The 112136-nt window shown below is 72.7% G+C and carries 108 protein-coding genes, 3 pseudogenes and 1 riboswitch (2 of these 112 only partly in view); of the genes and pseudogenes, 49 read left to right on the top strand and 62 right to left on the bottom strand.

All coding sequences use genetic code 11. The features are described 5' to 3' along the window. Positions 1-747, top strand: the 3' portion of a protein-coding gene (locus M2163_RS11905) for a thiolase family protein (RefSeq protein WP_280893942.1). The gene continues 423 nt to the left of window position 1, outside the view; 747 of the gene's 1170 nt are visible here — the last part of the coding sequence; its start codon lies off the left edge, out of view; it ends in the stop codon at positions 745-747. A gap of 44 nt (positions 748-791) precedes the next feature. Here M2163_RS11905 and M2163_RS11900 read toward each other — a convergent pair whose 3' ends face one another. Continuing rightward, on the bottom strand, positions 792-1559 hold the full coding sequence (locus M2163_RS11900; RefSeq protein ID WP_280852805.1) for a TVP38/TMEM64 family protein: 768 nt from the start codon (positions 1557-1559) through the stop codon (positions 792-794). A gap of 316 nt (positions 1560-1875) precedes the next feature. Here M2163_RS11900 and tuf point away from each other — a divergent pair, with 316 nt between their 5' ends. Both tuf and M2163_RS11890 read left to right on the top strand, forming a co-directional pair. Continuing rightward, positions 1876-3045: an elongation factor Tu gene (tuf, locus tag M2163_RS11895; protein ID WP_280852806.1), complete on the top strand. Its 1170-nt coding sequence runs from the start codon at positions 1876-1878 to the stop codon at positions 3043-3045. A gap of 97 nt (positions 3046-3142) precedes the next feature. Continuing rightward, a complete protein-coding gene (locus M2163_RS11890) occupies positions 3143-3988 on the top strand; it encodes a fused MFS/spermidine synthase (protein WP_280893941.1) in 846 nt (281 codons plus the stop codon). 623 nt (positions 3989-4611) lie between these two features. Here the strand turns inward: M2163_RS11890 and M2163_RS11885 are convergent. Further along, positions 4612-5910 carry an MFS transporter gene (locus M2163_RS11885; protein WP_280852808.1) on the bottom strand — a complete coding sequence of 433 codons (1299 nt, stop codon included), beginning with the start codon at positions 5908-5910 and terminating at the stop codon, positions 4612-4614. 200 nt (positions 5911-6110) lie between these two features. Between M2163_RS11885 and M2163_RS11880 the strand changes: the two genes are divergently transcribed. Next, the gene (locus tag M2163_RS11880) at positions 6111-6548 is read left to right on the top strand and encodes a DUF4442 domain-containing protein (protein ID WP_280854257.1); all 438 of its coding nucleotides are present in this window, start codon (positions 6111-6113) and stop codon (positions 6546-6548) included. A gap of 77 nt (positions 6549-6625) precedes the next feature. Here M2163_RS11880 and galU read toward each other — a convergent pair whose 3' ends face one another. Next, positions 6626-7591: a UTP--glucose-1-phosphate uridylyltransferase GalU gene (gene galU / locus M2163_RS11875; protein ID WP_280852809.1), complete on the bottom strand. Its 966-nt coding sequence runs from the start codon at positions 7589-7591 to the stop codon at positions 6626-6628. Between the two features lie 503 nt (positions 7592-8094). Here galU and M2163_RS11870 point away from each other — a divergent pair. Together M2163_RS11870 and M2163_RS11865 are read left to right on the top strand one after the other, a co-directional pair. Then, positions 8095-9861: an RICIN domain-containing protein gene (locus M2163_RS11870; RefSeq protein WP_280854258.1), complete on the top strand. Its 1767-nt coding sequence runs from the start codon at positions 8095-8097 to the stop codon at positions 9859-9861. A gap of 99 nt (positions 9862-9960) precedes the next feature. Continuing rightward, positions 9961-10611, top strand: a complete 651-nt coding sequence (locus M2163_RS11865) for a DedA family protein (RefSeq protein WP_280852810.1) — start codon at positions 9961-9963, stop codon at positions 10609-10611. Positions 10612-10614: 3 nt separating this feature from the next. On the opposite strand, the gene M2163_RS11860 is transcribed toward M2163_RS11865, so the two are convergent. After that, positions 10615-11148 carry a gamma carbonic anhydrase family protein gene (locus M2163_RS11860; RefSeq protein ID WP_280852811.1) on the bottom strand — a complete coding sequence of 178 codons (534 nt, stop codon included), beginning with the start codon at positions 11146-11148 and terminating at the stop codon, positions 10615-10617. Between the two features lie 106 nt (positions 11149-11254). Between M2163_RS11860 and M2163_RS11855 the strand changes: the two genes are divergently transcribed. After that, on the top strand, positions 11255-12010 hold the full coding sequence (locus M2163_RS11855; RefSeq protein ID WP_280852812.1) for an acyltransferase: 756 nt from the start codon (positions 11255-11257) through the stop codon (positions 12008-12010). Between the two features lie 97 nt (positions 12011-12107). On the opposite strand, the gene M2163_RS11850 is transcribed toward M2163_RS11855, so the two are convergent. Then, the gene (locus tag M2163_RS11850) at positions 12108-12965 is read right to left on the bottom strand and encodes an EamA family transporter (RefSeq protein WP_280893940.1); all 858 of its coding nucleotides are present in this window, start codon (positions 12963-12965) and stop codon (positions 12108-12110) included. A gap of 93 nt (positions 12966-13058) precedes the next feature. Here M2163_RS11850 and M2163_RS11845 point away from each other — a divergent pair, with 93 nt between their 5' ends. Together M2163_RS11845 and M2163_RS11840 are read left to right on the top strand one after the other, a co-directional pair. Further along, entirely contained in the window at positions 13059-13631 is a 573-nt protein-coding gene (locus tag M2163_RS11845; RefSeq protein WP_280852814.1) for an XRE family transcriptional regulator, read from the top strand. A 20-nt stretch (positions 13632-13651) separates the two neighbouring features. Beyond that, positions 13652-14209 carry a YbaK/EbsC family protein gene (locus tag M2163_RS11840; protein ID WP_280893939.1) on the top strand — a complete coding sequence of 186 codons (558 nt, stop codon included), beginning with the start codon at positions 13652-13654 and terminating at the stop codon, positions 14207-14209. Positions 14210-14211: 2 nt separating this feature from the next. Here M2163_RS11840 and M2163_RS11835 read toward each other — a convergent pair whose 3' ends face one another. Beyond that, complete coding sequence (locus M2163_RS11835; RefSeq protein WP_280893938.1) at positions 14212-15300, bottom strand: cation diffusion facilitator family transporter; 1089 nt, start codon at positions 15298-15300, stop codon at positions 14212-14214. Between the two features lie 62 nt (positions 15301-15362). Here M2163_RS11835 and M2163_RS11830 point away from each other — a divergent pair, with 62 nt between their 5' ends. Continuing rightward, positions 15363-15722, top strand: coding sequence for a metalloregulator ArsR/SmtB family transcription factor (locus tag M2163_RS11830; protein ID WP_280893937.1), 360 nt, complete (start codon positions 15363-15365; stop codon positions 15720-15722). Between the two features lie 4 nt (positions 15723-15726). On the opposite strand, the gene M2163_RS11825 is transcribed toward M2163_RS11830, so the two are convergent. Together M2163_RS11825 and M2163_RS11820 are read right to left on the bottom strand one after the other, a co-directional pair. Then, a complete protein-coding gene (locus tag M2163_RS11825; protein WP_280852818.1) occupies positions 15727-16938 on the bottom strand; it encodes a 4-hydroxybenzoate 3-monooxygenase in 1212 nt (403 codons plus the stop codon). 46 nt (positions 16939-16984) lie between these two features. Continuing rightward, positions 16985-17392 carry a CoA-binding protein gene (locus M2163_RS11820; protein WP_280852819.1) on the bottom strand — a complete coding sequence of 136 codons (408 nt, stop codon included), beginning with the start codon at positions 17390-17392 and terminating at the stop codon, positions 16985-16987. Positions 17393-17639: 247 nt separating this feature from the next. Here M2163_RS11820 and ppk2 point away from each other — a divergent pair, with 247 nt between their 5' ends. Next, positions 17640-18443, top strand: coding sequence for a polyphosphate kinase 2 (gene ppk2 / locus M2163_RS11815; protein ID WP_280852820.1), 804 nt, complete (start codon positions 17640-17642; stop codon positions 18441-18443). A 10-nt stretch (positions 18444-18453) separates the two neighbouring features. Here ppk2 and M2163_RS11810 read toward each other — a convergent pair whose 3' ends face one another. The 4 genes from M2163_RS11810 to M2163_RS11795 all read right to left on the bottom strand — a co-directional run bounded on the left by M2163_RS11810 (position 18454) and on the right by M2163_RS11795 (position 22064). After that, positions 18454-19338 carry a universal stress protein gene (locus M2163_RS11810; RefSeq protein WP_280893936.1) on the bottom strand — a complete coding sequence of 295 codons (885 nt, stop codon included), beginning with the start codon at positions 19336-19338 and terminating at the stop codon, positions 18454-18456. 5 nt (positions 19339-19343) lie between these two features. Further along, positions 19344-20366: a zinc-dependent alcohol dehydrogenase gene (locus tag M2163_RS11805; protein ID WP_280893935.1), complete on the bottom strand. Its 1023-nt coding sequence runs from the start codon at positions 20364-20366 to the stop codon at positions 19344-19346. Positions 20367-20391: 25 nt separating this feature from the next. After that, positions 20392-21297, bottom strand: coding sequence for a universal stress protein (locus M2163_RS11800; protein ID WP_280852823.1), 906 nt, complete (start codon positions 21295-21297; stop codon positions 20392-20394). A 146-nt stretch (positions 21298-21443) separates the two neighbouring features. Next, complete coding sequence (locus M2163_RS11795) at positions 21444-22064, bottom strand: DoxX family protein (protein WP_280852824.1); 621 nt, start codon at positions 22062-22064, stop codon at positions 21444-21446. A gap of 340 nt (positions 22065-22404) precedes the next feature. Between M2163_RS11795 and sulP the strand changes: the two genes are divergently transcribed. The 9 genes from sulP to M2163_RS11750 all read left to right on the top strand — a co-directional run bounded on the left by sulP (position 22405) and on the right by M2163_RS11750 (position 33111). Further along, positions 22405-24060 (top strand): sulfate permease, encoded by a 1656-nt coding sequence (sulP, locus tag M2163_RS11790; RefSeq protein WP_280854259.1) that lies wholly within the window; start codon positions 22405-22407, stop codon positions 24058-24060. A 741-nt stretch (positions 24061-24801) separates the two neighbouring features. Continuing rightward, the gene (locus M2163_RS11785) at positions 24802-25266 is read left to right on the top strand and encodes a cyclic nucleotide-binding domain-containing protein (RefSeq protein ID WP_280852825.1); all 465 of its coding nucleotides are present in this window, start codon (positions 24802-24804) and stop codon (positions 25264-25266) included. A gap of 18 nt (positions 25267-25284) precedes the next feature. Further along, positions 25285-25986 (top strand): CBS domain-containing protein, encoded by a 702-nt coding sequence (locus M2163_RS11780; RefSeq protein ID WP_280852826.1) that lies wholly within the window; start codon positions 25285-25287, stop codon positions 25984-25986. A gap of 77 nt (positions 25987-26063) precedes the next feature. Continuing rightward, a complete protein-coding gene (locus tag M2163_RS11775) occupies positions 26064-26765 on the top strand; it encodes a response regulator transcription factor (RefSeq protein ID WP_280852827.1) in 702 nt (233 codons plus the stop codon). A 128-nt stretch (positions 26766-26893) separates the two neighbouring features. Next, on the top strand, positions 26894-27610 hold the full coding sequence (locus M2163_RS11770) for a hypothetical protein (RefSeq protein WP_280893934.1): 717 nt from the start codon (positions 26894-26896) through the stop codon (positions 27608-27610). Beyond that, complete coding sequence (locus M2163_RS11765; protein WP_280852829.1) at positions 27607-28146, top strand: histidine phosphatase family protein; 540 nt, start codon at positions 27607-27609, stop codon at positions 28144-28146. Before M2163_RS11770 ends, M2163_RS11765 begins: the two co-directional genes overlap by 4 nt. 59 nt (positions 28147-28205) lie before the next feature. Further along, positions 28206-28832 carry a YigZ family protein gene (locus M2163_RS11760; RefSeq protein WP_280852830.1) on the top strand — a complete coding sequence of 209 codons (627 nt, stop codon included), beginning with the start codon at positions 28206-28208 and terminating at the stop codon, positions 28830-28832. Positions 28833-28957: 125 nt separating this feature from the next. Then, the gene (locus M2163_RS11755) at positions 28958-30121 is read left to right on the top strand and encodes an exonuclease SbcCD subunit D (RefSeq protein ID WP_280893933.1); all 1164 of its coding nucleotides are present in this window, start codon (positions 28958-28960) and stop codon (positions 30119-30121) included. After that, a complete protein-coding gene (locus M2163_RS11750) occupies positions 30118-33111 on the top strand; it encodes an SMC family ATPase (protein WP_280893932.1) in 2994 nt (997 codons plus the stop codon). The genes M2163_RS11755 and M2163_RS11750 overlap by 4 nt, the downstream gene beginning before the upstream one ends. Before the next feature lie 19 nt (positions 33112-33130). Here the strand turns inward: M2163_RS11750 and M2163_RS11745 are convergent, their stop codons facing one another. Continuing rightward, positions 33131-33577 carry an Lrp/AsnC family transcriptional regulator gene (locus tag M2163_RS11745; protein ID WP_123987747.1) on the bottom strand — a complete coding sequence of 149 codons (447 nt, stop codon included), beginning with the start codon at positions 33575-33577 and terminating at the stop codon, positions 33131-33133. 94 nt (positions 33578-33671) lie between these two features. On the opposite strand from M2163_RS11745, the gene M2163_RS11740 reads away from it, so the two are divergent. Next, positions 33672-34157: a rhodanese-like domain-containing protein gene (locus M2163_RS11740; RefSeq protein WP_280893931.1), complete on the top strand. Its 486-nt coding sequence runs from the start codon at positions 33672-33674 to the stop codon at positions 34155-34157. Positions 34158-34228: 71 nt separating this feature from the next. Then, positions 34229-34744 (top strand): immunity 21 family protein, encoded by a 516-nt coding sequence (locus M2163_RS11735; protein ID WP_280893930.1) that lies wholly within the window; start codon positions 34229-34231, stop codon positions 34742-34744. A 71-nt stretch (positions 34745-34815) separates the two neighbouring features. Here M2163_RS11735 and M2163_RS11730 read toward each other — a convergent pair whose 3' ends face one another. Both M2163_RS11730 and M2163_RS11725 read right to left on the bottom strand, forming a co-directional pair. Then, the gene (locus M2163_RS11730) at positions 34816-36507 is read right to left on the bottom strand and encodes a DUF885 domain-containing protein (protein ID WP_280893929.1); all 1692 of its coding nucleotides are present in this window, start codon (positions 36505-36507) and stop codon (positions 34816-34818) included. A gap of 33 nt (positions 36508-36540) precedes the next feature. Then, entirely contained in the window at positions 36541-37035 is a 495-nt protein-coding gene (locus M2163_RS11725) for an Lrp/AsnC family transcriptional regulator (RefSeq protein ID WP_280852835.1), read from the bottom strand. A 60-nt stretch (positions 37036-37095) separates the two neighbouring features. On the opposite strand from M2163_RS11725, the gene M2163_RS11720 reads away from it, so the two are divergent. Continuing rightward, positions 37096-38280, top strand: a complete 1185-nt coding sequence (locus tag M2163_RS11720) for a PLP-dependent transferase (protein WP_280852836.1) — start codon at positions 37096-37098, stop codon at positions 38278-38280. Here the strand turns inward: M2163_RS11720 and M2163_RS11715 are convergent. The 3 genes from M2163_RS11715 to M2163_RS11705 all read right to left on the bottom strand — a co-directional run bounded on the left by M2163_RS11715 (position 38258) and on the right by M2163_RS11705 (position 42861). After that, positions 38258-39535 carry a GNAT family N-acetyltransferase gene (locus M2163_RS11715; RefSeq protein ID WP_280893928.1) on the bottom strand — a complete coding sequence of 426 codons (1278 nt, stop codon included), beginning with the start codon at positions 39533-39535 and terminating at the stop codon, positions 38258-38260. The genes M2163_RS11720 and M2163_RS11715 overlap by 23 nt on opposite strands. A gap of 155 nt (positions 39536-39690) precedes the next feature. Next, a complete protein-coding gene (locus M2163_RS11710) occupies positions 39691-41277 on the bottom strand; it encodes an alkaline phosphatase D family protein (RefSeq protein ID WP_280893927.1) in 1587 nt (528 codons plus the stop codon). 132 nt (positions 41278-41409) lie between these two features. Then, a complete protein-coding gene (locus M2163_RS11705; RefSeq protein ID WP_280893926.1) occupies positions 41410-42861 on the bottom strand; it encodes a PLP-dependent aminotransferase family protein in 1452 nt (483 codons plus the stop codon). On the opposite strand from M2163_RS11705, the pseudogene M2163_RS11700 reads away from it, so the two are divergent. Next, a pseudogene (locus M2163_RS11700) lies at positions 42852-43745 on the top strand (EamA family transporter); the annotation flags it as partial. The gene M2163_RS11705 and the pseudogene M2163_RS11700 sit on opposite strands and share 10 nt — an antisense overlap. Before the next feature lie 45 nt (positions 43746-43790). Here the strand turns inward: M2163_RS11700 and M2163_RS11695 are convergent. Continuing rightward, positions 43791-44621, bottom strand: a complete 831-nt coding sequence (locus tag M2163_RS11695) for an alpha/beta fold hydrolase (RefSeq protein WP_280852839.1) — start codon at positions 44619-44621, stop codon at positions 43791-43793. A 168-nt stretch (positions 44622-44789) separates the two neighbouring features. Here M2163_RS11695 and M2163_RS11690 point away from each other — a divergent pair, with 168 nt between their 5' ends. After that, on the top strand, positions 44790-45674 hold the full coding sequence (locus M2163_RS11690; RefSeq protein WP_280852840.1) for an RNA polymerase sigma-70 factor: 885 nt from the start codon (positions 44790-44792) through the stop codon (positions 45672-45674). A 167-nt stretch (positions 45675-45841) separates the two neighbouring features. Next, on the top strand, positions 45842-46603 hold the full coding sequence (locus M2163_RS11685) for a GntR family transcriptional regulator (protein ID WP_280893925.1): 762 nt from the start codon (positions 45842-45844) through the stop codon (positions 46601-46603). 58 nt (positions 46604-46661) lie between these two features. Here M2163_RS11685 and M2163_RS11680 read toward each other — a convergent pair whose 3' ends face one another. The 3 genes from M2163_RS11680 to M2163_RS11670 all read right to left on the bottom strand — a co-directional run bounded on the left by M2163_RS11680 (position 46662) and on the right by M2163_RS11670 (position 49776). Then, a complete protein-coding gene (locus tag M2163_RS11680; RefSeq protein ID WP_280852842.1) occupies positions 46662-47819 on the bottom strand; it encodes an ROK family transcriptional regulator in 1158 nt (385 codons plus the stop codon). Positions 47820-47929: 110 nt separating this feature from the next. Next, a complete protein-coding gene (locus M2163_RS11675) occupies positions 47930-48592 on the bottom strand; it encodes a response regulator transcription factor (RefSeq protein WP_280893924.1) in 663 nt (220 codons plus the stop codon). Between the two features lie 14 nt (positions 48593-48606). Next, a complete protein-coding gene (locus M2163_RS11670) occupies positions 48607-49776 on the bottom strand; it encodes a histidine kinase (protein ID WP_280893923.1) in 1170 nt (389 codons plus the stop codon). Between the two features lie 108 nt (positions 49777-49884). Between M2163_RS11670 and M2163_RS11665 the strand changes: the two genes are divergently transcribed. Genes M2163_RS11665 through M2163_RS11655 form a run of 3 tightly spaced genes read left to right on the top strand, consistent with a single transcriptional unit; the run spans position 49885 to position 52036 of the window. Beyond that, a complete protein-coding gene (locus M2163_RS11665) occupies positions 49885-50805 on the top strand; it encodes an ABC transporter ATP-binding protein (RefSeq protein ID WP_280893922.1) in 921 nt (306 codons plus the stop codon). Between the two features lies 1 nt (position 50806). Continuing rightward, entirely contained in the window at positions 50807-51532 is a 726-nt protein-coding gene (locus M2163_RS11660; protein ID WP_280893921.1) for an ABC transporter permease, read from the top strand. Positions 51533-51589: 57 nt separating this feature from the next. Then, positions 51590-52036 carry a hypothetical protein gene (locus M2163_RS11655; protein WP_280852847.1) on the top strand — a complete coding sequence of 149 codons (447 nt, stop codon included), beginning with the start codon at positions 51590-51592 and terminating at the stop codon, positions 52034-52036. A 4-nt stretch (positions 52037-52040) separates the two neighbouring features. Here M2163_RS11655 and mug read toward each other — a convergent pair whose 3' ends face one another. From mug to M2163_RS11605, 10 genes and pseudogenes are all read right to left on the bottom strand, one after another. Beyond that, entirely contained in the window at positions 52041-52589 is a 549-nt protein-coding gene (mug, locus tag M2163_RS11650; RefSeq protein ID WP_280852848.1) for a G/U mismatch-specific DNA glycosylase, read from the bottom strand. 13 nt (positions 52590-52602) lie between these two features. Next, positions 52603-54045, bottom strand: coding sequence for an adenylosuccinate lyase (gene purB, locus M2163_RS11645; protein ID WP_280893920.1), 1443 nt, complete (start codon positions 54043-54045; stop codon positions 52603-52605). 59 nt (positions 54046-54104) lie between these two features. Continuing rightward, positions 54105-54446: a DUF4326 domain-containing protein gene (locus M2163_RS11640; protein ID WP_280893919.1), complete on the bottom strand. Its 342-nt coding sequence runs from the start codon at positions 54444-54446 to the stop codon at positions 54105-54107. An 8-nt stretch (positions 54447-54454) separates the two neighbouring features. Further along, positions 54455-55228, bottom strand: a complete 774-nt coding sequence (locus tag M2163_RS11635; RefSeq protein ID WP_280893918.1) for a GDSL-type esterase/lipase family protein — start codon at positions 55226-55228, stop codon at positions 54455-54457. Positions 55229-55284: 56 nt separating this feature from the next. Next, the gene (locus M2163_RS11630) at positions 55285-56298 is read right to left on the bottom strand and encodes a hemolysin family protein (protein ID WP_280852852.1); all 1014 of its coding nucleotides are present in this window, start codon (positions 56296-56298) and stop codon (positions 55285-55287) included. A 1135-nt stretch (positions 56299-57433) separates the two neighbouring features. Beyond that, the gene (locus tag M2163_RS11625) at positions 57434-58765 is read right to left on the bottom strand and encodes a hemolysin family protein (RefSeq protein WP_280893917.1); all 1332 of its coding nucleotides are present in this window, start codon (positions 58763-58765) and stop codon (positions 57434-57436) included. Between the two features lie 49 nt (positions 58766-58814). Further along, entirely contained in the window at positions 58815-59243 is a 429-nt protein-coding gene (locus M2163_RS11620; protein ID WP_280893916.1) for a GNAT family N-acetyltransferase, read from the bottom strand. A 56-nt stretch (positions 59244-59299) separates the two neighbouring features. Then, complete coding sequence (locus tag M2163_RS11615; RefSeq protein ID WP_280852856.1) at positions 59300-60205, bottom strand: LLM class F420-dependent oxidoreductase; 906 nt, start codon at positions 60203-60205, stop codon at positions 59300-59302. Positions 60206-60254: 49 nt separating this feature from the next. Beyond that, entirely contained in the window at positions 60255-62822 is a 2568-nt protein-coding gene (locus tag M2163_RS11610) for an FtsX-like permease family protein (protein WP_280893915.1), read from the bottom strand. 4 nt (positions 62823-62826) lie between these two features. Beyond that, positions 62827-63631 (bottom strand): annotated as a pseudogene (locus tag M2163_RS11605) (ABC transporter ATP-binding protein). A gap of 158 nt (positions 63632-63789) precedes the next feature. Here M2163_RS11605 and M2163_RS11600 point away from each other — a divergent pair. Together M2163_RS11600 and M2163_RS11595 are read left to right on the top strand one after the other, a co-directional pair. Further along, positions 63790-64014, top strand: coding sequence for a hypothetical protein (locus tag M2163_RS11600; RefSeq protein ID WP_007380443.1), 225 nt, complete (start codon positions 63790-63792; stop codon positions 64012-64014). Continuing rightward, entirely contained in the window at positions 64011-64385 is a 375-nt protein-coding gene (locus M2163_RS11595; RefSeq protein WP_280852859.1) for a fic family toxin-antitoxin system, toxin component, read from the top strand. The genes M2163_RS11600 and M2163_RS11595 overlap by 4 nt, the downstream gene beginning before the upstream one ends. Here the strand turns inward: M2163_RS11595 and M2163_RS11590 are convergent, their stop codons facing one another. Further along, positions 64386-65075, bottom strand: coding sequence for a class I SAM-dependent methyltransferase (locus M2163_RS11590; RefSeq protein ID WP_280852860.1), 690 nt, complete (start codon positions 65073-65075; stop codon positions 64386-64388). It abuts the gene before it with no gap. A gap of 74 nt (positions 65076-65149) precedes the next feature. Next, entirely contained in the window at positions 65150-65836 is a 687-nt protein-coding gene (locus tag M2163_RS11585) for an alpha/beta fold hydrolase (protein WP_280893914.1), read from the bottom strand. Positions 65837-65953: 117 nt separating this feature from the next. Here M2163_RS11585 and M2163_RS11580 point away from each other — a divergent pair, with 117 nt between their 5' ends. Next, positions 65954-68176, top strand: a complete 2223-nt coding sequence (locus M2163_RS11580) for a LuxR family transcriptional regulator (protein ID WP_280897248.1) — start codon at positions 65954-65956, stop codon at positions 68174-68176. Between the two features lie 7 nt (positions 68177-68183). On the opposite strand, the gene bioD is transcribed toward M2163_RS11580, so the two are convergent. From bioD to bioB, 3 genes are read right to left on the bottom strand one after another with little or no spacing between them, the layout of a single operon-like run. Further along, positions 68184-68900 (bottom strand): dethiobiotin synthase, encoded by a 717-nt coding sequence (gene bioD / locus M2163_RS11575; RefSeq protein ID WP_280893913.1) that lies wholly within the window; start codon positions 68898-68900, stop codon positions 68184-68186. Between the two features lies 1 nt (position 68901). Next, positions 68902-70188 carry an adenosylmethionine--8-amino-7-oxononanoate transaminase gene (locus M2163_RS11570; RefSeq protein WP_280893912.1) on the bottom strand — a complete coding sequence of 429 codons (1287 nt, stop codon included), beginning with the start codon at positions 70186-70188 and terminating at the stop codon, positions 68902-68904. Further along, on the bottom strand, positions 70181-71353 hold the full coding sequence (bioB, locus tag M2163_RS11565) for a biotin synthase BioB (RefSeq protein ID WP_280893911.1): 1173 nt from the start codon (positions 71351-71353) through the stop codon (positions 70181-70183). Before bioB ends, M2163_RS11570 begins: the two co-directional genes overlap by 8 nt. Positions 71354-71501: 148 nt before the next feature. Here bioB and M2163_RS11560 point away from each other — a divergent pair, with 148 nt between their 5' ends. Further along, positions 71502-72629 (top strand): 8-amino-7-oxononanoate synthase, encoded by a 1128-nt coding sequence (locus M2163_RS11560; protein ID WP_280852865.1) that lies wholly within the window; start codon positions 71502-71504, stop codon positions 72627-72629. A gap of 40 nt (positions 72630-72669) precedes the next feature. On the opposite strand, the gene M2163_RS11555 is transcribed toward M2163_RS11560, so the two are convergent. Together M2163_RS11555 and M2163_RS11550 are read right to left on the bottom strand one after the other, a co-directional pair. Beyond that, a complete protein-coding gene (locus M2163_RS11555; protein WP_280852866.1) occupies positions 72670-72891 on the bottom strand; it encodes a DUF397 domain-containing protein in 222 nt (73 codons plus the stop codon). A 9-nt stretch (positions 72892-72900) separates the two neighbouring features. Beyond that, positions 72901-73761 carry a helix-turn-helix transcriptional regulator gene (locus tag M2163_RS11550; RefSeq protein WP_280852867.1) on the bottom strand — a complete coding sequence of 287 codons (861 nt, stop codon included), beginning with the start codon at positions 73759-73761 and terminating at the stop codon, positions 72901-72903. A gap of 213 nt (positions 73762-73974) precedes the next feature. Here M2163_RS11550 and M2163_RS11545 point away from each other — a divergent pair, with 213 nt between their 5' ends. Further along, positions 73975-74433: an ATP-binding protein gene (locus M2163_RS11545; RefSeq protein WP_280852868.1), complete on the top strand. Its 459-nt coding sequence runs from the start codon at positions 73975-73977 to the stop codon at positions 74431-74433. Between the two features lie 21 nt (positions 74434-74454). Here the strand turns inward: M2163_RS11545 and M2163_RS11540 are convergent, their stop codons facing one another. The 4 genes from M2163_RS11540 to M2163_RS11525 form a co-directional block, all read right to left on the bottom strand. Continuing rightward, positions 74455-75060, bottom strand: a complete 606-nt coding sequence (locus M2163_RS11540; RefSeq protein ID WP_280852869.1) for a DUF6328 family protein — start codon at positions 75058-75060, stop codon at positions 74455-74457. Between the two features lie 94 nt (positions 75061-75154). Continuing rightward, positions 75155-75628, bottom strand: a complete 474-nt coding sequence (locus tag M2163_RS11535; protein WP_037710218.1) for a C40 family peptidase — start codon at positions 75626-75628, stop codon at positions 75155-75157. 3 nt (positions 75629-75631) lie between these two features. Next, a riboswitch (cyclic di-AMP (ydaO/yuaA leader) is annotated at positions 75632-75844 on the bottom strand. A 336-nt stretch (positions 75845-76180) separates the two neighbouring features. Next, positions 76181-76486: a hypothetical protein gene (locus tag M2163_RS11530; protein ID WP_053847665.1), complete on the bottom strand. Its 306-nt coding sequence runs from the start codon at positions 76484-76486 to the stop codon at positions 76181-76183. 7 nt (positions 76487-76493) lie between these two features. Next, entirely contained in the window at positions 76494-77129 is a 636-nt protein-coding gene (locus M2163_RS11525; RefSeq protein WP_280852870.1) for an ATP-dependent Clp protease proteolytic subunit, read from the bottom strand. Positions 77130-77193: 64 nt separating this feature from the next. Between M2163_RS11525 and M2163_RS11520 the strand changes: the two genes are divergently transcribed. Then, a complete protein-coding gene (locus M2163_RS11520) occupies positions 77194-77472 on the top strand; it encodes a type II toxin-antitoxin system Phd/YefM family antitoxin (protein WP_280852871.1) in 279 nt (92 codons plus the stop codon). 826 nt (positions 77473-78298) lie between these two features. Here M2163_RS11520 and M2163_RS11515 read toward each other — a convergent pair. Next, positions 78299-79285, bottom strand: coding sequence for an ABC transporter permease (locus M2163_RS11515; RefSeq protein ID WP_280852872.1), 987 nt, complete (start codon positions 79283-79285; stop codon positions 78299-78301). Positions 79286-79385: 100 nt separating this feature from the next. Here M2163_RS11515 and M2163_RS11510 point away from each other — a divergent pair, with 100 nt between their 5' ends. From M2163_RS11510 to M2163_RS11475, 8 genes are all read left to right on the top strand, one after another. Further along, the gene (locus M2163_RS11510; RefSeq protein WP_280893910.1) at positions 79386-80015 is read left to right on the top strand and encodes a TetR/AcrR family transcriptional regulator; all 630 of its coding nucleotides are present in this window, start codon (positions 79386-79388) and stop codon (positions 80013-80015) included. A 132-nt stretch (positions 80016-80147) separates the two neighbouring features. Continuing rightward, entirely contained in the window at positions 80148-80450 is a 303-nt protein-coding gene (locus M2163_RS11505; protein WP_280852874.1) for an urease subunit gamma, read from the top strand. 8 nt (positions 80451-80458) lie between these two features. Continuing rightward, positions 80459-80770: an urease subunit beta gene (locus tag M2163_RS11500; protein WP_280852875.1), complete on the top strand. Its 312-nt coding sequence runs from the start codon at positions 80459-80461 to the stop codon at positions 80768-80770. Continuing rightward, positions 80763-82484, top strand: a complete 1722-nt coding sequence (locus M2163_RS11495; RefSeq protein WP_280852876.1) for an urease subunit alpha — start codon at positions 80763-80765, stop codon at positions 82482-82484. The genes M2163_RS11500 and M2163_RS11495 overlap by 8 nt, the downstream gene beginning before the upstream one ends. Next, positions 82484-83158, top strand: a complete 675-nt coding sequence (locus M2163_RS11490) for an urease accessory UreF family protein (protein WP_280893909.1) — start codon at positions 82484-82486, stop codon at positions 83156-83158. Before M2163_RS11495 ends, M2163_RS11490 begins: the two co-directional genes overlap by 1 nt. Positions 83159-83250: 92 nt before the next feature. Next, positions 83251-83928 (top strand): urease accessory protein UreG, encoded by a 678-nt coding sequence (ureG, locus tag M2163_RS11485; RefSeq protein WP_280893908.1) that lies wholly within the window; start codon positions 83251-83253, stop codon positions 83926-83928. Beyond that, complete coding sequence (locus M2163_RS11480) at positions 83916-84692, top strand: urease accessory protein UreD (RefSeq protein WP_280852879.1); 777 nt, start codon at positions 83916-83918, stop codon at positions 84690-84692. The genes ureG and M2163_RS11480 overlap by 13 nt, the downstream gene beginning before the upstream one ends. A gap of 128 nt (positions 84693-84820) precedes the next feature. Beyond that, positions 84821-86434: an alpha/beta hydrolase gene (locus M2163_RS11475; protein ID WP_280893907.1), complete on the top strand. Its 1614-nt coding sequence runs from the start codon at positions 84821-84823 to the stop codon at positions 86432-86434. A gap of 54 nt (positions 86435-86488) precedes the next feature. On the opposite strand, the gene M2163_RS11470 is transcribed toward M2163_RS11475, so the two are convergent. From M2163_RS11470 to M2163_RS11440, 7 genes are all read right to left on the bottom strand, one after another. Next, entirely contained in the window at positions 86489-87511 is a 1023-nt protein-coding gene (locus M2163_RS11470) for an NAD(P)-dependent oxidoreductase (RefSeq protein ID WP_280897247.1), read from the bottom strand. A 74-nt stretch (positions 87512-87585) separates the two neighbouring features. Then, positions 87586-88314, bottom strand: a complete 729-nt coding sequence (locus M2163_RS11465; protein ID WP_280852881.1) for a lysophospholipid acyltransferase family protein — start codon at positions 88312-88314, stop codon at positions 87586-87588. A 140-nt stretch (positions 88315-88454) separates the two neighbouring features. Then, complete coding sequence (locus M2163_RS11460; RefSeq protein WP_280893906.1) at positions 88455-89702, bottom strand: SpoIIE family protein phosphatase; 1248 nt, start codon at positions 89700-89702, stop codon at positions 88455-88457. Between the two features lie 58 nt (positions 89703-89760). Then, positions 89761-92193 (bottom strand): SpoIIE family protein phosphatase, encoded by a 2433-nt coding sequence (locus M2163_RS11455; protein ID WP_280852883.1) that lies wholly within the window; start codon positions 92191-92193, stop codon positions 89761-89763. Between the two features lie 94 nt (positions 92194-92287). After that, complete coding sequence (gene rocD / locus M2163_RS11450) at positions 92288-93508, bottom strand: ornithine--oxo-acid transaminase (protein WP_280852884.1); 1221 nt, start codon at positions 93506-93508, stop codon at positions 92288-92290. Then, positions 93505-94317 carry a dimethylargininase gene (gene ddaH, locus M2163_RS11445; protein ID WP_280852885.1) on the bottom strand — a complete coding sequence of 271 codons (813 nt, stop codon included), beginning with the start codon at positions 94315-94317 and terminating at the stop codon, positions 93505-93507. The genes rocD and ddaH overlap by 4 nt, the downstream gene beginning before the upstream one ends. Positions 94318-94468: 151 nt before the next feature. Beyond that, positions 94469-94957: an Lrp/AsnC family transcriptional regulator gene (locus M2163_RS11440; protein WP_280852886.1), complete on the bottom strand. Its 489-nt coding sequence runs from the start codon at positions 94955-94957 to the stop codon at positions 94469-94471. A 78-nt stretch (positions 94958-95035) separates the two neighbouring features. On the opposite strand from M2163_RS11440, the gene M2163_RS11435 reads away from it, so the two are divergent. From M2163_RS11435 to M2163_RS11420, 4 genes are read left to right on the top strand one after another with little or no spacing between them, the layout of a single operon-like run. Then, complete coding sequence (locus M2163_RS11435; RefSeq protein WP_280852887.1) at positions 95036-95785, top strand: LytTR family DNA-binding domain-containing protein; 750 nt, start codon at positions 95036-95038, stop codon at positions 95783-95785. 2 nt (positions 95786-95787) lie between these two features. Further along, entirely contained in the window at positions 95788-96150 is a 363-nt protein-coding gene (locus M2163_RS11430; RefSeq protein ID WP_280852888.1) for a hypothetical protein, read from the top strand. After that, entirely contained in the window at positions 96147-97859 is a 1713-nt protein-coding gene (locus M2163_RS11425; RefSeq protein WP_280852889.1) for a cation acetate symporter, read from the top strand. Before M2163_RS11430 ends, M2163_RS11425 begins: the two co-directional genes overlap by 4 nt. Further along, entirely contained in the window at positions 97856-99061 is a 1206-nt protein-coding gene (locus M2163_RS11420) for a histidine kinase (protein WP_280852890.1), read from the top strand. Before M2163_RS11425 ends, M2163_RS11420 begins: the two co-directional genes overlap by 4 nt. A gap of 1 nt (position 99062) precedes the next feature. Here M2163_RS11420 and M2163_RS11415 read toward each other — a convergent pair whose 3' ends face one another. From M2163_RS11415 to M2163_RS11385, 7 genes are all read right to left on the bottom strand, one after another. Next, a complete protein-coding gene (locus M2163_RS11415; protein WP_280852891.1) occupies positions 99063-99236 on the bottom strand; it encodes a hypothetical protein in 174 nt (57 codons plus the stop codon). Between the two features lie 13 nt (positions 99237-99249). Continuing rightward, entirely contained in the window at positions 99250-101061 is a 1812-nt protein-coding gene (locus tag M2163_RS11410; protein ID WP_280893905.1) for a serine/threonine-protein kinase, read from the bottom strand. A 26-nt stretch (positions 101062-101087) separates the two neighbouring features. Next, positions 101088-102497 carry a PASTA domain-containing protein gene (locus M2163_RS11405; RefSeq protein ID WP_280893904.1) on the bottom strand — a complete coding sequence of 470 codons (1410 nt, stop codon included), beginning with the start codon at positions 102495-102497 and terminating at the stop codon, positions 101088-101090. A 68-nt stretch (positions 102498-102565) separates the two neighbouring features. After that, positions 102566-103516, bottom strand: a complete 951-nt coding sequence (locus tag M2163_RS11400) for a cytochrome c oxidase assembly protein (RefSeq protein WP_280852894.1) — start codon at positions 103514-103516, stop codon at positions 102566-102568. 114 nt (positions 103517-103630) lie between these two features. After that, on the bottom strand, positions 103631-104656 hold the full coding sequence (locus M2163_RS11395; protein ID WP_280852895.1) for a 6-phosphofructokinase: 1026 nt from the start codon (positions 104654-104656) through the stop codon (positions 103631-103633). Between the two features lie 196 nt (positions 104657-104852). Beyond that, positions 104853-105581 carry a glutamine amidotransferase gene (locus M2163_RS11390; protein ID WP_007380395.1) on the bottom strand — a complete coding sequence of 243 codons (729 nt, stop codon included), beginning with the start codon at positions 105579-105581 and terminating at the stop codon, positions 104853-104855. Between the two features lie 16 nt (positions 105582-105597). Further along, positions 105598-106836, bottom strand: a complete 1239-nt coding sequence (locus M2163_RS11385; RefSeq protein ID WP_053851915.1) for a MurT ligase domain-containing protein — start codon at positions 106834-106836, stop codon at positions 105598-105600. Between the two features lie 112 nt (positions 106837-106948). On the opposite strand from M2163_RS11385, the gene def reads away from it, so the two are divergent. Further along, a complete protein-coding gene (gene def, locus M2163_RS11380; RefSeq protein ID WP_280893903.1) occupies positions 106949-107503 on the top strand; it encodes a peptide deformylase in 555 nt (184 codons plus the stop codon). Positions 107504-107559: 56 nt separating this feature from the next. Here def and M2163_RS11375 read toward each other — a convergent pair whose 3' ends face one another. Continuing rightward, positions 107560-108204, bottom strand: a complete 645-nt coding sequence (locus M2163_RS11375) for a TetR family transcriptional regulator (protein WP_280893902.1) — start codon at positions 108202-108204, stop codon at positions 107560-107562. A 172-nt stretch (positions 108205-108376) separates the two neighbouring features. Between M2163_RS11375 and M2163_RS11370 the strand changes: the two genes are divergently transcribed. Then, a complete protein-coding gene (locus M2163_RS11370) occupies positions 108377-109603 on the top strand; it encodes an acyl-CoA dehydrogenase family protein (RefSeq protein WP_280893901.1) in 1227 nt (408 codons plus the stop codon). 40 nt (positions 109604-109643) lie between these two features. Here M2163_RS11370 and M2163_RS11365 read toward each other — a convergent pair. The 3 genes and pseudogenes from M2163_RS11365 to M2163_RS11355 form a co-directional block, all read right to left on the bottom strand. Further along, positions 109644-110871, bottom strand: a pseudogene (locus M2163_RS11365) (cytochrome P450). A gap of 126 nt (positions 110872-110997) precedes the next feature. Further along, on the bottom strand, positions 110998-111234 hold the full coding sequence (locus M2163_RS11360) for a DUF6213 family protein (RefSeq protein WP_037710150.1): 237 nt from the start codon (positions 111232-111234) through the stop codon (positions 110998-111000). A gap of 25 nt (positions 111235-111259) precedes the next feature. Next, a protein-coding gene (locus tag M2163_RS11355) for an NADP-dependent succinic semialdehyde dehydrogenase (RefSeq protein WP_280852900.1) crosses the window boundary here: on the bottom strand, positions 111260-112136 show its 3' portion. The gene runs 509 nt beyond the window's last position; the window shows 877 of its 1386 coding nt (coding positions 510-1386); its start codon lies off the right edge, out of view; its stop codon occupies positions 111260-111262.

The following is a 112136-nucleotide window of genomic DNA, read 5'->3' as shown; positions in this document are numbered from 1 at the left end:
GCCGCTCGCTACGAGGAGGGCCTGGTCCCGCAGGGCATCAGCGCGGAGCTCATCGCCGCGAAGTGGTCGATCACACGCGAGCAGATGGACGCGTTCGCCGTCTCCTCCCACCGCAAGGCCGCTGCGGCCTGGGACAAGGGGCTCTTCGACGCCGAGGTTGCTCCCCTGGAGGGTCTTACGCGCGACGAGTGCGTACGCCCGGGCACCACCCCCGAGATCCTCGCCGGCCTCAAGCCCGCCTACCACGACCCGGACTTCGCCGAACGCTTCCCCCAGATCGAGTGGAACGTCACGGCGGGCAACGCCAGCCCGATCAACGACGGCGCCTCGGCCGTCCTGATCATGTCGAGCGAGACGGCCGCACGCCTGGGCCTGCGCCCCCTGGCCCGGCTGCACAGCTTCGCCGTCACCGGCTCCGACCCCGTCCTCATGCTCACCGGAGTCGTCCCGGCCACGGAACAGGTCCTGCGCCGGGCCGGGCTCTCCCTCGACGACATCGACCTCTTCGAGGTCAACGAGGCGTTCTCCAGTGTGGTCCTGGCCTGGCAGCAGGAGACGGGCGCGGACCTGGCCAAGGTCAACGTCCACGGGGGCGCGATCGCGATAGGCCACCCCCTGGGCGCGAGCGGCACCCGTCTGACGACGACGCTGGTGCACGCGATGCGTGAACGCGGGGCACGGTACGCACTGCAGACGATGTGCGAGGCGGGCGGACTGGCCAACGCGATGATCCTGGAGAGGGTGTGAGCGAGGCGCCTTCAGGGGCCCGCCCGCCCCACCCGCTCAGGCGTTCAACGGCGGCGCAGCTGATGCCGCTTGCGCCAGGCCACGATCGCCCCCGCCAGTCCCGGCAGGGCGATCGCGGCCATGGCGATCAGGAACGCCGGTGACGTGGGCGCCGAGGCCCGCGCCCCGGCGACCACGTACGCGGCGGTGTTCGGGACCGACCCGAGCGCCGTCGCGGTGAGGAAGGGCACGTAGCCCATGCGGGAGACCGCGGCGCAGTAGTTCGCCGCGGCGAACGGCACCCCGGGGAACAGCCGGGCCGCCAGCATCGAGCGGAACCCGTGCCGGCTCAACTGCCCGTCCGCCGCCTTCAGCCACCGCCCCCGCAGCAACGGCCGCAGCGCGTCCTGTCCGAGCACCCGGCCCAGACCGAAGGCGATGCCCGCCCCGAGCACGGTGCCCGCGAGCGCCGAGGCCAGCCCCAGCTGCGAGCCGAAGAGCGCGCCCGCGGCCAGGTTCAGCAGCGGCCGCGGCACGAAGGCCACCGTGCACAGCCCGTACGCCACCCCGAACACGACCGCGGCCGCGATGCCGCCGAGCTGGGGCGGCCAGCCGTCCGAGAGCAGTCTCTGGGGCTCGAAGAGCAGGACCGTGGACGCGGCGCCCGCGAGCAGCGCGACCAGCAGGGAGAGCCGGGACCACGGCGACAGCAGCACTCTCGTGCAGCGCGCGGTGAGACCCACCGGAGCGGGGGCGGGGAGAGCGAGCTCCGTGACGATGGCCGGGGGAGTGGCCGTGGCGGTGCCCCCAGAGCGGGTGGTGGCATCGAGCATCCAGTGACGGTAACCGACATGAAGGTGTGATCGCCGTACGGATGCCGCCGGTTGTGCGACGGGCGGCCGTGAAAAACCGTTCGACGTGGGACGACGCGTCGGACATGATCTGCGTCATGTTCCGGTTCGCCTTCGCTCTCGCAGCATCCGCAGTCGCGGATGCGCCGAAGGCTGCCGTTCCCGTGTTCCTGGCCGCCGCAGACGGCGCCCGAAGCTGACCCTCTCCGGACAGTCCGGCGGACCCCGCAGGGGAGGGTCGGCGAGTCCTTGGGGTCCCCGTTCCTCCACGAACACGAAGAGGCTTCGAGGTACAGCCATGTCCAAGACCGCTTACGTGCGCACCAAGCCGCACCTGAACATCGGCACGATGGGGCACGTCGACCACGGCAAGACCACCCTGACCGCCGCCATCACCAAGGTCCTCGCCGAGCGCGGCGGCGGCACGTTCGTGCCGTTCGACCGCATCGACCGCGCCCCGGAGGAGGCTGCGCGCGGGATCACCATCAACATCGCGCACGTCGAGTACGAGACCGACACCCGGCACTACGCGCACGTGGACATGCCGGGCCACGCCGACTACGTCAAGAACATGGTCACCGGGGCCGCGCAGCTCGACGGGGCGATCCTCGTCGTCTCCGCGCTCGACGGGATCATGCCGCAGACCGCCGAACACGTGCTGCTCGCGCGGCAGGTGGGCGTCGACCACGTGGTGGTCGCCCTCAACAAGGCGGACGCGGCCGACGAGGAGCTGGTCGAGCTCGTCGAGCTGGAGGTCCGTGAGCTGCTCACCGCGCACGGCTACGGCGGCGACGCCGTGCCCGTCGTACGGGTCTCGGGGCTCAAGGCCCTGGAGGGGGACCCGCGGTGGACGGCGTCGATCGAGGCGCTGCTCGACGCGGTGGACACGTATGTGCCCATTCCGGAGCGGTATCTGGACGCGCCGTTCCTGATGCCCGTCGAGAACGTGCTCACCATCACCGGCCGGGGGACCGTGGTGACCGGAGCCGTCGAGCGGGGCACCGTGCGCGTCGGTGACCGGGTCGAGGTGCTCGGGGCCGCCGTGGAGAGTGTGGTGACCGGCGTCGAGACCTTCGGCAAGCCGATGGAGGAGGCCCAGGCCGGGGACAACGTGGCGTTGCTGCTGCGGGGTGTTCCCCGGGACGCGGTCCGGCGGGGCCATGTCGTGGCCGCGCCCGGCAGTGTGGTGCCCGGTCGGCGCTTCACCGCGCAGGTGTACGTGCTGTCGGCGCGGGAGGGCGGGCGGACGACGCCGGTCTCCACCGGGTACCGGCCGCAGTTCTACATCCGTACCGCGGATGTGGTGGGGGATGTGGACCTCGGTGAGGTGGGGGTCGCCCGGCCCGGGGACCGCGTCGTGATGACCGTGGAACTGGGACGGGACGTGCCGCTCGAGCCAGGTCTCGGATTCGCCATCCGTGAGGGTGGTCGGACCGTCGGGGCGGGGACCGTCACCGCCCTTGTGTGAGGGGGGGTCGGTTGTGGGGGACTGGGGGACCGGCGTGGCCGGTCACGCAGTCCCCCGCGCCCCTCACGGCGCGCTCCTGGCCAGGCACAATGGCAGGGTGACCGACTCCCTTCCCGTCGCCCGTGCCGTCGACCACGGGTTCGCCAAGCTGATGCCCGACGTCGATCGGGAGCGGGCCTGGTTGCTGACCGTGGACGGGGCACCGCAGTCGTACGTCGACCTGGACGAGCCGACGCATCTGGAGTTCGAGTACGCGCGGCGGCTCGGGCACGTCCTGGACGGCATCGCAAAGGCGGGGCGGGCGCTCGACGTCCTCCATCTCGGCGGGGGCGCCCTGACGTTGCCGCGGTACCTGGCGGCCACCCGGCCCGGCTCGCGGCAGGACGTCGTCGAGTTCGACCGGGGGCTGCTGGAGTTCGTGGCCGAGCATCTGCCGCTTCCGGCCGGAGCGGGGATCGCGTTGCACGCGGCCGACGCGCGGGCGTGGCTGGAAAGCGCGCCCGCGGACAGCGCCGACGTGCTGGTCGCCGACGTCTTCGGAGGGTCGCGGGTCCCGGCGCACCTGACGTCCCTGGAGTACGCCCACGAGACCGCGCGGGTGCTCCGCGGCGACGGCGTCTACCTCGCGAACCTCGCCGACGCGGCGCCCTTCGCCTTCCTGCGCTCCCAACTCGCCAACTTCGCCGAGGTTTTCGAGGAGCTCGTCCTGATCGCCGAGCCCGGGGTGCTGCGCGGGCGGCGCTTCGGGAACGCCGTACTCGTCGCCGCACGGCAGCCCCTGGACACGGCCGCACTCGCACGGCGTACGGCGGCCGACGCCTTCCCCGCCCGGGTCGAACACGGCACGGCACTGAGGAAGTTCATGGACACGGCACGCCCGGTGCGGGACGAGGAGGCCGTGCCCTCACCCGTGCCCCCCGACGGGGCGTTCGGTGTCGGCTGAGTCGGGGCCGGAAGGGGCGGCGCGGCTTGTGCGCGTCCGGCACGGACGGGACCGCCTCGGCCTTCTTGGTGCTGTGGCGGCCGCGATCAGGGCCGGGCGGTCCTGCCGGGTGGCGGGGCGCCCCGACGTCGGTTCCGCGGGGGTCCTTGGGTGATGTGAGGGGGTTGTTGTGTCACCCGTGCCCCCCGCGACGGGCGTTCGGTGTCGGCCGAGGCGGGGGCCGGGCGTGGGTGACGTGTTCGGTGGTGGCGCGGTTTGCCTCCCGTCCGGGACGGACAGGACGGCCTCGGCCATTTTGGTGCTGTGGCGGCCGCGATCAGGGCCGGGCGGTCCTGCCGGGTGGCGGGGCGCCCCGACGTCGGTTCCGCGGGGGTCCTTGGGTGATGTGAGGGGGTTGTTGTGTCACCTGTGCCCCCGCGACGGGCGTTCGGTGTCGGCTGAGGCGGGGGCCGGGCGTGGGTGACGTGTTCGGTGGTGGCGCGGTTTGCCCCCGTCCGGGACGGACAGGACGGCCTCGGCCATTTTGGTGCCGTGGCGGCCGCGATCAGGGCCGAGCGGTCCTGCCGGGTGGCGGGACGCCCCGATGTTGGTTCCGCGGGGCCCCTGGTGTGAGGGACGCGGCGTCAGCCCGGGCCCCCGGCGGCGCGTTCGGTGTCGGCTGAGGCGGGGGCCGGGAGGGGGGTGACGTGTTTGGTGGTGCGGCGCAGGTTGCGGACGTCCGGTACGCACAGGACCGCCGCGGTGACCGCGACGATCAGGCCCGAGCAGGCCCACAGCGCCGTGGGGCGTCCCAGCGCCGACTCCGCGGGGCCCGCCAGTGCGGCGGCGAGCGGCACGAGGGCCACCGAGCCGAACCAGTCGTAGGCCGAGACCCGGGACAGCTTGTCCTCCGGTATCTCCTGGTGCAGGGCGGTCATCCAGGAGACGCCGAACACCTCGATGGTCGCGCCGGCGACGAACATCGCCGTGCACAGGAGGGGCACCGAGACCGGCACGGCCAGCGCGGCGGAGGGCAGCGCGAGCGGGAACACGCACAGGATGCCCACGAACAGCAGGCGCCGCGGCTTCCAGCGGGTCATGAGCAGGGCGCCCACGACCGTGCCCGCACCGAAGAAACCGAGGGCCACGCCCCAGGGGCCCGCCCCGCCCAGGTGGTCCCGGGCGACGAGCGGGCCGTAGACGGCGTCGGCGGCGCCCAGGACCGCGTTGGCGACGGAGAACTGGACGACGATGCCCCACAGCCACGGCCGCCCCGCGACCTCCCGCCAGCCGTCCCGGAGATCGGCCAGGATGCCGGCGCCCGGTGCGCGGGCCGGAATGTGGCTCACGTCCAGGAGCGAGCGGAGCGAACCGGCGGCCGCGAAGGCGACGGCGTCCGCCGCGAGCACCCAGCCGGGGCCGACGGCCGCGACCATCGCGCCGCCGAGCGCGGCACCGCCCACCGCCGCGCCCTGCATCGCCATCCGGAACACCGCGAAGGCCCGGCCGGCCTGCTCGCCGCTCACCGAGGACAGCAGCATCCCCTCGGCCGCCGGGCTGAAGAACGCGTGGCCCGTCCCGCCGAGCGCGGTGAGCAGCATCATCTGCCACAGCCGGGGTTCGCCGGTCAGGACGAGGACGGCGAAGGCGCCCTGGGAGAGGCAGTTGAGGGTGTTGGCCGCGACCATCACCCGATGCCGGGGCAGGCGGTCCGCCACGGCACCGCCGATCAGCAGGAACACCACGAGCGGGAGGGTGCGCGCGGCGGCCACCAGGCCCACGTCGGCGCTGTCGCCGCCCGCCTCCAGCACGGCGAACGCGGCGGCGATCATGGCGCCGTTGCTGCCGAGGTTGGTCACGAACGCGGCGGCGGTCAGGAGGCTGTAGTTGCGGCTCGCCCAGGCGGGCCTGCGGGCGCGGGAGGAGTCGGCGGAGGGGGTCACCGGGCTGACTATCGCCGCCGCGATGCCGCATTGCCAAACCGTTTGCGGGCCGGATCCGGCTTCTACCCGGCGGATCCCGCTTCCACCCCCCCGACGCCGGCAGTGTGCGCGGCCGCGTCAAGGAGACGCCGATCACCTGTGGCGAACCTGGTCAGGGTGATTTACTCGTGGGTAACATCCCGGTCATGAGCGCAGACCAGATGTCCGTCGGCGAGATGCTCGCCGCCACCGTGCCCATGGTGCGGACCCTGAACCTCGAGTTCCTGGAGACCGGCCCGGAGAAGGTCGTGGTCGCCCTGCCCGACCAGGGGGAGTTCCACAACCATGTGGGCGGACCGCACGCCGGTGCGATGTTCACGCTCGCCGAGTCCGCCAGCGGGGCGGTCGTCCTGGCCGCGTTCGGCGACCAGCTCTCGCGTGCGGTCCCGCTCGCCGTCAACGCCGAGATCGCCTACCGCAAGCTCGCGATGGGCGCGGTGACCGCCACGGCGACCCTGGGCCGCCCGGCCTCCGAGGTCGTCGCCGAACTCGACGCCGGCCAGCGCCCCGAGTTCCCGGTCACGATCGAGATCCGCCGCGCGGACGGGGCGGTCACCGGCGAGATGACGGTGGTGTGGACCCTGCGGCCGAACAGCTGAGACCGGGAGGCGGCGGCCGGCCCGTCCGTGGCCCGGTCACGGGCACCGCCCGTCGGTGACCGCCGGTGCATGTCCGTTCAGGCGGCCGACCGGCTCCCCCGGCGGGCTGCCTCGCCGCTCCCCAGCTCCGCCACGAACCCCTTGAGCCAGTCGGTGAACTCCGGGCCCAGGTCGGGGCGGGCGCAGGCCAGGCGGACCACCGTGCGCAGGTAGTCGGCCTTGTCGCCGGTGTCGTAGCGCAGGCCGTCGAAGACGACGCCGTGGACCGTGCCGTCGGCAGCGAGGCTCTGGAGGGCGTCGGTGAGCTGGATCTCGCCGCCGCGGCCCGGCGGGGTGCGGTCCAGGACGTCGAAGACCGCGGGGTCGAGGACGTAGCGGCCGATGACCGCGTAGGTGCTCGGCGCCTCCTCGGGCGAGGGCTTCTCCACCAGGCCGGTCACGCGCACCACGCCCTCGTCCTGCGTCGGCCGGACCGCGGCGCAGCCGTAGAGGTGGATCTGCTCGCGCGGCACCTCCATGAGGGCCACCACGCTCCCGGCGTACCGGTCGCGGACGTCGAGCATCGTGCTGAGCAGGGTCTCGCGCGGGTCGATCAGGTCGTCGCCGAGGAGCACGGCGAACGGCTGGTCGCCGACATGGCGACGGGCGCAGAGCACCGCGTGGCCGAGGCCGAGCGGCTCGCCCTGCCGGATGTGGTGGATGTCGGCGAGGCGGGCCGGGTCGCGTACCGCGTCCAGGCGTACCGCGTCGCCCTTGGCCGTCAGGGCCTGCTCCAGCTCGAAGGCGTTGTCGAAGTGGTCCTCGATGGCCCGCTTGTGGCGGCCGGTGACCATCAGGACGTCATGGAGTCCGGCCGCGGCGGCCTCCTCGACGACGTACTGGATGGCCGGCTTGTCGACGACCGGGAGCATCTCCTTCGGTGTCGCCTTGGTCGCCGGCAGGAACCGGGTGCCGAGCCCGGCGGCCGGGACGACCGCCTTGCGGACCGTGCGGCGCAGGGTGTGGGTGGGGACGGTGGCGTCGGTCGTGTGGGGGACGATCATGCGGATCAGGCTGCCGCAGGGGGATGAGAGCACACCGGGAGACGCCTGGGAGCCGGCTGTGGACCGCGCCGTGGAGCCGCGCGGCGCGAGAGATTTCCTGGGCCAAGCATCAGGCTGCCGTGGACCACTCGACAGCCATCTCCGGTTATTTCGAATACGGGTGCGGATACCGGCGGTAACTTTTTTGAAGCGGCCTCTTTTTGAACATGGGTCACTCCCCCTTCTTGTTTGCTGTGCGCCCAGCGTGCGAAGGTGATCGCCCCCCCATGGCCGGGTCACAACCGACGCGGCACAGGTATGCACCAATCAGGCGCCTGCTTTCCGAGGACACGTATATTCCATGCGGTCCTGCGGCTTGGAAGGAATTGGTCCCCGTGCAATCCGCTTACCCCCCACGACCCCCTTACCCGCCCCGCCCCGGATCGAGCCCGGCGGAGTCCGACCGCAATCTCCTGGCCCGGCTGGCGGACAATCGCGTGGACGCCCATGCCGTCGCGCTGCTGATGGCGCGGCACTGGCAGGCGACCCACGCGTACGCGGTCATCTGTCTCGCCTCCTGGTCGGGTTCGGCCTCGATGGCGGCGGCGGCCGCATTTCACCGTGTGCTCGGAAGGGCGGGCGACGGCGCACTGCGTCCCCAACTTCTCGTTGCCGTCAGGGAGTTCGTCAAGGAGTGGGCCGCGGACGACGACATCGCCGCCGTGCTGCCGGAACTCCGCAAGACGATCGGCGGTCGCGGGCTGCGCGCCGCGAGGTCCGTCACCCCCGAAAGGCGACTGCTCGCCGAGCGCGCATTCCGGGCCCTCCCCGGGGCTTCCCAATGCCTCTTGTGGCATACCGAGGTCGAGGCCGAACCCATATCCGTACCGGCCGGTCTGCTGGGTGTGGACGCGGCCCGGGCGGCGACCGCCCTTGAGCAGGCCCGCGAGCAATTCCGCACCGGCTGTGTCCGTGCCCACCGGGAACTCGCGCCCACCAGTGAATGCCGTTTCTACAATCGTCTCCTTGATGTCCCGATTCGTCGGGGCGGGGACCTTCTGCCCGATGTCCGTGAACACCTGACGGAATGCCGCTACTGCCGTCACGCCGCCGAACAGCTCAGCCATTTCGAGGGCGGTCTCGACGTGCTGCTCGCCGAGACGGTGCTCGGCTGGGGCGCCCACCGCTACCTCGACTCACGGCCCGCGCGGGACACCGGGCGACCGGCCCCGGCCCCGCCCGGCGCGGCCCGCGCGAAGCCCGGCGGGCGCCACCGCCCCGTCCCGGCAGGCTTCCTCGCGCAGCCGCGCAGGAGCACCCGGGCCGTGCTCGTGGGCGCGGGCCTGACCTCCCTGGCCCTGCTCGCGACGGTGCTGGTCGCCAGGAGCTGGTCCGACGACGGCGGTGTTCCCACGACCGGCGCCACGTGGGGCGCGGTGAGCGGCAACACCGTACGGCCGAGCCGGTCGGAGATCTCCCGGAACGCCGGTTCCCCGTCCACTGCCTCCATGAGCGACCCCGTCGAGGTCGGTCACGGCACGCTCCGCAACGCCGACGACGGCCTGTGCCTGGACACCCGCGACGCGCGGATCACGGACGGTGCGCAGGCCGTGCTGACGGAGTGCTCCTCGGCCGCGTCGCAGCAGTGGGTCTACCAGGAGGACGGACTGCTGCGCAGCGCGGCCGACCCCGGGCTCTGTCTCGACTCGGACGCCGAGCGGCGGTCGGTCGTGGTCGCCGACTGCCTGACCCGCACGGGAGAGGTCCGCTACGACCTCACCGTGCGCGGCGAACTGCTGCTGCGCCGCGGGAAGGGGCTCCTGGTGGCCGCCGGCAAGGGGGACGCCGTCGTGGTCACCGAACGCGACGGCTCGAAGAGGCAGCGGTGGCTGCTGGAGTCCACCGGCTCCGGCGCGCCGGAGCAGCAGGGGACGCGGTCGCCGCAGGACACGGAGCGGGCCCGGCCCTCCGAGGAGCCCGGCGGCGAGTCCGTGACCCCCGGTCTCGCCCCGCCGGCGCTCCCGCCCTCCGACCCCGGCGCCCACGAGGACCGCAGCCCCGGCGGACCCACGGAAGGGCACGCGACCCCGACCGAGCAGTACGGGACGCGGGTGGCCCAGGTCGGCCACGACGACGCGGCGCCGACCGCCCCGCCCCTCCCGGCGGCTCCGGCCGAGCGGGCCGGGTCGGCGGTGGGCCCGGTCGTGGGGGCCGCCACATCGGTGACGGCGCCCGGTGCCCCGGCCCTGGACGCGCTCGCCCTCCGTGCGGGGCGCGGCCCGGGCCGTTGAGCCGGTGCCCCCGACGCCGGTTCCCGTGAACCGGTAGGCTTCCCCGGCGTGCGTCGGCAGGTGACGCACGCCGGGAACGCGACTTGGGAGGAACCGGCGTTGCACGTCCAGGAATGGCTCGACACCGTGCCCCCGGCCGCCGTCTACGCCCTGGTGGGCCTGGTCATCGGCCTGGAGAGCCTGGGCATTCCGCTGCCCGGCGAGATCATCCTGGTCTCCGCCGCGCTGCTGTCCTCGCAGCACGCGGGCATCAACCCGGTGGTGCTCGGCGCATGCGCCAGCATCGGTGCGGTCGTCGGCGACTCCATCGGCTACGCGATCGGACGCAAGGGTGGACGGCCGCTGCTGGCCTGGCTGGGCGACAAGTTCCCGCGGCACTTCAGCGAGGGCCATGTCGCCACGGCGGAGCGGTCCTTCGAGAAGTGGGGCATGTGGGCGGTGTTCTTCGGCCGCTTCGTCGCGCTGCTGAGGATCTTCGCCGGACCGCTCGCCGGTGTGCTGCGGATGCCGTACTGGAAGTTCCTGATCGCCAACGTGCTGGGCGGGATCGTCTGGGCGGGCGGCACGACGGCGGTCATCTACTACGTCGGGATCGTCGCGGAGTCCTGGCTGAAGCGGTTCTCGTGGCTCGGGCTCGTGCTCGCCGTGCTGATCGGCCTGACGTCGATGCTGGTGCTCAAGCGCAAGGCGAAGAAGGCGACGGCGCAGATGCAGGCGGCCGAACCGGAAACCGTCCCGGCCGCCGACTGAGCCTCACGGCGTCTCGTGCACCTCGCGGTGGGCCTTGGACAGGTCCGCGTAGAGGGTTCCGTTCAACGTGACCCCCTGACGCTCCTCCTCCGTCAGCTCCCGCCGCACCTTCGCCGGTACGCCCGCCACCAGTGAACCCGGCGGCACCTGCATGCCCTGCGGAACCAGCGCCTGGGCCGCCACCAGGGAACCCGCCCCGATCACCGCGCCGTTCAGCACGGTCGCGCCCATGCCGATCAGGCAGTCGTCCTCGACCGTGGCGCCGTGGACGACGGCGTTGTGCCCCACGGACACCCGCTCGCCGATCGTCACCGGGAAGCCGGGGTCGGCGTGAAGCGTGCAGTTGTCCTGGATGTTGCTCTGGGCTCCGACTGAGATGCGTTCTACGTCGCCGCGCGCGACCGCGCCGTACCAGAGGCTCGCCCCCGCCCGCAGCGTCACGTCTCCGATCACCGACGCGGTGGGCGCCACGAAGGCCTCCCCGTCGATCTGCGGTTCCCTTCCGCCGATGCCCGTGATCAACGCCCTGTGCGCCATTTCGCCTCCTGGTTCGCGATATCCCGAACCGTACGCCACCCGGTTGGGGCGAAGATCACAAGCCCACGGGCTCATAAGGGCCGCCCGCGCTCAGTACGGTGAGCTCGTGCCGAAGAGCAAGAACACGTTCTCATCCTGGCGGGGCCGCCTCGTCCAGCGTGCCGTCCACGCGGGCTGGGCCTGGGTGCAGCGCACGGGCTCCGTCACCGCCGAGCGCCCGGGGCGCTTCCGCTTCGGCGCGCTGGGGGCGCACACCCGGCTGGCCTTTCCGCTCGGCACGGTGTTCGGCGAGCCGTGGATCCATGTGGGCTCCCACTGCATCGTCGGCGAGCAGGTCACCCTGACCGCCGGTCTGATGCCCGACCTGGACCTCGGCCCGGAGCCGATCCTGCGCATCGGCGACGGGGTCGTGCTGGGGCGCGGCAGCCATGTCATCGCGGACACCACGGTCACCATCGGCAGCGACTGCTACTTCGGGCCGTACGTCTACGTCACCTCCACCAACCACTCCTACGACGATCCCCACGAGCCCATCGGCAAGCAGTGGCCGCGGATGGAGCCGGTGGAGATCGGGTCGGGGTGCTGGATCGGGACCGGGGCGGTGATCCTGCCGGGAGCGCGGATCGGGCGGAACGTGGTGGTCGCGGCCGGTGCGGTGGTCCGGGGCGTGGTCCCGGACCACGCCGTGGTGGCCGGGGCGCCTGCCCGGGTCGTACGGCGCTGGACCGCCGAGGACGGCTGGCAGCCGCCGTTGCGCACGCCGGCGCCTGTGCCGATCCCTCCGGGAGCTACGGCGGAGTCGTTGAGTGCGTTGGCGGGGTTGGACGAGGAGGCTGTGGCGAAGCTGGCTGAGCTGGACTGAGGGTGCCCAAGGGGGTGCCGGGTTCGGTTGTCCGGCGGCTGCGGGGTGGTGGGGGCTTGTCGCGCAGTTCCCCGCGCCCCTTGAGGGCGTTGCAGTGTCACCCCGTTGCCAGGAGCAGGGTGCCCAGCAGGGCCAGGCCTGCCCCCGTCGCCTGGAGGGCACGGAGGCGCTCTCTGAGGAAGCCCCGGGCTGCCAGGGCCGTGACCACCGGGTAGAGGGAGGCGAGGACGGCGGCCACCGTGACCGGGCCGTGCTGGGCGGCCACCGAGTACGTGCCGTTCGCCGCCACGTCCGCGAGGCCGATGAAGGCGAGCGCGGGGAGGGGCGGCCAGGGGAAGCCGGTCGTCGGGAGGGCGGGGGCCCCGCGCCGAACCGATGCGCACAGGGCCGCCCCGCCCACGGCCACGTTGACCAGGCGCTGTACGAACAGGGCGAGGAACAGGCCCGTGACGGTCGTGGACGCCTCCGCGATCAGGACGAACACCGTGCCGAAGCCGAGGGCCGCGATCAGGGTCAGGACGATCGCCTCGCGCTGGACCGGGGCGCCCCGGAGCTGAGGGCCGCCCGCGAGGACCACTCCCGTCACGGCCACCGCGATCCCCGCGGCCTGCACCGGGCCGGGACGCTCGCCGAGGAGGAGGCCCACGCCGACCGGGACGGCCACGCTGAGCGTGCCCAGCGGGGAGACGACTCCCATCGGACCCAGCGCGAGCGCCTTGTAGAAGCAGATGAGGGCCACCGGTCCGGCCAGTCCCGCGGCGAACGCGAACCACAGCCGGGGGCCCGCCTCGCTCCAGCCGTTCGTGGCCACCACGATCGCACCGAGTACGGCCGCCGCGATCCCCTGCGACACGACCACCACCGTCAGCGCCGGGAGCCGTCGGGTCAGCACCCCGCCGCCGAAGTCGGCCAGACCCCACAACAGGCTGGTGGCCAGGGCGAAGAATGCTGTCACGGCTCGCCTCGCAGTACAGTTCGGTGAACGATCGGGTGCACCCCACCGTAGTTCATTCAGTTGCACCGTGTCATACAGAATATTGGACGTGACGTGTCGGACCTCGACCTCCTGACCCAGTCCCTCGCGCGCAACGTCAAGCGCTGGCGGACCGAGCGCGGCTTCACCCTGGACGCCCTGGCCGCCCGGGCCGGGGTCAGCCGCGGGATGCTGATCCAGATCGAGCAGGCCCGCACCAACCCGAGCCTCGGCACGGTCGTGAAGATCGGCGACGCCCTCGGCATCAGCATCACCACGCTCCTCGACTACGAGCAGGGCCCGAAGGTGCGGATCGTCCCCGCCGAGCAGGCCGTACGTCTGTGGCACACCGACGCGGGCAGCTACAACCGGCTCCTCGCGGGCGCCGAGGCCCCGGGCCCGCTGGAGATGTGGGACTGGCGGCTGATGCCGGGCGAGAGCAGCCCCTCGGACCCGCACCCAACGGGCACGGTCGAGCTCGTGCACGTCACGGCCGGCGAGCTCACCCTCACCGTCGACGGGGTGGAGCACCGGGTCCCCGCCGGCGCGAGCGCCTCCTTCGAGGCGAACACCCCGCACACGTACGGCAACCAGGGCGCGGTGCCCATGGAGATGGTCATGGCCGTCTCGGTGCCGGCGGTGTCCTGAGCGGCTGTTAGCGTGCCGCCATGGACGCACCCATCGGACACTTCGAGCACGCCACCCCCGCCCCCGCCGCCCTCGACGGGCTGATCCGCCCGGTCGCCGACGCCGTGCGCCACTGGAGCGGCAGCGTCCCCGCCGAGCAGATCGTGTACGTCGACACCGACCCGCAGTGGGCCGACACCGCGGTCTTCGTCGAGCACTACGGCCGAGAGCTCCTGGAGCAGTCGGCGAACTGCGTGGTGGTGGCCGGCAAGCGGGGCGGCGAGACCACCCTCGCCGCGTGCGTCGTCCTGTCCACCACCCGGGCCGACGTCAACGGGGTCGTCCGCCGCACGCTCGGTGCCCGCAAGGCGTCCTTCGCCTCGATGGACACGGCGACCGGGGAGACCGGCATGGAGTACGGCGGCATCACCCCGATCGGACTGCCCGCCGGCTGGCCGCTGCTGGTCGACCCGGCCGTCGTCGATCTGCCGTACGTCCTGGTCGGCAGCGGACGCCGGCGCGGGAAGCTCCTGGTGCCGGGGAAGGCGTTCGCCGAGCTGCCCGGTGCCGTGGTGCTGGAGGGGCTCGGCGTCGCCTGAGCTCAGGCCGGGGCGTGACGGGCGAGGCCGTGGTGAGCGAGGCCGTGGTGGGCGAGGGCGTGGTGCGGATCCGTCTCGCCCGGGACCGGCGCCGGATCGGCGTGCACCAGGGCTGCCGTGAGGCGCGGCACCGCGTGCAGCAGGGCGTGCTCGGCGGCCACGGCGACCGCGTGCGACTGACGTACCGTCATCTCGCCGTCCACCACCACCGCCACCTCCGCGCGCAGCCGGTGCCCGATCCAGCGCAGTCGCAACTCGCCCACCCCGCGCACCCCTTCGACCTCCCGCAGCGCGCCCTCGGCCCGGTCCACGAGCTCCGGGTCGACGGCGTCCAGCACCCGCCGGAACACCTCGCGGGCCGCGTCCCGCAGTACCAGCGTGATCGCGGCCGTGATCGCCAACCCCACCACCGGGTCGGCGAGTTGCCAGCCCAGGGCCGAACCGCCGGCCCCGAGGAGCACGGCCAGTGAGGTGAACCCGTCGGTGCGGGCGTGCAGTCCGTCCGCCACCAGCGCGGCCGAGCCGATGTCACGGCCCACCCGGATGCGGTGGCGGGCGACCCACTCGTTGCCCGCGAAGCCCACCAGCGCGGCCGCGGCGACCGCGGGGACGTGTGCCACGGGCCGTGGATCGAGCAGCCGGTCGATCGCCGCCCACCCGGCGAAGGCCGCGCTCGCCGCGATCGTCAGCACGATCACGATGCCCGCGAGGTCCTCGGCCCGGCCGTAGCCGTACGTGAACCGGCGGGTGGCCGCACGCCGGCCCAGCACGAAGGCGACGCCCAGTGGTACGGCGGTCAGCGCGTCCGCCGCGTTGTGGACGGTGTCGCCGAGCAGCGCGACGGACCCGGACACCGCCACGACGACCGCCTGTGCCAGGGCAGTGGCTCCCAGTACCGCCAGCGAGACCCACAGGGCGCGCATGCCGCGGGCGGAGGACTCCAGGGCGGAGTCCAGCTTGTCGGCGGTCTCGTGGGAGTGGGGGGTCAGGAGGTGCGCCAGGCGGTGACGGAGGCCGTGACGCCCGTGCCCGTGTCCGTGCGGATGGTCGTGCTCGTGGTCGTGGCGGTGGTCGTGCTCGTGGTTGCTCACGGGTGCCCCTTCCGGTGCGCGCGGTGGTGGACGTACCGCGCCCACACGGCCATTATGTGCGTATGAGCGCACGCATGCACCTGTCACCTGCGCACGATGCGCACCCGCGCACCCCCGGCGAGGAACAGCTCGCCCTCGCCGCGGAGATCCTCGCCCTGCTCGGCGACCGCACCCGCCTCACGCTGCTGCACGCCCTGGCCGGGGGAGAGGCCGACGTCTCGACGCTCACGGAGGTGTGCGGGGCGGCCCGGCCGGCCGTCAGTCAGCACCTGGCACGGCTCCGGCTGGCCGGGCTGGTCAGCACGCGGAAGGAGGGCCGCCGGGTGGTCTACGCACTGCGAGACGGCCATCTGCGCCGGCTCGTCGACGAGGCGCTGAACGTGGCCGACCACCGGCTCAGCGACCGTCCGGTGCACGACTGAGGGATCAGTACGCGGACGCCGTGCCGAGGTACTGCTCCGCGAAGGCCGCCGCGGCGGCCGGTGAGGTGAACAGGCGGCGGAGCCGGGCGAAGGTGGTGCCCGCCCGGTACTCGTCGCCCGACGAGGTGCCGTGGTAGACCTCGGAGAGCCACTGGGAGAACTCCTGGTAGTCCCACACGCGCCGCAGACAGGCCTCCGAGTAGCCGTCGAGGCCGCTCCCGTCGCCCTTGCCGAGGTAGGCGACGAGTGCGTCGCCGAGCAGGAAGGCGTCGTGCAGGGCGAGGTTCATGCCCTTCGCCGCTATCGGCGCGGTGAGGTGGGCGGAGTCCCCCGCCAGGAACAGGCGGCCGAACGTCATCGGCTCGACCACGTAGTTGTGCATGTCGAGCACGCGCTTCTCGATCAGCCGTCCCTCGGTGAGCGGCGGGGCGCCGTCCGCTCCCAGGCGCAGCTGGAGTTCGGCCCAGACGCGGTCGTGGGACCAGTTCTCCGGGTCGTCGCCCGGCGGGCACTCCAGGTAGTAGCGGGTGACTTCGGGGCTGCGGGCCATGTGTCCGGCGAAGCCGTTCGGATGGATGCCGAACAGGACGCAGTCGGAGGACGGCGGCGCCTCGGCGAGCAGCGCCAGCCAGCCGACGCCGTAGTCGTGCCGGGCGATGTCGGTGGTCTCGGGCAGGACGGTGCGGGTCACCCCGCGGGCCCCGTCGCAGCCGGCCACGAACTCGCACTCGACCAGCTGCCGTTCGCCCGTCTCCGTATCGGTGTACGACACGGACGGCCGGGGCGTCCGCAGGTCGTGCAGCCGGACGTCCCGGACGCCGAAGCGGATCTCGCCGCCCCGTACGTCGGCGTACTCGCGTACCAGGTCCGTGACCAACAGGGGCTGCGGGTAGACGAAGTGGTGCTGTCCCGTGAGCTCGCCGTAGGCGAAGCGGAAGCGGTCGCCGGCGAAGCGGAACTCGCACTCGGTGTGCAACTGGGCGCGTTCCAGCAGGGAGTTCGCCAGTCCGCGCCGCTCCAGACCTCGTACGGCCCACTCCTCGATGACGCCCGCGCGCGGCCGCTGCTCGATGAACGCGCGGGTCTCCGCCTCCAGGACGAGGCAGTCGACACCCGCGGCCCGCAGGATGTTGCCGATCGTCAGCCCGGCGGGTCCGGCGCCGACGATGACGACCGGAAAGCTTTGTGGGGCAACGGAGTTGGGGTGGGAGGTCACCCGGTCATTATGTCGGCCCCCGGTGAGGGCGGGGAGGGTCGGGAACTCAGGCCAGGCGCGGGATCTCGATCGCCGGGCACCTGTCCATCACCATGTCGAGGCCGGCGGCTCGGGTGCGGTCGTACGCGGGCTCGTCGATCACGTCCAGCTGGAACCACACCGCCTTAGCGCCCTTGGCCACGGCCTCGTCGGCGACGGCTCCCGCCAGGTCGCTGTTCACGAACACGTCGACGACGTCCACGTCGAAGGGGATGTCCGCGAGCGAGGCGTATCCCTGCTCGCCGTGCACGGTCTCCGCCTTGGGGTGCACCGGCACGATCCGCTTGCCGTAGCGCTGGAGCACCCCGGCGACCCCGTAGGCCGCGCGCCGCTGGTTCGACGACAGGCCCACCACGGCCCAGGTGTCGCCGAGTTCGGTGAGGATCTTGCGGATCGTCGCTGGGTCGCCGTACACGTCGGATCTCCTAGGGCAGGGGGAACTGCGGCATGGGAGAGAACACCGGCGATGGCCTGGGTCTTCCCGGCGGGAGGGGGCGGGACCCTGCGGGCTCGGGGTCGGCCGGGTGAGCCCGGCACCTGAGACCCCCGACGCCGACCTGTGTCGGCGGGCCTGTGCCGGGGGCTCGGGGTGCGTGGGGGTGGGCGGGAAAGTACGGTGGCGGCCAGGTGTGGAGTCGGTGTGGGGCGGAGGGTGGAGCGGCATGGGTGAGAAGGGCGCGGAGAGGCTGACGCGCAAGACCTATGAGAAGGAACTGCTGCGTCTGCAGACGGAGTTGGTGAGGCTCCAGGAGTGGGTGCGTGCGGAGGGCGCCCGGCTGGTCGTGGTCTTCGAGGGCCGGGACGCGGCGGGCAAGGGCGGCACCATCAAGCGGGTCGCCGAGCACCTCAACCCCCGTGTCGCCCGGATCGCGGCGCTGCCGAAGCCGACCGAGCGCGAGCGGAGCCAGTGGTACTTCCAGCGGTACGTCGAGCAGTTGCCGGCGGCCGGCGAGATCGTGCTGTTCGACCGGTCCTGGTACAACCGGGCCGGCGTCGAGCACGTGATGGGCTTCTGCACCAAGGAGGAGTACCAGCTGTTCCTGCGCCAGTGCCCCCTGTTCGAGCGGATGCTCGTGGAGGCCGGGATCGTGCTGCGCAAGTACTGGTTCTCGGTGAGCGACACCGAGCAGCAGGAGCGGTTCCGCAAGCGCCTGGAGGATCCGCTCAGGCGCTGGAAACTGTCGCCGATGGACCTGGAGTCCATCACCCACTGGGAGGCGTACTCCCGGGCCAAGGACGACATGATGGTGCACACCGACATCCCGGAGGCGCCCTGGTTCGTCGTGGAGAGCGACGACAAGCGCCGGGCCCGGCTGAACATGATCGCCCACCTGTTGTCCTCGGTGCCGTACCACGAGGTCCCGCCGCCGGTCCTGGAGCTGCCGGAGCGGCCGAGATCGACCGGGTACGAGCGCCCGCCGCGTGATCTGCAGACCTACGTCCCCGACCACGCGGCGAGTCTGTGACCCGAGCCGCTCACTCCTGCTCGGGCACGATCGCGACCGGGCAGTCGGAGTGGTGCAGCACCCGATGGGCCACCCGGCCGAGCTGGAGCCCGAAGTGCCGCGCGTGCCGCCTCGCACCGATGACCAGAAGGTCGGCGTGGTGCGAGGCCCCGGCCAGCACCGTTCCGGCCGGCCCCTCGACGGTACGGCGGCGCAGATCCGCATCGGCCGGCGCGTCCCGGAGCGCGGCCTCCAGGACGTCCACCGCCTGCTGCTCGTGCAGCCGGGCGGGCTCCCCGGCCAGCAGCGGATGGTCGGTGCTTTCGTGCGCCGGGCACCGCCAGGCCCGTATCGCCTCCAGCTGCACCCCGCGCCGCGCGGCCTCCGCGAGGGCGAAGTCCAGGGCCGACCTCCCGTGGCCCTCGCTCCCGCCTCCGACCCCGACCACGACGCGGCCGTGCCGCCCGGAGCGGGCCTGGTTGTCATGGCTGCCCCGGACGACGACCACCGGGCAGTGCGCGTGCCCGGCCACCGCCAGGCTCACCGAACCCAGCAGCGCCTCGGACACGCCGCCCCGGCCACGGGTGCCCGTCACCAGCAGGGACGCCTCGCGGCTCTCCCGTACCAGCGCGTACTCGGGCTCCTCGAAGACCACCTCGGAGGTCACCTTCAGATCGGGGTGACGGGCGCCGGCCCGCCGCACGGCACTCTGGACGACGTCCTGCGGCAGCACCCGCGACGAGGGCTCACCGAGGTCGTGGGCGAGGGCGGCACCCTCGTAGCGTTCCCACAGGCAGGCGTTGACGATCCGCAGCGGCGCTCCCCGCAGGGCGGCCTCGTCGCAGGCCCAGTCGAGGGCGCGCAGAGCGGGCTCGGAGCCGTCCACACCGACGACGACCGGAAGGTCCATCGACATCGAGCTCACCGCCCCGCACCCAGGTCGAAGACGATCCGGGCCCTGACCTGACCGCGCAGCACGTCCTCGACGGACTCGTTGACCGAGGAGAGCGGGCGGGTCTCCGAGATGACCCTGGTCCGGCCGGCCGCGTGCAGCTGGAAGACCTCGGTGAGGTCCTGCCGGGTGCCGACGATCGAGCCGATCACACTCGTCCCGTTCAGGACGGTGTCGAAGATCGGGACCTGCACGGTGCCGTGCGCGGGCAGGGCCACCATGACGAGCTTCCCGCCGCGCCTGAGCCCCGCGTTGACGGCGGCGAAGGCGTCCTCGTTCACCGCAAGGGCGATCGCCGCGTGCGCCCCTCCGTACCCCTTGAGCACCTCGGCCACGTCGTGCTTGCGGGCGTCGATGACGAAGTCCGCGCCCAGTTCGGCGGCGAGTTCGAGCTTCTCGTCGGTGACGTCGATCGCGGCCACCCGAGCACCGGCGATCTTCGCGTACTGCACGGCCAGGTGCCCGAGTCCGCCGATCCCGGAGATCGCGACGAGCTGAGTGGGCCGCACGTCGGCGACCTTGAGCGCCTTGTACGTGGTCACGCCGGCGCAGGTCAGCGGGGCGGCGTCGACGGCGGTGACGCCGTGCGGCACCGGCTGGGCGAAGTCGGCCCAGGCCAGCATCTTCTCCGCGTAACCGCCGTCGCAGCCGTAGCCGGTGTTGATCTGCCGCTCGCACAGCGTCTCCCAGCCGGACAGGCAGTGCTCGCAGCGCCCGCACGCCTTGCCCAGCCAGGGCACGGCGACCCGCTGCCCCACGGACAGGTGGGTGACCTGCTCGCCGAGCTTCTCGACGATGCCGACGCCCTCGTGGCCGGGCACGAAGGGCGGGTTCGGCTTGACGGGCCAGTCGCCGCGGGCGGCGTGGATGTCGGTGTGGCAGAGCCCGGACGCCTCGACACGGACGCGGACCTGGCCCGGGCCGGGTTCGGGGTCGGGCCGGTCCTCGATGACCAGGGGCTCGCCGAAGGCTCGTACGACCGCTGCCTTCATGGTGCAACTCCTCATTGTTGATACGTCAGTTGTGCGGGACGACGGCGACGGGGGCGATGGAGTGGTGCAGGACCGCGTGCGTGACGGGCCCGATGTGAGTGCCGAGCGCGCGGCGACGGACCCGGCGCCCCACCACGACCAGGGAGGCCTCGCGGGAGGCGTCGACGAGGTGGTTCGCGGGGGTGCCGTAGAACGACTCCTCGACGACCTCGGTGTCCGGGAACTCCTTGCGCCACGGGACCAGGACCTCGGCCAGGGCGCCGGTCTCACGCCGGGCCAGCGCACCGTGGCGTTCGAGGTCCACGGCGAGGCCGTAGGCGTAGTACGGGGGAGGGTTCCAGCCGTGCACGACCCGCAGGGACGTGCCGCGGCGGACGGCGGCGGCGAACGCGAAGGAGATCAGCTCCTCGTCGGGACTGTCGGTGTCCAGGCCGAGGACGACGGGCCGGAACGGGGTCGCGGCGGACGGGATGCCGGCCGGATCCGTCTCGTGCTCGTCGGCGGCCTGCTGGTCGGCGCGGACCAGTACGACCGGCCGGTCGGCGTGCGCCACGACGGACAGCCCTACCGAGCCGACCATGAAGCCGCCGATCCCGCTCAGCCCGCGCGAGCCGAGCACCAGCAACTCGGCGTCCTTCGCCGCGCGCAGCAGTTCGTCGGCGGGCCGGCCGGAGAGCTGCCCGATGCTCACGTCCACGCCGGGATGGCGCAGCCGGATGCCCTCCGCCGCCTCCCGGGGTATCCGCTCGGTCCAGTGCTGCTGGGTCTCCACGCCGAGGAGAGGCGCCTGCGCGATGGGTTCGGGTACCGGCTCCCAGACGTGTACCAGCCGCAACGGCAGGCCCAGCAGTCCCGCCTCACGAGCGGCCCACTCGGCCGCCGCCCGGCTCTCGCGCGACCCGTCGAGACCGGCAGTGACGGTACGGACCATGATCTCCACCTCCTGATTCCAGCGTCGTCCTCGGAACAGGGCCCACGGCAGGGGTCGTACGTCCCTGCCGTGGGCCGACCGGCCCAGGCCGGTCGTTCGGCGCGGCGGACCCGCTTCCCCTGCGGGGCCCGCCACGCCTCCCGCGGTCAGCGCAGCCAGCGGCTGCGGCCGACGAACGGGAGCCTGGCCCAGAGCCTGCCGAGGCCGAGGGTGTCGCCCGCGGAGGCGACGGCCAGGGCGATCAGGACGAGGGCGTAGACGAGGTGGTAGTCGGCGAAGGGGTTCGTCGACATGCTCGGCGAACCGTCGGAGAGGTGCCGGGCGGGCGGCCACTCGGCGATCCACATCAGCGCCATCATCACGGTGCCCGCGACGGCCGCGAGCCGCAGCGCCACCCCGGCGATCAGGGCGACGCCGATGCCGAGCAGACCGAGCATGAACAGCCAGTCGGCCCAGGTGTCGCCGGCCCACGCGTGGAAGGTCGACTCCATCGGTCCCGCGGCGACTGAGCCGAGAAAGCCCCTGGTGGGCGAGCCGCCGTCGATCCAGCCCTTGCCGGACGGGGTGGCGTACCCGAGGCCGAAGGTCTTGTCGAGGAAGGCCCACAGGAAGACGAACCCGGTGAGCAGGCGCAGGGAGGCGAAGGTGTAGGCCCGTGCGTCGCTGTGCGCCGACACTGCGGACTCGGCTGCGGGGGTGGCCCGGTTCCTGCGGACGGACGGCAGATGGAAGCCCGGGCTCCGGTGAGGGTGCTCGTGCACGGCCATGATGGTGTTCCCTTCGAGGAGCTCCGGTCGGTGCCTTGACGCCCCTCACCCTGCTCGTGCGCGGTCGTCACCGCCGGGTGCCGAAGGTCGGTGACCACGGGGCTGAACGGCCCCGGCCGCAGGGACGGTTGGGGGCGCACGCTCCCTTCGGCCGCAGCGGTGGGGCCCGCGCTGCGGCGACCTCCCGCGCACCTCGCGCCCGGGGCACCGTCGGTGGATCATGAGGCCGGACGGCGGGAGGTGGATCATGGGCCGGACGGCGGGAGGTTGGTTCATGGGACGGGACAAGGACGTGGCCGGGCGGCGCCGTCCGGTGCTCGGCGGCCTCGCGGGGCGTCTGATGCCGGGGGCGGTCGACCTCCTCGGCTACCGGCGCGCCTGGCTGAGAGGCGACGTGCTGGCCGGGGTCACCGTGGCCGCCTACCTGGTGCCGCAGGTCATGGCCTACGCGGGCGTGGCCGGACTGCCGCCGGTCGCCGGACTGTGGGCGATCCTGCCCGCCCTCGGCCTGTACGCGCTCCTGGGCTCCTCACGCCTGCTCTCGGTCGGCCCCGAGTCCACGACCGCGCTGATGACGGCCACCGTCGTCGCTCCGCTCGCCGGCGGCGACCCCGCCCGCCACGCCGGCCTGGCGGCCGCCCTCGCCGTCACGGTCGGACTCCTGTGCCTGGTGGCGCGGGTGGTGCGGCTCGGCTTCCTCGCGGACCTGCTCTCCCGGCCCGTCCTGATCGGCTACCTCGCCGGAGTGGCACTGATCATGATCGTGGACCAGCTGCCCAAGCTCACCGGGGTGCCGACGACGGGCTCAACGTTCTTCCCCCAGCTGTGGTCCTTCACGAGGAACGTGCCCGAGGCCCACCCGGCGACCGTGATCCTCTCCGGCGCCGTGCTCGTGTTCCTCTTCACGGTGCCGAAGAAGGTGCCGGGCCCGCTCGCGGCCCTCGTCCTCGCCACCGCCGCCGTGGTCGTCCTCGACCTCGACGACCGGTACGGCCTCAAGGTGATCGGCGACATCCCCTCCGGCCTGCCCGGGCTCGCACGGCCGGACCTGACCGAGCTGCCGGGGCTGGTCCTGCCCGCCCTGGGCGTGCTCATCGTCGCGTACACCGACTTCATCCTCACCGCCCGGGCCTTCCATGGCGAGGGACCCGCACTCGACGCCGACCAGGAGTTCCTGGCGCTGGGCGCGGCCAACCTCGGCGCGGGCGTCCTGCACGGCTTCCCCGTCAGCAGCAGCGCCAGCCGTACCGCCCTCGCCTCCTCGGCGGGCGCCCGCAGCCAGGCGTACTCCCTGGTCGCCGGTGCCGTGGTGCTCGCCGTGCTGCTCCTTCTCAGTCCGCTGCTCGCCCGTACGCCCTCGGCGGTGCTCGGCGCCCTCGTCGTCTACGCGGCCGTCCGCATGATCGACCTCGCGGGGTTCTCCCGCCTCGCCTCCTTCCGTCGCCGCGAGTTGTTCCTCGCGCTCGGCTGCCTGACCGGGGTTCTCGCCCTCGACATCCTGTACGGCGTCCTCGTCGCCGTCGGTATGTCGGTCGCCGAGCTGCTGAGCCGGGTGGCCAGGCCGCACGACGCGATCGAGGGCGTGGTGCCCGGGGTGGCCGGCATGCACGACGTGGACGACTACCCGACGGCCCGCACGATTCCCGGCCTGCTCGTCTACCGCTACGACTCCCCGCTGTTCTTCGCCAACGCCGAGGACTTCCACCGCCGTGCCCTTGCCGCCGTGGACCAACAGACCCAGCCCGTACGGTGGTTCGTCCTCAACACCGAGGCCAATGTCGAGGTCGACATCACCGCGCTCGACGCGGTCGACGAACTCCGCCGCGAACTCGGCCGCCGCGGAGTGGTGTTCGCACTCGCCCGCGTGAAGCAGGACCTCCTCACCGACCTCAAGGCGTACGGCCTCGCGGACGCGGTGGGCCCGGAACGGATCTTCCCCACGCTACCGACAGCGGTGGCCGCGTACCGCCGGGAGTTCGGGGCGGAGCCGTCGTAGAGCGGACCCGCCGGGCGCGGGCCCCGCAATGCAGCCGGTGTGCAGCGGACTCGGGACGTGCGGGACCGTACGCCCCAGGCCGACTGCCCCCGAACCCGCCGCGGACGGGCCACTCGGCGGGGGGCGGGGGCGGGGTCGTCGGGCGCGGATCCGGGGCGGAGCCGGTGTGGACCGGCACTCGGGCGGGTGGGGCTGGGGCCCGTCGGGTGCGCGCACTTGGCGGGGACTGGGGCGTCGGGTGCGAGTGCGGGGTCGCCGGTGTTGAGCGCGCTCGGCCGGGACTGGGGCGTCGGGTTCGGGGCGGAGTTGGTCCGGGTGGGGGGCTGGGTGCAGCTGGTGTGGCCGGCATTCGGACGGCCGGGACTGGGGCGTCGGGTGCGAGTGCGGGGTCGCCGGTGTTGAGCGCGCTCGGCCGGGACTGGGCCGGGGCCGGCAGGTGTGGGGCCAGGGCGGAGCTGATGTGTGCCGGCGCTCGGGGTGGGCGGGGCCGCAGTCTGCCGGCGGTGAGACCGGGGCGGAGCCCGTGAACAGCGCACTCGGTGCGGTTGCGGGTCCGGGACACCGGCGGAGGGCGCGGTCGGCAAGGGGGAGTTCGGGGTGCGGCCGGCGCGGACGGGACCGGAACCCCGTCGCCGTGCGGGAGCCGAGTGGGCCCGGGGAGGGACCGGGTGGCCCATGGGTCGGTGACTGCCGCGGGTCCACGCTGGCCGTAGCGGTTCCGTAGCCCTCGGGAGGCACGTCATGATCACCACGCCCACCCCCAGCATGCTGCGCGCCCTGCCCGCCGAGCACCGGCACCGGCTGATGCGCGTCGCCCGTGAGGTGTCCTTCCCGCAGGGGGCACGCCTGTTCGAGGAGGGGGGTCGGGCCGACCGGTTCTGGATCATCCGGACGGGGACCGTCGAGCTCGACATGCGGGTACCGGGCCGTCGGCCGGCCGTCATCGAGACCCTGCGGCACAACGAACTCGTCGGCTGGTCCTGGCTGTTCACCCCGCACTGCTGGCACCTGGGCGCCGAGGCCATGACCCCGGTACGGGCGTACGAGTTCGACGCCACGGCCGTGCGCCTGATGTGCCGGGAGGACCCGGCCATGGGCCACGCCGTGTCCCAGTGGGTCGGGGACGTCCTCGCCCACCGGCTGCACTCCGCGCGGATCCGGCTCCTGGACCTGTACGCCCCGTACGGCTCCGGCAGCATCGTCTGAGGGAGCGAGGAGACCACCATGCACGGCACCCCGCACATCGTCAGCGACGTCATGACCCACACCGTCGCCGCCGTCGGCCGAAAGGCGGGCTTCAAGGAGATCGTGCGGCTGATGCGGGACTGGGGCATCAGCGCCCTGCCGGTGATCGAGGGTGAGGGCCGGGTCGTCGGCGTCGTCTCCGAGGCCGACCTGCTGCCCAAGGAGGAGTTCCGCGACACCGACCCCGACCGGACCACGCAGCAGCGCCGCCTGACCGACCTGGCGAAGGCCGGCGCGGTCACCGCGGAGGAGCTGATGACCTCACCGGCGCTCACCATCCGCCCTGACGCCACGCTCGCCCAGGCCGCCCGCAGCATGGCGCACGCCAGGGTCAAGCGGCTGCCCGTGGTGGACGAACTGGGTCTGCTGCAGGGCGTCGTCAGCAGGTCCGACCTGCTCAAGGTGTTCCTGCGCGGTGACGAGGAGATCGCCGAGGAGGTGCGGCGCGAGATCGTGACGTACCTCTTCCCGCCCCCGGGCTCGGCGGTCCGCGTCCAGGTGCACGACGGAGCCGTCACGCTCGTCGGCCGGGTCCGGGACACCTCCCTCGTCCCCGTGGCCGCCCGGCTGGTACGCGCCGTCGAGGGCGTGGTGGACGTGGACTTCGAGCTGGAGGGGCACGGTCCGCCGGACTCCGCCGCCGGCCGGCCCACCGGTGCACCTTGGGCCGGACGGCCCTAGTGCGCCGGGCCGCGGCGCGCGATGATCGACCCCACGGACCGCACGCCGTGCGTCCGCCGTCGGAACGAGGGGTCGTCATGACCGAGCCAGGCACCTTCACGGAGCAGAACCCGATCCGGGTCTTCCTGCTGGACGACCACGAGGTCGTGCGACGTGGCCTGACGGACCTGCTCGACGCCGAACCGGACATCTCGGTGGTCGGAGACGCCGGCACCGTCGAGCACGCCCTGGTGCGAGGACCGGCGCTGCGCCCGCACGTGGCCGTGCTCGACGTCCGTCTCCCGGACGGCGACGGCATCACCGTCTGCCGCGAACTGCGCAGCCAGATGCCGGAGCTGGCCTGTCTGATGCTGACCTCGTTCGACGACGAGGACGCCCTCCTCGACGCCATCATGGCCGGGGCCTCGGGCTATGTCCTCAAGCAGATCCGCGGCTCCGACCTGGTCTCGGCGGTCCGCACGGTCGCCTCCGGCCAGTCCATGCTGGACCCCGCGACCACCGCCCGCCTGATGCGCTCCCTGCGCGCCGACCCCGTCGAGACCCCGGCGATCGCCCCCGAGCTCGCAAGCCTCTCGCCCCGGGAGCGGGACATCCTCGCCCTGATCGGGGACGGACTGACCAACCGTGAGATCGGCAAGAAGCTCTACCTGTCCGAGAAGACGGTCAAGAACCACATCTCCCGGCTGCTGGCCAAACTCGGTGTCCAGCGTCGCGTCCAGGCCGCCGTCCTCGCCTCCCACCTGGACCAGCCGGAGACGGACGACCGACCCGCGAGGTGAGGTCCCCCGCGCGGGACGTCAGCGGCCCCCGTACCGGAACGGGCCGCCGTACCGGAGAACGCCGCGACCCTGTCCGGAATACCGGTCAGTCACCTGCGCCCGGCCCTCCGTCCGCCTACGCTCGCCCCGTGCTGCGCATCACCGACGCCCGAACCGGCGAGCCCGTCGACGCCGTCCCCGCACGCAGGGGCCTGACCCGGGTCGAAGCCCACGTGCCGGGCTACGACACCTCCGCCCTGCGCGTGCTGCTCGTCGCCGACCTCCTCGTGCGGGCCCTGGAGATCGGCGGCACGCCCGTGTGGGCACTGCTCACCGGGGACCGCGAACAGGAGCGGCTGCACGCGGGCGCCGCCGCCCTCGGCATCCGGCCCTTCGAGGACCGCCGCGACGTCGGCCCCGGGTGGGGCGAGTCCCAGGCCGTCCATGTGGTGGCGGAGGGCGGTGCGACCCCGGACGGGGTCCGGATCGCCGTCGCGCCCGTGCGGACGCCGGAGATCCCGGCCGACGCCGATCCCGCCGAGGTCCGTCTCGCCCTGCTCGCCGTGGACCGCGGCACGCCCGCCCTGCTCGACGAGGCGGCCCTGAGCGAGGCCCACGGCACCCTCACGCGCTGGCGCCGGGCCGTCGCCGGGTGGGCCCGGCATCCGTCCCGGCCCGTCCCCGACACCGTGCGCGGACGGCTCCGTACCGCCTGGGAGGACGACTTGGACGTACCCGAGGTGCTGCGCGTGCTGCGGTGGGTCGAGGAGTCCGACCTGCCGCAGGGCGCCCGTTTCGAGACATACGCCCACGCGGACCGGCTGCTCGGTCTCGACCTCACCCGCGACCTGGGGGCCCCGGCATGATCGAGCGCGCCGGAGCGGGCCCGCTGCGCCGCCTCGTCGTGCTCAGGCACGCCAAGTCCGCCTGGCCCGAGGGCGTCACCGACCACGAACGCCCCCTCGGGCCCCGTGGCCGCCGGGACGCGCCGGAGGCGGGCCGCGTCCTGGCCGCCTCCGACCTGCTCCCCGACCTCGCCCTGTGCTCCACCGCGGTACGCGCCCGGCACACCTGGGAGCTGGCGTCCGCCCAATGGGGCACCCCGCCGCCGGTGCGCCTCGACCCCGGCCTGTACGGAGCGGGCGTACCGGAACTGCTGGCGGCCGTGCACGAGACCCCTGCCGAGGTCGTGACCCTGCTCCTCGTCGGACACAACCCCGGCCTGGAGGAACTGGTCCTCACCCTCGCCGGGGACGGCCTCGACGACGCGCTCGACGAGGTCCGGGTGAAGTTCCCGACGTCGGCGATCGCGGTGCTGGCCTGGCACGGCACGTCCTGGCGGGCCCTGGAGCCGGGCACCGCGCTGCTCACCTCCGTCATGGTGGCGCGGGGAAGGAAGTGACCGGGGCGGGCCCCGGTCGCCCCCGCGGCCGGTGTCCGGTCACCGATTAGGCTGGCCGGATGCAGGACGAGTACCGCACAGTGGCCCGCGCGGGCGTGCACGAGACCGAGGTCAACCGCTCCCGCTTCCTGTGCGCCCTCGCCCCGGCGGCCACCGAGCGGGAGGCCCAGGACTTCGTGGCCGCCGTCCGCAAGGCGCACGCCGACGCCACCCACAACTGCTGGGCGTACGTCATCGGCGCGGACGCCGCGATCCAGAAGGCGAGCGACGACGGCGAACCCGGCGGCACCGCGGGCGTGCCCATGCTCCAGATGCTGCTGCGCCGCGACATGCGGTACGTCGTCGCCGTCGTCACCCGCTACTACGGCGGCGTCAAGCTCGGCGCGGGCGGACTCATCCGGGCGTACGGCGGCGCGGTCGGCGAGGCCCTGGACGTGGTGGGCACCCGCACGCGCCGCCGCTTCCGCCTCGCCACGGTGACCGTCGACCACCAGCGCGCCGGCAAGGTCGAGAACGACCTCCGGTCGACCGGACGCGAGGTGCGGGACGTCCGCTACGGCGAGGCGGTCACGATCGAGATCGGCCTGCCGGACGCGGAGGTGGCGGCGTTCCGGGGGTGGCTGGCGGACGCGACCGCGGGGACGGCGGAATTCGAGCTCGGGGGAGAGGCGTACGGCGATGCCTAGTTGGCCTTTCCGGGCATAACGGGCTTTCCCGCGTCCGGTCATGACGGGTCGGTGCGCCGGACATGACGGAGCGATACGGGAGTAACCGCACGTGATGTCGGACCCGGCAGTTAGGGTCGGGGATCATGCGATTGCTGCACACGTCCGACTGGCATCTCGGCCGAGCCTTCCACCGGGTCAACATGCTCGGGGCCCAGGCCGAGTTCATCGGTCACCTCGTCGGCACCGTGCGCGAGCACGACGTGGACGCGGTGGTCGTGTCGGGAGACGTGTACGACCGCGCGGTGCCGCCGCTCGCCGCGGTCGAGCTGTTCGACGACGCCCTGCACCGGCTCGCCGACCTCGGTGTGCCGACGGTGATGATCTCGGGGAACCACGACTCCGCCCGCCGCCTGGGCGTCGGCGCGGGCCTGATCGGGCGCGCCGGCATCCATCTGCGGACCGAGGCGGCGGGGTGCGGGGCACCCGTCATGCTCGCCGACACCCATGGCGACGTCGCCTTCTACGGTCTGCCCTACCTCGAACCCGCCTTGGTGAAGGACGAGTTCGGCGTGCGGAAGGCGGGCCACGAGGCCGTGCTCGCCGCCGCCATGGACCGGGTCCGCGCCGACCTCGCGACGCGCGCGCCGGGGACGCGGTCCGTCGTCCTCGCCCATGCCTTCGTCACCGGCGGCGAGCCCAGCGACAGCGAGCGGGACATCACCGTGGGGGGAGTGGCGGCGGTGCCCGCCGGTGTCTTCGACGGCGTCGACTACGTGGCCCTCGGACACCTGCACGGCAGCCAGACCCTCACCGAGCGCGTGCGCTACTCCGGCTCCCCGCTGCCGTACTCCTTCTCGGAGGCCGATCACCGCAAGAGCATGTGGCTCGTCGACCTGGACGCGCAGGGAGCGGTCACCGCCGAGCGCGTCGACTGCCCGGTGCCGCGGGCGCTGGCCCGGATCCGGGGGACGCTGGAGGAGCTCCTCGCCGATCCGCGGCTCGCGCCGCAGGAGGATGCCTGGGTCGAGGCGACCCTCACCGACCCGGTCCGCCCGGCGGAACCCATGGCCCGGCTCTGCGAGCGCTTCCCGCACACGCTCAGCCTCGTGTTCGATCCCGAGCGGGCGCCGGACGACCCCGACGTGTCCTACGCCCGGCGGCTGGCCGGGCGCAGCGACCAGGAGATCGCCGAGGACTTCGTGGCCCATGTGCGCGGTGCCGGACCCGACGAGCGCGAACAGGCCGTGCTGCGGGACGCGTTCGACGCCGTGCGCGCGGACGAGGCCGTGCGGGAGGTGGCGCGGTGAGGCTGCACCGGCTGGACATCACCGCCTTCGGCCCCTTCGGCGGCTCCCAGACGGTCGACTTCGACGAGCTGTCGGCGGCCGGGCTGTTCCTGCTGCACGGGCCGACGGGCGCCGGGAAGACCTCCGTGCTCGACGCCGTCTGCTACGCGCTGTACGGCTCCGTGCCGGGGGCCCGGCAGAGCGGCCAGGGCACGGCACTGCGCAGCGATCACGCCGCCCCGGGCACCCGCACGGAGATCCGTCTCGAACTGACCGTCGCGGGCCGCCGGCTGGAGATCACCCGGCAACCCCCCTGGGAGCGCCCGAAGAAGCGCGGCACCGGTACGACGCTCGACAAGGCGCAGAGCTGGCTGCGCGAGTACGACGGGCCCGCCGGCACCTGGAAGGACCTGAGCCGGTCCCACCAGGAGATCGGGGAGGAGATCACCCAGCTGCTCGGCATGAGCCGCGAACAGTTCTGCCAGGTCGTGCTGTTGCCCCAGGGCGACTTCGCGCGCTTCCTGCGGGCCGACGCCGAGGCGCGCGGCAAGCTGCTGGGACGCCTCTTCGACACCCACCGCTTCGCCGAGGTCGAGAAGCGGCTGGCCGAGCGGCGCCGCACCGCCGAGGCACAGGTGCGCGAGGCCGACGCCGCGCTGCTGGCCGACGCGCACCGCATGCAGCAGGCGGCCGGGGACGCCATGGAGCTGCCCGGGCTGGCGCCCGGTGAGCCGGGGCTCGCCGAGGCCGTCCTGAGCGCGGCCGCCGTCGCCCGCAGCACCGCCCGCGAAGAGCTGACGATCGCCCGCTGCGGACTCGGTGCCGCCGAGTCCGCCCAGGCCGCCGCCGAGCGCGCCCTGGCCGATGTACGCGAAGTCGACCGGTTGCAGCGCCGCTTCGCGCAGGCACGCGAGCGGGCCGCACTGCTGGAGGAGCGGGCCGACGGCTACCACCGGGCGCAGGCCCGCATGGAGCGGGCCCGCAAGGCGGAGGCGGTCGCGCCCGCACTGGAACTGCGCGAGGCGGCCGAGGCCGAGCACCGGCGGGCGGCCGCGGCCGAGGCACGCGCGCGCGAGCTGCTGCCGGAGACCCTCGCGGGAGCGGGCGCCGCCGGACTCGCGACCGCCGCACGCCGGGCCGCCGAGGAACTGGGGTCCCTGGACTCGGCCCGCCGCGCCGAGCAACGGCTGGCCGCACTCGTACGGGAGCGCACCGAGCTGGACAGCGAGGAGCGGTCCGACGAGGACGTCCTCCAGGAGGCCGGGGCCTGGCTGGCCGGTTGGGAGGAGGCACGCGCGGGCCTGCGGCACGCCGTCGAGTCCGCGCAGGAGGCGGCCACCCGCGCCGAACAGCTGGCCGTGCAGCGGGAGCCCGCCCGCAAGCGGCTCGCCGCCGCACGCCAGCGCGACGCCTTCGCCCGGGACACCGACGACGCCCAGCGGCAGGTCGTCGAGGCGACGGACCGGGCCCTGAAGGCCCGCGCCGACTGGCTGGACGTCAAGGAACGGCGGCTGGACGGCATCGCGGCCGAGCTGGCCGCGCAGCTCACCGAGGGCGAGCCCTGCGCGGTCTGCGGAGCCACCGAGCACCCCGCCCCCGCCCGCAAGGACGCCGGGCACGTCGACCGCGAGACCGAGGAACACGCACTCACCGCCTCGCAGCACGCCGACGAACAGCGCGCCGAGGCCGAGCGGCGTCTCGCCTTCGTGCAGCGGGCGCTGGCCGCCGCCCAGGGCGAGGCCGGTGACACCTCCACCGAGGACCTCGCCGTCCAGACGGACGCACTGGAGCGCGAGTACGCCGAGGTCCGCGCCCTCGCCTCCACGTTGCACACCGCGACGGAACAGCTGCGGCACGCCGAGCGGGAGCGCGAACAGCGGCTGACCGCCCAGCAGGAGGCCGCCCTGCGGACCGCCTCCCGGGGCGCCCGCCGGGACGCCATGGAGCGCGAACGCATCGCGCTGGAAGCGGAGTTGACCGAAGCGCGCGGGGCCGCCGACAGTGTGGCGGCCCGCGCCGCCCAGCTGGAGCGGCGGGCCGCGCTGCTCACCGAGGCGGCCGACACCGCGCGCGCCGCCGAGGACACCGCCCAGCGGCTCAAGGACGCCGACGCCCGCCTCGCCGACGCCGCCTACCGGGCCGGCTTCGACACCCCGCAGGCCGCGGCCGACGCCCTCCTCGACGAGACGGCCCACCGCGACCTCCAGCACCGGCTGGACGCCTGGCAGGCCGAGGAGGCCGCCGTGCGGGCCGTACTCGCCGAGGCCGACACCGCCGAGGCGGCCCGCCGGCCGTCCGCCGACGTCCCGGCGGCCGAGCGGGTCGCCGCCGACGCGGGCCGCCGGGTCCGCGAGGCCGCCTCCGCCCTCGACGCGGCCGCCCGGCGCTGCGCGGAACTGGACCGGCTCTCCGCCCGTTCGGCCACCGGCCTCAGACAGCTCGCCCCCCTGCGTGAGGAGTACGACCGGGTGGCCCGCCTGTCCACACTCGCCGCCGGCACCTCCGCGGACAACGAACGCAAGATGCGCCTGGAGTCCTATGTGCTCGCGGCCCGCCTGGAACAGGTGGCGGCCGCCGCGACCGTGCGCCTGCAACGGATGTCGTCCGGCCGGTACACCCTGGTCCACTCCGACGACCGCACCGGCCGCGGCCGCAGCGGACTGGGCCTGCACGTCGTCGACGCCTGGACCGGGCGCGAACGGGACACGGCCACGCTGTCGGGCGGCGAGACCTTCTTCGCCTCGCTCGCCCTGGCCCTCGGCCTCGCGGACGTCGTCACCGACGAGGCGGGCGGGGTCCGGCTCGACACGCTCTTCATCGACGAGGGCTTCGGCAGCCTCGACGACCAGACCCTGGACGAGGTCCTCGACGTCCTGGACTCCCTGCGGGAACGCGACCGCAGCGTGGGCATCGTGAGCCATGTCGCCGACCTGCGCCGCCGCATCCACGCGCAGCTGGAGGTCGTGAAGGGGCGGACGGGGTCCGTGCTGAGACAGCGCGGCGCGGGCTGAGGCCCCCCGTCCCGGGGGGTCAACGCCCCAGCGGCCGTCGGGGGAGCGGGGAGGAGTAGACGACGCTCGTGGTCACCGAGCCCAGTGTGCCGATCTTTCCCGAGACCTCCTCCAGGTGCCGCATCGAGCGGGCGGCGACCTTGATGACGAAGCAGTCGTCGCCGGTCACGTGGTGCGCCTCCAGGATCTCGGGCGTCACGGCGACCAGGTCGTGGAAGGGCTTGTAGTTGCCGTTGGGGTACCGGAGGCGGACGAACGCCAGGATCGGCAGGCCGAGGCGGTCGGGGTCCACGACGGCGGCGTACCCCTGGATGACGCCCGCCTCCTCCAGCCGCCGCACCCGCTCGGTGACCGCGCTCGCGGACATCGAGACGGCACGGGCGAGTTCGGCGAAACTGGCGCGGCCCTCCCGCTGGAGGACGTCGAGGATGCGCCAGTCGGTGGCGTCCGGGGAATACGCGGTCATCCCCGAGGAATAGCAGGGGATTCCCCGGCGGAGCAAGGTGTGCGCCGGGGAATCGCCCTTCAGGCTGTGGATCATCGGCCGTAGATTTCTGGGCATGACGACAACCGCCTCGCTCACCTCGAACCCCGTCCTGCGTGTCGCTCCGGCCGCACCGGCCGAGGCCGCCGCCTACTTCCGGGCCAGCCTCGTCTTCCACGCGGACGTCTCCGACGTCGCCGCCGCGCTCGCCGCGGACGGCGACCCCGGCTTCGTGGTCCTCGACTCCCGCTCCGCCGCCGCCTGGGACCAGGGGCACGTCCCGGGGGCCGTCCACCTGCCCACCGCGCTCATCCCCGAGCAGGCCGAGCAACTGCTCGACAGGTCCGTGCCGGTGGTGACGTACTGCTGGGGCCCGGGCTGCAACGGCGCCACGCGTGCCGCGCTCGCCCTCGCCGAACTCGGCTACCAGGTCAAGGAGATGCTCGGCGGCTTCGAGTACTGGGTGCGCGAGGGCTTCGCGTTCGAGACCTGGGAGGGCCCCGAGCGGCGCACCGCCGACCCGTTGACCGCGCCGGCCGACGCGGAGGACTGCGGCTGCTGAGTGCCCGGGATTCCCCTGGGGTTCCTGTGCAGGTGCAACGCGGAGGTTCCGGTGCGTGTAGGTTCTGGCCCATGGTGCGATACGCGGAGCCGGGCGCGGTGGAGTGGGTGGAGTCGGGCGGCGGTCCGCTCATAGCGGTGCCGGAGACGGTGCTGCCGTTCTGGGCGGGAGCCGACGGCGACGAGACCGCCTCCGACTACGACCGGGCCTGCGAAGTCGACGGCCGGGTGGGCCTGTTGCCGGTCGGTGACGCGGCGGCGCTGGTCCTCGGCGACGAGCCCGCCTCGACCTCCTACCTCCCCGACCACGACACCTTCGTACGGTGGTGCGCCGCCGACTCCGAGGACGAACTCCTCGCCGAGGTCCCCGCCGCCCTCGCCACCGCCGTCTGGGAGGACGAGGTGAGCTGGGCGGTACCCGGCCCGGTCGTCCTCTTCGACGCGGCCTGGCCCGGCAACGACTCGGTGAACACCGACCACTTGAAGATCTCCCTCGCCGCGGGCCGGTACGCGGTGCGCGCCGCCGACGTACGACCTGGGCCGGAGACCTGGCTGGGACTGGTGCAGTTGCGACGGCTGGCGGACTGAGGACGGTTCACGTGCGCGACGGGGCACGCCGGACGACGCGCAACGCGACCTCCGGCATGCCCCTCGTACCGTCAGAGCTGTGACAGCTCGTCCACCAGGTCGTCCAGCCCCAGGGAGCCCTGCGACAGCGCCGCCATGTGCCAGGCCTTGAGGTCGAAGGCGTCGCCGTGCCGCTCGCGGGCCTTCTCCCGGCCCAGCAGCCAGGCCCGTTCGCCGAGCTTGTAGCCGATCGCCTGGCCCGGGATCGTGAGGTAGCGGGTCAGTTCGCTCTCCACGAAGTCCGCCGGACGGCTGCTGTGCGCGCCGAAGAACTCCTGCGCCAGCTCGGGCGTCCAGCGCTCGCCCGGATGGAAGGGGGAGTCCGCCGGGATCTCCAGCTCCAGGTGCATGCCGATGTCCACGATGACCCGGGCGGCCCGCATCATCTGCGCGTCGAGATAGCCGAGCCGCTGCTCGGGGTCCCTGAGGAAGCCGAGTTCGTCCATCAGCCGCTCGGCGTACAGCGCCCAGCCCTCGGCGTTGGCGCTCACCCCGCCCACCGTGGCCTGGTAGCGGGAGAGGTTCGCCGCGACGTGCGTCCACTGCGCGAGCTGGAGGTGATGGCCGGGCACGCCCTCGTGGTACCAGGTCGAGACGAGGTCGTAGACCGGGAAACGGGTCTGGCCCATCGTGGGCAGCCAGGTGCGGCCCGGACGCGAGAAGTCCTCCGAGGGGGCCGTGTAGTACGGGGCCGCCGCACCGCCGGGCGGGGCGATGCAGGACTCCACCTTCCGTACCCGCTCGGCGAGTTCGAAGTGGGTGCCGTCGAGCGAGTCGATCGCCTGGTCCATCAGGCCCTGGAGCCAGTCGCGCACCTCGTCGACGCCGTCGATGTGCTTGCCGTGCTCGTCGAGGTGGGCGAGCGCCACCCACGGCGTTTCCGCGCCGGGCAGGATCTTCTCGGCCTCCTGCTTCATCTCGCCGAGCAACCGGTGGTACTCGGACCAGCCGTACGCGTACGCCTCGTCCAGGTCGAGGTCCGTGCCGTTGAAGTAGCGGGCCCAGCGGGCGTACCGCTCCCGGCCCACGGTGTTCGGGGCGCCCTCGATCGTCGGCGCGTACACGTCCCGCATCCAGTCCCGCAGCTCCACCACGGAGGCGGTCGCGGTCCGTGCCGCCTCGTCCAGCTCGGCACGCAGCGACTCGGGGCCGGCCGAGACGAAGTCCTCGAACCAGCCGCGGCCGTTGCCGTCGGTGTCCGCCCACTCGGTGAGCTGCCCGATGAAGGTGGCGGTCGGACGCGGCGCCGCGTACAGCTTGCGCTCGAGTCCCAGCGAGAGCGACTCGCGGTAGCCGGCGAACGCGGCCGGCACGGCCCGCAGCCGCTCGGCGATCGCGGCCCAGTCCTCGTCGGTCCGGTTGGGGGTGACGGTGAAGATCTCGCGGATCGAGTGCGGGGGCGTGGAGAGGTTGCCGACCGCCCGCAGGCCCTCGTCGGCCTCGTGCACGGCGAGTTCGGCCGTCAGCCGCTCCCGCAGCAGCCGGCCGCACCGGCGCTCGATGTCGCTGTCCGCGCCCGGCTGCCGCTCGGCCTCGTCGAGCCGCGCGAGGGTGTCCCGCTGAAGCCGCGCGAGCGCCTCCTGGCCCGCCGGCGAGGTGTCGGGCAGCTTGCTCGAACTCTCCTGCACACCCAGGTAGGTACCGGTGATCGGATCGAGGGCGATGAGCTCGTCGACGTAGGCGTCGGCGACCTGACGGGGCAGCTGGCTCTGAGTCTCAGACATGCGGTCCATCCTCATACGCGGACCTCGCGGGAGTCACCCCGATTCCGCTGAGGGCGTGGCGGGCGGAAGGAGCGGCCCGCACTCCCACTGCTGGAAGATCAGCCGGGTCTCCACCCGGGCCACCTCGCGCCGTGACGTGAACTCGTCCAGCACGAGCCGCTGGAGGTCCGTCATGTCCGCCACGGCCACGTGCACGAGATAGTCGTCGGGCCCGGTCAGATGGAAGACGGTCCGCGATTCCGGCAGCGCCCGGATCCGCTCCACGAACGGCCCCACCAGTTCCCGCCGGTGCGGTCTGACCTGCACCGACAGCAGCGCCTCCAGGCCCCGGCCCAGCTTCGCCGGATCCAGCCGCAGCTGATGCCCGAGGATGACGCCCGAGCGGCGCAGCCGGGTCACCCGGTCCAGACAGGTCGACGGGGCGACACCCACCTGGGCGGCGAGATCGCGGTAGGTGGTCCGGGCGTCGTTCTGCAACAGCCGCAGCAGATGCAGGTCCACCGGGTCCAGTACGACAGATTCGGCCATCGGCCGAACGTAGCACGGACTTCTTCCCGGAAACGCCGGTCGGTGTTCACCCTCGTCGTCATGGACTCAGCGCGCACCGCCACCGCCTCCCGTACGCCGCTCAGAGCACTGGCCACCGAGGCCGTCCACGCCGGCCGCGACGACCTCGCCCGGCAGGGGCTGCACGCCCCGCCCATCGACCTGTCGACGACCTACCCGTCCCATGACAGCCGCGGTGAGGCCGCCCGGATCGACGCCTTCGCCGCCACCGGCGCCGAGCCGGACGGCCCGCCGGTGTACGGACGCCTCGGCAACCCGACCGTCGCCCGCTTCGAGACCGCCCTGGCCCGTCTGGAGAACACCGAGGCCGCGGTCGCCTTCGCCAGCGGCATGGCCGCGCTCACGGCCGTCCTTCTCGTACGGGCCTCCCTGGGCCTGCGCCACGTCGTGGCCGTACGCCCCCTGTACGGCTGCAGCGACCATCTGCTGACCGCCGGACTCCTCGGCACGGAGGTCACCTGGACCGATCCCGCGGGGGTCGCCGACGCCCTGCGCCCCGACACCGGCCTGGTCCTGGTCGAGTCCCCGGCCAACCCCACCCTCGCCGAGATCGACCTGCGGGCCCTGGCCCACTCCTGCGGTTCGGTGCCCCTGCTCGCGGACAACACCTTCGCCACGCCGGTACTGCAACGGCCCGCGGAACAGGGCGCCCGGCTGGTGCTGCACAGCGCCACCAAGTACCTCGGCGGCCACGGGGACGTGATGGCGGGGGTGGTGGCCTGCGACGAGGAGTTCGCCGGGCGGCTGCGGCAGGTCCGCTTCGCCACCGGGGGCGTCCTGCACCCGCTGGCCGGCTACCTCCTGCTGCGCGGTCTGTCGACCCTCCCGGTCCGGGTCCGCGCCGCCTCCGCGACCGCCGCGGACCTCGCCCGTCGCCTCGCCGCCGACCCGCGGGTGACCCGGGTCCACTACCCGCGCATCGGCGGCGCGATGATCGCCTTCGAGGTCGACGGCGACCCGCACGAGGTGATCGACCGGGTCCGGCTGATCACCCCGGCGGTGAGCCTGGGCAGCGTGGACACCCTCATCCAGCACCCCGCGTCGATCAGCCACCGCATCGTGGACGCGGCGGACCGGCGGGGTGCCGGGGTGAGCGACCGGCTGCTGCGCCTGTCGGTGGGCCTGGAGGACGTCGAGGACCTGTGGGCGGATCTGGACACGGCCCTTCAGCCGACCCCGGTCGCTACCGCGCCTCGATCCGTGTGACTGCCGCAGCGCGCTCCGGCTCCGCCTGCGGGGCGAGGCGCGCTGTGATGACCAGGGTCCCCTCCTCGATCTGGTAGTCGAGGGGGAGACCCAGTCCCCGCATCGCGGCGACCATCCCGGTGTTGGACGACTGCGTCACGGCGTAGACGCTCTCGCACCCGGCCTCGGCGGCCATGGCGACCAGCCGCTCCAGCAGCTCGCCCCCGATGCCCCGCTGCTGCCACGCGTCCTCGACGAGCAGCGCCACCTCGGTCTCGTCGCCGTCCCAGAGCAGGTGCCCGAGTCCGACGATCCGGCCCGACGCGGTCTGCACGGCGAGCGTGCGCCCGAACCGGGGACTGAGCAGGTGGTTCAGATAGCGGTCGGCGTCCCCTACGGGCCCGTGGTACCGCATGCCCAGGGTCCGCGGCGAGCACCGCTCGTGCATCGCCACCGCCGCCGCCAGGTCCCCGGGGTCGGCCCGGCGCACGGTGATGTCGTGGCCCTCGGGCAGTGTCAGGACGTCCTGGCTGTGCGGCACCCGCGGGCCGAGCCGGGCGTCCAGCTCGACCAGGGCCCGGGCCCGGGCGAACTCCGTCGGCGTGAACGGCAGATACGGCCGCTCCACGGTGATCACTCCGCCCTCCGGGGCCCGCAACCGCATCACGGTGCCCTCCAGCGCTCCTTCCACCGGGACGCCCTGCGGCGCGCGGCCGCCTCCCACCGGAGCGGCGGGCAGGGACCGGATCGTGCACCGGCCCAGCAACTGCCGCAGTGCGAGGGGGAGTTCGGCCGCGTCCAGCGCGGTGCGGGTGGCGAGGCCGAGCACTCGGGTCGGGGCGTCCACGAGATCATGCGTGTCCGCGCGCTCGATCCAGGTGTCGGTGCCGCCGGCCCGCCCGACGGCCCCGGCGATCCCGGAGCCCTCCAGCGCGCCCGGGGCGCGCAGCAGGAACTCGTCGACCGTGCCCTCGGCCAGCGGGTGGGTCTGCAGGCTGAGGATGTCGATCCGCAGCCCGGCGAGGACCGTGCACAGGGCGGCCAGCGAGCCCGGTTCGTCCTTCACCGTGGTCCGCATCCGCCACAGCGTGCTCTCCGCCACCACGGGGTCCGGGGTTCCCGACGGCCCGGCCTGCTCCCCGTCGGGCAGCGGCCGGGCGCCGGTATCACCCGTCGGGGGCGCGTGACCGTGGCGCCGTGTCCACCGGGTGGAGAACACGGCCCTGAAGGCGGTGGCGAGTTTCGCAGGGGTCACATCAGACATGTTCGAAGTCATGCAGCCACTGTGGAGGAACGGTGTTGCGTGATCACGAACGTATTGTGACTGCACGGTAAAGCGTGGTCCGTGTGCTTTGTACCCTTTTCAATAGTTCACGGGTCGCGCACCGGGGGATGACGCCGGTACGCGACCCGCCGTAGAGCGTACGGGAGTTACTGGCCCACCCGGCCCGGCTGGAGCACCTGCGTGAACAGCACGGTGCCGTCCTGCTCGCGCAGCCGCACGGTCAGCTCGCCGCTGTGGCCGTCGATGTAGACCTCGCCGAAGAACTGGTAGCCGCCCGCGGGGGAGACGTTGGAGGCGGTCGGCGCCTTCACGAACACCCGCTCGGGCCCGAAGGTGCCGTCGAGCGCGCTGGCCGGGAAGGCGCCCGCGTTGAGGGGGCCCGACACGAACTCCCAGAACGGCTCGAAGTCGGAGAACGCGGCCCGCGACGGCTGGTAGTGCTGGGCCGAGGTGTGGTGGACGTCGGCGGTCAGCCACACCGTGCCGGTGATCCGCCGGTGCTTGATGTGGCGCAGCAGTTCGGCGATCTGGAGCTCACGGCCGAGCGGGGCGCCCGGATCGCCCTGCGCGACCGCCTCGATGTTCGCCCGGCCCTCCGTGGCGTCGGGCACGACCAGGCCGAGCGGCATGTCGGAGGCGATCACCTTCCACACCGCGCGCGAGCGCGACAGCTCCCGCTTGAGCCACTCCAACTGCTCCCGGCCGAGGATGCCCTGCGGGTCCACGGTCTGGTCGTCGGGCGAGTTGGCGTTGCGGTAGGTGCGCATGTCCAGCACGAACACGTCGAGCAGCGGGCCCTGCCGCAGCACCCGGTACACCCGGCCGTCCCGCCTGCCGGGCTGGAGCGTGGAGATCGGGAAGTACTCGCTGAACGCGCGCCGCGCCCGGCCCGCGAGCACGTCGACGCTCTTCTCGGTGTAGCGGGAGTCGGAGTCCAGGATGGTCTGACCCGGGTACCAGTTGTTGCGGACCTCGTGGTCGTCCCACTGGATGACCGACGGGACCTGGGCGTTGAAGGCCCGGAGGTTGTGGTCGAGCAGGTTGTAGCGGAAGTTGCCGCGGAACTCGGCCAGGGTCTCGGCGACCTTGGACTTCTCCTCGGTGGTGATGTTCCGCCAGGTGCTGCCGTCCGGGAGGGCGGCGGTGGCCGCGATCGGTCCGTCGGCGTAGATGTTGTCGCCGCTGCACAGGAAGAAGTCCGGGTCCAGAGCGGCCATCGCCCGGTAGATCGTGTAGCCGCCGAAGTCGGGGTTGATGCCCCAGCCCTGTCCGGCGAGGTCCCCGGACCACAGGAACCGCACCCCGTCGCGGCGCTTGGGGGACACCGTGCGGAAGGTGCCGGTGACCGGCTCGCCGGTGCGGCGCGGGTCGTCCGGGTCGGCCAGCAGCACCCGGTAGTGGATCTGCTCGCCCGACGGCAGCCCGCGCAGCCGGGTCGTCCCCGTGAAGTCGGTGTCCGCGCCGAGCAGCGGGCCGTGCCATCTGCGCGGGTTGCGGAACGACTCGGTCGCGGACGTCTCCACGACCATCCGGGCCGGACGGTCCGAACGCACCCACACCAGGCCCGAGTCGGAGGTCACGTCTCCCGTCTGCACCCCACAGCCCGCCCCTGGGCGCCCGGAGAGGGCGAAGGCCGGCGCGGCCGCGGAGACCGTCGGGAGGGTGAGGGCGGCCGAGGCGGCCAGGGAGCCGCGCAGCACGCTGCGGCGGCCGGGGAGCGGACGGTGTGACATGGATGCGCCTCCAGGGACGGGATCCGGCCAGTGTGCGATGCCAGAACTACTGGGGCGTCGCGGCGCACACGCAAACCGCAGGTGAACAACCGGCCGCCGGAACAAGGGAACCCGTGTGTGAAACGGCGTGGCTCAGTGACGGGCGGCCTCGGCCATCAGCCGTACGCCGTCCCGGATCCGCGTCGGGGACAGGTGCGCGTAGCCCAGGACCAGCCGCACACCCCCCTCGTCGTCCGGCTCGCCGCGCGCGTGGGCGTAGCCCGTCAGCGGGCGGACGCTCACGCCTGCCGCGCCGAGGCGCGCGAGGAGCTCGTCCTGGGGGCCGTACCGGTACGGCAGCGCGGCGATGACGTGCAGTCCGGCGGCGATCCCCGACACCTGTGTGCCCGGCAGGTGCTCGTCCAGGGCGGAGACCAGCGCGTCGCGCCGCTCCCGGTAGGCGCGCTGGCAGCGGCGCAGTTGACGGTCGTAGTCGCCGCGCTCCAGGAACCGGGCGAACAGCGCCTGGTCGATCGTGGGATGGCCGAGGTCCATGGTCCGCTTGCGCTCGACGACCTCGTCGGCCAGCGACTGCGGCACGAGCAGCCAGCCGAGCCGCAGTCCGGGCGCGAGGGACTTGCTGACCGATCCCGTGTAGGCGACGCGGTCCGGGTCGAGCCCCTGGAGCGCACCCACGGGAGCCCGGTCGTAGCGGAAGTCGCCGTCGTAGTCGTCCTCCAGGACGAAGCCGTCCACGGAGCGCGCCCAGTCGAGCAGTTCCGCGCGCCGCCGCGCCGAGTAGGCGATCCCGGTGGGGAACTGGTGGGACGGCGTGGTGACCGCGGCCCGCACGCCCGCGTCGCGCAGGGAGCCGACGGAGATCCCCTCCTCGTCCAGCGGTACGGGAACGGTGGTGACGCCCGCCGCCGTGTACAGGGCGTCGTGCTGCGGGCTCCCGGGGTCCTCCACGCCGACCGTCGGCAATCCGCGCGCGTGGAGCGCGAATCCGAGCAGCGACGTCGCCTGCGCCACGCCGGAGACGACCACGATCCGCTCCGGATCGGCGACCACGCCCCGGCGGCGCGTCAGCAGCTCGGCCAGGGCGGCACGCAGCCGGGGCAGCCCGCGCGGGTCGGGATAGCCGAGGTCCTGGTGCGCCAGCTCGGCCAGTACGCCCCGGTGGGCGGTGGTCCAGGCCGTGCGGGGGAACAGCGACAGGTCGGGCGTCCCCGCGACGAAGTCCGCGCGGCTGCCCGCAGCGCGCGGGGACAGGTCACGCGCGCGTGGCCGGGTGGTTCGCACGGCACCGCCGACCCAGGTGCCGGCCCCCCGGCCGCTGCGCAGATAGCCCTCCGCCGTCAGCTGCTCGTACGCCTCGGTGACCAGCCCGCGCGACACACCGAGGTCGGCGGCCAGGTCCCGGCTCGACGGCAGCCGCGTCCCGGACGCGAGCCGCCCGGACCGGACCGCCTCGCGCAGGGCCGCCTGCAGGGAGCGGCCACGCGTGCGTGCGGGGGCGGAGACGGCGGGCAGGAGCAGCTCCCAGGCGGCCGATCCGACGGGCCCGCCGTCCGGCCGCTGAGGATTGGTCCCCGATGACGTCATGGCACTGGACCTTAAACCGGACCGCACCCGTTCCTAGCGTCGTTCCCATGAACGCCACCACCACGCGCGGCTCCCTCCTGGCCGCACTCGCCTGCGTCCTCGTCGGGGCGTCCTTCACCGCCAACAGCCTCCTCGGCGACTACCCGTACGCGGGCGGCCAGTTCCTGCGCTACGGCCTCGCCACGCTGCTGCTGGCCCCTCTGGCGGCCAGGGGGGCCACGGCACGGCTGCGTGCGCTGCGGCCCCGCCACTGGGTCCGTCTCGGGCTGCTCGCCGCCGTCGGCATGGTCGGCTTCAACCTCGCCGTCATCGCCGCCGAACGCACCGCGGAACCGGCCGTCCCCGGCGTGTTCGTGGGCTGTGCCCCCGTGCTGGTGGCCGTCCTCGTCCCGCTGCTGGAGGGGCGGCGGCCCCGGAGCCGGGTCCTGCGGGGCGCGCTGCTCGTGGCCCTCGGCGCCTTCGCCGTGCAGGGCTGGGGCCGTACGGACGGGACGGGGATCGCCTTCTCGGTGTGCGCGCTGGCCGGTGAGGTCGGCTTCGCGGTGCTCGCCGTACCGGTGCTGCGCCCCCTGGGGCCTCGGCTGCTGTCCGCCGCCGTCTGCGCGGTCGCCGCCGTCGAGGCCGCCGTGGCCGGGGTGCTCCTGGACGGCACCGCGTGGCTGCGCCGGCCCGACACCGCCGAGGCCGCCGCGCTGCTGTGGCAGGCGGCGGTCGTCACCGTCGTCGGCTTCGTGTGCTGGTACATGGGCATGCAGCGGATCGGCGCGGAGCGCGCCACGCTGTTCTCCGGCCTCATCCCGGTCGCGGCCGCCTGCACCGCGCCCCTGGTCGGCACCGGCTCCTACGGCGCCGCCCAGGCCGTCGGCAGCGCCCTGGTCGGCGCCGGAGTCGCCCTGGGGTCCGGGGCGCTGCGCCGTGGACGGAAGGGCTCAGCGGCTGCCGTCGAGGATGACCCGCGCGACCAGGGCGGGGTCGTCGTTCATCGGGCAGTGGCCGCAGCCGGGCAGCCGCACGAGCCGGGCCCGGGGAATGATCTGCTTGGCCCGCACGCCCTGCCGGCGCACGAGCAGCATGTCCCTGGTGCCCCAGGCGACCGTGACCGGCAGTCCCGGGACGTCGTCGGCGAACCGGACGGCGGTACCGGCCCGGAGCGTCTCGTCGAATCCCGTGGCCCGCGCCAGGGCCAGCGTCTCGGCGACCACGGCCTCGGGTGAACGGCGGCCGGGGCGGGCGTAGATGGTGCTCGTGAGCATGGTGCGGCCGGCCGCGCTGCGCGACAGCTGCTCGACCAGCGGCAGCGGCAGCCGCCGGGAGATGTGCCGCATCGCGAGCAGGACCCCGAACGCGTAGCGCCGCTCGGCCTGCGACCAGAAGCCGGCGGGAGACAGCGCGGTGACGGACCGTACGAGCTGCTCGCGGCCGAGTTCCAGGGCCAGCAGCCCGCCGAGGGAGTTGCCCGCCACATGCGGACGGTCCAGCTCCAGCGCCTCGCAGAAGGCCCCGAACACGGAGGTCGTGGTGGCCAGGTCGTACGAGAGCCCCGCGGGCAGCCCCGGCGAGGCGCCGAATCCCGGCAGGTCCACGGCGATCACGTCGCGCTCGGTCGCCAGGATGTCCACCACCGGGTCCCAGGCCTGCCGGTGGTGCCCTATGCCGTGCAGCAGGAGCAACGGCTCACCGCGCCCCACGCGCGTGTAGGAGACGGTCACGGGCTGCGGTCCCTCGGGGGAGGGGACCTTGAAGGAGACGGTGGCGGACATGAGGGCTCCTTGACGGCGGCTCACGGGCTGAGGCGGTGGCGCACGGCGGACGCGCTGTAGACAGCTTGTCAGCAATTGCTACTGACGGGTAGACCCTTCCGGCCGGCAGGGCTCGCCGCACGTCCATATCGCCTGGACACCAACCGGCGACTGCGTTGGGATGACGTCGTGGCCACTGACACTGAGACCGATGTCTTCGAAGAACACCGTCCCGTCCTGATGGGCGTCGCCTACCGGATGCTCGGGCGCGTCACCGACGCCGAGGACGTGGTGCAGGAAGCGTGGCTGCGCTGGTCGGCGGCCGACCGCAGCGAGGTGCGCGAACCGCGCGCCTATCTGGTCCGCGTCACGACGCGGCTGGCGATCGACCGGCTGCGCCAGGTCAAGGCGCGCGGCGAGACGTACGTCGGCCCCTGGCTGCCCGAGCCGTACGAGACCCACTTCGGCGACACCGTCCCCGACACCGCCGAACAGGCCGTCCTCGCCGACTCGGTCTCCCTCGCGGTCCTGGTCGTCATGGAGTCGCTGTCCCCCCTGGAGCGGGCCGTGTTCGTCCTCAGGGAGGCCTTCGGCTACCCCTACGCCGACATCGCCGCCATGCTCGACCGCACCGAACCCGCCGTACGGCAGCTCGCGGGGCGGGCCCGCCGGCACGTCGACGAACGCCGGCCCCGCTACGACGTCGACCCGGTCCTGCGCCGTGATCTGACGGAGCGTTTCCTCTCCGCGGCCGGCGGCGGCGACCTGGAGGCGCTGATGTCGCTGCTCGCCCCGGACGTCCGCCTCGTCGGGGACAGCGGCGGCAAGACCAAGGCGCCGCTGCGGGTCCTGGAGTCGGCCGACCACGTGGGCCGCTTCATCGTCGGCGTCGCCGGAAGGGGCGTCCCGGACCTCACCTGGCGCTTCCTGGAGCTCAACGGCGGGCCCGCGGTGCTCGTCCTGACGGGCGGAAAACCCGACTCCGTCTTCCAGATGGACGTCCTGGACGGCCGCATCCAGTCCGTCTACATCATTCGCAACCCCGACAAGCTGCGCGCCCTGTCCGCCGCCTGAATGCCTCATTAACGCTGCGTGGCAACGCGCCCGCACGCCCCGCAGGGGATCGAGGATTGGTCTTGACCAAGGGTGGGGGCCGCCCTATGGTCGCAGAGAAGTGCAACAACCTTTAATAAACAAGGGCGCTAAAACGCCCCCGGACCATGGCGATTGCGGAGGACAGGGTGGGGACCACGCAGCTCGAATCGGTACCGGAACCGAAGTACTGGCATCTCAGGACCGTGCTCAGTGAGGCACTGGACTCCGAATTCTCCGTGGGCGAGATCCTGCCCAACGAGCGCGATCTCGCCGCCCGTTTCGGTGTCGCCCGCGCCACGCTCCGTCAGGCCCTGGAGCAGCTGGAACTGGAAGGCCGGCTGCAGCGCCGCCGCGGTGTCGGGACGACCGTCGCCCCGCCGCGCGTGGGTGTGGCCGTCGGCACCGAGCAGCACGCCTGGCCGGGGGCGGCCGGGGACGACTGGCAGTCCGTCGACTGCGCGGCCGCGGTGCCTCCGGCGGCCGTCGCGGACGCGCTCGGCACCGACCGGGAGCAGCCGGTGCACATCGTGCGCCGCTCGCGGGTGACCCACGGTCAGCCCGTCGCCGCCGAACTGCTGTACGTCCCCGAGGCGTCGGTGCCCGAGCTGTCCGCCATAGACGCCCCGTCCGGGGCGGCACGCGCGCGTGCGGTGCTCCGCGAACTGCAGCGCCTGGAACTGGAGAGCCGGGAGAACGCCGTCGAACTCGGCTCGGCCCGCGCCGACGACGCGAAGGAACTGGACCGCCTGCCCGGCGCCCCCGTGCTCATCGTCACCACCCGCTACCTGGCCGGGGGCCGCACCGCCGCCGTCTCGGTGGCCACCTACCGTGCGGACACCTGCCGGTTGACCTTCGGGGACTCCGGCGCGGTGGAGATCCACGAGAGCCCCGAACGCCGGGCCTCCTGAGCGGTACGGCGGTGCCCCGGACCTTCGTCCGGGGCACCGCCGTACGCCGTCGGACCACTCACCGCCGGGCGGTGACCGTGCCCTCCACCGCGAACAACTGCTCCTCCACGTGGTCGAGGGCCAGTCGCAGCGCGCCCGTCGCCACGGCCGCCTCCCCGAGGAGCGACAGGGCGACCTTGGGCGGGCGCAGACAGTAGCGGGCCAACTCCCGCCGCAGCGGCTCCAGTACGCCGTCCAGACCGGCCGCCCAGCCGCCCACCACCACGAGTTCCGGGTCGAGGGCCAGGACGAGCGCCGCCACGTCGTGCACCAGCCGCTGGATGAAGCGTTCCACGGCCGCCCGCGCCCGCTGGTCGCCCTCGCGCGCCTGCGCGAAGACCTCGGCGACGGCCTGCTCGTCGAGCGGGTGCAGGGGCTCGTCGGTGGTGGACAGCAGGGTCTCCGGGGTGACCTCGCGGCCCAGCAGGTGCAGCGCGCCGATCTCCCCGGCCGCCCCGCCGTACCCGCGGTGCAGCCGCCCGCCGATCAGCGACCCCGCCCCCGGGCTCAGTCCGGCCAGCACGAACACCACGTCGTCGGACTCGGTGGCGGAGCCCTTCCAGTGCTCGGCGACCGCGGCCGCGTTGGCGTCGTTCTCGACCAGCACCGGGCACTTGAAGGAACGGCTGAGCCGCTCACCGAGCCGCAGCCCGGTCCACTCCGGCAGCGCCGCGCACAGCCGTATGGTGCCGTCCGCCTCCACGATGCCCGGCGAGGCGACCCCGACGGCCCACAGGGAGTCGCGGGCGACCCCGGCCCGGCGCAGCAGTTCGGCGACCGCGGTGCGCAGCCGCTCCAGGCGTTCGTCGGCGCCGGCCGTCTCGGTGACGTCCTTGGCCACCGCGCCGAGCACCTTGCCGTCCAGGTCGGACAGCAGCGCGGCGACCCGGTGCGGCCCGATGTCCAGGCCCAGCAGATGTCCGGCCTCGGCGCGGAACCGGAACCGCCGGGCCGGGCGTCCCTGCCGTCGGGCGACGCTCTCGTCGGCCGCCTTCTCGACCACCAGGCCGCCCTCGATGAGCCCCTCGACGACCCCCTCGACCGTCGGCCGGGACAGGCCCGTCACCCGGGTGATCTCGGTCAGCGTCGCGCAGTCCGTGGCACGCAGCGCGTGCAGCACCACCGCGGAATTGATCCTTCGCAGGAGCGAGGGATCCCCGCCGGTCAGTCGCCCCAACGTCCGTCCTCCCAGCTCGCGCGCGTGTTGGGCGGATCGTACTCGGCGCGACGCCCCGCGGGCAGTCCGGGTTGGCACAGCGGTGCCCGCGCCCCGCCGGAAGGCCCGGTTCACCCCGGTGCCACGAACCCCGACTCGTACGCAGCGATCACCGCCTGGGTGCGATCACGCGCCCCCAGCTTCGCCAGCACGGCGCTGACGTGCGACTTCACGGTCTCGGTGCCGACGACCAAGCGGGCGGCGATCTCCGCGTTGGACAGACCGCGCGCCATCAGCCGCAGCACCTCGGCCTCCCGCTCGGTCAGCTGGGCCCGCTCCATCGCGGCCCGGGCCGCCCGGTTGCCGCCCTCGTCGCCGTACCGGGCGGCCAGCTGCCGCACCGAGGCGGGGAACAGCAGCGACTCGCCCTCGGCGACCAGCCGCACCGCGTGCACGATCTCGGCCGGCCGGGCCCGCTTCAGCAGGAACCCGTCGGCTCCGGCGCGCAGCGCCTCGTACACGTACTCGTCGTTCTCGAAGGTCGTCACCACGACGATCTTCGGCGGCTCCTCGACCGTCCGCAGCACCGCGCGGGTGGCCTCGATGCCGTCCATCAGGGGCATCCGTACGTCCATGGCGACCACGTCGGGCCGCAGTTGCCGCACGAGCGGGATGACCGCCGCCCCGTCGGCCGCCTCGCCGACGACCTCGATGTCGGGCTGCGCCTCCAGGACCGCCCGCAGACCGGCACGTACGAGGGGTTCGTCGTCGACGAGGAGAACGGTGACGGGCATCCCGTCAGCGTAGATCAGCGCAGCGGCAGCTCGGCATGCACCTGCCAGTCGCCCCGGTCGGGTCCGGTGTGCGCGCGGCCGCCGAGCAGGGCCGCCCGTTCGCGTATGCCGCGCAGTCCGCTGCCCCGCCCGGGGCCGGGTATGTCGGCCGCCAGCGGATTGCGGACCTCCAGCGCGAGGGCCTTGCCCGTGACCTCGACGCGGACCCGGACCGGGACCGCCCCCGCGTGCCGCAGCACATTGGTCAGCGCCTCCTGGAGGATCCGGTAGCCCTCGCGGGAGACCGGCCCGGGCACGGTGTCCACCGGCCCGGTCAGCTCGGCGTCCACCTTCGCGCCGGACGCGCGCGCCGACTCCAGCAGCCGGTCGGCGTCCGTCAGCGTCGGCCTGCCGCTCACCGGCCGCTCCGACTCGCGCAGGACGCCTAGGACACGCTCCAGGTCCTCCAGGGCGGCCCGGCCGGTCTCCTCGATGGCGTCGAGGGCACGGTCGGTGAACGCCGGGTCTCCGGCCGCGCGGGCGGCACCCGCCTGGACGACGGCGACGGTCAGGGCGTGCCCGATGGAGTCGTGCAGCTCACGCGCGATACGGGTGCGCTCCAGGAGCTGCTCGGTGCGCTCCTCCAGGGCGGCCAGACGCTCGGCGGGAGAGGGGCCGAGCAGCCGGAGCGCGAGCGCGGTGATCAGCCGGCCCGAGACCACCACCGTCGCCGCCAGCGCGGCGAGCGGCAGGGGCACGAGCAGGACGTGCCACCAGCGGTGGCCGTCGAGGAGGATCAGCACACCCTCCTCGACGTCCTGGCCGAAGGCCGACGCCACCAGGTCCACCGAGCCGATGAGCAGGTGCACGCTGAGCGTCGCCGTCACGATGCCGAGCAGCAGCCGCGCCTCCAGCCAGACGACCAGCCGCCCCCGGTCGCTCCAGGACTCCGACGGCGCGACGACGATGTCGATGCTCTCGCTGTTGTGCCGGTGTCCGGTCAGCAGGAGCCGCGCCTGGAGCCCCTCCACGGTGCGCATCGCGGGCACCAGCCCGGCGGGCGCGAGCGTCACGGCCGCCACCAGCCAGGTCCACCACGCCTCCTCGACGAACATCCACATGGCCGGCCACACGACGGCGACGAACAGATGCAGCCATCGTGTGTACGTCACCGCCCGGGCGAACGGGCGCAGCAAGCGGACCATTTCGCCATCGTGCCAGCCGCCACCGACAACGGACCTCCCCCGCACGGGGGAGCCGATCTCCACGCGCGGGGGAGGCCCCGCCCCCGTGGCACCGGCCAGGCTGCTGCCATGACCAGCATCGAAGTCCAAGCCCTCAGCAAGGAGTTCGGCACCCGACGCGCCGTGGACGACGTCACCTTCCGTGTCCTGCCCGGCCGCGTCACCGGATTCCTCGGCCCCAACGGCGCCGGAAAGTCCACCACCATGCGGCTCGTCCTCGGCCTGGACCGGCCGACCTCCGGGACGGCCACGATCGGCGGCCGTGCCTACGCCACCCTCGACGAACCCCTGCGGCACGTGGGCGCCCTGCTCGACGCGCAGGCCGCGCACGGCTCCCGGACCGGCCGCGACCACCTGCGCACCCTGGCGGCGAGCAACCGCCTCCCCGACCGCCGGGTCGACGAGGTGCTGGAGCGGACGGGACTGGCCGCGGTCGCCCGGCGGCGGGTGCGGACCTACTCCCTGGGCATGCGGCAGCGGCTCGGCATCGCCGCCGCCCTGCTCGGCGACCCCGGCGTGATCATGCTCGACGAGCCCTCGAACGGCCTCGACCCCGAAGGCATCATCTGGATCCGCGAGCTGCTGCGCCGACTGGCCGCCGAGGGCCGCACCGTCCTGGTCTCCAGCCACCTCATGAACGAGACCGCGTCCTTCGCCGACCACCTCGTCGTCCTGGGGCGGGGGCGCCTGCTCGCCGACACTCCGATGCGCGAGTTCATCCACGCGCGCGTGCGGCCCCGCGTCCGCATCCGCACGAGCGACCCGACCGCGCTCAGGAACGCCCTCGCCCGGCACGGCCATGACGCCGTGGAGCACGAGGACGGGCACTGGAGCGTGCAGCACGCACGCGTGGACGAGATCGGCGTCCTGGCCTCCACGGCGGGTGTCCCCCTTCTCGAACTGACCGCGGAGGAGGCCACCTTGGAGCAGGCCTATCTCGACCTCACGTCCGCCGAGACCGAGTTCACCGCACAGCACCAGGAGGCCTGACATGCCCTTCGCCGCCGTCCTCCACTCCGAGTGGCTGAAGATCCGTACCCTGCGCTCCCTTCTCGGCGCCCTGCTCGCCCTGTTCGCCGCGACCACCGCCTTCTCCGCGCTCGCCGGGGTGTCCGAGACCTCGGACCCCGAGTTCGATCCGCTGTTCATGGCGCTGTCCGGGGTCGCCCCGGGCCAGATCGCCGCCCTGTCCTTCGGTGCCATGGCGGTGTCGTCGGAGTTCCACGGGGGCGGGCTCCGGCTGTCGCTGGCCGTGGTGCCGCGGCGCGGACGGTGGTTCGCGGCGAAGGCGACGGCCGTCGCCGTCCCCACGCTCGTGGTCGGCACGGTGACCGCCCTCGCCTCCCTCCTCGTGGCCCGTGCCGGGCTCGGCGGGGCGGCGAGCGGCCTGAGCACCGGTGAACAAGTGCGCGGTGTCGTCGGCTGCGGGATCTACCTGACCCTGATGGCGTTGCTGGCGGCCGGTCTCGCGGCAGTGCTGCGCAGCGGGGTGGCGGCGCTCTCGCTCCTGATCCCGTTCGTCCTGGTCGTGTCCTTCGTGATCGGCGACGTGGCGGGTGGGGCCACCGACTTCATGCCGGACCGGGCGGGACAGATCGTCCTGTACGAGACGCACGACGGACCCCTGGGACCGTGGACGGGCCTCGCGGTGACCGCCGCCTGGGCGGCCGCCGCGCTGGCAGCAGGGGCCTGGAGCGTGTGCCGCCGGGACGCCTGAGCGCCGAGTCCCCTGACGCCCCGCCAAATGTCAGTGGCGGCCGGTTTACTGGATCACATGGACAGTGCGAAGTATCTCGCCGCGATCGACTCGCTGTGCGCCCGCGACCTGAGCGCGGTGGACGGCGAGTCGGGCGCCTACCGTTCGGGGCCCGGATACCGCATCGAGTCATTAGAGGTCAGCCACGGGATCCGGGACGGCGACGCGGCCCCGCGCATGGCGGTCGTGGGGGACTTCTACGCCCTCAAGAGCCGTATAGGCCAGGAGTTGGACGACCGCTGGGGCAGACAGCAGCGGCCGTGGGGCATGGGCACGCTCAAGCTGCGCCTCGACCGGGGCGAGGAGATACCCGAGCCCTGGTTCACGACGAGCATCGTGACGGACGACCTCGACCTGTGGCAGCCGCCCGGCTCGGACCGCTGGATCGCCCTCGGGGTGGGCTACCGCGACGAGGCCGACGAGGTCCATGTGCTCGCCGTGGCCTCGGACATCGACCCGGTGTGACCCGCTAGCCCTGCTCCGCCGCCACCCGCAGCCGGGCGAACTCCTCCGCCATCGTCGCCGCCGTCCAGTGCGCATTGAGCCCGCTCGGATTGGGCAGCACCCACACCCGCGAGTCCCCGATCGTCCGCTCCTGCGGCCCGACCTTCGCCTTCCTGTCGTCGAAGGCGGCCCGGTAGGCGGTGACCCCCACCACGGCCAGCCAGCGGGGCCCGAGCCGCGTCACCTTCTCCGCCAGCAGCCGGCCGCCCTCGCGGTACTCCTCGGCGCTCAGCTCGTCCGCCCGCGCCGACGCCCGGGCCACGACATTGGTGATCCCGAGCCCGTAGGACAGCAACTCCTGCTGCTCCGACGGCCTCAGCAGCCTCGGGGTGAAGCCGGACAGGTGCAGCACCGGCCAGAACCGGTTGCCGGGGCGGGCGAAGTGATGGCCCGTCGCGGCCGTCATCAGACCGGGGTTGATGCCGCAGAACAGCACACGGAGACCGTCCGCGACCACGTCCGGCACCAGCCGGTCGCGGGCGGCCTCCAGCTCCTCCGGGGTGAAGCGCGTCATCGTCAGGAGCGTGTCAGAGGATCGCCCCGGGCGTGTAGCCCGCGGCCGCCGGGTGCTGCTTGACGATCTCCTCGATCCGGCCCACGACCGCGGTGACCTGGTCGGCGGCGGCGCCCGTGAAGGACAGCTTGTCCGCCATCAGCGCGTCCAGCTGGGCCCGGTCGAGCGGGATGCGGTCGTCGGCGGCCAGCTTGTCGAGGAGTTCGTTGCGCTCGGCACCCTGCTCGCGCATCGCCAGGGCGGAGGCGACGGCGTTCTCCTTGATCGCCTCGTGCGCGACCTCACGGCCGACACCCGCGCGGACCGCGCCCATCAGCACCTTGGTGGTGGCGAGGAAGGGCAGGTAGCGGTCCAGCTCGCGGGCGACGACGGCCGGGAAGGCACCGAACTCGTCGAGCACGGTGAGGAAGGTCTCCAGGAGGCCGTCGAGCGCGAAGAACGCGTCCGGCAGCGCGACCCGGCGCACCACCGAGCAGGAGACGTCGCCCTCGTTCCACTGGTCGCCCGCCAGCTCGCCGGTCATCGAGGCGTAGCCGCGCAGGATCACCATCAGGCCGTTGACGCGCTCGCAGGAGCGGGTGTTCATCTTGTGCGGCATCGCCGAGGAGCCGACCTGGCCCGGCTTGAAGCCCTCGGTCACCAGCTCGTGCCCGGCCATCAGGCGGATCGTCTTCGCCAGCGAGGAGGGGGCCGCCGCCAGCTGCACCAGCGCGGTGACGACCTCGTAGTCCAGGGAGCGCGGGTAGACCTGGCCGACCGAGGTGAACGCCTGCGAGAAGCCCAGGTGGCCGGCGATGCGCTGCTCCAGCTCCGCCAGCTTCGACGCGTCCCCGCCCAGCAGGTCCAGCATGTCCTGTGCGGTGCCCACCGGGCCCTTGATGCCGCGCAGCGGGTAGCGGGCGAGGAGCTCCTCGACCCGGCCGTACGCCACGAGCAGCTCGTCCGCGGCGGTCGCGAAACGCTTGCCGAGGGTGGTGGCCTGCGCGGCCACGTTGTGCGAGCGGCCGGCCATGACCAGCTCGCCGTACTCGCCGGCCAGCTTTCCGAGGCGGGCCAGGACGGCCACGCTGCGGTCGCGGATCAGTTCCAGGGAGAGCCGGATCTGGAGCTGCTCGACGTTCTCCGTGAGGTCCCGGGAGGTCATGCCCTTGTGGACCTGCTCGTGCCCGGCGAGGTCGTTGAACTCCTCGATCCGCGCCTTCACGTCGTGCCGCGTGACCTTCTCACGCTCGGCGATGGAGGCCAGGTCTACGGTGTCCAGGACGCGCTCGTAGTCGGCGAGGGCCTGCTCCGGCACCTCGATCCCGAGGTCCTTCTGGGCCCGCAGCACGGCGAGCCAGAGCTGACGCTCGAGCTTCACCTTCTGCTCGGGCGACCAGAGCGTGGCGAGCTCGGCGGAGGCGTAGCGTCCGGCGAGGACGTTGGGGATGCGGGGCTTGGCGGGAGCGGAAGTCACGTGTACGGATTCTACTGGCGATTCGTGCAGGCCAGCGCCGGGGTGCCGTTCGTCGGAACCTACGAGAGCTCCTCCGCGAGCTCCGCCAGGACCTCGGCGTGGCACGGTTCGGGCGCACACCAGCAGGCCAGGGCCTTGCCGCGCAGGCCCGGCAGCAGGGCGAGCAGATCCGGCCGCCCCAGCAGATGCGTCCGGTACTTCGCCATCACCTCGGCCCGGGTGCCGTCCCGGCGGCGCGTGGGGGTGTCGTAGGCGAAGGGGTTGTACAGCGGGTGCTTCGACAGGTCCCAGCCGCCCAGGGTCCAGCGGCGGCCGACGTAGACGAGGTCGGCGGGCGCGTGTTCGAGGCGGGGGCCGTACTCGTGGATACGGCCCCTGACGTTGACCACGCGCGTGTGCACGGCAGTTCTCAGTGCTCGTACGGCAGCAGGTCGGGTCGCTTCGGCGGCAGGCCGTCGCCGGAGGAGCGGCCCGTCAGGCGTCGGCCGATCCAGGGCAGCAGATGCTGCCGGGTGAAACGGACGTCGGCGATCCGGCGGGCGAGCCACGGCGGCGGCACGGTGGCCGGCAGCGGCGTTCGCCACTCCGTGTCCTCGGGGTCGTAGCCGAGGGCCTGCCACACGGCCTCGCAGACCCGGCGGTGGCCGTCGGCCGTCAGGTGCAGCCGGTCCACGTCCCACATCCGCTGGTCGGACAGCGAGGCCGCGCCGTACAGGTCGACGACCACAGCACCGTGCCGTCCCGCGAGTTGGTCGATGACCGTGAACAGCTCCTCCATGCGGGGCCGGAACCGGGCCTGGACCGGGCCCTGGCGGCCGGGGCTGTGCATCAGCACCAACTGCTTGCAGGACGGGGCCAGCCGCTCCACGGCCTCCGTCAGCAGATCCCGCACCCGGACCATGTCGCACTTGGGCCGCAGGGTGTCGTTGAGCCCGCCCACCAGCGTGATCACGTCCGCCTGCATCGCCGCGGCCACGTCGACCTGCTCGTCGAGGATCTGCTGGATCAGCTTGCCGCGCACCGCGAGGTTGGCGTACCGGAAGCCGGGGGTCACGGCGGCCATCCGGCCGGCGAGGAGGTCGGCCCAGCCGCGGTACGTGCCGTCCGGCAGCAGGTCCGACATGCCCTCGGTGAAGGAGTCGCCGACCGCGACCAGGCTGGAGTAAGTGGGGTTCGTCTGCATGGCGGAAGAAATGGTAACCCGCTCACATACTTACCGGTCGGTGGGTTCGGGCGCCCTCACACCTGCCGTCCGAACAGCTCCCGCAGCACGTCCTCCATGGTCACCAGCCCCGCGAGGCGCCCGTCCGTGCCGAGCACCGCGGCCAGGTGCGTCCGGCTGCGCCGCATCGCCGTCAGCACGTCGTCGAGCGGTGTGCTCTCCCGGATCCGAGCGATCGGCCGCATGTCGCGCACCGGGAACGGCAGATCCCGCGGTGAGGCGTCCAGCGCGTCCTTGATGTGCAGGTAGCCGACGATCCGGCGCCCCTCGTCCACCACCGGGAACCGGGAGAACCCCGTCTCGTTCGACAGTGCCTCCAACTGCTCCGGCGTGACGCCCACGCGCGCGTAGACGACCCCCTCCAGCGGCAGCACCACGTCCCGCACCGGTCGCCGCCCCAGCTCCAGCGCGTCGTGCAGCCGCTCCCGCGCGCGTTCGTCGATCAGTCCCGCCTCGCCGGAGTCCCGCACGATCCGCGCCAGCTCGGCGTCCGAGAAGGTGGCCGTGACCTCGTCCTTGGTCTCCACGCGCAGCAGTTTCAGCAGGGCGTTCGCGAAGGCGTTGACCGCGAAGATCACCGGGCGCAGCCCGCGCGCCAGGGTGACCAGCGGCGGGCCCAGCAGCAGCGCGCTGCGCACCGGCTCCGCGAGCGCGATGTTCTTCGGGACCATTTCACCCAGCAGCATGTGCAGATAGGTCGCCAGGGTCAGCGCGATCACGAACGACACCGCGTGCCCGGCGCCCTTCGGGACGCCCACCGCGTGGAACACCGGCTCCAGCAGGTGCGCGATGGCGGGCTCCGCGACCACACCCAGGATCAGCGTGCACAGCGTGATCCCGAGCTGCGCGGCGGCCATCAGCGCGGAGACGTGCTCCAGCCCCCACAGCACGCTCTTCGCCCGCCGGTCGCCCTGTTCGGCGTACGGCTCGATCTGACTGCGCCGCACGGAGATCAGCGCGAACTCGGCCCCGACGAAGAAGGCGTTCACGACGAGCGTCGCGAGACCGATCAACAACTGGACAACGGTCATCGCGGGGTCCTCCGTGCGCGGGCCGGCCGGCCGACGGGCCTCGTGCGAGGTTCCCTGCGGAGCGGCCGGGCGTCGGATCGGGTTCGGGTCTGCCGGCACGCCGGCCGGACCGCAGCCGTCGCGGAGTCCACACCCTGGGCCGCGTGGACAGCCGCGGTCGTCTCCCGCGACGACGGGGCGGCGGTGACCGCGAGGGGTTGCTGCGTGCCGCTGTGTGGCCGGGGTTGGTCGTGGGGCGGCCGGTCGGTGGATCGGGTCGGGGTTTCCTGGTGCGGTGATCGGGTGGTGGCTTTCGCGGTGGTCTCGTCCGGCGTCGCCGGGACGGCGGGCGTCGCCCGCATCGCTCTTGCCGATGACGGGGCGGCGGTGACCGCGAGGGGTTGCTGCGTGCCGCTGTGTGGCCGGGGTTGGTCGTGGGGCGGCCGGTCGGTGGATCGGGTCGGGGTTTCCTGGTGCGGTGATCGGGTCGTGGCCTTCGCGGTGGTCTCGTCCGGCGTCGCCGGGACGGCGGGCGTCGCCCGCATCGCTCTTGCCGATGGCGGGACGGCGGTCATCGCGAGGGGTTGCTGCGTGCCGCTGTGTGGCCGGGGTTGGTCGTGGGGCGGCCGGTCGGTGGATCGGGTCGGGGTTTCCTGGTGCGGTGATCGGGTGGTGGCTTTCGCGGTGGTCTCGTCCGGCGTCGCCGGGACGGCGGGCGTCGCCCGCATCGCTCTTGCCGATGGCGGGGCGGCGGTGACCGCGAGGGGTTGCTGCGCACCGCTGCTCGGCCGGGTTTCCTCGCGGAGCAGCCAGAGGGCGGAGCGGGATCGGGCCTCCCGGCGCGTTGACCGGACGCCAGCCGCCGAGGGCCCCGGCACGGCAGGCGCCACGTGAGCCGCAGGTTCCTTGACGGCACCCACCCTGCGAGCCGTAGGTTCCTCGGCGGCACCCACCCTGCGAGCCGTAGGTTCCTCGGCGGCACCCACCCTGCGAGCCGCAGGTTCCTTGACGGCACCCACCCTGCGAGCCGCAGGTCCCTCGGCGGCACCCGCCCCGCGAGCCGCAGGTTCCTCGGCGGCAGCCACCCTGCTAGCCGTACCGGGACCCTCGACGGCACCCACCCCGCCAGCGACCTGCGCCGCCCACTGAACCGAACTCATGAACCCACCCCCTCCCCGCCCCCGGCCAGGGGCGCGTGCAGCAGGACCCGGGATGCTCTGCGGCCCTGTGCGTCCGTCACGTCGAGCTGCCAGCCGGCGACCCGGACCGAGTCGCCGGTGGCCGGGATCCTGCCGAGTTCCGTCGCCAGGAGGCCGGCCAGCGTCTCGTAGGGGCCGTCGGGGGCCCGCAGTCCCACCCGGGCGAGCTGGTCCATGCGGGCCGAGCCGTCGGCGTGGTAGAGCTCCCTGCCCTCCTCGTCGGTGCCCGCGGGGGCGAGGTCGGGTGTCTCGTGCGGGTCGTGCTCGTCGCGTACCTCGCCGACGACCTCCTCGACGATGTCCTCCAGCGTGGCCACGCCCGCCGTACCGCCGTACTCGTCGATGACGACCGCCATCGTGCGCTTGCCGGAGAGCCGGTCCAGAAGCCGGTCCACGGTGAGCGACTCGGGCACCAGCAGCGGCTCACGCAGCAGCTCGGCGACCGAGGCCCGGGGCCGGCGCTCCGCCGGTACCGCCAGGATGTCCTTGATGTGGGCGATGCCGACGACCGAATCGAGGCTGCCGCGGTAGACGGGGAACCGGGACAGCCCGGTCGCGCGCGTCGCGTTCGCCACGTCCTCGCAGGTCGCCTGCACGTCCAGGGCGATCACCTGCACCCGCGGGGTCATCACGTTCTCCGCGGTCAGGTCGGCGAGGTTGAGGGTCCGCACGAACAGCTCGGCCGTGTCCGCCTCCAGCGCGCCCGCCCGAGCGGAGTGCCGGGCCAGCGCGGCCAGCTCCTGCGGCCCGCGCGCGGAGGCCAGCTCCTCGGCGGGCTCCAGGCCGAAGCGCCGCACCACCCGGTTGGCCGTGTTGTTGAGGTGGGTGATGAAGGGGCGGAAGGCCGCGCTGAACCAGCTCTGCGCGGTACCCACCCGCTTGGCCATGGCCAGCGGAGAGGAGATCGCCCAGTTCTTGGGCACCAGCTCACCGACCACCATCAGGAAGACCGTCGACAGCGCGGTGCCCAGCACCAGCGCCAGCGACCGGGACGTGGACTCCGAGATGCCCAGCGCCTCCAGAGGCCCCGCGATCAGCGCCGCGATCGACGGTTCGGCCAGCATGCCGACGACCAGGTTGGTGGCGGTGATCCCGAGCTGCGCCCCGGACAGCTGGAAGGTCAGATTCCGTACGGCCTTCAGAGCGCCGGACGCACCCCGCTCACCGCGCTCCGCCGCCCGCTCCAACTGGCCGCGCTCGACCGTGGTCAGCGAGAACTCCGCCGCCACGAAGGCACCGCAGGCCAGCGAGAGCAGGATCGCCACCAGCAGGAGGAGCACTTCGGTCATCGGGTCACCTCCGTCCCATGATCGGACAGGGTCCCCAGGATCGCCCGTCCTAGCCGGCGGCGAGGGGCTTCACCCAGCGCCGCCACTTTTCCTCGGGCGCATACCCCGCCGCGCGCCATGCGTGCTGTGCCGTTTCGTTGCGCACCAGCACCATCGCGTCCCCGCGCCGCCCGCCGAGCCGGACGAACCGCTCCTCCGCGGCCGTGACCAGGGCCGACCCGATGCCCCGCCGCCGGCGCTGCGGGTGCACCGCGAGCCGGTACAGATGGCACCGCCAGCCGTCGAAGCCCGCGATCACCGTGCCGACGAGTTCCCCGTCGAGCTCGGCCAGGATCAGCGCCTCGGGGTCCCGCGCGACCAGCCGCTCCACGCCGTCCCGGTCGTCGCTGATGCTCGTCCCCTCGGCAGCCCGCTTCCAGAAAGCCAGCACGGTGTCGAGGTCGTCGGGCGTCGCGGCCCGTATCCGCAGGTCGGTCATACGGCGATCCCATCACGCCCGACGGCCCGGCACCCGGAGTTCCAGGATCCGGACGGCTACCGCCCCCGCAGCTCCGCCAGCACCGGCGCGAACGCCTCCATGGACGCCTCCAGCACCGTCAGATACGTGAAGCCGTACCGTTCGCGCTGCGCGAGCACCTGCGCGACGATCTCCTCGACCGTGCCGATCAGCATGATGGGCAGGTCCAGGGCCTGCTGGAGGGTCAGGTCCGGCACCCGGTGCAGGAACGGGGTGGCGACGGCCTCGCGGTCGTCGGTGACGACCACCGTCTGGACCAGCAGGTTCAGTTCGGCCGGTTCCTTGCGTCCCTCGGCCAGTCGCCGGTAGTGCGCGACGCGTTCGTCGAGCTGCTCGGCGGTGGTCGGAACCACCTTACCGGTCGTGCTGCCCGGCACCAGGGTCGCCCCGGTGAAGGCCGCGATGTCGGCGTGCTCGGCGGACAGCCTCAGCACCCGGTTTCCTATGCCGCCGATCAGCAGGGGCACCCGGGGCCGCTGCACCGGCTGCGGCACGTGGTCGGCCGAGGACAGCAGCCGCTCCAGCTCCTCGACCGTGTGCCGCAGGTGGTCCACCCGCTCGCCCGGTGAGCCGAAGGGGAGCCCGGCCCGGTCGTGCTCGGACTGCACATAGCCGGTGCCCAGGCCCAGTTCGAGACGGCCGCCGGTCAGGGCGTCCACGGTGGCCACCTCGCGGGCGAGCAGCGCCGGGTTCCAGAAGCCCGCGTTGAGGACGAACGTGCCGAGCCGCGGGCGCTCGGTGACCTCCGCCGCCGCGACCAGAGCCGGGAACGGTGCGATCTTGCCCAGATGGTCCGGGACCAGGATCACGTCGTAACCGAGTTCCTCGGCCTGTCGGCACTTGGCGCGCCAGACCTCGTCGGTGGCGGCGGCGGTCAGGTTGACGGCGAAGCGGAACGGGCGGAACCGATCGGGGCGGGGCATGAACTCTCCTCAGCTGCAAGCGACTTGAGTTGTCTGCCCCGCGATTGCATCACTCGTGCGCGATCGCCGCCAGTACGTTCATCCGCGAGGCGCGCAGCGCGGGCAGCAGTGCGGCCACGATGCCCACCACCGCCGAGCCGACGACGACCGCCACGATCGTGCCCCAGGGGATCGCCAGCGCGTTCATGCCCTGCAGGGCTAGGACCTGCTGGGTGCACACGCCCCACACCAGGCCGAGAGCGAGCCCCAGCACCGCGCCGAACACCGCGATCACCACCGATTCCAGGCGGATCATGCGGCGCAACTGCCGCCGGGCGAGCCCGATGGCGCGCAGCAGCCCGATCTCCCGGGTGCGCTCCACGACCGACAGGGCGAGGGTGTTGACCACGCCGAGCACCGCGATGACGATGGCGAGCCCCAGCAGCGCGTACACGAGGTAGAGCAGGACCGCGATCTGGTCGTGGACGAGATCCTTGTAGTCGGCGAGGTCGCGCACCTGGACCTGCGGATACGGGTCGAGCGTCTTCTCCAGGGCGGCGCGCAGCCGGTCGGCGCCGGTGCCGGGGGCGGCGTTGACGTAGAGCGCGGAGTCCTGTCCGCCCTGCGTGAACCGTTCCAGGGTGCCCAGGCCGAAGTAGATGCCGCCCTGTGTCCCGAACCCCTCCGCCGAGTCCTGGTCCGTGAGGGCGCCCACGGTCAGTTCGGTCCGGCGCCCGCCCTGGAACTCGACCGGGATCCCGCTGCCGACCCGCACACCGTGGTCCCGCGCGAAGTCCCGGTCCATCGCCAGGTGCCCGGCGGCGAGCGCGGCCGCGGTGCCGCCCTGTGCGTAGGTGATGTGCGCGACCTCGTCGAGCCGCGGGTCGTACCCGGCGGCGGTGGTCTCGACGCGCTTGCCGTCCGGCAGCCGCACGGCGACGGGCGCGAACCTCGACCGTACGACGAGCCCGGCGCCCTCGGTGCCGCGCACCGCGTCCGTGACCTCCTGCGGGAACGGCAGGAAGTTGCCGTTCTGCACGACGAAGTCGGCGCCGAGGGTCTTGTCGATCTGGTCGTCGAAGGACTTGGACATGGAGGCGCTGGCCACGGACATCCCGCCGACCAGGGCGAGACCGACCATCAGCGCGGCCGCGGTGGCGCCGGTGCGGCGCGGGTTGCGCAGGGCGTTGCGCTGGCTCATCCGCCCGATCGAGCCGAAGAGAGCGGGGAAGGCGCCGCCCAGCACCCGGATCACCGGCCGCACCAGCAGCGGGCCCGCGATGACGGTGGCGAGGAGCGTCAGGACGACTCCCAGGCCGAGGAGAGAGGCCGCGGTGGCCGTCCTCGACGACAGGACGCAGCCGAGGAGCGCGGCCGCGCCCGCGGCGCCGACCAGGCCGCCCACGATCGCCCGGACCCTGAGCGGCCGTCCGGTCCCGGCGAGCTCGGCGTCCGAGAGGGCCGCCATGGGGGAGACACCGGCCGCGCGCCGGGCCGGGAGGTAGGCCGCGACGAAGGTGACGCCCACGCCGACGACGTACGCCGCCACGGGGGTGCCCCAGCCGATGACCATCTCGCCGGTCCGGATGTTCATGCCGAACGCGTTCATGAGCGCGATGAGCCCGACGGCGAGACCGATGCCGGTGCCGAGCCCGACCGTGGAGCCGACCAGGCCGAGCAGCGTGGCCTCGGTGAGCACCGAGCGGCGGACCTGGCGCCGGTCGGCGCCGAGCGCACGCAGGAGGCCCAGTTCACGGGTGCGCTGGGCGATCAGCATGGAGAAGGTGTTGACGATCAGGAAGATGCCGACCAGGACGGCGATCCCGGCGAAGCCGAGCATGACGTACTTGATGACGTCGAGGAATCCGCCCAGTTGGTCGACGTCCGATTTCGCCTGCTCGTCGGCGGTCCGGTACTCGTAGGTGCCCGGGCCGAGCGCGGCGGCCACGCGCTGCTTGAGCCGATCGTTGTCGACCCCCTCGGCGGCGTCGACCGAGATGCTGGTGGCGGCCTTCGAGGAGCCGAGCAGTTTCGCCTGCGCGGTCGGCGGGTCGAGGTACAGCAGTGTGGCGCCGGGGTTGGTCGTGGTGAACGTGACGATGCCGACGATCCGCACCTTGAACGAACCGGGCCCCGCGATCACGGTCAGCGGGTCACCGAGGTGCAGGTCCTTGCGGTCGGCGGTCTCCGAGTCGAGCAGGGCCTCGGCCGGTCCGTGCGGGGCGTGCCCGGAGGTGAGCTTCACGGGGCTGCGCGAGGTCGGGTTCCAGTCGGTGCCGATGGTGGGGGCGCCGGTGGTCGAGCCCACCGACTCGTTGTGGGAGTCGGCGACGGTGATGCCGTCGTCCTCGGCGTCGAAGCGCGCGGCGCCGACCCCCTCGACCCGGGCGACCCGCTCCGCGAGCGCGGCCGGCAGGGTGGCCGTCGAGCCGGACGGGATGGCCTCGCTGAGCTCTTCCTTCGGGCTGATGGTGAGGTCGGGCGCGGTGGAGGCGAAGAGCCGGTCGAAGGTGCGGCTCAGAGTGTCGGAGAAGATCAGGCTGCCGGAGACGAACGCCACCGACAGCACCACGGCGAGCGCGGAGAGCAGCAGCCGCCCCTTGTGGGCCAGAAAGCTGCGGAGCGTGGCCTTCAGCACGGGGTCATCCCTTGTCGGGGTCGGCGTCTACCTGACCGCGGATCACGTCGAACCGCTTCATGCGCTCCAGCACGGCCTCCGCGGTCGGCCGCTCCATGCGGTCCACGATCCGTCCGTCGCCGAGGAAGAGCACCAGGTCGGAGTGGGCGGCGGCGCCCGGGTCGTGGGTGACCATGACGACGGTCTGCCCGAGCTGGTCGACGGCCTCGCGCAGAAAGCCGAGGACTTCCAGGCCCGCCCGTGAGTCGAGGTTGCCGCGTCGGCTCGTCCGCGAAGATCAGCTCGGGCCGGGAGGCGAGCGCCCGGGCGCACGCGACGCGCTGCTGCTGGCCGCCCGAGAGCTGCGAGGGCCGGTGCCTGAGGCGGTCCCGCAGACCGAGGGTGTCGATGACCTGGTCGAGCCACTTCTCGTCGGGCTTCTTGCCCGCGATGTCCATGGGCAGGGTGATGTTCTCGGCCGCGTTCAGCGTCGGGATCAGGTTGAACGACTGGAACATGAAGCCGATGCGGTCCCGGCGCAGCCGGGTCAGCTCACGATCCTTGAGCCCCGTGATCTCGGTGCCGCCGAGCCACACCTGGCCGGCCGAGACCGTGTCGAGCCCCGCGAGGCAGTGCATCAGCGTGGACTTCCCGGAGCCCGAGGGCCCCATGACCGCGGTGAAGCGGCCGCGCGCGATGTCCACGTCCACCGAGTCCAGGGCGAGCACGGCCGTCTCGCCCGAGCCGTACGCCTTGGTCAGACCGCGGGCGCGGGCCGCGATCGCGTCGGCCGGGGCGGTGCTCGGGATGTCCTCCGCAGCAGTTGCCATGACGCGAGGGTAGTGTGACCCGGCCCACACTCGAAATCCCCCTTGAGATCGAGGCGGTCTCCACCCCAGGTCGGGCCCCTGATGCCCGTGTAAGGGGCATCTGGCGGCCGCGAAACCCGCTCTTGCCAGTGCTAGCGGTTCGGCGCTAGCTTCGAGGTATGGCGAAGACTCAGCTGAACGTGCGGGTGGACGAGGGCACCGCCCGCGCCGCCCGTGAACGTGCCCTCGCCCGCGGCGTGAGCGTCAACCGCTACATCGAGGAGCTGGTCATGAAGGACACCGGCGAGGCGGGCCAGGCCTTCGTGGAGGCCGCCGCAGACTTCATGAAGCAGTACGAATCCGTGTTCGCGGAGGAGTTCGGCAAGGACCACGAGACTCGTTGAGCGATCTGCACATCGACCTCGCCTGGCTGCTGATGCTCGCGGAGCAGAAGACCCCGGGCGATCCCCAGGTCGTCGACTGGGGAGCCCTGGTCGCCGCCGTGGCACGGCACCAGGCCGAGATCTTCGACATCCCCGTCTACGACAGCCCGCACCTGCGCGCCGCCGCGCTGCTGCAACTCCTCATCCACGTCCCGGCGTTGGAGCGCACCAACGCACTCTTCGCCTGTGCGGTCGGGTACGCCTACCTCGTCGCGAGCGGACTGAGGGTCGTCACCTCGCCCGAACTGGTCCGGGACCTCGCCAAGGTGGCCAAGAAGGGCGACGCCTCGGTGCACGACATCGCGCGCGAGCTGCGCAGGTGGACTCTGTGATCAGTCCTCGTCCGGCAGCGGTCGCCAGGCGGTGCCCAGCACACAGAAGGACGAGGGCAGCGTCGGTCCCTTCTCCGGCATCAACACCCGCCGGTAGGGGCCGAGTTCGAAGCCGGCCGACCGCAGGGCCGCGACCGGGTCGCGGGCCAGATGGCAGCCACCGGCCAGCGGGGGCCACAACGTGCGGTCCAGGGCGCGCTGGGTGAGGCGCATCACCGGACCGCCGCCCGTGCCGTGCTCGAAGAACCGCACGACCCCGCCGGGCCGCAGTACCCGGCGCACCTCGCCGAGCGCCCGCGGCACATCGCGCACACTGCACAGCACCAGTGAGATCACCGCGGCGTCGAAGGCCTCGCTCTTGACGGGCAGCGCCTCCGCGGCCCCGGGCACCACGTCCACGGGCACCTCCGCGCGCAGGGCGGCCTCCACCGCCAACTGCCGCAGCCGGCGCTCCGGTTCGATCGCCACGACCTCGGCGACCGCGCCGGGGAAGTGCGAGAAGTTCAGGCCGTTGCCCGCGCCGATCTCGATCACCCGCCCGGACAGCCCGGCGAGCAGCCGCTCGCGCACACCGGCCATGCCCATCCGGGTCTCGGCGGTGACACTGACCCGGGCGTAGTACCGGGCGAACAGGGGGTGGTGGACGGGATCCCGGGACACCTTGCCGGTGCCGGCGGACCGTAGCGGCATGACAGCCTCCCTCGCTGAGGACGGGCCCTACCGCGATTGTCCCCCGTGGGACCCCGCCGCACCCCCTCGGGCGCTTACTGCACGAAGGCGCGCACCTGTTGGTAGACGCCGTAGTCGTTGTTCATGTCGGTGTGCGAGACGCAGCCCACCTCGACGTTCGTCGCGCCGCTCAGGACCGCCGTGGTGTCCGGGGTCAGCGCGTCGTCGCAGTTGGACCAGTAGCTGGCGTACGAGACGCTGCCGGGTGTCTCGTCACCGGAGTTGAGGGCCGTGAGGAAGGAGCTGCCGGTGTACATCTCCGCGCACGAGGTGTACAGCCACGAGCACCAGGAGGCCGTGGTCGTCCCGTGGTTGACGCCGGCGGCCGAGACGAAGTCGTCCACGTACGCCGTGCCGCCGAGGTTCTTCAGGTAGTAACGGGCGCTCAGCGCGCCCATCGAGTGGGTGACCAGGTCGACCTTCGAGGCACCCGTCGCGGCGAGCACCCTCCTGATCTCGGTGGCCAGCTGCTGTGCGGTGGTCACGTTCGACTGCGACCAGCTGTACGACCAGGCGTCCAGCTCGGACGCGCTGTAACCGTCCGCCTTGAAGTCGGCGATCCAGTCGTCCCAGCTGCCGGAGTCGCTGCTGAGGCCGTGCACGAACACGATCGGGTTGTGGGTCGCCGCGTGGGCGGGGACCGCGGCGAAGGAGAGTGACAGAAGGAGAGAAGTGACCACGGCCGTGGCGGCCGCGGCGATGCGACGCCCGAAGCGCTGCATGATGCCTCCTGAAACGGGTGGGGTTGTCAGGAGTGTCAGCGGGGTCTACGCGCGCCGCATCGGTGAAGTCGCCGGTCTTTACGGGTCAATTAACTCGCCAGTAACGTGAGTCATGTGGTGACTCCGGTGAACCCTCCGCATCAGAACCGCACTTCGCCACAGCAGCCCGTGATCCCGGTCCTCCCCGAGGGCGTCCGGGTGCGGCTGCTGCATTCCGTCCACGGCGACCCGCGCGCCGCCGCCGAGCTCATGACGCTGCTGACCGACCGTCAGGCGGCCGGCCTGGACCCGCTCCCCATCGATCCCGTCGACCTCGCCCCGGCCCTGCTGCGGACGCTACGCGCGCAGATCCGGGCCCTGCCCGACGACACCCGCCTCCTGCTGCTCCTCGCGGCGGCCGACCAGTACCCGGTCGCCACCCACGCCTTCCTCCGCGCGGTCGCCGCCGCCCGCCTCGACACCCGCCCGCTGGAGGGCGCGGAGGCGGCCGGCGTGGCGCACGCGGGCCCGGGCGGGGTCGTCTTCCGGGACGCCTGGACCAGGATCGCCGCGTACGAGTCCGGTTCCCCGGCCGACCGCCGTGACGTCCACCGCCTGCTGGCCCGCGTGCTGCACGGCGAGGGCGAGACACCCCGCCGGTCCTGGCACCGCGGTGCGGGTGCGCTCGGTCCGAGCGGACGGCTCGCGGCGGAGCTGCGCGGCGCCGCGGGCAAGGCTCGCGGAGCCGGTCAGCTCGCCCTGGCACGGGCCTTGTCGGAGCGTGCCGCCGCACTCTGCCCGGATCCGCCGGAACGCTCCCGTCTGGTGACACGTGCCGCCGTCGACGCCTGGCAGGCCGGCGAAGGCGACCGGGCCCGGCGTCTGGCGGCCGACGGCACGGCCGACGACGCCCTCTCGGGTCTGTTCGCGCTGCGCGCGGGCAACGCCGCAGAGGCGTTCGACGCGCTCCTGGGGGCAGCGGCACACCGCGCGAGACCCAGGAGAGGGAACGATTCTCCGGAGACAGGTGGGACAGCACGTGACCCCGAGGTGGCCGTCGGCTCCGCCACGCACCTCCTCGCCCGCGCCACCGAAGCCGCCGTCTACACCGGTGACCTGCGCCGCTGCCGGGAGGCCGCCCGGACCGCCGGACGGCTCGGGATCGCGCCGCCCGGTACGCTCGGCGCACTCGCGGCCGCCTTCGAGGGGCGCTACGAGGACGCCCGCGACCTCCTGCGGGCGGCGGCCGGGCGCTGCGGCCCCGGCGGCGACCCCACCCTCCTCCTGCACGCCGGCATCGCGGCCCTGATGCTCGGCGACCACACCCGCGCCGCCACCGCGACCCTCCGGGCCGCCGCCTCCGCCCGCACCCGGGGCGCGACCGCCGTCATGGCGCAGGCCACGGAGTTCCGCGTCTACGCCGACTTCTGGACCGGCCGCCCCCGGGCCGGACAGGCCGCCGCGACGGAGGCCCTGCACCAGGCGTACGCCACCGGACAGGACAACGGCGCCTGCCATCTCCAGGCCGCCCTCGCCATGTTCGCGGCGATCACCGGAGACGCCGACGCCTGCCGTGAACGCGCCGCCGCCGCACGCTCGTACGCCCTCGCCCGGGGGCTCGGCCTGCCCGCCGCCCTCGCCCAGTGGGCGCTCGCCTTCCTCGACCTCACCGACGGCCGCTTCGCGGGCGCGGCGGCCCGGCTGCGCGCCCTCGCCGGGTTCGGGCCCGGCCACGGCCACCGGGCCATCCGGCACCTGGCCACCCCGCACTACGTCGAAGCCGCCGTCCGCACCGACGACACCCGGATCGCGCGCGGCGCCCACGCCGACTACCACCGCTGGGCGACGGCCGTGGACAGCCCCGACGACCTCGCCCTCAGCGCCCGCTGCCGAGCCCTGCTGGCCCCCGGAGAGGAGGCCGTCGAGCACTACCGCACCGCCCTCGACCTCCACGCCCACGGCACCCGCGACTTCGAACGGGCCCGTACGGAGCTGCTGTTCGGCGGCGCCCTGCGCCGGCTGCGCCACCGAGCGGAGGCGCGCGACCGCCTCCGCAGCGCCCTGGAGGCCTTCGACCACTTCGGAGCACCCCACTGCGCGGCCCGGGCCCGCGCCGAACTCCGCGCGCTCGGCGCCCCCGCCGCTCCGACGCACGCCGTGAATCCGGCCGCGACGCTCACCGCCCAGCAGTTGCTGGTCGCCCGCATGGTCGCCGAGGGCGCCACCAACCGCGAGATCGCCGCCCGCCTGGCGCTCAGCCCGCGCACGATCGACCACCATCTGCGGGGCGTCTTCACCCGGTTGGGCATCCGCTCACGGATCGAGCTGGTGCGGCTCATCGCGGACAGCGAGGTGCCCTGAGGGTGTGTCAGGGCGCCTCGCGCACCCCGAACGCCGCCGCGTCCCACGTCCCGCCCAGCTCCGGTGCCAGCCAACCCGGCGCTCCGGCACGGAAGTCGGCGGGCGGCAGCCCGCCCGCCCCGGCCGGCAGGGCACCGAGCAGCGGGGCCCCGGACACGTCCGGCAGATCCGCGAGGTTGCAACGCGAGGCGAGGTCGGGGGAGTCGGGCCAGCTGCCGATCACCACACCCGCGAAGTCCAGCCCGCGACGCCGGAGTTCACGGGCCGTCAACTCCGTGGTGTTGAGCGTGCCCAGACCCGCCGATGCCACCACCAGGACCGGTGCCCGCAGCAGCTCCGCGGCGTCGGCCAGTGTCCCGCCCTCGTCGTCGAAGCGGACGAGCAGCCCGCCCGCCCCCTCCACCAGCACCAGGTCGTGCCCGGCGGCCAGCTTGGCGGCGGCCTCGGCGACCTCCCGCGGGCGCACCGGCTCGCGAGCGGCCCGGCGTGCGGCCGTCGCCGGGGCCAGCGGATCGGGATACCGGGCGAGTTCGGCCTTCGTCACGGCGCCCGCGAGCCGGGCGACCTCGTCGGCGTCCCCGGCCTCGTCCGGCCGTACGCCGGTCTGCGCGGCCTTCAGGACGGCGACCGTCCGCCCGGCGGCGAGCGCGGCCGCGGCGACGGCGGCCGTGGTGACCGTCTTGCCGACCTCCGTGCCCGTCCCCGTGATCACCAGTACCGGCATGTCATCCCTCCCGTGCGGCGGCACACACCGCACGCGCGATCCGTGCCACGTCCTCGTCACCCGTGACGTACGGCGGCATCGTGTAGACGAGGTCGCGGAACGGCCGCAGCCACACGCCCTCGCGCACGGCTGCCTCCGTCGCGGCCCTCATGTCGACGTCGTGGTCCAGCTGCACGACCCCGATGGCGCCGAGCACCCGTACGTCCCGCACACCCGGCAGCTCACGGGCGGGCTCCAGCCCCTCCCGCAGCCCGGCCTCGATCCGCTTGACCTCGGCGAGCCAGTCCTGCCCGAGCAGCAGCCCGATCGACGCGCAGGCCACCGACGCGGCGAGCGGATTGCCCATGAAGGTGGGGCCGTGCGCGAGCACCGGCACCTCGCCCCGCGAGATGCCGTCGGCCACCCCAGGCGTGCACAGGGTCGCCGCCATCGTCAGGTAACCGCCGGTCAGCGCCTTGCCCACGCACATCACGTCCGGTGTGACCGCCGCGTGCTCCGCCGCGAACAGGGCGCCCGTACGGCCGAACCCGGTCGCGATCTCGTCGAACACCAGCAGCACGTCGTGCGCGTCGCACGCCTCGCGCAGCACCCGCAGATACGCGGGGGAGTGGAAGCGCATCCCGCCCGCGCCCTGCACCACCGGCTCCACGATCACCGCGGCCAGCTCGTCGGCGTGCCGCGCGATCGCCGCGCGCAGCTGTTCGGCGTACGACTCCTCGTACCCGGCCGGGGGCGCGTCCACGAACACCTGGCGGGGCAGCACCCCGGACCACAGCTCGTGCATCCCGCCCTCGGGGTCGCACACCGACATGGGCTGCCAGGTGTCACCGTGGTAGCCGCCGCGCCAGGTCAGCAGCCGCCGCTTGCCCGTACGGCCCAGCGAGCGCCAGTACTGGAGGCACATCTTCACCGCGACCTCGACCGACACCGACCCCGAGTCGGCCAGGAAGACGTGCTCAAGGCCGTCGGGAGACATGTCGACAAGGAGCTTCGCGAGCCGGACGGCGGGCTCGTGGGTGAGCCCGCCGAACATCACATGGCTCATCCGCCCGAGCTGCTCGCGCGCGGCCTCGTTCAGCACCGGGTGGTTGTAGCCGTGGATCGCCGACCACCAGGAGGACATGCCGTCCACCAGTTCCGGGCCCCCGGCCAGCCGCAGCCGGACTCCGCTCGCGGACTCCACGACGAGCGGGTCGGCCCGGCCGGGCATCGGACCGTACGGATGCCACACGTGCCGCCGGTCCAGCGCCAGCAGCTCCGTCACGGGCAGGCCGGGCAGATCAGGCATTGGGCGCGAGGTCCGTGCCGGCGCCCCGGCGGCGTACGGCGACCAGGTCGGTCCGGGCCTCGTTGGCGGGCGTGGCCGGAGCGGACGTACCGCAGACACCGCCGCCCTCGTGCGAGCCGCACCCGGCACTCTCGTGCGAGCCGCAGCCGCCCCCTGCCGCCGCCCGGTGTTCGGGCAGGGTCACCTCGCCCGCGCCCTCCACCTCGAAGCCGGCGTCGGCGATCATCTCCAGGTCGGCCTTGCCCGCCTGGCCCTCGGTGGTGAGGTAGTCGCCGAGGAAGATCGAGTTGGCCAGGTGCAGGGCCAGGGGCTGCATGGTGCGCAGATGGACCTCGCGGCCGCCCGCGATGCGGACCTCGACGTCCGGGCACACGAAGCGGACCATCGCCAGGATGCGCAGACAGCGCTGCGGGGTGAGGTTCCACTCCTTGGCCAGCGGGGTGCCCTCGACCGGGATCAGGAAGTTGACCGGAACCGAGTCGGGGTCCAGCTCGCGCAGCGAGTAGACGACGTCGACCAGGTCCTCGTCGCTCTCGCCCATGCCCGCGATCAGGCCCGAGCAGGCGGACAGACCGGCCGCGTGCGCCTTGTTCACGGTGTCGACCCGGTCGGCGTAGGTGTGCGTGGTCGTGATGTCGCCGTAGGTCGACTCGGAGGTGTTGAGGTTGTGGTTGTAGGCGTCCGCGCCCGCCTCGCGCAGCCGCTCGGCCTGGCCGTCGGAGAGCAGGCCGAGGCAGGCGCACACCTCGACGCCCTCGTTCTGCTCCTTGATCGCCTTGATGGTGCCCGCGACCCGGTCCACGTCACGGTCGGTCGGGCCGCGCCCGGACGCCACCAGGCAGACCCGCTTGGCGCCTCCCGCGAGGCCGGCGGCCGCGGCCTGGGACGCCTCGTCCGGCTTCAGCCAGGTGTACTTCAGGATGCCCGTCGAGGAGCCGAGCCGCTGGGAGCAGTAGGAGCAGTCCTCGGGGCACAGTCCGGACTTCAGGTTGACGAGGTAGTTGAGTTTCACCCGTCGTCCGAACCAGTGCCGGCGCACCTTTCCGGCCGCGGCCACCACGTCGAGCAGGTCGTCGTCGGAGGTGGCCAGCACGGCCAGCGCCTCCTCGCGGGTCGGCAGCTCGCGCCGAAGCCCCTTGTCCACCAGCGTGTTCAGCAGGTCCATGAGAGCCGATCCTGTCCTACGGACCCGCTTGCGGCCAAGGTAGGGATCGCACAACACACCCGCAACGACGTGTGGGTATTGCCACACCGTGGGTAGCGTTTGCTGCCACTAGGGTCTGTTCGTTGTCTACAAAAGCACCGGAGGACCCATGGCGTTCGGCTGGATCGACGAGCAGGCGGCGGCGCGCCGGCGGGCCGGACTCGTACGCACCCTGCGGCCGCGTCCGGCCGACTCGCCGCTGCTCGATCTCGCGAGCAACGACTACCTGGGTCTGGCCCGCCATCACGAGGTCGTGGCGGGCGCCGCGGCGGCCGCGCGGACCTGGGGCGGCGGTGCGACCGGGTCCCGGCTCGTGACCGGCACCACCGAACTGCACACCGCGCTCGAACGCGAACTGGCCGAGTTCTGCGGCTTCGAGGCGGCGCTCGTCTTCTCCTCCGGGTACGCGGCGAACTTGGCAGCCGTCACCGCGCTCGCACCGCACGGCTCGCTGATCGTCTCCGACGCGGGCAACCACGCCTCGCTCATCGACGGCTGCCGGCTGGCCCGCGGCGCGACCCAGGTCGTCGCACACGCCGACCCGGACGCGGTGCGCAAGGCGCTCGGTACGCACGACGGGCCCGCCCTCGCCGTGTCCGACACGGTCTTCTCGGTCGACGGCGACGCGGCGCCCCTGGCCGGCCTCGCCGAGGCGTGCCGGGAGCACGGCGCGGGCCTGGTCGTGGACGACGCCCACGGCCTGGGCGTGCTCGGCGCCGGCGGCCGCGGAGCCCCGCAGGCGGCGGGACTCGCGGGCGCCGACGACGTGGTCGTCACGGTCACGCTGTCCAAGTCGCTCGGCAGCCAGGGCGGTGCCGTCCTCGGCCCCGCACGAGTGATCGAACACCTGGTCAACGCGGCACGGACGTTCATCTTCGACACGGGTCTTGCCCCCGCCGCGGCGGGAGCCGCCCTCGCGGCCCTGCGGCTGCTCGGCCGTGAGCCCGAGCGGGCCGCCCGCGCGCGCGAGGTGGCGACCGGACTGCACGCACGCCTGACCGCCGCGGGTCTGGAAGCGGTACGTCCGGACGCCGCGGTGGTCTCGGTGCGCGCGCCCTCCCCGGAGGAGGCCGTGCAGTGGGCGGCCGACTGCCGTGCCGCCGGGCTCCTGGTGGGCTGCTTCCGGCCCCCGTCGGTGCCCGACGGCATCTCACGGCTCAGGCTGACCGCCCGCGCGGACCTCTCCGAGGAGCAGATCGAACGCGCTGTTCATGTGATCGGCGAAACACGACCATGAGTCGGCGTGACACGGCCGTGCGCCGGACGGACTGAAACGGTCAGAACGCGCGGGTGAAGTCCGCCCAGCTCTCGGGGGAGAAGAGCAGCGCGGGTCCGTGCGGGTCCTTGGAGTCGCGTACGGCGAGCAGCCCGGCCCATGGCCCGGCCGACGGCCTCGCCGTCTCGACGCAGTTGTTCGCCCCGGTGCTGTAGCTGCTGCGCAGCCACCGCACTTCGGGCAGTTCCGTACTGGGGGTTACGTTCCGAGGCAGTGCAGACATGGTGCCTCCTTACGCGCCGGCACCTATCCCGGCGAGGTAATCCAACGAGTCCTCGGGCGAAAGGGCGTGGATCTGAAGGGTGTTGAAGGCCTCGGTGTAGGCCTGGAGGTCTTCTTTCCGTTCGAGATAGAGGCTACTCGTCAAGTGGTCGAGAACAACCACATCCAGATCAGAAGTGCGCGAGAATGAGAAGATTACGAAAGGTCCGGTGACCCCCACATGGGCCCCGGCAGTGAACGGCAGCACCTGCAGCCGCACTTGAGGCAGCCGCGCCGCCTCCAGGAGTCTCTCCAACTGCTGGGCCATCACCTCGGGGCCGCCGATCTCCCGCCGCAGCACCGCCTCGTCCAGGACGGCGCTCAGCTCCAGGGGCGGCTGCGCGCGGAGGATGTCCTGCCGGGCCAGCCGGACCTCGACCAGCGCGTCGAGACGTTCGTCGTCGAGGCCGTCCACCGCGGCCCGGGTCACCGCGCGGGCGTACTCGCGCGTCTGGAGCAGCCCGGGCACGACCGAGGTCTCCAGCGTGCGCATCGCGCTCGCCTGGGACTCCAGACTGATGAAGTCCCGGTACGTCGGCGGCAGCACACCCCGGTACGCGTGCCACCAGTGGTGCCGGCCGCCGCTCTCGTCGGAACCCGCCAATACCAGGAGCAGCTCCCGCAGATCCGCGTCCCCCACGCGGTAGGCGTCGAGAAGTAACCGGACATCGGCCGGTTTCACCCCGCTGGCACCGGTCTCGATGCGGCTCACCTTCGACTGGTGCCAGCCCACGAGCCGGGCCGCCTCACCGCTGGTGAGCCCCGCACCGGCGCGCAACGCACGCAGTTCGGCGCCCAGTTTCCGCCGGCGCACCGCGGGGCCGTGCTGCATGCGCTCCTCCTTACTCCTTACGAGCCGCCCAAATACGGTCTCGCGTCGCAGAGTTCACCGCTTCGAGCGACAGATATATGCATATCTTGGTGGATCGGCACCCGTCACAGCCTCCGTGATGGCACTCTGGCGATGAACCACCAGTCCGGGACCGTACTCGAACCATCCGCACCGTGTCGGACTCCGGTCCCGTGGGAAAGGGACGACGTCGCCATGGCAGACCACCTGGAAGCATCCGTCACTCTGCCGAGCGAACCCGCCTCGGTCTCCGCGGCCCGCACCTATGTCCTGAGCACACTGGCGGAGTGGGGACTGCCGCCCACCACGGACACCGCCGAGACCATCCGGCTCATCGTCTCCGAACTCACCACCAACGCCGTACAGCACACCTTCGGGCAGTCACCCACCTTCACGGTGGACATCGAGCTGGACCGTGACGAACAACTGCGCATCGGGGTCACCGACAGCCACCCCCGCTTTCCCAAGCGGCTGCCGGCCGCGGTCCAGCAGGACAACGGCCGGGGAATGGTGATCATCCGCTGGCTCGCCGCCGAGTGCGGCGGCAGGCTGAGAGTCAGGCCCACCAGAGAGGGCGGCAAGACCGTCTCCATCGAGCTGCCGTGGAGCGTCCCGGCGCAGCCGGTCACCGCCGCCGGGCAGCAGGAGCCGTGACGGACGTGAGGTGTCCCGGGCTCAGCGCAGACGCGGTGACGGCTCTCGGGGTGACGCTCCCGGCCGGGCCGCCGCCCGCGGCCTGATCACCTCGCGCTCCGCCGCCCGGGCAGGAGCCGGGTGCGAGGGTGCCGCGCTGCGTTCCTCGGCGCGTCCCGCCCGCCGGACCAGCAGGGGAAGCAGCCACCACAGGCCCAGACACACCATCAGGGTCGCCGCGCCCGCGGCCAGTCCGCCGGCCCGGCCCGTGGTCACGTCCACCACGAGCAGCACCGCGCCCGTGAACGCCAGCACCAGCACCCCCATGCCGACCGTGGCGAGCCGCGAGGAGACCTGCACGATGCGTGCCTTGGCGCCGCGCTGGAAGAGCGAGCGGTGCAGGGCGGCCGGCGCGGTGAACAGGGCCGCCGCGAGCACCGCCAACAGCAGGGTGGTCACGTACGTGGCGCGCTGGAAGGCGTCCAGCGTCGGGAAGCGCTGGGTGAAGGCCAGGGTCAGCAGGAAGGCGAAGAGGATCTGCACCCCGGTCTGGGTGACACGCAGTTCCTGGAGCAGCTCGCCGAAGTTGCGGTCGGCCCGCTCCAGCGGGGTCTCGTTGCGGGCGGTGCACGGGCGGTGGTCGGCCATACGGGTACGGGTAACCAGCTGAGCCCGTGTCACGCGCCGCGGGGGACCCGAGGGGACGGCGGGAGGTCAGGTCGCCGCCGTCCCCTCGGGGGCGTCACTTGACCCGGCCGTACCAGACGCTCTTCGTCCAGATCTTCTGCAGCCTCACCACGTCCCCGGTCTTGGGGGCGTGCCAGATCTTTCCCTTCCCGGCGTAGATGCCGACGTGGTAGACGTTCGAACCCGAGTGGAAGAACACCAGGTCGCCTGCCTTGCGGCTGCCCGCGCCGATGTGGCGGGTCTTGTTGTACTGCTGGGCCGCCGTGCGCGGGAGCTTCTTGCCCGCCTTCTTGAACGAGTACAGCGTGAGCCCTGAGCAGTCGAAGCGGCGGGGCCCGGTGGCGCCGTACTTGTACGGCGAGCCCTTCTTGGAGGCCGCTACCTTGAGCGCCTTCGTCGCCGGCGTCGCGGCGGCGGCGTCGGCTGCGACACCCGGAACCACGACGGAGCCGCCCACGGCGGCGATGGCGAAGGCCGAGGCCGTACCGGCCCGGACCATCAGCGACGGGACACGATTGAGCGCAGTCATGCGCAACCCTTCGTCAGCCGCCTGTGAAGGATGACCTGTCGGATTCGGGCTGGCGAAGTTGCCCGGCCGCTGACGCGGCTTCACCCCAAGGGCTGCTCGGCCCGGTCATGGCGTGACCGTTCCGGCGACCCGTCGTTGCTTGGGTCCTCCACTCCTGCCGATCCACTCCTGTCGACCGGTCATCCGGGCGGCGGCAGGACTCGGCGTCCGCCCGGATCGCCCCGCCGCTGCGGCGGGGGCTTGTCGTCAGACAGGGATCTTGGCGCACGGATGTCCCAAAAACCCAATGGAACCGGGGGTTTGTGTTGTTACTCACCACTCACCCGTTCGGGTGGACGCCTGAGCGAGCGGAGAGGCGTCGAGGGGCCCACGGGCCGCGCGACCAGCACAGAAACTCCTCATTCCCTCCCTGAACTACGCGCGTTGCGCAACCTCGGCGGTCCCGAAAAAGGAGCCGCGCCTCCTGCAAATGGCGGTACGTCTTTTGGTCCGTTTCAACCGCGCTCCGGACGCACCGTCAGAGTCCGGGCGCCCGGAAACGCTGCCGGTGCGTCAATTGCCCGACTCGGGGGGCACCGTGACCCTGGCCGTACGCCGTTCGCCGTCCAGGACCCGCAGCGCCCGCGCCAGGGTCGCGGCATGCAGTTCCCGCTCGCCCCGGCCGTGCATCAGCACCAGCGCGTCACGCAGTTCGGCAGCCCTGGCCACCAGTGCCTGGGCCGCGCGCAGTCCGCCGTAGGTGTCCTCGCGCCGGGCCGGGTTGATCCGGCCCAGCAGGTCGACCACGTCGAGGTAACGGTCGATCAGCTCGCCCTCGGCGCGCGTGAGCGCCGGCAACGGGGGAAGGTCCGGCACCATCGAGGGCTCACCTCTCGCCCGGAGCGGTACGGGAGGACTTGCGGCTCGGGACGATCGCGTCCGCCAGGCCGTGGTCCAGGGCGCCCTGCGCGTCGAGGATCTTGTCCCGCTCGATGTCCGCGCTCACCTGCTCGGGGCTGCGCCCGGTGTGCCGGACGAGCATCTCCTCCAGGCGGCCCCGCACCCGCAGCAACTCGTCGGCCTGGATGGCCAGGTCGCTGGCCTGCCCGTGCACCGGCTCGCTCAGCGCGGGCTGGTGGATCACCACCCGCGCGCCGGGCAGCACGGACCGCTTGCCCGGGGTGCCGGCCGCCAGCAGCACCGCCGCGGAGGACCCGGCCTGGCCGAGGCAGGTCGTCGCCACGTCGCAACTGACGTACTGCATCGTGTCGTGGATCGCCGACATCGCGCTGAACGAGCCGCCGGGGGAGTTGATGTACAGCGCGATGTCCCGGTCCGGGTCCTGGTACTCGAGGTACATGAACTGCGCCATCAGATCGTTCGCCGAGATGTCGTCGATCTGCGTCCCGAGGAAGACGATCCGCTCCTCCAGCAGCTTCGAGTACGGATCCATCGACTTCTGCCCGAAGCTCGTGCGCTCGTGGAACTCGGGCAGGACGTAGCGGGCGGTCGGTCGGGTCATGGGTGGCCCCTCCTTCGGCGTCTGTAAAAAATGTACAGGACGTACGTGACGTTATGATGGGGACATGGCCTACGAGATTCCGGTGACGCAAGCCAGGGCTGAACTCGCCGACCTGATCAACCGGGTGGTGTACGGCGCCGAGCGCGTCGTCGTCACCCGGCACGGAAAGCCGCTGGTCGCCCTGGTCTCGGCCGCCGACCTCGAACGTCTGGAGAAGCTCCAGGAGCCTGTCGAGGAGCCCGTGATCAGCGCGGTCTCCACCGTGCGCGAGGTCGCGTCCGCTCCCCGCGAACAGCAGCGGTTCGGGATCGCCGCGCATCACCGGGGCACCGGCGCCTCCTAGAAACGGGGTCGCTGGTACCGGGGAGCGGCTTGCGGTCAGCCGTCGAGGTCGGTCACGGCCCCCGGCGATCCGCCCTGGCTCGGGCAGCGCTCGCAGGGCCGAGGAACAACAGCGGGTCCCGACGGCCGCCGCGCCGTCGAAGAAGGGACATCGAGCGCGGGGCTCGCCGGTTCCTGCCGGCACCCACTGGCCGATCGCGCCGGCCGGGAGCGTCGGAGGCGGACACGGTGCCCTTCGCCTGCGACTTCCGTGCGTTCCGGCGCGCCCCCGGGGAAACGGACAGGAAGGCGGCACCGCTCGCCCATGACGGCAGCGCGTTCCCCGCTACCAGGACGCCCAGGTCCAGGGCCGCCCGCCACCGAGCTGGGTCGAGCCGGTTCCTGGAGGCAGTCACAGGCCGATGGGGTCGGTCGGGGACCGGGGGCGTCGCTTCCGCCGACAGAGGTGAGCGCAGGCTTGTCAGCGGCGGACGGGGCGCCCTTCGACCGTGACGGCAGCGCGTCCGCCATGGCACTGCGCCTATGCCCGGCACGGCCCACCCGGGGCCCGGTGGCCGCCTGCCGTCGAGCGTGGGTCGGCCGGTCGCGGGCGGCGGGCACGGGTTGATGGTGTCGGGTGGGGCGGGCGAGCGCGCGTTCGTCGGTGGGGGACGTGGTGCCCCTCGCCAGCGACGTCAGTGTGTTCGCCACCCAGTGCCAGGGCACCCAGGCTCAGCGCGGACCACCCGGGGTCCGGTGGCCGCCTGCCGTCGAGCGTGGGTCGGCCGGTTGCGGGCGGCGGGCACGGGTCGATGATGTTGGTCGGGAACGGGGAGGGGGGCGTCGCTTCAGCCGACGGGGGCGAGCGCAGGTTCGTCGCTGGGGGACGTGGTGCCCCTCGCCCGTGACGGCAGCGCGTTCCCCAGGACCACGGCGCCCAGGCCCAGCGCGGCCCACCAGGTGAGTGTCAGGAGGGGGCCGGTCGCCGCCGCGCCGTCGAAGAAGGCCACCGAGCGCAGCAGGGTCGCGCTCGCCCCGGGCGGCAGCCACTGGCCGACGGTGCCGACGGGGTCGGGCAGCAGTTGCGGGGCGGAGGAGGCGCCGGAGAACGGGTTGCCGAGGAACATCACGAGGAACGCGACGACGCCGATCCCGGCGGGGCCGACCAGCGCGGCGAGTCCCGCGACGGCCGCGCTCACCGCCAGGGTCGCCAGCGCCAGCGTCCCCGCCTCCGCCCACCAGTTCCCGGCGATGACGCCGAGCCAGCTGTCGGCCAGGGCCGCCGCGACGACGCCCACCAGTGCGGCGCTGAGGACCAGCGCGGTCACGGCGCGCAGACCGCGTAGCTTGAGCAGGGTCACCACCGCGCCCGCGATGATGCCGCTCAGGGCCAGCGGGAGGACGGACGAGCTCAGTGCCGCGCCCCTCGGGTCGGACACCGGGGCCGGGACGACGTCCACGGTACGCACCTCGGCGCCGCCCGCCGCCGCCTGCCGGGTCACGGCCTGCTGGAGGAGCTGGGCCACGACCGGGCTCGCCGCCGACGCGGTGAGCAGCTCCGGACCCTGGGCGGTGACGACGACCGCGCCGTATACGGTCCGGTCCTCGATCGCCGCCCGTGCCGCCCTCTCGTCGGCGTAGCGGTGGATCTCGAAGGCCCCCTCGTGCTGCCGGAGCTGTTTCTCGACCTGAGCGGTCGCGGCGGCCGGCCCGGCCACGCCGAGCGGCAGGTCGCGGGGGGCGGTGCGAGCGGCGGGCCAGGCGAAGGCCCACAACGCCAGGGCGGCGAGCAGCGGCACGAGAACGACGACCGCGAGCAGGCGGCGGGTGGACATGGAAACTCCAAAAAGAAGGATCGTTCGTTTTAGGTGCGCCACCACCGTCCCGCCGCGCCCGTTCCTTGTCAAGAAGGAATGTTCGTTTTACTTTGTGGGCATGGCTCGCGTATCCCAGGCACACCTCGACGCCCGCCGCCGGCAGATCCTCGACGGCGCCGCGCTCTGCTTCGCCCGCAACGGCTTCCACGCCACGTCCATGCAGGACGTGCTCAAGGAGGTCGACCTCTCGGCAGGCGCGGTGTACCGCTACTTCAGCGGCAAGGAGGAGCTGATCGGCGCGATCGTCGAAGAGGTGCTCGGGCAGGTCCGCGAGGGATTCGAGGAGGCGGCCCGCAGCACCCCGCCCCCCGCGCCGGACCTCCTGGTCGCCTCGGTGCTCAGCCGTGTCCTCGCCACCAAGGAGTACCTGACCGTGGACGGCAGACCCGCGTTCCCGGGTCTTGTCGTCCAGGTGTGGGCGGAGACGATCCGCAACGAGGAGCTCTCGGCCGTCCTGCGGGAGGGCTACGGCGCGGTGCGGGCGGCCTGGACCCGGATCGTCGGGCAGTACCAGGATGCCGGGACGATGCGCTCGGACGTTCCCCCGGAACACGTGGCCCGCACCATGATGGCGGCCGCGATGGGCTTCCTCGCGCAGCAGGCGCTGTTCGGGCCGGCCTCCGCCGACGACCTGGCGGCGGGTCTACGGGCGTTGATGAGCATGCGGGGCGACGCCGACACGCGCTGAGGGATCACAGCTCGGTTAACGTCCCTGAAACCGGATCCAACTAGCCTGCGGATCCACGCCACCAGGGACTTTGCCCCGGGGCTGAGGCAACCGGGCCCCGCACGGTCCGGAGCGAGGACTGTGAGGTGGGACGTGCAACTGACCCCGCACGAGCAAGAGAGGCTGCTCATCCACGTGGCGGCCGACGTGGCCGAGAAGCGTAGGGCCCGCGGGCTCAGGCTCAACCACCCCGAGGCGGTCGCCCTCATCACCTCGCACATCCTCGAAGGCGCGCGTGACGGCCGTACCGTCGCCGAACTCATGGCCTCCGGGCGGACGTTGCTGTCCCGCGAGGACGTCATGGAGGGCATCCCCGAGATGATCCACGACGTGCAGGTCGAGGCGACCTTCCCGGACGGCACCAAGCTCGTCACCGTCCACGACCCGATCGTCTGAGGGGCCCCATGATTCCCGGAGAGATCCTCTTCGCCGACGGGCCGGTTGCCTACAACGAGGGCCGCGAGGTCACCCGGCTCACCGTCCTCAACGCCGCCGACCGGCCCGTCCAGGTCGGCTCCCACTACCACTTCGCCGAGACCAACCCCGGCCTGGAGTTCGACCGCGCCGCGGCGCGCGGCAGGCGGCTGAACATCGCCGCCGGCACCGCCGTGCGCTTCGAGCCCGGAATCCCCGTCGACGTGGAACTCGTCCCGCTCACCGGCGCCCGCGTGGTGCCCGGCCTGCGCGGGGAGACCGGAGGTGCCCTCGATGCCTGAGATCTCCCGTGCCGCCTACGCCGACCTGTTCGGCCCCACCACCGGCGACCGCATCCGGCTCGCCGACACCGATCTGCTGATCGAGATCGAGGAGGATCGTTCCGGCGGTCCCGGACGCGCCGGTGACGAGGCCGTGTTCGGCGGCGGCAAGGTCATCCGCGAGTCGATGGGCCAGTCGCGTGCCACCCGCGCGGAGGGCACCCCGGACACCGTCATCACCGGCGCGGTCGTCGTCGACCACTGGGGTGTCGTCAAGGCCGACATCGGCATCCGCGACGGCCGAATCACCGGCATCGGCAAGGCGGGCAACCCCGACACCATGGACGGAGTCCACCCGGACCTGGTGATCGGCCCCGAGACCGAGGTCATCGCGGGCAACGGCCGCATCCTGACCGCCGGCGCCATCGACGCGCACGTCCACTTCATCTGCCCGCAGATCGCCGACGAGGCGCTGTCCGCGGGCATCACCACCCTGGTCGGCGGTGGCACCGGCCCCGCCGAAGGCTCCAAGGCGACCACCGTCACCCCCGGTCCCTGGCACCTCGCCCGGATGCTGGAGGCGATGGAGCAGTACCCGCTCAACATCGGCTTCCTCGGCAAGGGCAACACCGTCTCCCACGAGGCGATGCTGTCGCAGATCCGCGGTGGCGCCCTCGGCCTCAAGCTGCACGAGGACTGGGGCTCGACCCCGGCCGTCATCGACGCCTCGCTGACCGTCGCCGAGCGGACCGGCATCCAGGTCGCCATCCACACCGACACCCTCAACGAGGCCGGATTCGTGGGCGACACGCTCGCCGCGATCGCCGGCCGGGGCATCCACGCGTACCACACCGAGGGCGCGGGCGGCGGACACGCGCCGGACATCATGACCGTGGTCTCCCAGCCGCACGTGCTGCCGAGTTCGACCAACCCGACCCGGCCCTTCACGGTCAACACCGCCGAGGAACACCTCGACATGCTGATGGTGTGCCACCACCTCAACGCGGCGGTCCCGGAGGACCTGGCCTTCGCCGAGTCCCGCATCCGCCCCACCACCATCGGCGCCGAGGACATCCTGCACGACATGGGCGCCATCTCGATCATCTCCTCCGACTCCCAGGCCATGGGCCGGGTCGGCGAGGTCGTCATGCGCACCTGGCAGACCGCGCACGTCATGAAGCGGCGGCGCGGCGCGCTGCCCGGTGACGGCCGGGCGGACAACCATCGGGTACGGCGCTACGTCGCCAAGTACACGATCAACCCCGCCGTCGCCCAGGGCCTCGCCCGCGAGATCGGCTCGGTGGAGACGGGCAAGCTCGCCGACCTGGTGCTGTGGGAGCCCGCGTTCTTCGGGGTCAAGCCGCATCTCGTGCTCAAGGGCGGTCAGATCGCCTACGCGCAGATGGGCGACGCCAACGCGTCCATCCCGACCCCGCAGCCGATCCTTCCCCGGCCGATGTACGGGGCGATCGGGCGGGCCCCCGCCTCGAACTCCTTCAACTTCGTGGCCCCCCTCGCCATAGAGGACGGGCTGCCGGAGCGGCTCCAGCTCGGCAAGCGCTTCGTGGCGATCGAGTCGACGCGCGGGGTCACCAAGGCCGACATGCGGGAGAACGACGCACGGCCCGACGTCCGGGTCGACCCCGACAGCTTCGCCGTACACATCGACGGGGAGCTGGTGGAGGCCACTCCGGCGGCCGAACTGCCCATGGCCCAGCGTTACTTCCTGTTCTGATGTCCAGGGCTGCACTTCTGGTCCTGGCCGACGGCCGCTTTCCCGCCGGGGGCCACGCGCACTCCGGCGGGGCGGAGGCGGCGGTCAAGGCGGGACGGATCACCAACGCGGAGAGCCTGGAGTCCTTCTGCCGCGGGCGACTGCACACGGCGGGCCTGGTGTCCTCGGCCCTCGCCGCGGCGGCCGTACTCGGCGTGGACCCACGGCGGTTGGACGAGGCGGCGGACGCCCGCACGCCGGCCCCCGCCCTGCGGGTCGCCGCCCGGAAACTGGGCCGCCAGTTGACGCGGGCGGCCCGGGCGACCTGGCCCTCGCCCGAACTCGACACCTTGGCAAGGGAGTTCCCCAAGGGAGCACACCAGCCGGTGGTGCTCGGCCTGACGGCACGCGCGGCGGGCCTGGAACCCGTGGACGCGGCCTACTGCGCGGCGTACGAGAGCGTGAGCGGCCCGGCGAGCGCGACGGTCCGCCTGCTGAGCCTGGACCCCTTCGACGCCACGGGAGTACTGGCCAGGCTGGCACCGGAGCTGGACCGCGTGGCGGACCTGGCGGTGGAGGCGGCAAGGAGGGCCGCGGCCGGGGGAGTCGACGAGTTGCCCGCGGCATCCGCACCCCTGCTGGAAATCGGAGCAGAAGCACACGCGGCATGGCCCGTACGCCTGTTCGCATCGTAACGGGCCCTCGGTCAGCCCATCTCAGGGGCGCGGGGAACTGCGCGACCAGCCTCCACGAACCCGCACCCGACAACGAACCCCAGGAGCCGCACATGCACTTGGACCACCACCACGACGGCCCCGCAGCAGTGAGCGCCGACGCCCACCGCAAGAACGGCTCCCGCCGAGCCCTCCGCATCGGCCTCGGCGGCCCCGTGGGCTCCGGCAAGACCGCCACCGTGGCCGCGCTCTGCCGCGCCCTGCGCGACGAACTCTCCCTCGCCGTCGTCACCAACGACATCTACACCCGCGAGGACGCCGAGTTCCTGCTCAGGGAAGCCGTGCTGCCCCCCGAGCGCATCACCGCCGTGGAGACGGGCGCCTGCCCCCACACGGCGATCCGCGACGACATCTCCGCCAACCTCGAAGCCGTCGAGGACCTGGAGGACCAGGCCGGCCCCCTGGACCTCGTCCTCGTGGAGAGCGGCGGCGACAACCTCACCGCCACCTTCTCCAAGGGTTTGGTCGACGCCCAGATCTTCGTCATCGACGTGGCCGGAGGGGACGACATCCCGCGGAAGGGCGGCCCCGGCGTCACCACCGCCGACCTGCTCATCGTCAACAAGACCGACCTGGCCCCGTACGTCGGCTCCGACCTCGCCCGGATGGCCGCCGACGCCAAGGCCCAGCGCGCCGAACTCCCGGTCGTCCTTCAGTCGTTGCGGAGCGAGACCGGCGTCAAGGACGTCGTCGACTGGGTGCGGTCGCAGCTCGCCGCGTGGACGGCGTGACCACGGCCGTGACCGGCGTGCGGGCGACCGCGCGGCTGGTCGCCCGGGACGACGGGCGCGGTGGCACGGCCCTGCCCGTCCTGGAGAGCGACGGACCGCTGGCCCTGCGGCGCACCCGGGGAAGCGGCGCCGAGGCCCGGGTCATGCTGGTCGGCGCGATGAGCGGGCCCCTCGGCGGCGACCACTTCACCGTCGAGGCCGAGGTCCGGCAGGGCGCCCGGCTGCGCATGGGCTCGGCCGCCGCCACCATCGCCCTGCCGGGGCAGACCAAGGGCGGGGCCCGCTACGACGTACGGCTCACCGTCGCCGACGGGGGAGAACTGCGCTGGCTGCCCGAGCAGTTGATCTCCGCGGGCGGCAGCGACCTGTCCGTCGGCACACGGATCGACCTCGCGGCGACGGGCCGGCTCGTGCTGCGCGAGGAACAGGTCCTCGGGCGGGTGGGGGAGGAGCCGGGACGGCTCACCAGCCGGCTGGTGCTGCGGATCGCGGGCCGGACCGTGCTCGACCAGGAACTGGCCTGCGGGCCCGGCGCGCCCGGCGGCTGGGACGGCCCGGCCGTGCTCGCGGGGCACCGGACGGTCGGTCAGCTCCTCGTCGCACGGCCTGAGTTCGCCGAGCAGCCGGTACCGGCGCGGGTGCTCGGTGAGGGCGCCGCCGTCGTTCCCCTGGCCGGACCCGCCGTGCTCGTCACCGCCGTGGCCCCGGACGCCCTGCTGCTGCGCCGGGTCCTGGACACGGCTCTGGCGCAACTCGCACCGTAGTCCGCCGAGCGAACAGGTTCTTCCGTTTATCGGATTGGCAAAGAAGCCCGCCAAACCCTGTGCACAGCGACTTCACAACCAGGAGGATCCCCGAAGGAATCGAAACGACGTACGGGGAGGGGTCCCTCTTGAGGGAGACGAGACCGAAGTGGCGCACGACGGCACTCGGTTCGGCCGGCGTGCTCATCACGGCCACACTGATATCCGGTGCCGTCGCGGCACCCGCGTCCGGCGCCAACACGTCCGACCTGACGGGCCGGCACGTACAGGACCGCGAGGCCGTGGGCGCCGCGATCGCCGCGGCCCGAGCCGCGAAGGCCGGCATCGACTGGGCGGACTGCCCCGCCGACTGGGGGATCGCGAAGCCGGTCCAGTGCGGTTGGGTCAGCGTGCCGCTGGACTACGCGAAGCCGAACGGCAAGCAGATCAAGCTCGCTGTCGACCGCATCGGCAACACCGGCACCGCGGCGGAGCGCCAGGGCGCCCTCGTCTACAACCCGGGCGGCCCCGGCGGCTCGGGCATGCGCTTCCCGCTGCGCGTCGTCAACAAGAACCCGATCTGGGCGAACGCGGCCAAGGCGTACGACTTCGTGGGCTTCGACCCGCGCGGTGTCGGCCACTCCGCGCCCATCTCCTGCATGGACCCGCAGGAGTTCGTGAAGGCGCCCAAGATGGACCCGGTGCCGGACAGCGAGGCCGACAAGCTCGCCCAGCGCAAGCTGGCCCGTGAGTACGCCGAGGGCTGCGCCGAGCGCACCGGCAAGGCCATGCTCCAGCAGATGACCACGCCGAACACCGTGCGCGACCTGGACGTCATCCGCGCCGCGCTCGGCGAGAAGAAGCTCAACTACCTGGGCGTCTCCTACGGCACCTACATCGGCGCCGTGTACGGCACCATGTACCCGAACCACGTGCGCCGCATGGTCGTCGACAGCGTGGTCAACCCCTCGCGGGAGAAGATCTGGTACGAGGCCAACCTCGACCAGGACATCGCCTTCGAGGGCCGCTGGAAGGACTGGGAGGACTGGGTCGCCGCCAACGACGCCACCTTCCACCTCGGCACCACCCGGGCCGCGGTCGAGGCGAAGTGGCTCGAACTGCGGGCCACCGCCAAGAAGAACCCCCTCGGCGGGGTCGTAGGACCGGCCGAGCTGATCGGCTTCTTCCAGAGCGCCCCGTACTACGACTCCTCGTGGGTGCCGGTCGCCACGGCGTTCAGCAAGTACGTCGCCGGTGACACCCAGGCGCTGGTCGACGCGGCCGCCCCGGACCTCACCGACACCGCGGGCAACATCTCCTCGGAGAACGGCAACGCCGTCTACACGGCCGTCGAGTGCACCGACGCCAAGTGGCCCACCAGCTGGAAGAAGTGGGACCGGGACAACACCGCGCTGCACCAGAAGTACCCGTTCATGACCTGGGCCAACGCCTGGCTGAACCTGCCCTGCGCCACCTGGCCGGTCAAGCAGCAGACCCCGGTGAACGTCAGGACCGGCAAGGGTCTGCCCGGAGTGCTGATCGTGCAGTCCGAGCGGGACGCGGCCACCCCGTACGAGGGCGGCGTCGAACTGCACCAGCGCTTCAAGGGCTCCCGCCTGATCACCGAGAAGGACGCGGGCTCCCACGGCGTGACCGGTCTGGTCAACCCCTGCATCAACACGCGGGTGGACGCCTACCTGCTCACCGGCAAGCTGGACGCGACCGACGTGACCTGCACCCCGCACGCCACGCCGAAGCCGTAAGCGGTACCCCGTACGACGAAGGAGGGGCGGCCCGGACCACGGGCCGCCCCTTCCTCATGCGCCGAGCGAGTGGAGGTACGCGTCCTCCGCCGCGTAGTCGAAGAGGTCGCCGTAGGTCTGGAACATCCTCGGATAGGCCTCCCGCCAGTCCCGTCCGGCCAGCTGCTCCTCGATCCAGGCGACGGTCTCAGACAGCCGGTCCGCGTACCGCACCACCGCCCGGTAGCCCAACTCCCGTTCCGCGGCGGACATGTCGCAGACGACCGGCACGGGCACCGACCACGGCGTGTCGCCCACGGCCGGCGACGGCGGCGGCCCGTCCAGCAGGACCGTCTCGGTCCGCACGCCCATGACGGCGTCGATCGCGGCGGCGATCTCCGCCACCGTGGGGGCGTCCGGATCCACGGCGTTCAGGGCCCGTGAACCCGGCCGCGCGGCGGCGAGCCGGATCAGCTCCGCGAGGTTGTGGACGCTCGCGGGGTGGAAGCGGCTGCGCCCGCCGAACGGGAGGACGCGCCGAGCCCTGCCGTCCAGGTTGCGCTTGACGAAGTAGAGCTCGCGCGGGGTCCGGCAGTGCGGGCCGTGGACCGCGCCGGCCCGCAGCAGCGTGGTGGGCAACCGCTCCCCGGCGGCCAGGAGTTCACGCTCCAGCCCCGCCTTGCGGGTGCTGTACGAGGTGTCGCCTGGGGTGACGGTCCGCTGGTCCTCGGTCAGGGGCACCGGGTACTCCGGGAAGCCGTCCGGCTCACCCTGGGTGTCGAAGTTACGGCCCTTGTCGTCCTCGTACACCGACACGCTGGAGATCACCACGGCCGAGCCCACCCGGTCGGCCAGCGACAGCAACTGCCGTGCGTGCGCGGGACCGTAGGCCACCACGTCCACCAGGACCTCGCAGCCGTCGCCCACCGCGGCGGCCAGAGCGGCGTCGTCCGCCCGGTCGGCGCGCGCGGTGCGCACCCGCGCGGGCCAGCTCTCGTCCCGGCCGCCGCCCCGTGAGACGGCCGTCACCTCCCAGTCGTCCCCGGCGAGCGCCGCCACGGCCGCCCGTCCGATCTGTCCCGTCGCCCCGATCACCACAGCACGTCGTGTCATGCGGCGACCGTACGGCGCTCACCCCCGGCGCCTCCAGGGAGTTCTGCCGACGGCAGACCTCAACTCAACGGAAGGCGCGGGAACTTGCGCTCCTTCGCCTCCTTCGCCGCGGCGGCCTCCTCCGCCTTCACCACGGCCGCGTACTGGTCGACGTACTCCTGCTCGGACAGCGTCAGGATGGCGTACATGATCTCGTCGGTGATGGCCCGCAGGATCGCCTTCTCGTTCTCCATCCCGGCGTAGCGGGAGAAGTCCAGCGGCTTGCCGAAGCGGATCACCACGGGGTGGATGTTGGGGATCACCTTGCCGGGCGGCTGGGCCTCGAAGGTGCCGATCATCGCGCAGGGGATGACCGGGACCTGCGCCTTGAGCGCCATCACCGCGACGCCCACCTTGCCCTTGTAGAGGCGGCCGTCGTGGGAGCGGGTGCCCTCCGGGTAGATGCCGAGCAGTTCGTCCTTGCGCAGCACGCCGAGGCCCTCGCGGATGGCGGCCTTGCCCGCTTCCTTGCCGGACCGGTCGACCGGGATCTGCCCGGCGCTGCGGAAGAAGAAGGCGGTCAGCCGGCCCTTGATGCCGGGGCCGGTGAAGTACTCGGCCTTCGCCAGGAAGGTGATGCGCCGCTTGAGCACCGCGGGCATCAGGAAATGGTCGGAGAACGACAGGTGATTGCCGGCGACGATGGCCGCACCCGACTCCGGGATGTGCTCCAGACCTTCTATTCGAGGCCGGAAGACCAGTCTCAGCAACGGCCCCAACAGCACGTATTTGAGCAGGTAGTAGAACAAGAGGGGGCGCTCCTCGGTCGGGCGGACGGCTCAACTCCGCGTTCTGGCTGGTCAACCGGCGTGAGGTGGGGCTGCCAGTGTAGGCGCAGGTGGCGGGCCCCGGAACAGGCCGAAGGCAGCTCTCACCGACCTTGGCCTGTTCACAGCCGTAGGATCACCAGGGCCGTGTCGTCCGTGGCGCCGCCGGGCGGCAGGAGCTCCAGCAGGACCGCGTCGGCGAGGGTCTCGGGGTCGTCCTCGCGGTGCCGGACGAGGGAGTCGGCGAGCCGGGTGAGCCCGGTGTCGATGTCCTCACGGCGCCGCTCCACCAGGCCGTCGGTGTACAGCGCGAGGGTGGCGCCGCCGGTGAAGGCGGTCTGCGCCTGCGGCCGGGGCATCGGGTCGGGGCGGGCGTCGAGCGGCGGGTCGGTCGCCTTGTCCAGGCACTCCACCCGGCCGTCGGCGTGCACCAGCATCGGCGGCGGGTGCCCCGCGCTGCTGTAGGTGATGGTGCGGTGGTCGAAGTCGATGAAGGTGGTGACCGCGGTGGCGGACTCGGCGCCGTCGACGACATGGGCGTACCGGCCCAGCACGTCCAGGGCCTGCGCCGGCCCCTCGGCCACCCGGGAGGCGGCGCTCAGGGCGCTGCGCAGCTGGCCCATCACCCCGGCGGCCGGGAGTCCGTGGCCCACCACGTCACCGACCGAGACACCGACGCGGTGGCCGCCCACCAGGTCGACCAGGTCGTACCAGTCGCCGCACACGTTCAGCGCGCCGACCGCCGGCCGGTAGCGCACGGCGACCTGGTGGTGCAGCGACTGCCGGGCGGTGGGCAGCATGGCGTCCTGCAGGGCGAGGGCGACCTCACTGTCCCGGGCGTGGGCCTGCCGCAGCCGCTCGTTGAGCGCCTGGAGTTCACGGGCGCGGGTGTACAGCTCGGCCTCCAGGACGCGGGCCCGGTCGCCGCCCTGGCCGCCGCGGGCCCGGATCAGCTCGGTGACCTCCTCGACCCGGTGCACGAGCAGCTCGACCTTGCCGTCCGCGCCGAGCACCGGGGCGTTGCACGGGCTCCAGTAGCGCTCCTCCCACACTCCCGGCCGGCCCGGCACCTCGACGTCGTAGCGCTGGAGCGCCATGGAGTCGCGCTCCCCGGTCTCCAGCACCCGGTGCAGGGAGGCGGCCAGATTGAGCATGCCGGTGGACGCGGTGTCGTTGGGGTTGTCCGGGAACACGTCGAAGAGGTAGCGGCCCACCACCTCCTCGCGCCGGCGCCCGGCCATGCGCAGGAACTCCTCGTTGACGTCCGCGTACACCAGGTCGGGTGTGAGCAGTGCGACCATGCCGGGCAGGGCCTGGAACACGGCTGGGTAGTCGATGGAGTCGGGGTCGTCGATGGGTGTGTCGCTCATGGCTGCTGCCTCCCCGCCGGGATCGCACTATTTTCCCACGGTATGCGGGGTCCGGCGTTCAGTCCGGTGGATCCGCGAGGGGCTGCTCGGCCCAGATGACCTTTCCCTCGGGGACGAAACGGGTGCCCCAGCGCCGGGCGAACTGGGAGACCAGCAGCAGCCCCCGGCCGCCCTCGTCCGTGGTGCGCGGGTGGCGCAGATGGGGCGCGGTGTCCCCGCTGTCGAACACCTCGCAGATCAGGGACCGCTCCCGGATCAGCCGGAGCCGGATCGGGCCGACGGCGTGCCGGATGGCGTTGGTGACCAGTTCGCTGACGATCAGCTCCGTGGTGAAGGCGAACTCCTCCAGGCCCCACTCCGCCAGCTGCCGGGACGCCGTCTTGCGGGCCTCGGCGACCCGGGCCGGATCGACGGGCACGTCCCAGTCCGCGACCTGGTCGGGCCCCAGCAGCCGGGTGCGGGCCATGAGCAGGGCCACGTCGTCGTGCGGCCGGTCCGGGGCCAGGGCCTCGACCACGGTCCGGCAGCGCAGCTCGAGCGAGGGCGCGGACCTCTCCAGGGCCTGGCGCAGCCGGTGCCGGCCCGCGTCCACGGCCCACTCCTCGCCGCGGGCCAGCAGCCCGTCGGTGTGCAGTGCCAGGGTGCTGCCCTCGGCCAGGGCCAGCTCGACCGATTCGAAGGGCGGGCCGCCCACGCCGAGCGACGGCCCCTGCGGGAGGTCCACGAAGGCGACCGTGCCGTCGGGCAGGATCACGGCGGGCGCGGGATGCCCGGCGGCGGCCATCGTGCACTGCCCGTCGACCGGGTCGTAGACGACGTACACGCATCCGGAGCCCCGGGTGCTGTCGGTGTCCTCCGTCTCCGGCCCCGCGCCCTCCTCGCGCGCCGACCGGGCCACCAGGTCGTCCAGGTGCCCCAGGACCTCCTCGGGCGGCAGATCCAGCGCCGCCAGCGTCCGTACGGCGGTCCGCAGCCGGCCCATCGCGGCGGCGGCGCCGATGCCGTGCCCGGGCACCTCGCCGACCACGAGGGCGACCCGCGCGCCGGAGAGCGGGATCAGGTCGTACCAGTCCCCGCCGAGGCCGGTCAGCTCGTCGGCGGGCCGGTAGCAGGCGCTCACCTCCACGGCGTCCTGCTCGGGCAGCCGGTGGGGGAGCAGACTGCGCTGCAGGACGAGCGCCGCCTCGCGTTCACGGGTGTAGCGCCAGGCGTTGTCCACGCAGACGGCGGCCCTGGAGACGAGGTCCTCGGCGAGGTTCAGGTCGTCCTCGTCGAAGGGTTCCTGGCGGCGCCGGCGGAAGAAGACGGCGACGCCCAGGGTGACGCCCCTCGCGCGGATCGGCACCACCAGCGCGCTGTGCAGCCCCAGCTCCAGGAAGGTGGCCCGGCGGCCGCCGGGTATGCCGGTCGCCCACTCCGCGCCCAGCGGGTCCAGTCGCTCCTCCCGCCAGGACGTGCCCTCCGCCAGGCTGCGCAGCGGGGGCGAGCCGGGCCGGTAGGCGGCCACCTCGCCGACCTCGACGACGGCCTCGGGGACGCCTTCGTGGACCGACTGGTGCCCGGCCCGCAGCAGCGTCACCCGCTCGGTGGGCTCCGCTCCCCGCAGCACCGGCTCCAGCAGGTCCACGGTGATGTAGTCGGCCAGCGCCGGCACCGCCACGTCGGCCAGTTCCTGCGCGGTGCGCCGGATGTCCAGGCTGCGGCCGATGTACTCGCCGGCCCGGTCGAGCAGGGCGAGGCGCTGCCGGGCCCGGTGCCGCTCGGTGATGTCGACGACGGTGTAGTACACGCCCATCGGATGGCCCCGGTCGTCGTCGATCCGGGTGAACGACATGGTGTGCGCGGTCTCGCGGTGCGGGGCGGAGCGGACCCGGCCGACGTGCTCGTAGCCCACGACCGGCTCGCCGGTCTCCAGCACGTGCCGCATCTGCGCCTCGATCGCCTCGGCGTCCAGACCCGGCTGGATCTCCGCGAACCGCAGCCCCAGCCGCCGCTGGGCCGGGGCGCTGCCGAACTGCTCGAGGGCCGGGTTGGACCACACACAGCGCAGGTCCGTGTCCACGACCGCGATGCCGATGGGGGAGCGGGTGACCATCTGCTCCAGCACCCGGCGGCTCATGTCCCAGCCGGGGGCCTCGGCCAGCTCGGACAGCAGGACCAGCCAGCGGGCGGAGCCGTCCAGGTCGTCGGCGGCGGTGATGCGCACCATGACCCGGACGGGCCGGCCACCCCTGCGCAGGGCGGTCAGCAGCCCTGCCCAGCCGCCGTCGCTGCGGCACCGCTCGGCGAGCTCCGGCAGCCGCCGGGCCTCCTCCGCGGTCAGCAGCGCGGACGCCGCCATCCCCACGGCCTCCGCGGCGCCGTATCCCAGCAGGCGCTCGGCGTCCCGGGTCCAGCCCCTGACGACTCCCTGGGCATCGAGCAGCAGAGGCGCGGCATCGGCCACGTCGAACCGGTGCCGCGCGGTGTCGTGCTCCTCCTGAGCGCCCACGGCCGACCTCTCTGTCGCTGAGAGTGGTCTACCACCTCTTCGTCACATCTTCACCCGGTGTGGGGGAGTGCGCGGCCGGGGAGCGGCGGCCGGGCTACTGCCCGAGCACCCTTTCCAGCACTCCCAGGGCCGACCGCAGCTCGTCCGCCGTGATCGTCAGCGGGGGCGCAAGCCGGATCGTGGAACCGTGGGTGTCCTTGACCAGGATCCCCTCGGCCATCAGCCGCTTGCTCACCTCCCTGCCCGTGCCGATCGCCGGGTCGACGTCCACACCCGCCCACAGGCCCCTGGCGCGGAAGCCGACGACCCCCTTGCCCACGAGGTCCGCCAGGCCGTCCCGCAGGACCGTGCCCAGCTCGGTCGCCCGGCGCTGGAACTCGCCCGTCTCCAGGAGCTCGACCACCGCCGTGCCCACCGCCGCCGCCAGCGGGTTGCCGCCGAAGGTGGAGCCGTGTTCGCCCGGCCGCAGTACGCCGAGGACGTCCCGGCGGGCGACCACCGCGGACACCGGGACGATGCCGCCGCCCAGGGCCTTGCCCAGCAGCAGGACGTCCGGGACGACCGCCTCGTGCTCGACGGCCAGGGTGCGGCCCGTGCGGCCGAGGCCCGACTGGATCTCGTCCGCGACGAACAGACAGCCCTTGCGGCGGGTCACCTCGCGGACGCCGGTCAGATAGCCGTCGTCCGGGACGACCACGCCCGCCTCGCCCTGGATGGGCTCCAGGAGCACGGCGGCCGTCGTCTCGTCGATCGCCGCCTCCAACGCGGCCAGGTCGTTGTACGGCACGATCCGGAAGCCCGGCGTGAAGGGACCGAAACCCGCCCTCGCCGTCTCGTCCGTGGAGAACGACACGATCGTCGTCGTACGGCCGTGGAAGTTGTCCGCCGCCACCACGATCGTGGCCCGGTCGGCCGGGACGCCCTTGATCTCGTACGCCCACTTGCGGGCCACCTTGATGCCGCTCTCCACCGCCTCCGCGCCGGTGTTCATCGGCAGCACCATGTCCAGGCCGGTCAGTGCCGCCAGACGCTCGGCGAACTCGGCGAGCCGGTCGTTGTGGAAGGCGCGGGAGGTCAGCGTCAGGCGGTCCAGCTGCCGGTGCGCCGCCTCGATCAGCGCCGGGTGGCGGTGGCCGAAGTTCAGCGCGGAGTACCCGGCCAGCATGTCCAGGTAGCGGCGGCCCTCGACGTCCTCCACCCAGGTGCCCTCGGCCCGGGCCACGACCACGGGCAGCGGATGGTAGTTGTGCGCGAGGACCGGCTCCTCGGCGCGGATGAGATCGGCGGAGGAACGCGTGCCTACGGGTGCGGTCATGAGCGGATCTCCTGAGTGCAGCACTTGATGCCGCCGCCGGCCTTGTGGAGCTCGGAGAGGTCGACGGGGACGGGGACGTAGCCGTGGTCGTCGAGGCGCAGGGCGAGGGCCTCGGCCTGCGGGGCGATGAAGACGTGCCGGCCGTCGGACACGGAGTTCAGACCGAACGCCATCGCGTCGTCGCGGGTCGCGAGCACCGCGTCCGGGTACAGCCGTGCGAGTACCTCGCGGCTGCCCGGCGAAAAGGCCTCCGGGAAATAGGCGATGTTGTCGTCGTCCAGGACGAACAGCGCGGTGTCCAGGTGGTAGAAGTGCGGGTCGACCAGCGTCAGGCTGATCACCGGGTGGCCGAAGAACTCCTGCACCTCGCGGTGCGCCTCCCGGGTCGTGCGGAACCCGGTGCCGGCCAGCACGTAGCGACCGGTCCAGACGAGGTCGCCCTCGCCCTCGCAGACCGCCTGCGGGCGCTGGACGTCGTAGCCCGCCTTCTTGAACCACAGGTCGTAGTGCGTGGACTCGGGACGCCGCTCGGGCGCGTGGAAGAGGGATCCGAAGACGCGGCCGCCGACGACGACCGCCGAGTTCGCGGCGAAGACCATGTCCGGGAGACCGGGCACCGGCTCCACGGCGTCGACGCTGTGACCGTGGGCCTCGTAGGTGCGGATCAGGGTCCGCCACTGCTCCTGCGCGAGGTCCACGTCGACATGGGTGTCGGGATGCATCCAGGGATTGATCGCGTACTGCACGGCGAAGTGTCTGGGTTCGCAGACGAGGAAGCGCCGTCGGCGCGGCACACGGGAGTCGGACACAGAGGGGTTCCTCCGCTTCCTGCGGTGTCTACTGAGGGTTGACACCAAGGTAGGAAGTGACCGGCAGGCCCGACAAGCAACAAGAATTGCGTGTCCGCGCAGGAATGCTGCGAATTCTGTCGGCGAAACGCACGCCTGCTGCGTTTATTCGCTACGCCTCCGGCGCGGGCTGGCTCGCCCCCGCCTCGGGGCTCTCCGGGATGAGGTGGGACAGTACCATCACGCTGATCGTCTTCCGGATGAACGGCTCCACGCGGATGCGCTCCAGCACCTCCTCGAAGTGCTCCACGTCCCGCGCCCGCACGTGCAGCAGCGCGTCCGCGCCGCCGGTCACCGTCATCGCCGCGGTGATCTCCGGATGGTTGCGGACCACCTCCGCGAGCCGCCTGGGCGGAGCCGCGCCCTCGCAGTACACCTCGACGTACGCCTCCGTGCGCCAGCCCAGCGCCGACGGCCGCACCGTGGCCGTGAACCCGGTGATCACCCCGGTCTCCCGCAGCCGGTCCACGCGCCGCTTCACCGCCGTGGCGGACAGCCCGATCGCCGAACCGATCTCCGCGAAGGAGGTCCGCGCGTTCGCCATCAGCGCGGTGACGATCTTCCGGTCCAGCTCGTCGAACACGACGGTCCTGCTGCTCATGTCGGCACTGTATCCAGCGGGAGCGCCCACACCTCCGCACGTGTCCCGTCGTACGAATTGCTCCTACACTCCGGGTTCATGCTGCGCGCCCTGGCTGTCGACGACGAACGCCCCTCGCTGGAGGAACTGCTCTACCTCCTGAGCACCGACCCCCGGATCGGCAGCGTGGAGGGGGCCGGCGACGCCACCGAGGCGCTGCGCCGCATCAACCGCGCGCTGGAGTCCGGGCCGCACGGGCCCGAGGCGATCGACGTCGTCTTCCTCGACATCAACATGCCGGGGCTCGACGGCCTCGACCTCGCCCGGCTGCTGACCGGCTTCGCCAAACCGCCGCTCGTCGTGTTCGTCACCGCCCACGAGGACTTCGCCGTCCAGGCCTTCGACCTCAAGGCCGTCGACTACGTCCTCAAACCGGTCCGCAAGGAGCGCCTCGCGGAGGCCGTCCGCCGCGCCGCCGAACGCCTCGACGCCGCGCCCCGCATCCCCGTGCACGAACCCGACCCGGACCACATACCCGTCGAGCTCGGCGGGGTGACCCGCTTCGTCGCCGTCGACGACATCACCCACGTCGAGGCCCAGGGCGACTACGCCCGACTCCACACCGACAAGGGCAGCCACCTCGTCCGGATCCCGCTGTCCACCCTGGAGGAGCGCTGGCGCTCGCGCGGCTTCGTCCGCATCCACCGCCGCCATCTCGTCGCCCTGCGCCACGTCGGCGAACTCCGCCTGGACGCGGGCACCGTGTCCGTCCTGGTCGGCGGCGAGGAACTCCAGGTCAGCCGCCGCCACACGCGGGAGCTGCGGGACCTGCTGATGAGGAGGCCCTGACCGTGCCGCACCAGGATCCCGCCGAGCGCCGGGTCGTCGTCACCGGCCCGCCCCGCCGCGGCCGCCCCGCCTCCGGCTACTACCGGCCGCGCACCGAGATCGACGAGCAGACCACCCTCGGCCACACCTACGTCCGCTCCCTGATGCGCACCCAACTGCGGGCCGCCCTCGCCGTGTTCGCCTTCCTCGGCCTGCTCATCGGACCGCTCCCGCTGCTCTTCGCGGCCATGCCCGACGCCCACCGCCTCGAATGGGGCGTCCTCGGCTTCGGCCTGTACGTCCCGATGGTCCTGCTGGCCCGCTGGTACGTGCGCCGCGCCGAGCGCAACGAACGGGACTTCGTACGGCTGGTCGAGGACCGATGAACTCCAGCTACTCGGTTCCCGCGGTCGCCCTGGTCGTGGTCGCCACCGTCCTCGTCGGCGCCTTCGGCCTGCGCATCTCCCGCACCACCTCCGACTTCTACGTCGCCTCCCGCACCGTCGGTCCCCGCCTGAACGCGGCCGCCATCAGCGGCGAGTACCTCTCCGCCGCCTCCTTCCTCGGCATCGCCGGACTGGTCCTCGTCCAGGGCACCGACATGCTCTGGTACCCGGTCGGCTACACGGCCGGCTATCTCGTCCTGCTCCTGTTCGTCGCCGCCCCGCTGCGCCGCTCCGGCGCCTACACCCTCCCCGACTTCGCCGAGGCACGACTCGCCTCGCAGGCCGTACGGCGGCTCGCGGGCGCCTTCGTGGTCGGCGTGGGCTGGCTCTACCTGCTGCCCCAGCTCCAGGGCGCCGGACTGACGTTGACCGTGCTCACCGGGGCACCCCAGTGGCTCGGCGGAGTCATCGTCGCCGTCGTCGTGGTCGCCACCGTCGCCGCGGGCGGCATGCGCAGCATCACCTTCGTGCAGGCGTTCCAGTACTGGCTCAAGCTCACCGCCCTCCTCGTCCCCGCCCTCTTCCTGATCCTCGCCTGGCAGGGCGACGGCGCCCCCAGCCACGCCTTCGAGGAACCGGCCACCTTCCGCGAACAGCGCGTGGTCCGCGTCGACTCCACCCTCGACCTCGAGCTGGAGAGCCCCCTGACCGTCACCGTCACCGGCACGGTCGACGGCCGCCCGCACGAGGACGACACGCTCCGACTCCCGGCCGGCACCCACCACATCGACAAGGGCACCCGCCTCACCTTCGCCGAGGGCACCACCGTCCCGGCCGCCGACCGCGGCACCAGCGACGGCATGTCGACCTCGCTGGCCGCGGGCCGCGAGGAACGCCCTCTGTACGCCACGTACGGGCTGATCCTCGCCACCTTCCTCGGCACCATGGGCCTGCCGCACGTCGTCGTCCGCTTCTACACCAGCCCGCACGGCGTCGCCGCCCGCCGCACCACGGTCGCCGTCCTCGGCCTGATCGGCTGCTTCTACCTGCTGCCCCCGGTCTACGGCGCCCTCGGCCGCCTGTACGCCCCCGAACTCACCCTCACCGGGGACGCCGACGCCGCCGTCCTGCTGCTCCCGGAGCGCATGATCGGCGGCCTCGGCGGCGACCTGCTGGGCGCGCTGGTGGCGGGCGGTGCCTTCGCCGCCTTCCTCTCCACGGCCTCCGGGCTCACCATGGCGGTCGCGGGCGTGCTCACCCAGGACGTCCTGCCCGCGCGCGGCGTACGGCACTTCCGGCTCGGCACGGTCCTCGCGATGTGCGCCCCGCTCGCCGCGAGCGTCCTGGTCGGCGGACTGCCCGTCGCCGACGCGGTGGGGCTCGCCTTCGCCGTCTCCGCGTCCTCGTTCTGCCCGCTGCTCGTCCTCGGCATCTGGTGGCGGCGGCTGACCCCGCCCGGCGCCGCCGCGGGCATGCTGGTCGGCGGCGGCTCGGCGTTCGTCGCCGTGGCCGCGACCATGGCGGGCCTCCCGGCGACGGGAGCGCTGCACTCCCTGCTCGCCTGGCCCGCGCTCTGGTCGGTGCCGCTCGGCTTCCTCACCATGGTGCTGGTGTCCCTGGCCACCGCGGGCCGGGTACCGGCGGGCACGGCGGCGATCCTGGCCCGCTTCCACCTGCCGGAGGAGCTCAGGGCGGAGGTGAAGGCATGAGCGGCTTCCTGGCCGGGCTGTGCGTGGCGATCCTCCCGCTGCTCGCCGCCGGCTTCTGGCTCGGCCGGCGCACCGCCCGCCCGCAGACCCTGGGCGGCCTCGGCACCCCCGTCGAGCACGCCACCTTCGAGACCCTGCACACCGCTTCCCTGGCCGCGCCCCCGCTGCGGGCCGGCCTGACCGAGGAGACCGCCCGCAAGTCGGCGCGCCGGCTGCGCTCGCTGCTTGGCACGGACGCGCTGTGCCTCACCGACCAGAAGCAGGTCCTGGTCTGGGACGGCGTGGGCGGCCACCACCGCACCGAGATCATGGAACGCCTCGCGGGCCCGCTGGAGACCGGCCGCGGCGAGGCCTTCCCGCTCACCTGCGCCACCCCCGACTGCCCGGTCCGCTGGGCGGTCGTAGCCCCGCTCACCGTCGACGAGCGCGTCCACGGCGCCCTGGTCGCCTGCGCGCCCCGCGAGTCGGCGGTGCTCGTCCGCGCCGCCGGGGAGGTCGCCCGCTGGGTGAGCGTCCAGCTCGAACTGGCCGACCTGGACCAGTCCCGCACCCGGCTGATCGAGGCCGAGATCAAGGCACTGCGGGCCCAGATCTCCCCGCACTTCATCTTCAACTCGCTCGCGGTGATCGCCAGTTTCGTCCGCACCGACCCCGAGCGGGCCCGTGAACTCCTCCTCGAATTCGCCGACTTCACCCGCTACTCGTTCCGCAGACACGGCGACTTCACCACCCTCGCCGACGAACTGCACGCCATCGACCACTACTTGGCGCTGGTGCGGGCACGCTTCGGCGACCGCCTCGCCGTCACCCTCCAGATCGCCCCGGAGGTGCTGCCGGTCGCCCTGCCGTTCCTGTGCCTTCAGCCGCTGGTCGAGAACGCCATCAAGCACGGACTGGAGGGCAAGACCGAGAAGTGCCACCTCCAGATCACCGCCCAGGACGCCGGCGCGGAAGCCCTCGTCGTCATCGAGGACGACGGCGCCGGAATGGACCCGGTCCTGCTCCGCCGCATCCTCGCGGGCGAGGTCAGCCCCTCGGGCGGCATCGGACTGTCCAACGTCGACGACCGGCTGCGCCAGGTGTACGGCGACTCCTACGGCCTCGTCATCGAGACCGCCGTGGGCGCGGGCATGAAGATCACCGCCCGGCTGCCCAAGTACCAGCCGGGCGTGCACTCGGCGGGCCGCCTCACGGGCGGCTGAGTCAGCCGCGGGTGGCCACCATGCCCAGGGTGATCAGGCCCAGCACGACCCAGCCGAACCACAGCCAGCCGTTGCTGCCGAGCGCCACCGTGTAGGCGGTCACCGCGACGAGACCGCCTACGGTGAGCACCCCCATCGTCCGGGTCGAGCCATCCGTGGAACCGGTACCGGCCATCGCGACACCCTCCTCAGGATTCGTCCCCCTCCATGGTGCCCCCGTTCTGCCTGCGGACGGTGCACACGACGAAATGCGTGCCGTTCTTCCAGGGCCCCTCGCTGGTCCAGGAGCCCGCCGTGTACACGGACGGATCGAAGCCGTAGTCGCCCGGCGGCACGTCACGCGCGCACGCCGGGTCCGACTCGGTGCGCGCCTCGGACAGCGTGACGTCGGGGTCCAGCCGGGTGAATCCGAGCACCTGCTCGTCGTAGGTGCCCCGGCAGGAGACCAGCCGGGCGTCCCGGTTGGTGCGCACGTCCAGACAGTCCCGCCGCTGCATGGTCGCCGTGTCCGCGAACGCCGAGCCCGGCGCGCGCCGGCTGCCGATCGGCCCGTACACCGGCCCGTTCCCGCCCAGCACCAGGCACGCGGTACGCCGTCCCGCGGCCCCGAACCCCCCGTCGGTCGGCACGACGGCCTGGCTGCGGACGTCCGCGAGACGGTCCCGGATCTCCCGCGTCCGCTCCTCGCACTGCGCGGCCCCCGTCCGCCGCGCCTCGTCCGCGGAGGCGGCCGCGGCGAACGCCATCACCTGGCCGTCCGGGACGCTGTCGCAGCCGGGGTCCAGCCGCAGCCGGGGCGTCCCCCGGAACCGCTGCGCGCCGGGCCAGTCGGCGATCACGCAGTCGCCGTCGCGCAGGGGGCGGGTGAGCCCCACCGCCTCGCCGTACGGCTGCCGGGCGCCCTGGGTTCCGCCCCCGCCGTCCGAGGAACGGTCGGCCAGGGCGTACCACACCCCGCCCAGGGCCAGCAGCAGCCCCAGTCCGCAGGCGAGGACGGCCCGCAGGGCGTGCGAGCGCTCCCGCCGGTGGCCGCGCTGGGGCGAGAACGCCACGGGGGGCGGCGGCGCCTGCACGGCCGCCCAGGGCGGCTGGGAGCCGAGGTCGGTCTGCGTCCGCACGTACGGCTCGGCCTCGGGCGTCACGATCCGCGACAGCGCGGCCTCCGCCTCCGCCGCCGACAGCCGCTGCCCGGGGTCCTTCGCGAGCAGCGCCCGGAGCACGGGACCCAGCGCACCGGCGCGCACGGCGGGCCGCGGCTCCTCCATGACCACCGCGGTCACCTCGGCGAGATGCGACTCCCGCTCGAAGGGCCCCACGCCCTCCACCGCGTGGTAGAGCGTGCAGCCCAGGGAGAACAGGTCGGCGGCCGGGGTGGGCGTGCCGCCGGTGGCCCTCTCCGGCGCCAGATAGCCCGCCGTGCCCACCAGCACCGACGCCAGCGTGTACCGGGTCTCCCCGGCGTCCGGCTGCACGGAGATGCCGTAGTCGGTGAGCAGGACGCGCCCGCACGGCGACCCGTCGCGGTCCGGCGCCAGCAGGATGTTCGCCGGCTTCACGTCCCGGTGCATCACGCCCCGCCGGTGCCCGGCGGTCAGCGCGTCGAGCACGGCGAGGCCGATACGGGCGCACTCCGCCGGGGCGAGCGGTCCGCGGGTCTCGACCAGGTCGCGCAGGTCCACGGCGTCCGCGACGTACTCCATGACGATCCACGGCAGTCCGTCGTGCTCCAGCACGTCATGCACGGTCACCACGTGCGGGTGGCCGCGCAGTCCCGCCGCGTGCCGGGCCTCGGCGCGGGCCCGCGCCACCCGGGCCTCCCGTTCGTGGCCCGCCTCCGCCGGGTCGCGGAACACGATCTCCTTGAGCGCGACCTCGCAGGCGAGTCTCTGGTCATGGGCGAGCCACACATGGCCCATGCCGCCGCTGCCGAGCGGGTTCAGCAGCAGATACCGGCCGGCGATGACCCGGCCCACTCCCGACGTCGGTGATCCTGAGGACATCCGGTGACTCCCGGTTCTGCGGGACGCTAGGTGGCGACGGTGGTGCTCGGCCCGCCGGTGACGGGCCCGCCGGTGACGGGCCCGCCGGTCGCGGGCGCACTGGTGGCGGGCGCACTGGTGGCGGGCGCGCTCGTGGCAGGGGCGCTGGAGGCGGGCGCGCCGGTCGTCGACGGAGGCGGTGGCGGCGGCGGGGCCGCGCTGCTGGTCTTCGGGGTGGCGGTCGGCGGACCGCTCCCCCTGTCGGGCGAGGACGAGCCCGGCGCCGGCGCACTCGACGACGGCGGCGCCGAGGAGGCACCGGGCCTGCCGCCGGCCGAGGACGGCGGCGCCGAGGACGGCGGCGCCGAGGACGACCCCGGCGACCCGGCCGAGCCCGAGGGCCCCGACGACGACGGCGGCGGCGTACCCGGGGACGACACGTGCGGCCCGGACGGTGGCGGGGGAGCGGTCGTCGGCCCGCTCGCGCCGCCGGAGCCGCCCGTGCCGTCCCCGGCCACGGTCAGCGTCACGTACCGCCCGAACGGCAGCTCGGTCCCCGCGGGCGGATCGATGGCCGTGACCCGCGCGTCCCCCAAGGGCGCCCGCTGACCCGCGTACCCGGCCGCCAGTCCGGCCTCGATCAGTTCCCGGCTCGCCCGGGCGAAGGTCCGCCCGGTGAGGTCCGGCACGGTGCGCCGCTTCTTCGCGTCGAAGGCGGTGTCCTTCTCCCCGGTGGTGCCGACCGGGCGGTTGATGCCTCGGGAGGGTTCCTGGACATCCACGAGAGCGACCCGTTCCAGTTTCCGCGGTGCGGGCTTCACGGCCACCACGGACTCAGGCTCGTATCCCGCCCACTTCTTGTTGCCGTCCTCGAACCGGACGGAAATCCGGCCGGTGTCGCCCTCGAAGGGCCGCAGTGGATTTCCGCACGAGCACTTCACAGCCGGAAGCCCTTGTTCATCGACGAGAATCGCGATTCCCGCCTGGAGCAAGGAGTTGTACGGGACGGCCTTTTCCTTCTTGTAGTCGTGGTTCCTGACAAGCGTGTCGTGACGCAGCAGAACCGGTGTGAGTCGATCCAGATATTCCGGTATGCCGTCCGTGCCGATGTGCAGTACGTCGGCCCACGCCTGTGCTTTTCTGTGATTCCTGGGATCGGTGAGGAATCGTTCGAGTCCGGCGACGTCACAGATGGTCGGCTGCTTGCTGCCGCCGTACAGGCCGGGTGTGTCCCCCTGCTGGAGACTTCCCCGCACGGGCTGCGACCGCACGGTGGCGGCGTCCCTGCCCAGCCCGCTGTTCTCGGCGAAGAACGGTGCGAGCGAGGGCACACCGACGGCGGCGGCCTTGACCACCGTCAGTGGATTTCCTTTCCCGCAGCCGCTCAGCAGCAGCGTCAGCAGCAGCGAGAAAATCACCGGCACGGTGATCCTGTGCATAAACGCGCGAAGTGTCATGACCGCTCCCCCCGGCGGTTCCCCCAACGCGCTTCATGCTACTGAATGCTTCGGAAAGGCGAAGCCTCTCAACGCTCGCGGGTGCTCAAAGAGGCCAGATATGCGTTGTACGCCTCGAGTTCCTTGTCGCCGTCCCGGTCGGCCGCCCGGTCGGTGCGCTTGGCCTGCCGCTGCTCGGATCCGTACCACTGGAACAGCAGTGCGATCAGCACCAGTACGGAGGGAATCTCGCTGAACGCCCAGGCGATACCGCCGGCGTAGTTCTGGTCGGAGAGCGCGTCGATGCCGAGCGAGGCGGGCGGGTTCTTGAACGTCGTCACCATGGGCTCGGACGCCATCATCAGCGCGATGCCGAAGAACGCGTGGAACGGCATCCCGGCGAACAGCTCCAGCATCCGCATCAGATATCCGGGCCGGTGCGGCCCCGGGTCCACGCCGATGATCGGCCAGAAGAAGACGACACCGACGGCGAGGAAGTGGACCATCATCGCGACGTGCCCGGTCTTCGACCCCATCAGGAAGTCGAACAGCGGCGTGAAGTACAGCGCGTACAGGCTCGCGATGAACAGCGGGATGGTGAACGCCGGATGCGTGATGGTCCGCATGTACCGGCTGTGCAGCAGCGCGAGCAGCAGCTCACGGGGCCCCTTGCGCCCCTTGCCCGCGACCGGCAGCGCCCGCAGGGCCAGGGTCACCGGGGCGCCGAGAAGGATCAGGATCGGCGACAGCATGCTGATCACCATGTGCTGCACCATGTGCACGCTGAACATGACCATCCCGTAGTCGTTCAGCCCCGTGCACATCATCAGCCCGATGGTCAGCACACCGGCCACGTAGGAGACGGTCCGCCCCACGGACCACGAGTCCCCCCGCCGTCGCAGCCGCACAACGCCCCACGCGTACAGGCCGAGCGCGAGAAGGCAGGCGACGAGGAAGAAGGGGTCGGCCGACCACTGAAGCCCTCGTCCCAGCGTGAACGGCGGCAGATCGTGCGTCATGCCGTGCCCGCTGTGGTCCATCGCGGTGGCTCCTGATTCGTGGGGGTTGTGCAAGTCTGTCCGCCACACAGACTAGAACCGCCCCCGGTCGCGGCTGCGACCGGGGGCGGATTGCTCAGTGCCGTACGCGCTGATCTAGAGGACGCACTCGGCTTCCTCGTAGCGGTCCGCGGGGACCGTCTTCAGCGTCTCGACCGCCTCTGCCAGCGGCACCATCAGGATGTCGGTGCCGCGCAGCGCGGTCATCTGACCGAACTCCCCGCGGTGCACGGCCTCCACCGCGTGCCATCCGAACCGGGTGGCCAGCACCCGGTCGTACGCGGTCGGCGTACCGCCGCGCTGCACGTGCCCGAGGATGACCGGCCGGGCCTCCTTGCCCAGCCGCTCCTCCAGCTCGATCGACAGCTGGCGGGCGATCCCGGCGAAGCGCTCGTGCCCGTAGATGTCCTTGCCGCCCTCGTCGAAGGCCATGGAGCCCGGTGCCGGCTTGGCGCCCTCCGCCGCCACGACGATCGCGAAGCGCTTGCCCGCCTCGAACCGCTCGCCGACCCGCCGGGCCAGCTCCTCGATGTCGAAGGGACGCTCCGGCACGACGATGGCGTGGGCACCGGCCGCCATGCCGGAGTGCAGCGCTATCCAGCCGGTGTGCCGTCCCATGACCTCGACGACGAGGACCCGCTGGTGGGACTCGGCGGTGGTCTTGAGCCGGTCGAGGGCCTCGGTCGCGACACCGACGGCCGTGTCGAACCCGAAGGTGACGTCCGTGACCGCGATGTCGTTGTCGATCGTCTTCGGCACGCCGACGATCGGCAGACCGGCGTCCGACATCAGCCGGGCCGCCTTGAGCGTGCCCTCGCCGCCGATGGGGATGATCGCGTCGAGCCCGAGCTCCTCGACATGCCCCCTGGCCCGCTCCACGCCGTCGCGCAGATGCGAGGGCTGGACCCGGGAGGAGCCGAGGATCGTGCCGCCGCGGGCCAGGATGCCGCCCACCGCGTCGAGGTCGAGCTTGAGGTAGTCGCACTCCAGGAGGCCCTTCCAGCCGTCCCGGAAACCGATGACCTCGTCGCCGTGGTCGACGACGGCACGGTGCACGACGGACCGGATGACGGCGTTCAGGCCGGGGCAGTCGCCGCCGGACGTGAGGACACCAATGCGCATAGCCGCGAAACCTTTTCAGCGAGTGAACGTGGCATGGGTCCGGACCACTTTGTCCGGCTCGAACCCCGCCACCCTAGCGGCAGGAGGGGGCGGGGCCGAAGCATGCGTCCGCCTGCTGGACGGCCCCGCTCACCTGTGCGGAGCACTCGTCAGACGGGCTGGTGACAGGCGTCTGGAACCGAGGTGAACTCCCTGCTCAGGCGGGCTGCTGCGCGGCGGTGATGCGCTCGTTGCGCAGGGCCTCGTACCAGCGGTCGTCGGTCGGCGGCAGCGCGTTCACGTCGAGCGCCAGCTTGAGCAGCAGGTCGGCGATCAGCGGGTTGCGCGCGAGCACGGGCCCGTGCATGTACGTGCCGAACACCGTGTCGTTGTACGCGCCCTCCGTGCCGTCCCCGGTGCCGTTGCCCTTGCCCAGCTTGACGTTGGCGAAGGGGCGGGCGGTGGGGCCGAGATGGGTGACGCCCTGGTGGTTCTCGAAGCCGGTCAGCGGGGGCAGGCCGAGCCGCGGGTCGATGTCGGCGAGCACGTCACCGACGCAGCGCTCGCCCTCGCCGCGCACCGAGACCACGTCGAGCAGACCGAGGCCCGGCTCGCGCTGGCCGAGGTCGTTGATGAACTCGTGGCCGAGGATCTGGTATCCGGCGCACACCGAGAAGACGATCGCGCCGTTGCCCACGGCCCGGTGCAGACCGCCGTCCCGGCGCAGCCGCTCGGCCGCCAGCCGCTGGGGCCGGTCCTCGCCGCCGCCGATCAGGTAGATGTCGCCGGAGGTCGGGATCGGCTGGTCGCTGCGCACGTCCAGGCGGGCCACGTCGAGGCCGCGCTGGCGGGCCCGGCGCTCGATGACGAGGGCGTTGCCCTGGTCGCCGTAGGTGCTGAGCAGGTCGGGGTAGATCCAGACGATCCGCAGTTGGTTGTCGCTCACAAAAGTCCCCTGAGTCTCAGTTGCCGACGCGGCGGCGCAGGTCCTGGAAGGCGGTGTAGTTCGCGATGACCTCGATACGGCCCGGCGGGCTCATCTGCACGGCCTGGTCGAGGTTGTCGCAGACCTGGAAGTTCTGGTTCGCGACTTCGAGGCGCACCGCGAGGTCCAGCTTCCGGTCGCCGATCACGCAGATCGGGTGGCCGGTCAGGCGCGTGTAGTCGACGTCCCACAGCCAGGAGGTGTCGGTGCCGTCGGCGCCGCGCGCGTTGACGGAGAGGATCACCGGGGTCGGCGGCGGGTCGATCAGGCTGAACGTCTCGAGCCAGCCGGCCGGGTTCTTCGCGAGCAGCAGCCTGAGGTCGCGCTGCTGGAACTGGACGATGTCGTAGCGGCCGGCCACGGCCTGCACCTGGTACATGCGTTCCAGGGCGACCTGCGGCGGCACGCCGAAGACGGCGGCGACGGCCGCCGAGGAGGCGGCGTTGGCCTTGTTGGCGCGGCCCGGCAGCTGGAGGTGGATCGGCCAGGCCGAGCCGTGCGGGTCGAGCACGTGGTCACCGGAGAGCGCCCAGCTCGGGGTGGGACGCCGGAACCCGCACTCGCCGCAGAACCAGTCGTCGCCCGGCCGCTGCATCACGCCGCCGCAGGACGGGCAGGACCAGGCGTCGTCCTTCCACATCTGCCCGGCGGCGACCCAGATGACGTTGGGGGAGGAGGAGGCGGCCCATACGACGAGCGGGTCGTCGGCGTTGGCGACGACGACGGCCTTCGAACCGGCCAGCCCCTCACGCCAGTTCTCGGCGAGCATGCGGGTCTCGGCGGCCCGGTCGAGCTGGTCGCGCGAGAGGTTCAGCAGGGCGATGCACTTGGGGTCGGTGTCCCTGGCCACGCCCGCGAGGTACTTCTCGTCGACCTCGATGACGCCGTACCGGGCGTCCGAGCCGCCGGCGAGCGCCGAGGTGATGCCGGCCGGCATGTTGGCGCCGAGGGCGTTGGAGACGACGGGTCCTGCGGCGCCCAGGGCCTCCGCGATCAGACGGGTCGTGGTGGTCTTTCCGTTGGTCGCCGAGACGAGGACGACGTCCAGGTTCTGGGCGAGCCGGGCAAGCAGGTCGGGGTCGAGCTTGAGGGCCACCCGGCCGCCGATGACCGAACCGCTGCCGCGACCCGCGGCTCGGGATGCCGCCGCGACGGCCTTGCCCGCCGTCACGGCCAGCTTGGCCCGCGGCGAGAGCGGGTCCGAGTTGCCTGTCATCAGTTCTCGATCCTCCTTGCGTACGCGCCGCGACTCTGCCTCCGGCCACGTGGTGTGGACCTCAGCCTATCGAGATCCGTAGGCACTCCCGAATCGCCGTACCCTTGCGGCCATGCGAAACGGCTCCATTCCGGGCACCCGTGGCCGGGTCCGGCCCCTCACCCTGCTCGGCAGCCCCGTGCTGCACGAACCCTGCGGGGAGGTGTCGGACTTCGGCCCGGCACTGGCAACTCTCGTGGAGGACCTGTTCGCGACGATGTACGCGCACGAGGGGGTGGGCCTCGCGGCGAACCAAGTGGGCGTCCCCCTGCGCGTGTTCGTGTACGACTGCCCGGACGACGAGGAGGCCCGCCACCTGGGTCATGTGGTCAACCCCCGCCTGGTGGAGACGGACGGTGTGGTGGTGCGAGGCCCGGAGGGCTGCCTGTCCCTACCGGGTCTGGAGGCGGGGGTGGAACGCCACGATCACGCGGTGGTGGAGGGTTTCACGGCGACGGGCGAGCCCGTGACGATCCACGGCACGGGCTTCTTCGCAAGATGTCTACAACACGAGGCGGACCACTTGCAGGGCAGGACCTACGCGGACCACCTGACGGGCCGGCGCAAGCGCAGGCTCATGCGACAAGTGACCAGATCCTCTTGGCACCGGGTGAGTGATCCCACCTAGGGGCGCGGGGAACTGCGCGACAAGCCCCAACCGGCGCCGCACCCGACATGCGACCGTCAGAACCCCGGACCCCCCACCTTGTCCCCCGCCGCCGCGAGCCGCCCCCACAACAGGTCCGCCATGCTCCGCACCAACTCCGCCCGCGAACACGGCCGTTCCCCCAGCCACCAGTCACCCGCCGCGTACATCATCCCGACGACCCCGTGCCCCCACACCCGCGCCAGCAACTGGCTGCCGGGCCCGAGGTCCAGCCGGTCCTCGATGACCTGCCCCAACTCCTCACCCATCCTGCGCAGCAGGGGCGCGGAATGCTTGCCGACGTCGAACCCCTGGTCCCCGGTCTGGCTCCCCTCGGCGGGATGCATCAGGAACCGGTACACCTGGGGCCGCGCCTCGATCGCCGCGAGATACGTGTCGAGGGTCGCCTCGACCCGCTCGCGCCGGTCCGCGGGAGCGTCCAGCGCCGCCCGCAGCGAGTCCAGCAGGGCGTCGGTGTGCCGCTTGGCGAGAGCGGCGTAGAGTCCCCCCTTGTCACCGAAGTGCCGGTACAGGATCGGCTTCGTGATCCCCGCTTCCGCGGCGATTGCGTTCATCGAGGCCTGCGGCCCGTCGCGCAGCACCACCCTGTCGGCGGCCTCCAGCAGCTCGCGCCGACGGCGGTCGGCCGACCGCTGCTGATCGGTCCGCTGTGTGGTGTCCATGTGCTCTCCCCACCCGTGCTGAATCGGTAACGCCTGCGCAAACTAACACCCGCCGGATGATGGACATCGAACAGGCTGCTGACCGGTCATGGGGAGTTGACTTTTCCTACCCGTGGGTAACAGACTCGGGTTACCGCAAGTAACACGCACGTGCGTCGCCGCTGGAGGGGACATGGCCGAGTTCACCATGGAGCTCAACGACGAACAGAAGGAGGTCCGGGACTGGCTGCACGGCTTCGCCGCCGACGTCATCCGCCCCGCGGCCGCCGAATGGGACGAGCGTGAGGAGACTCCCTGGCCGGTCATCCAGGAGGCCGCGAAGGTAGGCATCTACTCCCTCGACTTCTACGCCCAGCAGTACTTCGACCCCACCGGGCTCGGTATCCCGATGGCGATGGAGGAGCTGTTCTGGGGCGACGCGGGCATCGCCCTGTCGATCGTAGGGACCGGCCTGGCCGCTGTCGGCGTTCTCGCCAACGGAACCGAGGAACAGATCGGCACCTGGATCCCCCAGATGTACGGGGACGCGAACGACGTCAAGGTCGCCGCGTTCTGCTCGTCCGAGCCGGACGCCGGTTCCGACGTGGCCTCCATGCGCACGCGTGCCGTCTACGACGAGGCCAAGGACGAGTGGGTGCTCAACGGCACCAAGACCTGGGCGACCAACGGCGGCATCGCCAACGTCCACGTCGTCGTCGCGGTCGTCGACCCGGAGCTCGGCTCCAAGGGCCACGCCTCCTTCATCGTGCCGCCGAACACGCCGGGCCTGTCCCAGGGCCAGAAGTTCAAGAAGCACGGCATCCGCGCCTCGCACACCGCCGAGGTCGTCCTGGAGAACGTCCGGGTGCCCGGCTCCTGCCTGCTCGGCGGCAAGGAGAAGCTCGACCAGCGCCTCGCCCGGGCCCGCGAGCGTGCGAAGAGCGGCGGCGAGCGGGTCAAGAACGCGGCGATGGCCACGTTCGAGGCGTCGCGCCCCGCCGTGGGCGCCATGGCCGTGGGCACCGCCCGGGCCGCCTACGAGGTCGCCCTCGACTACGCGAAGACGCGTGAGCAGTTCGGCCGGCCGATCATCGACAACCAGGGCGTGGCCTTCCAGCTCGCCGACATGCGCACCTCCATCGACGCGGCCCGTCTCCTGGTCTGGCGTGCCTCCTGGATGGCGATCAACGGCAAGCAGTTCACCGCCGCCGAGGGCTCGATGTCGAAGCTGTTCGCCAGCGAGACGGCGAAGAAGGTCACGGCGCAGGCCGTACAGATCCTGGGCGGCAACGGCTACACCCGGGAGTACCCGGTGGAGCGGATGCACCGGGACGCGGCGATCTACACGATCTTCGAGGGCACGAGCGAGATCCAGCGGCTGGTGATCGCGCGGACGCTCTCCGGGATGTCCATCCGGTAGCGGCAGCGGCTCCGGAGGCAGCGGAAGCCCTCCGGAGCCGTCACCACGTCACCGGGAGCGCCTCGGGGCCGCGGACCGCCCTGCCCTTCCTGAAGGGCACCTTGTCCGGCGGGACTGCCAGCCGCAGACCCGGCACCCGCTCCAGCAGCGCCTCGACCAGCAGCTCGCACTGCAACCGGGCCAGCAGCCCGGCCGGACAGGCGTGCGGGCCGGCACCGAACGCCACGTGCGGGAGGGGGCCGCGGGAGAAGTCGATCGTCTCCGGGTACGGGAAGACGTCGGGGTCCCGGTTCGCGGACAGGTACGACACGTAGATCGCGTCGCCCGCCCGGATCCGTACGCCGCCGACCCCCACGTCCTCCAGGGCGATCCGCGACAGGCCGACCGCGTTGCGGTGCGGGATGTAGCGCAGCAGCTCGTCGACGGCCCGCGGGCGGATCTCCGGCTCGGCGCGCAGCCGTTCGGCCAGGTCGGGGGCGGGTCAGCAGCAGGTAGAACATCTGGCCGCTGTTGTGCGTGACCGCCTCAGAGCCGATCTGGAGCTGCACCGCCAGTCCCACGGCCTCGTCGAGCGCCACCTCGCCGCGGCCCAGGGCGGCTCCCAGCAGCGAGGCCACGTCCTCGCCGGTGCCGCCCTCCCTCAGGCCGATGAGGTCGGCGAAGTAGGCGCCCATCTCGTTCCTGGCCCGCTCGCCGACCCGCGCCCCGTGCGACAGGGACACGATCAGCTCGGTCCAGGTGTGCATGCCGTGCCGGTCGGCGGCCGGGACGCCCATCAGCTCGCAGACCACGGCGCTGGGGAAGGGGCTGAGCACCGCCGCGGTGAGGTCGGCGGGCGGGCCGTCCTGGAGCAGCTCGTCGATCAGCTCGTCGAGCATCGGGCGGCACCGCTCCCGCACCCGTTCCACACAGTGCGCGGTGAAGGCGGCGGCCACCGCGTGGCGCAGCCGGGTGTGGTCGGGCGGGTCGAGGAAGGCGACCGCGCCGGCCGCCCCGGAGCGGTGCGGCACGAAGTGCGGGGTGAACCGGGTGACCGGCTGCTCCAGCACGGCCTGGCGGCTGAACCGCGGATCGTCGGCCACCGCCCGTACGTCCTCGTACCGGGTGACCAGCCATGCCCAGCCCTCGCCGTGGGGGAGCCGGATGCGGGTCAGGGGACCCTCGCGCATCAGCTCGGTCAGCACCGGGTCGAAGTCGACGCCCTTCAGGTCGAGCGCCGGCCAGTGCCGGACCGGGGGCAGGATCTCGGTGATCGTCTCGTCGCTCATCCCGCACCGTCTCGTCCCGGAACCTGGAAGTGGTCCCGTCCACGATCACCTGCGGGACGGACGGCGTCACGCCGGGTTGCACCGAACGCGGGACCGCGCGACCGGTCATCCACGGCGCGGCGGCCGCTACGGCGCTCCGCCGCTGCTGTGCGCGATGCACGCCACGTCGATCCGGTCGGCGAGCTTCGCGAGTTCGATCGTCAGCGCGGCGACCGTATCCTCGTCCAGCCCCTCCGAACCGGCCTCGACCAGGTGCAGCCACCGTCCGCCGAGACTGCGGAGCAGCTTGCTCACATCGGCCGCGGCCACCTGGAGGGTCCCGCGGTCATCGACGATCAGAGGCAGAGTCACTTCGCGGTTCACACCCGGGATGTTAGCCGCGCAACTGTCACGCTCCGTGCCAAACCGTCGTGATGTTGCAGAACTCCCTGATTCCGTGCCCGGACAGCTCACGCCCGTACCCGGACCGCTTCACCCCGCCGAACGGGAACGCCGGATGCGAGGCGGTCATCCCGTTGACGAACACCCCGCCTGCCTCCAGGTCCCGTACGAACCGGTCGACCTCGGCCTCGTCCCGGGTCCACACGTTGGAACTCAGCCCGAACGGCGAGTCGTTGGCGATCAGCACCGCCTCGTCGAGGTCGGCCGCCCGGTACAGCGTGGCCACCGGGCCGAAGGTCTCCTCACGGTGGATGCGCATCTCGCGGGACACGTCGGCGACGACGGTCGGCGGGTAGTACCAGCCGGGCCCCTCGGGCCGCTCCCCGCCGCACAGCACGTTCGCCCCGCTGCGCCGGGCGTCGTCGACGAGCTCCTCCAGGTCGGTCCGCCCCTGTTCGCTGGCGAGGGGTCCGACCTCGGTGTCCTCCTCCAGCGGGTCGCCCACCTTGAGGGCCTTCATGCCCTCGACGAACCGCTCGGCGAACCGGTCGTAGACGTCCGTGTGCACGATGAACCGCTTGGCGGCGATGCAGGACTGCCCGTTGTTCTGCACCCGCGCGGTCACCGCGATCTCGGCGGCCCGGTCGACGTCCGCGGACGGCATCACGATGTACGGGTCGCTGCCGCCGAGCTCCAGCACGGTCTTCTTCACCATGTCCCCGGCGGTGGCGGCGACCGCCCGCCCGGCGGGCTCGCTCCCGGTGAGGGTCGCCGCCTTGACGCGTTCGTCGCGCAGGATCTCGTCGATCGCGCCGGACCCGACGAGCAGGGTCTGGAAGCAGCCCTCGGTGAACCCCGCCTGGTGGAAGAGGTCCTCCAGGAAC

The sequence above is a fragment of the Streptomyces sp. SAI-135 genome, assembly GCF_029893805.1.
Lineage (GTDB): Bacteria > Actinomycetota > Actinomycetes > Streptomycetales > Streptomycetaceae > Streptomyces.
The sequence above is the reverse complement of the archived record's forward strand: the minus strand, read 5'-3'. Positions and strand labels throughout refer to the sequence as shown.

Bases quoted from the DNA above. Each gene is read 5' to 3' on its own strand.
- M2163_RS11900 (WP_280852805.1), bottom strand. From the start codon at position 1,559: ATGCTCGATGCCACCACCCGCTCTGGGGGCACCGCCACGGCCACTCCC.
- M2163_RS11585 (WP_280893914.1), bottom strand. From the start codon at position 65,836: ATGCAGCGCTTCGGGCGTCGCATCGCCGCGGCCGCCACGGCCGTGGTC.
- M2163_RS11420 (WP_280852890.1), top strand. From the start codon at position 97,856: ATGAGCGGCTTCCTGGCCGGGCTGTGCGTGGCGATCCTCCCGCTGCTC.
- M2163_RS11440 (WP_280852886.1), bottom strand. From the start codon at position 94,957: ATGAGCAGCAGGACCGTCGTGTTCGACGAGCTGGACCGGAAGATCGTC.
- M2163_RS11520 (WP_280852871.1), top strand. From the start codon at position 77,194: ATGGCCTACGAGATTCCGGTGACGCAAGCCAGGGCTGAACTCGCCGAC.
- M2163_RS11840 (WP_280893939.1), top strand. From the start codon at position 13,652: ATGGACGCACCCATCGGACACTTCGAGCACGCCACCCCCGCCCCCGCC.
- M2163_RS11635 (WP_280893918.1), bottom strand. From the start codon at position 55,228: ATGCAGACGAACCCCACTTACTCCAGCCTGGTCGCGGTCGGCGACTCC.
- M2163_RS11395 (WP_280852895.1), bottom strand. From the start codon at position 104,656: ATGCGCATTGGTGTCCTCACGTCCGGCGGCGACTGCCCCGGCCTGAAC.
- M2163_RS11545 (WP_280852868.1), top strand. From the start codon at position 73,975: ATGGCAGACCACCTGGAAGCATCCGTCACTCTGCCGAGCGAACCCGCC.
- bioD (WP_280893913.1), bottom strand. From the start codon at position 68,900: ATGCCGGTACTGGTGATCACGGGGACGGGCACGGAGGTCGGCAAGACG.
- M2163_RS11515 (WP_280852872.1), bottom strand. From the start codon at position 79,285: ATGTCCACCCGCCGCCTGCTCGCGGTCGTCGTTCTCGTGCCGCTGCTC.
- M2163_RS11415 (WP_280852891.1), bottom strand. From the start codon at position 99,236: ATGGCCGGTACCGGTTCCACGGATGGCTCGACCCGGACGATGGGGGTG.
- ppk2 (WP_280852820.1), top strand. From the start codon at position 17,640: ATGGGTGAGAAGGGCGCGGAGAGGCTGACGCGCAAGACCTATGAGAAG.
- M2163_RS11720 (WP_280852836.1), top strand. From the start codon at position 37,096: ATGGACTCAGCGCGCACCGCCACCGCCTCCCGTACGCCGCTCAGAGCA.
- M2163_RS11810 (WP_280893936.1), bottom strand. From the start codon at position 19,338: ATGTCGATGGACCTTCCGGTCGTCGTCGGTGTGGACGGCTCCGAGCCC.
- M2163_RS11880 (WP_280854257.1), top strand. From the start codon at position 6,111: ATGTCCGTCGGCGAGATGCTCGCCGCCACCGTGCCCATGGTGCGGACC.
- M2163_RS11600 (WP_007380443.1), top strand. From the start codon at position 63,790: ATGGCGAAGACTCAGCTGAACGTGCGGGTGGACGAGGGCACCGCCCGC.
- M2163_RS11625 (WP_280893917.1), bottom strand. From the start codon at position 58,765: ATGACCGAAGTGCTCCTCCTGCTGGTGGCGATCCTGCTCTCGCTGGCC.
- galU (WP_280852809.1), bottom strand. From the start codon at position 7,591: ATGATCGTCCCCCACACGACCGACGCCACCGTCCCCACCCACACCCTG.
- M2163_RS11615 (WP_280852856.1), bottom strand. From the start codon at position 60,205: ATGCCCCGCCCCGATCGGTTCCGCCCGTTCCGCTTCGCCGTCAACCTG.
- M2163_RS11715 (WP_280893928.1), bottom strand. From the start codon at position 39,535: ATGACTTCGAACATGTCTGATGTGACCCCTGCGAAACTCGCCACCGCC.
- M2163_RS11555 (WP_280852866.1), bottom strand. From the start codon at position 72,891: ATGTCTGCACTGCCTCGGAACGTAACCCCCAGTACGGAACTGCCCGAA.
- M2163_RS11760 (WP_280852830.1), top strand. From the start codon at position 28,206: ATGCAGGACGAGTACCGCACAGTGGCCCGCGCGGGCGTGCACGAGACC.
- M2163_RS11630 (WP_280852852.1), bottom strand. From the start codon at position 56,298: ATGACCGTTGTCCAGTTGTTGATCGGTCTCGCGACGCTCGTCGTGAAC.
- M2163_RS11765 (WP_280852829.1), top strand. From the start codon at position 27,607: ATGATCGAGCGCGCCGGAGCGGGCCCGCTGCGCCGCCTCGTCGTGCTC.
- M2163_RS11745 (WP_123987747.1), bottom strand. From the start codon at position 33,577: ATGACCGCGTATTCCCCGGACGCCACCGACTGGCGCATCCTCGACGTC.
- M2163_RS11655 (WP_280852847.1), top strand. From the start codon at position 51,590: ATGGACAGTGCGAAGTATCTCGCCGCGATCGACTCGCTGTGCGCCCGC.
- M2163_RS11780 (WP_280852826.1), top strand. From the start codon at position 25,285: ATGCACGGCACCCCGCACATCGTCAGCGACGTCATGACCCACACCGTC.
- M2163_RS11830 (WP_280893937.1), top strand. From the start codon at position 15,363: ATGAGCGCACGCATGCACCTGTCACCTGCGCACGATGCGCACCCGCGC.
- M2163_RS11460 (WP_280893906.1), bottom strand. From the start codon at position 89,702: ATGAGCGACACACCCATCGACGACCCCGACTCCATCGACTACCCAGCC.
- M2163_RS11560 (WP_280852865.1), top strand. From the start codon at position 71,502: ATGGCGTTCGGCTGGATCGACGAGCAGGCGGCGGCGCGCCGGCGGGCC.
- def (WP_280893903.1), top strand. From the start codon at position 106,949: ATGCGAAACGGCTCCATTCCGGGCACCCGTGGCCGGGTCCGGCCCCTC.
- M2163_RS11725 (WP_280852835.1), bottom strand. From the start codon at position 37,035: ATGGCCGAATCTGTCGTACTGGACCCGGTGGACCTGCATCTGCTGCGG.
- M2163_RS11755 (WP_280893933.1), top strand. From the start codon at position 28,958: ATGCGATTGCTGCACACGTCCGACTGGCATCTCGGCCGAGCCTTCCAC.
- M2163_RS11705 (WP_280893926.1), bottom strand. From the start codon at position 42,861: ATGACGTCATCGGGGACCAATCCTCAGCGGCCGGACGGCGGGCCCGTC.
- M2163_RS11530 (WP_053847665.1), bottom strand. From the start codon at position 76,486: ATGGTGCCGGACCTTCCCCCGTTGCCGGCGCTCACGCGCGCCGAGGGC.
- M2163_RS11860 (WP_280852811.1), bottom strand. From the start codon at position 11,148: ATGGCGCACAGGGCGTTGATCACGGGCATCGGCGGAAGGGAACCGCAG.
- bioB (WP_280893911.1), bottom strand. From the start codon at position 71,353: ATGGACCTGCTGAACACGCTGGTGGACAAGGGGCTTCGGCGCGAGCTG.
- M2163_RS11660 (WP_280893921.1), top strand. From the start codon at position 50,807: ATGCCCTTCGCCGCCGTCCTCCACTCCGAGTGGCTGAAGATCCGTACC.
- M2163_RS11620 (WP_280893916.1), bottom strand. From the start codon at position 59,243: ATGACCGACCTGCGGATACGGGCCGCGACGCCCGACGACCTCGACACC.
- M2163_RS11495 (WP_280852876.1), top strand. From the start codon at position 80,763: ATGCCTGAGATCTCCCGTGCCGCCTACGCCGACCTGTTCGGCCCCACC.
- M2163_RS11665 (WP_280893922.1), top strand. From the start codon at position 49,885: ATGACCAGCATCGAAGTCCAAGCCCTCAGCAAGGAGTTCGGCACCCGA.
- M2163_RS11370 (WP_280893901.1), top strand. From the start codon at position 108,377: ATGGCCGAGTTCACCATGGAGCTCAACGACGAACAGAAGGAGGTCCGG.
- sulP (WP_280854259.1), top strand. From the start codon at position 22,405: ATGCCGGGGGCGGTCGACCTCCTCGGCTACCGGCGCGCCTGGCTGAGA.
- M2163_RS11385 (WP_053851915.1), bottom strand. From the start codon at position 106,836: ATGACAGGCAACTCGGACCCGCTCTCGCCGCGGGCCAAGCTGGCCGTG.
- M2163_RS11425 (WP_280852889.1), top strand. From the start codon at position 96,147: ATGAACTCCAGCTACTCGGTTCCCGCGGTCGCCCTGGTCGTGGTCGCC.
- M2163_RS11400 (WP_280852894.1), bottom strand. From the start codon at position 103,516: ATGGACCACAGCGGGCACGGCATGACGCACGATCTGCCGCCGTTCACG.
- M2163_RS11405 (WP_280893904.1), bottom strand. From the start codon at position 102,497: ATGACACTTCGCGCGTTTATGCACAGGATCACCGTGCCGGTGATTTTC.
- M2163_RS11525 (WP_280852870.1), bottom strand. From the start codon at position 77,129: ATGACCCGACCGACCGCCCGCTACGTCCTGCCCGAGTTCCACGAGCGC.
- M2163_RS11590 (WP_280852860.1), bottom strand. From the start codon at position 65,075: ATGCCGCTACGGTCCGCCGGCACCGGCAAGGTGTCCCGGGATCCCGTC.
- M2163_RS11735 (WP_280893930.1), top strand. From the start codon at position 34,229: ATGGTGCGATACGCGGAGCCGGGCGCGGTGGAGTGGGTGGAGTCGGGC.
- M2163_RS11375 (WP_280893902.1), bottom strand. From the start codon at position 108,204: ATGGACACCACACAGCGGACCGATCAGCAGCGGTCGGCCGACCGCCGT.
- M2163_RS11805 (WP_280893935.1), bottom strand. From the start codon at position 20,366: ATGAAGGCAGCGGTCGTACGAGCCTTCGGCGAGCCCCTGGTCATCGAG.
- M2163_RS11570 (WP_280893912.1), bottom strand. From the start codon at position 70,188: ATGCCTGATCTGCCCGGCCTGCCCGTGACGGAGCTGCTGGCGCTGGAC.
- M2163_RS11490 (WP_280893909.1), top strand. From the start codon at position 82,484: ATGTCCAGGGCTGCACTTCTGGTCCTGGCCGACGGCCGCTTTCCCGCC.
- M2163_RS11870 (WP_280854258.1), top strand. From the start codon at position 8,095: ATGGCGCGGCACTGGCAGGCGACCCACGCGTACGCGGTCATCTGTCTC.
- M2163_RS11435 (WP_280852887.1), top strand. From the start codon at position 95,036: ATGCTGCGCGCCCTGGCTGTCGACGACGAACGCCCCTCGCTGGAGGAA.
- M2163_RS11550 (WP_280852867.1), bottom strand. From the start codon at position 73,761: ATGCAGCACGGCCCCGCGGTGCGCCGGCGGAAACTGGGCGCCGAACTG.
- M2163_RS11675 (WP_280893924.1), bottom strand. From the start codon at position 48,592: ATGCCCGTCACCGTTCTCCTCGTCGACGACGAACCCCTCGTACGTGCC.
- M2163_RS11695 (WP_280852839.1), bottom strand. From the start codon at position 44,621: ATGTCCGCCACCGTCTCCTTCAAGGTCCCCTCCCCCGAGGGACCGCAG.
- tuf (WP_280852806.1), top strand. From the start codon at position 1,876: ATGTCCAAGACCGCTTACGTGCGCACCAAGCCGCACCTGAACATCGGC.
- M2163_RS11785 (WP_280852825.1), top strand. From the start codon at position 24,802: ATGATCACCACGCCCACCCCCAGCATGCTGCGCGCCCTGCCCGCCGAG.
- ureG (WP_280893908.1), top strand. From the start codon at position 83,251: ATGCACTTGGACCACCACCACGACGGCCCCGCAGCAGTGAGCGCCGAC.
- M2163_RS11540 (WP_280852869.1), bottom strand. From the start codon at position 75,060: ATGGCCGACCACCGCCCGTGCACCGCCCGCAACGAGACCCCGCTGGAG.
- M2163_RS11795 (WP_280852824.1), bottom strand. From the start codon at position 22,064: ATGGCCGTGCACGAGCACCCTCACCGGAGCCCGGGCTTCCATCTGCCG.
- M2163_RS11730 (WP_280893929.1), bottom strand. From the start codon at position 36,507: ATGTCTGAGACTCAGAGCCAGCTGCCCCGTCAGGTCGCCGACGCCTAC.
- M2163_RS11500 (WP_280852875.1), top strand. From the start codon at position 80,459: ATGATTCCCGGAGAGATCCTCTTCGCCGACGGGCCGGTTGCCTACAAC.
- M2163_RS11710 (WP_280893927.1), bottom strand. From the start codon at position 41,277: ATGTCACACCGTCCGCTCCCCGGCCGCCGCAGCGTGCTGCGCGGCTCC.
- rocD (WP_280852884.1), bottom strand. From the start codon at position 93,508: ATGACCGCACCCGTAGGCACGCGTTCCTCCGCCGATCTCATCCGCGCC.
- M2163_RS11800 (WP_280852823.1), bottom strand. From the start codon at position 21,297: ATGGTCCGTACCGTCACTGCCGGTCTCGACGGGTCGCGCGAGAGCCGG.
- M2163_RS11670 (WP_280893923.1), bottom strand. From the start codon at position 49,776: ATGGTCCGCTTGCTGCGCCCGTTCGCCCGGGCGGTGACGTACACACGA.
- M2163_RS11740 (WP_280893931.1), top strand. From the start codon at position 33,672: ATGACGACAACCGCCTCGCTCACCTCGAACCCCGTCCTGCGTGTCGCT.
- M2163_RS11535 (WP_037710218.1), bottom strand. From the start codon at position 75,628: ATGACTGCGCTCAATCGTGTCCCGTCGCTGATGGTCCGGGCCGGTACG.
- M2163_RS11510 (WP_280893910.1), top strand. From the start codon at position 79,386: ATGGCTCGCGTATCCCAGGCACACCTCGACGCCCGCCGCCGGCAGATC.
- mug (WP_280852848.1), bottom strand. From the start codon at position 52,589: ATGACGCGCTTCACCCCGGAGGAGCTGGAGGCCGCCCGCGACCGGCTG.
- M2163_RS11775 (WP_280852827.1), top strand. From the start codon at position 26,064: ATGACCGAGCCAGGCACCTTCACGGAGCAGAACCCGATCCGGGTCTTC.
- M2163_RS11410 (WP_280893905.1), bottom strand. From the start codon at position 101,061: ATGTCCTCAGGATCACCGACGTCGGGAGTGGGCCGGGTCATCGCCGGC.